The sequence below is a fragment of the Streptomyces antioxidans genome, from assembly GCF_000968685.2.
GTDB lineage: Bacteria > Actinomycetota > Actinomycetes > Streptomycetales > Streptomycetaceae > Streptomyces > Streptomyces antioxidans.
Genome location: NZ_LAKD02000001.1, coordinates 57,050 through 172,392, shown reverse-complemented (window position 1 = coordinate 172,392; position 115,343 = coordinate 57,050). Strand labels below are relative to the sequence as shown.

The window sequence follows — 115,343 nt, the reverse complement described above, 5'->3', positions numbered from 1 at the left end:
CGTCCAGCTCCAGCAGCGCCTCGCGGCCGAGGTGGTCGGCCGGGCCGCCGGTGCGCAGCGCGTGCAGCGCCGGGGTCAGCGGGATCTCGCCGATCCCGGCGTCCGAACCGGACTGCCCCTCCTCACCGGCCGCGACCGCCGCCGCGGCCAGCTCCTCGACCGTGCGGTGCCGCAGCACATCGGCCGCGGTGAACTCCAGCCCCGCCTCCAGAGCGCGGCTGACCAGCTGCACGGAGACGATGCTGTCCCCGCCGAGCTCGAAGAAGCCGTCGTCGATGGTGACCCGCTCGATGCCGAGCAGTTCGCCGATCAGCTCGCACAGCAGGGTCTCCTTGGCGTCCCTCGGCGCCCGGCCCTGCGCGCCGCCGAACACCGGCTCCGGCAGGGCCCCGCGGTCCACCTTGCCGTTGGCGGTCAGCGGCAGCTCGTCCAGCGTCATCAGGGCCGCGGGCACCATGTAGTCGGGCAGCCGCGCCGCCAGGAAGGTGCGCAGCGTCTCCGGGCCCGGGGGCCTGCTGCCCTTGGCCACGGCGTAGCCGATGAGCTGGGCGCGCCCCTGGTCGTCCCGGCGGACGGTGACCGCGGCCCGGTCGACCTTGGGGTGGGCCGCCAGCGCCGTCTCGATCTCGCCGAGTTCGATGCGGTAGCCGCGGATCTTCACCTGGTCGTCGGCGCGGCCGACGAACTCCAGCTGCCCCCCGGTGGTCCAGCGCACGATGTCGCCGGTGCGGTAAAGCCGGTCACCAGGGGCGCCGAAGGGGTCGGCGACGAAGCGTTCCGCGGTGAGCCGGGGGCGGTTCAGATAGCCGCGGGCCAGGCCCGCACCGGCGATGTACAGCTCGCCCGCGACCCCGGCCGGAACCGGTGCCAGCCGCTCGTCCAGGACGTAGACCCGGGTGTTCCACACGGGGCGGCCGATGGGCGGGTGCACGGCGCCGGACAGCGGGTCGCTCATGGTGGCGACCACCGTGGTCTCGCTCGGGCCGTAGGCGTTGACCATCCGCCGCCCGGCCGACCAGCGCGCGACCTGGTCCGGTGCGCAGGGCTCACCGCCCACACCGATGGTGCGCAGGCCGGGCAGCTCGCCCTCGGGCAGGGTGGCCAGCGCGCCCGCGGTGAGCTGGAAGTGGGTGACGCCGTGGTCCCGGATCAGGGCGGCGAGCTCCGGTCCGACGGGGGCGGTGTGCCCCTCGGGCAGGATCAGCGCCGCACCGCTGAGCAGCGTCATCACCAGGTCCGCCATCGACACGTCGAAGCTCGGCGAGACCGCCTGGAGTACCCGGCTGTCCTCGTCGACGGCGAAGTTCTCCCGGTGGGTCCCGGCCATGCTCGCCACCCCGGTGTGGGTGACCACCACACCCTTGGGGTGGCCGGTGGACCCGGAGGTGTAGATCACGTACGCGGTGTGCCCGAGTGCCAGCGGGCGGACCCGGTCCCGGTCGGCCGGGTCGGTGGCCGGCGCGGCGGCGAGCGCCGTACGGACCTCCTCGCCGTCGATCTGCAGTGGCGCCGGGCAGCCCGCCTCGGTGAGGACCGGCACGTGGCCGGCGGTGGTGAGCGCCAGGACGGGCCGGGCGTCACGGGCGATGAACGCGATCCGCTCGGCCGGGTAGCCGGGGTCGACCGGCAGATAGGCCGCTCCGGCCTTCAGCACGCCGAGGGTGACGGCGAGCCAGTCCACCGACCGGGGGACCGCGACGGCGACCGGGCCCTCGGGGCCCGCACCCCGCTCGATCAGCAGATGGGCCCACCGGTTGGCGCGCTCGTTCAGCTCGGCGTACGTCAGGCTCTCCGGGCCCGCGACCACCGCCGTGTGGAGCGGGGTGCGCGCCACCTGGGCCTCGAACAGGGCCGGGAGCGTGGCCGGTTCGACCTCGCGGGCCGTGTCGTTCCAGTCGGTCAGCACCCGCCGCCGCTCGGCGCCGGTCAGCAGCTCGACCCGGCTGACGGGCCGTGCGGGGTCGGCGGCCACGGCGGCGAGCACGGCGCCGAACTGCGCCGCGAGCGATTCCACGGTGGCGTGGTCGAACAGATCGGCGCGGTAGGTGATCTGGCCGCGCAGCCCGCCCGGGGCGCCGTCCGCGTCGTACACCTCGCCCAGTTCCACGCCGAGGTCCACCTTGGCCGCCGTCAGCTCAAGCTCCGCGGGGGAGGCGGTCAGACCGGGCAGGTCCAGGCGCGGGGCGGCGTTGTTCTGGAAGGCGAGGAACACCTGGAACAGCGGGCTGTGCGCGGTGGACCGGTCCGGGCCGAGCTCGTCCACCAGACGCTCGAACGGCACGTCCTGGTGGGCGTAGGCCGCCAGGTCCGCCGCCCGCACCCGGCCCAGCAGCTCGCCGAAGGCCGGGTCGCCGCCGAGGTCGGTGCGCAGCACCAGGGTGTTGACGAAGAACCCGACCAGCTCGTCCAGCGCCTCGTCGGCGCGTCCGGCGACGGCCGTGCCGATGGGGATGTCGGTGCCCGCGCCCAGCCGGTGCAGCAGGGTGGCCAGGCCCGCCTGGACCACCATGAACAGGCTCACCTGGTGCTCCCTGGCCAGCTCGGCCAGGCGGCGGTGCAGTGCGGCGTCGTAGCCGAACTCCACCACACCGCCCTGGTGGCCGGGTTCGGCCGGGCGCGGCCGGTCGGTGGGCAGGGGAATCTCGGCGGGCGCGCCCGCGAGCGCGTCGGCCCAGAAGTCGAGCTGCCGGGAGACCAGGCTCTCCGGGTCGTCCTCGCCGCCCAGCAGCTCGCGCTGCCAGAGGGTGTAGTCGGCGTACTGGACCGGAAGCGCCGCGAACGCGGGCTCGCGGCCCTCCCGGCGCGCCGCGTAGGCGGTGGACAGGTCGCGGGCCAGCGGCCCGTTGGACCAGCCGTCGCTCGCGATGTGGTGGACGTTGAGCAGCAGGACGTGCTCGGTGCCGGAGAGCGCGAACAGGGTCGCCCGCACCGGGATCTCGGTCGCCAGGTCGAAGCCGCGCGCCGCGGCGTCGCGCAGCGCGCCGGGCAGCTCAGCTGCGGTGACCTCGGCCCCCTCCAGCGGGACGGTGATGTCCCGCGGGGCGAGGACGTGCTGCCGGGGACGGCCGCGGTGCTCGGGGAAGACGGTCCGCAGGCTCTCGTGGCGGGCCAGCACATCGCCGAGGGCCGCGCGCAGCGCCTCCCGGTCCAGCTCCCCCACCAGCCGGATGGCGATCGGCACGTTGTACACCCCGCTGGGGCCGTGCAGCCGGTACAGGAACCACAGCCGCGCCTGGGCCGAGGACAGCGGGATCTCCTCGGGGCGGTCCGCCGGGACCAGGGCCGGACGGGCGGCGCCGCCGGCGGACGACAGCCGCCGGGCGAGCCGTTCCGCGGTCGGGGCCTCGAACACGGCCCGCACGTCCACCTCGGCGCCGAAGGCCGACCGGACCCGGCTCAGCAGCCGCACCGCGCTGAGGGAGTTGCCGCCGAGGGCGAAGAAGTCGTCGTCCACGCCCACCCGCTCCACGTCGAGCACCCGGGCGAACAGCGCGCACAGGATCTCCTCCTGCGGGGTGCGCGGCGCCCGCTCGGCCGCCTCGGAGCGGAACTCCGGCGCGGGCAGCGCCGCGCGGTCCAGCTTGCCGTGCGCGGTCAGCGGAAGGGCGTCCAGCACCACGACCGCGTCCGGGACCATGTACTCCGGCAGCGCACGGGCGATTCCTTCGCGCACCGCCGCGCCGTCCAGCGTCCGGTCCGGCCGGGCGGTGGCGTAGGCGACCAGCCGACGGGTGCCCGGCTGGTCCTCACGGACCACGACGGCCTGGGCGGCCACGTCCGGGTGGGCCGCGACGGCCGCCCCGACCTCGCCCAGCTCGATCCGGTGGCCGCGCAGCTTCACCTGGTCATCGGCGCGCCCGGCGAACACCAGGTCGCCGCCCGCCAGCCGGCGGACCAGGTCACCGGTGCGGTACATCCGGGTGCCGGGCGCGCCGTACGGGTCGGCGACGAACCGCTCCGCGGTGAGCGCGGGCCGGTTCAGATAGCCGCGGGCCAGCGCGGGCCCGGCGATGTACAGCTCGCCCGCGACCCCGGCGGGCACCGGCGCCAGACCGGCGTCCAGGACGTACGCCCGCACATTGCCCTGCGGGCGGCCGATCGGCACGGGGCCGCCGGGCAGCTCGTCCCCCGGGGCGATGCGGTACTCGGTGCAGTTGACGGTGGCCTCGGTGGGCCCGTACACGTTCCACACCGTGGCCGCCGGGTGGCGCTCCCGCCATGCGGCAAGCGCCTCGCCGACCAGCGCCTCGCCGCCCAGCAGCAGTTCGCCGGCCGGGGAGAAGCCGTCCGGCAGGGCGCCGAGCATCGGCAGATGGCTGGGGGTGGCCTTCATGAAGGTCAGCGGGGTGGCCGCGAGCCGCGCCGCGACGGTGTCGTTCTCCTCCAGGGCGCCGATGAGCACCGTGCCGCCGACCACCAGCGGGGTGAACAGCGCGGTGACGGTCAGGTCGAAGGCGACCGGCGAGTGCAGCAGCGCCACGCCCGCCGCGCCCGGGTAGCTGCGGGCGGTCCAGCCGAGGTAGTCGGCCACCGAACGGTGCGCGACCACCACGCCCTTGGGGCGTCCGGTGGAGCCCGAGGTGTAGATCACGTACACCGGGTGGTCCAGGGCGAGCGGCGCCGCCCGGTCGGCGTCGGTCAGCCGCGAGGGCTTCCGCTCCGCGAGGGCGGCGAGGGTCGCGGGGTCGTCCACCACCAGCCGCGGCGTGCCGCACTCGGGCAGCCCGGCGTCGACCTGGGCGCTGGTCACCAGCAGCGCCGGGGCGCTGTCGGTGAGCATGTAGGAGATCCGCTCCGCGGGGTAGGCCGGGTCCACCGGCACATAGGCGGCACCGGCCTTCACCACCGCGAGCAGGGCGATGACCAGTTCGGCGGAGCGCTCCATGGCCACCGCGACGCACCGCTCGGGGCCCGCACCGCGCTCGGCCAGCAGCCGGGCGAGCCGGTTGGCCCGCTCATCGACCTGGGCGTAGGACAGTTCGGTGCCGTCGGAGAAGAGCGCGGGGGCGTCCGGAGTGCGGTCGACCTGCGCCTCGAACAGCTCCGGCAGGGTCGCGGCCGGCTCGTCGGCCGAGGGCCCGGCCCACTGGGACTCCAGCAGCCGCCGCCCGTCCGCGCCGAGCAGATCGAGCCGTCCGACCGGGAGTTCCGGGGTGGCGGCGACGGCCTCCAGCAGCCGCCGCAGCCGTGCGGTGAGGTCCGTGGCGGTGGCGTGGTCGATCACATCGGGGCGGTGGTACCAGTTGAGCACCATGCGGCGCTCGTCCCGCATCACCACGATGCCCAGCGGATAGTGGTTGTCGCCCTTGGTGTCGACCTCGGACAGGGTGAGGCCGTGCACCGGCTCGTCCGACCCGCCGGAGGGGAAGTTCTCGAAGACCACGGCGGTGTCGAACAGCGTGCCAAGACCGGTCAGCCGCTGCAGGTCGGCCAGGCCGAGGTGGTGGTGGCCCATCAGCTCCACCCGCCGCTCCTGCACCGCGGACAGGGTCTCCAGCAGGGAGGCGGCCGGATCGACCCGCACCCGCACCGGCACGGTGTTGCTGAACAGCCCCACCATGGACTCCACGCCCGGCAGCTCCGGCGGGCGGCCCGAGACCGTCTCGCCGAACAGCACGTCGTTCCGCCCGGTGAGGCGGGCGAGCAGCATGCCCCACGCGCCCTGCACCACGGCGTTCATGGTCAGGCCGTGCCGGCCGGCGAGCTCGCCCAGCGCGGCGGTCAGCTCCTCGGGCAGTTCGTCCACGATCCGCCCCGGCAGCACCGCCTCGCGGCCCGCGGCGCCGGGCGCCACCAGCGTCGGCGCGTCGACCCCGGCCAGCGCGGTGCGCCAGGCGTCCTCGGCCGCGCCCCGGTCCTGTCGGGAGAGCCAGGCCAGGTAGTCCCGGTACGGGCTGACGGGCGGCAGCGCCGCGTCGTCGCCGCCGCTGCCGTACAGGGCGAACAGCTCACCCGCGAGCACCGGCGCCGACCAGCCGTCCAGCAGCAAGTGGTGCGCGGCGAACAGCAGCCGGTGGGTGTCCGCGCCGAGCCGGATCAGGGTGAAGCGCAGCATCGGGGGCCGCTTCGGATCGAAGCGGTGGGCCCGCTCGGCCCGCAGCAGCCGGTCCAGCTCGGCCTCCCGCTCGGCCTCGCCGAGTCCGCTCAGGTCGATCTCGTGCCAGGGCAGCTCGGCCTCGCGCGGGATCAGCTGGAGGGGCCGGCCGTCGGCGGTGTGGTGGAATCCGCCCCGCAGGTTGTCATGGCGGCGCAGCAGCCCGGCGACGGCGGCGCGCAGCGCCCCCGCGTCCAGGCGGCCGGTCACGTCCACGGCGAGCCGGGTGATGTAGACGTCCTCGGCGTCCTGGTCGTACTCGGTGTGGAAGAGCAGGCCCTCCTGGAGCGGCGAGAGCGGCAGGATGTCGGCCATCCCCGGCTGGGCGGCCTCCAGCCGGTCGATCTCCGCCTGCTCCACCTCGACCAGGGACAGGTCGGACGGGGTGAGCCCGCCGCCCTCCGGCCGGTCGGCGTGGGTGACCAGCGCCCGCAGCACGTCGAACCAGCTCCGCGCCAGTTCCCCGACCCGGTCCTCGTCCAGCAGGTCGCCCGGCCAGGTCCAGGTGACGGACAGCCGGGCGCCGTCGGCGTGGGTCTCGGTCACCGCGTTGACGGTGAGGGTGTACGGCAGCGGGGTCGCCTGGTCGGCGCCGCCGCCCAGGCCGCCCGCCTCGGCGTCCCCGGCGTCGTCGGCGGCGCCGATACGGCCCAGGTAGTTGAAGCCGATCTGGGGTTCTGCGTACTTGGCGAGGGTCACGGCGGTGCGCGGGTTGAGGTAGCGCAGCAGGCCGTAGCCGATGCCGTGGTCGGGGATGGCCCTCAGCTGCTCCTTGACCCGCTTCAGTGCCCCGGCCAGCTCCGGCCCCGCGGCCGCCACCTGCTCCCCGGTCAGCTCACCGGGGTCGATACGGACCGGGTAGAGGCTGGTGAACCAGCCGACCGTACGGGACAGGTCGGCGCCCGGGACGATCTCCTCCCGGCCGTGTCCCTCGAGGCCGATGAGCACCGAGGAGGTGTCGCCGCGCCCGTGACGGCGCCGCCAGCCGGTGACCGCGAGCGCCAGCGCGGTCAGCAGGACGTCGTCCACCTGGGCGTGGAAGGCGGCCGGTACGCGGCCGAGCAGCGGCTCGGTGACCTCAGCGGGCAGCCGCAGGGTCAGGTGTCCGGCCGTGGCGAGGGTGTCCCTGGCCGGGTCCAGCGGGCGGTCCGCCAGCGCCGGATCGGCGCCGCCGAGCATCTCGCGCCACAGCGGCAGCTCCCGCATCCGGTCCGGTTCCGAGGCCGCGGCGGTGAGCGACTGCGCCCACTTGCGGTACGAGGTGCCGACCGGCTCGGGTTCGAAGCGGCGGCCCTCGGCCGCGGCCTGAAGGGCCTCGGTCAGCTCGGGCAGCAGAACGCGCCAGGAGACGCCGTCGACGGACAGGTGGTGGATCACCAGCAGCAGCCGGCCCGGCCGGTCCGCGCCCGCGTCGAACCACACGGCCTGCACCATCCGCCCCTCGTCGGGCGCCAGCCGCGTCTGCGCGGACCGGAACTCCTCGGCGGTGAGCGCCGCGAGGGCGTCGGGGGCGAGCCCGGTGGTGTCCACCCGGCGCAGGCAGTCCCCGGCGCGTACCGCGCCGCGCGCGGCGACCTCCAGGGTCCACTCGCCGATGTCCTCGAGCCGGCTCAGCCGCAGCCGCAGCGCGTCGTGGTGGTCCAGGAAGGTCTGCAGCACCTGCCCGACGCGCTCGGTGTCCAGCCCGGCGGGCACCGGTGCGGGCATGGCCTGGTTGAACTGCTCGACCGGGCCGCCGTGTTCGCTGAACCAGTGGATGATCGGGGTCAGCGGCACCCCGCCGATCCCGTCGGTGGGGGCGGCGGCCCGGCGGGCGGGCGCCTTGGCCTCCTTGGCGACCTTCGCCAGCGCCTCCACGGTCTTGTGGCTGAAGACGTCCCGGGGGCTGAACCGCAGCCCGGCCTTGCGGGCCCGGCTGATCAGCTGGATCGAGCCGATGCTGTCGCCGCCCAGCTCGAAGAAGGACTCGTCCACACCGACCTTCGGCACGCCCAGCACATCGGCGAAGAGCGTGCACAGCAGCTTCTCCCGCTCGGTGGACGGCTCGCGGCCGGAGCCGGTGGAGCCGAAGTCCGGTACGGGCAGCGCCTTGCGGTCGAGCTTGCCGTTGACCATGAGCGGCAGCGCCGCCAGCGGCACGAAGAGCGCCGGAACCATGTACTCGGGAACCGCCGCCGCCACATGGTCGCGCAACGCCTCGGGGTCCGGCACCCCGCCCGGGGCGGGGACGACGTACGCCACCAGCTGCCGGACGCCCGGCTGGGACTCGTGGACGACCACGGCCGCCCCGTCCAGCTCCGGATGGCGGGCCAGCACGGCCTCGATCTCGCCGAGTTCGATGCGGAAGCCGCGGATCTTCACCTGGCTGTCGGCGCGCCCGACGAACTCCAGCTGCCCGTCGGCCCGCCAGCGAACCACGTCCCCGGTGCGGTACATCCGCGCCCCGGGCGGGCCGAACGGGTCGGCGACGAACCGCTCGGCGGTCAGCGCCGGGCGCCGCAGATAGCCCCGGGCCAGCCCGGCCCCGGAGACGTACAGTTCACCGGCGACCCCGGGGGGCGCCAGCCGCAGCGAGCCGTCCAGCACATACGCCCGGGTGTCGGGCACGGGGGCGCCGATCGGCGGGGCACCGGCGTCGGCCGCCAGCGGTTCGCTCATCGAGACGGCCACGGTGGACTCGGTCGGCCCGTAGGCGTTGACCATCCGGCGGCCCGGCGCCCAGCGCTCCACCAGCTCCGCCGGGCAGGCGTCCCCGCCCACGATCAGGCACCGGAAGTCCGGCAGCTCCTGGGCGGGCACGCTGGCGAGGGCCGCGGGCGGAATCAGGGCGTGGGTCACCCGGCGCTCGGCGAGCACGTCGGCGAGGGGTTCCCCGGCCAGCGGTCCTGGGGCAGGCACCACCAGCGTCGCGCCCGAGGTCAGCGCGGCGCACAGCTCCAGCACCGAGGCGTCGAAACTGGGCGAGGAGAACTGCAGCACCCGGCTCTCCCCGGTCACCGCGAACCGCTCCCGCTCCGCCGCGGCGAACGCGGCCAGACCACGGTGGGTGACCTGAACGCCCTTGGGCACACCGGTGGAACCGGAGGTGTAGATGACATACGCCGGGCCGTCCAGCCGGACCCGTGCCGGGTCCGGCCGGTCCACCGCCGCACCGCCGGCCGGGCCGTCGAGCTCATCGAGCACGACCAGCGCCTGGTCCGGGGCGGCGGGCACCACCGGGGCGTACGCCCGGGTGGTCAGCACCGCGACCGGACGGGCGTCGTCCAGCATGAACGCGATCCGCTCGGCCGGGTAGTCGGGGTCCACCGGCAGATACGCGGCACCGGCCTTCAGCACCGCGAGCGAGGCCACGACCGACTCGGCCGACCGGCCGAGCACCTGCGCCACCACCGCCTCGGGACCCACCCCGGCCCCGACCAGGGCCTGGGCCAGCCGGTCCGCCCGCGCGTCCAGCTCCGCGTAGGGCAGGGCCTCCTGGGCGGACTCCACCGCGACGGCGTCCGGGGTCCGTGCCACCTGGGCCGCGAACAGCTCACAGAAGGTGGCGGGCGCCACCGCACGGTCCGTGGCGGGCCCGCCCGCCAGCGTCCGCCGCTCCTGGTCGGACAGCAGCGCCAGCCGCCCCACCGGACGCACCGGCTCGTCGACCAGCGTGCGCAGGATGCGCACCAGGCGCTCGCCCGCGACCTCGACGTAATGCCGCTCGAAGATGTCGGGCCGGTAGTTGAGCACCAGCCGCAGCCGGCCCTCGAAGACGTGCGCCACCAGGCACAGCGGATAGTGGTTGGCGTCCAGCACATCGAAGCCCTCGATGCGCAGCTCACCCGCCAGCGCGCGCAGCGACTCCAGGTCGAAGGGGAAGTTCTCGAAGGCCACGTACGTGTCGAACAGCTCGCTGTGACCGGCCAGCCGGTGGATCTCGCTCATCCCCAGGTGCTGGAACGGCATCAGCTCCATGTGCTCGCGCTGGAGCCCCGCCAGCGCCTCCACCAGCGGCCGGCCCGGTTCGGTCCGCATCCGCACCGGAAGCGTGTTGATCAGCATGCCGACCATCCGCTCCACCCCGTCGACCTCCGGCGGGCGGCCGGAGACGACCGTGCCGAAGGTGACGTCGTCACGGCCGGTCAGCGCCGACAGCAGCAGCGCCCAGGAGCCGTGCACGGCGGTGGAGAAGGTCAGGTCGGCCCCGCGCAGCCGGGCCGACAGGGCCTCGGTCTCCGCCTCAGGCAGCTCCATGACCAGCTGCTCGGGGTGGACCACCGCCCGCCCCGGATCGACCGGGGCCAGCCGGGTCGGCGCGTCGATGCCCTCCAGGGCCTGCTTCCACACCTTCTCGGCACGGGCGTTGTCCTGACCTGCGAGCCACGCCAGATGCTCCCGGAAGGGGGTGACGGCGGGCAGCGCCGAGGCGTCGCCCCGGCGGGCGTACAGCTCGAAGAGCTCACCGAGCAGTACCGAGGTGGACCAGCCGTCGAGCAGGATGTGGTGGAAGGTGCACAGGAAGCGGTACGCGCCGTCGCCGAGACCCACCAGCAGGAACCGCATCAGCGGCGGCCGGGACAGGTCGAAGCGGTGCGCCTTCTCCCGGCCCTGCAGCCGTTCCAGCTCCACGGCGCGGGCGTCCGCGTCGAGCCCGCCGAGGTCGGCCTCCTCCCACGGCAGCCGCACCTCGCGCGAGACCACCTGCACCGGACGGCTCTGCTTGGGGTGGAGGAAGCCGGCGCGCAGATTGGCGTGGCGGCGCAGCAGCGCCGCGGCGCTCTCCCGCAGGGCCGCCACGTCCAGCGCCCCGCCGAGGTCCAGGACCACCTGCACGGTGTAGACGTCATGGCCCTTCTCGTCGTACAGCGCGTGGAAGAGCAGACCCTCCTGAAGGGGCGACAGGGGAAGGATGTCCTCGGGGCCCGACTTCGTCATTGCAGCGTCCTCCACTCGGCTTCGAGGCCGTCGATCTCGTCTTGGGAAAGCTCCACCAGCGCCAGGTCCGACGGCGTCCAGCCGCCGGCGTCCGGCCGCTCCGCGTGGTCGGCCAGGGCGCGCAGGGCGCGGAACCAGCCGTCGGCCAGCTCCCGCACATCGGCGTCCGACAGCAGCCGCCCGGGCCAGGTCCACACGGCCGTCAGCCGATGCCCGGACCCGTGCTTGTGGGCGACCGCGTTGAGTTCCACCGCGTGGGACAGGGGCTGGCCGGGATCGCCGTCGCCGAGCACGGCGTCGGTCTCCGGGGCGGGACTCCAGTCGCCCGCCGAACCGTCCCCGGGCGCGTCGGCACGGCCCAGGTAGTTGAAGAGCAGTTGGGGGCGGGCCAGTCCGGCGAACCGGTCGCCCGTCTCCGGGTGCAGATGGCGCAGCGGGCCGTAGCCGACGCCCTCGTCGGGCAGGGCGCGCAGCTGCTCCTTGACGGTGCGCAGCGCCTCACCGGCCGCGGCCCCGCCCGCCCACAGATCGGCCCAGTCGCCGTCCGCCACGCCCGGGTCCAGCCGGGCCGGGTGGATGCTGGTGAACCAGCCGACCGTACGGGACAGGTCCAGGCCGGGCGCCAGCTCCTCCTGGCGGCCGTGGCCCTCCAGGTCGACCAGGGCACCGGGCCCGCCCGGGTGTCCGCGCTTCCGCCGCCAGTCGGTGACGGCCAGGGCGAACGCGGTGACCAGCACGTCGTGGACGGTGCCGCGGAGGGCCGCGGGCACGGTCGTCAGCAACGGCTCGGTGTACTCCGCGGGCAGTGTCATCGTCAGCTGCCGGGCCACCCCGGCGGTGTCCGCCTCCGGGTCCAGCGGGGTGTCCACCAGATCGGGGGCGGGCAGCCGCAGCACCTCGGCCCACCGCTCCGCCTCGGCGGCCCGCTTCCCGTCGTCCGCGGCGCGCTCGTGGAGCAGGGTGGTCCAGTGGCGCAGCGGGGTGCCCACGGGCTGCAGCTCGGGGGCGCGGCCCGCGGCCGCCGCCTCCCACGCCGTGCGCAGGTCCGCCAGCAGGATCTGCCAGGAGACCCCGTCCACCACCAGGTGGTGGACCGCGAACAGCAGCCGGCCCGGAGCCCCGGGACCGGCGTCGAACCAGACCAGCTGGACCATCACGCCCGCCTCGGGGTCCAGCCGGCGCCAGGCCTCCGCGGCGGCGCCGCGCACCGTCTCGCGCAGCGCGTCCGGGTCCTGGCCGGTCACCTCCACGCGCCGGACCAGTTCCTCGGCGGACACCGTGCCGGGCTCGCCGATCCGGTACGCCCACCGGCCGTCCGCCTCCCGGCGGGCGCGCGTCCGCAGCGCGTCATGGTGGTCCAGGACGGTCCGCAGGGCGGCCGTCAGCCGGTCCCCCTCCCCCGCGCCGGGCGGCACCTGGCACAGGACGGACTGGTGGAACGAGCGGAACGGCCCGCCGGGCCCGCCGCGCTCCTCCAGCCAGCGCATGACGGGCGTGGGCGGGAGCTCCCCGGTGCCGCTCGGCCCGCCGGACGGGGCGGCCGGGACGGGCTCGGAGTCCGGGAGCACGGCGGCGATACGGGCCACCGTCTTGTGCTCGAACACGTCCTTCGGCGCGAGGTCCAGGCCCATCCGGCGGGCGCGGGCCACCAGCTGGATGGAGACGATGCTGTCGCCGCCCAACTCGAAGAAGGACTCCTCGAGGCCGACCCGCTCCACGCCCAGCACCTCGGCGAACAGCCCGGCCAGCGCCTCCTCCTGCCGGCTGCGCGGCGCCTGCTGGTCCTCGCCGCCGCCCGCCGCGCCGAAGTCGGGCACGGGCAGCGCCCTGCCGTCGAGCTTGCCGTTCGGGGTGAGCGGCAGCTCCTGGAGGGTGACGAACGCGGCGGGCACCATGTAGTCCGGCAGCAGCCCGGCCGCGTGCGCGCGCAAGCCCGCGTCGTCCGGCGCCGCGCCCTCGGCGGGCACCACGTAGCCCACGAGCTGCCGCAGCCCCGGCTGGTCCTCGCGGACCACCACGGCGGCCCCGGCGACCCGCGGGTGGCGCCGCAGCGCGGCCTCGATCTCGCCCGGTTCGATCCGGAAGCCGCGCAGCTTGACCTGGTCGTCGACGCGGCCGAGGTAGTCGAGCACCCCGTCCCCCCGCCAGCGGGCCAGGTCCCCGGTGCGGTACATCCGGGCGCCGGGCGCGCCGAAGGGGTCGGCGACGAACCGCTCGGCGGTCAGGCCCGGCCGGTTCAGATAGCCGCGGGCCAGCTGACCGCCCGCGATGTACAGCTCGCCGGGGACCCCGGCGGGCAGTGGCCGCAGCCCCTCGTCCAGCACATAGACGGCCGAGTTCCACATGGGGCGGCCGATCGGCACCGGGCCGTCGGGCACCGGCTCATCGGGGCCGATGCGGTGTTCGACACAGCCGACGGTCGCCTCGGTGGGTCCGTACTCGTTGACGACCGTGGCGCCGGGCCGCTGCTCGCGCCACCGTGCGACCACCTCGCCCAGCAGCATCTCGCCGCCGACGACCAGCTCACCGGTGGGCGAGAACTCCTCGGGGAGTACGCCCAGCAGTGCCAGATGGGACGGGGTGGCCTTGAGGAAGGTGGGCCGGGGCGCGCCGCTCCCCGGTCCCTCCAGCGCGGTGACCCGCACCCGGCCGCCGGTGATCAGGGGCGCGTAGAGCGCGGTGACGGTCAGGTCGAAGGAGACCGGCGAGTGCAGCAGCGCGCCGCCCGCCACCGACGGATAGCGCTCCGCCGCGTAGGCCAGGTACACGGCCACCGACCGGTGGCCCACCACCACGCCCTTGGGGCGGCCGGTGGAGCCCGAGGTGTAGATGACGTAGACCGGGTGGTCGGGGGTCAGCGGTGTGACGCGGTCGGCGTCCGAGGGGTCGCGCTCCACGGTGCCCGCGCAGGCCCGGACGTCGAGCACCGGCACCCCGGCCGGGACCGCGGCGGCGGACGGCTGGGCGGTCAGCACCAGCGCGGGGTCGGCGTCGGAGAGCAGATACGCGATGCGCTCGGCCGGGTACGCGGGGTCCACCGGCACATAGGCGGCGCCCGCCTTGACCACCGCGAGCAGGGCGACGACCAGTTCGGCGGAGCGCGGCAGCACCACGCCCACCACCCGCTCGGGCCCGGCGCCCCGGGCGATCAGCTCATGGGCGAGCCGGTTGGCGCGGGTGTTGAGCTCGGCGTAGGTGAGCGTCACGGCGCCCTCGACCAGGGCGGGCGCGTCGGGGGTGCGGGCGGCCTGGGCCTGGAACAGCTCCGGCAGCAGCGCGCCCGGCTCCAGCGTGCGGGCCTGGTTGAAGCCGTACAGCAGCTGCTCGTGCTCGGCCGGGGTGAGCACGGAGATCGTGCTGAGCCTGCGGTCCGGTCGGGCGGTGACGGCTTCCAGCAGCCGGAGGAACCGGGCCGCCATCAGCTCGATCGTCTCCCGGTCGAACAGATCGGTGGCGAACTCCAGCCGTCCGTCGACGCCGGTGACCCCGTCCGGTCCGGCGGGCCGCTCATCCAGTCCGAAGAGCAGATCGATCTTGGTGACGCCGGGGTCCACCTGCTGCGGGGTGGCGACGAGGCCGGGCAGCTCCAGGGTGGACTCGGACGGCGTCTGGACGTCCATCATCACCTGGAACAGGGGGTTGCGGGCCAGCGAGCGCTCCGGGTTAAGCGCCTCGACCAGCCGCTCGAACGGCACGTCCTGATGGGCGTGGGCGGCCAGCGCCATCTCCCGTGCCCGGTCGAGGAGTTCGCCGAAGTCCGGGTCGCCGGACACGTCGTTGCGGAACACCACCGTATTGACGAAGCAGCCGATGAGGTCGTCCAGCGCCGCGTCGGTGCGCCCGGCGACCGCGCTGCCCAGCGGGATGTCGGTGCCCGCGCCGAGCTTGTGCAGCAGGACGGCCACGGCGCTCTGGAAGACCATGAACAGGCTCGCCCCGTGGGCCCGGGCGAGCTCCGCCAGCCGGCCGTGCAGCGCGGCGCCGATCTCGAACCGCACGATGTCGCCGCGCTGGCTCATCTCGGGCGGCCGGCTCCGGTCGGCCGGCAGCGACAGCTCCTCCGGCAGCCCGGCCAGCGCCCGCTTCCAGTAGGCGAGCTGACGGGCCAGCGGGCTCCGCGGATCGTCCTCGGAGCCGAGGACGGCGTGCTGCCACAGGGTGTAGTCGGCGTACTGGACGGGGAGCGGCGCGAAGTCCGGCGCCGCCCCTGCCGCCCGTGCGGTGTAGGCCCGGCCGAGGTCACGCGCGAGCGGGGCGAGCGAGAGCCCGTCACCGACGATGTGGTGCAACACCACCAGCAGGACGTGTTCCCCGGGGCCGAGCGCCAGCAACCGGGGCCGTACCGCCGGTTCCCGCGCCAGGTCGAAGCCCTCGGCCACCACCGCGGCCACGGCCGCGCTCAGCGCGTCCTCGGTCACCTCGGTCACCGTCAGCGCGGTCCGGGCCGCCATCTCGGCGGTGGTGAGGATGTGCTGCCGGGGGCGGCCGTCGACCTCGGGGAAGTAGGTGCGCAGGCTCTCGTGACGGTCCATCACATCGGTCAGCGCCCGGCCCAGCGCCTCCCGGTCGAGACGCCCGGACAGCCGCAGCGCGAGACCCATGTTGTAGGCGCCGCTGGGCCCCTGGATGCGGTTGACGAACCACAGCCGCTGCTGGGTGAGCGACAGCGGCAGTTCGGCGGGGCGCGCCACGGGCGCCAGCGCCCTCCGGGCACCGTCCGCCTGCTCGGCGCGCGCGACCAGCTCGGCGACGACGGGGGCCTCGAAGACCGTGCGCACCGACAGCTCGACGCCCAGGGTCTCCCGGATCCGGCCCAACAGCCGGATCGCGGAGAGCGAATGGCCGCCGAGCTCGAAGAAGTCATCGTCCAGGCCGACCCGTTCGACCTTGAGGGCCTCGGCGACCAGGGCGCACAGGGCCTCCTCGCGCGGAGTGCGCGGGGCCCGGTAGGCCGCCTTCCGCCGTGTCTGCGGCGCGGCCGGCTCCGGCGCCGGCGGCACCCAGCCCTCGGGCAGCGGAAGGTCAAGCGCCCCCACGGGGTCCCCGGGGGCGGCGTCGGCCAGCGAGGTGAGGAAGTCCACCAACCGCTGCCGGTGGTCGGCGACGGTCTCGCGGGTGTACAGGTCGGCGTTGGCGTGGAAGTCGATCAGGAAGCCGTCGCCGGGCTCCCGGTTGTCGACCACCAGCGACAGGTCCTCCTCCGGGCCGATGGAGAAGCCCCGCACGGTGGAGGGGTGGCCGGCGAAGGTCAGCGGCGTCCCGTACATGATCAAGTTGATCTCCGGGCCCCACAGCCGCTGCCGTTCGCCCACCATGCGCAGATCGCGGTGCACGTCCTCGTAGCGGTAGCGCTGGTGGCGCAGCACCTGGTGGAGCTCCCGGCTGACGGAGCCGAGCAGCCCGGCCACGGTCGTGTCCGGGCCCACCTCCACCCGCAGCGGCAGCGCGTTGGACACCATGCCCGGGGTGCGGCGGGCGGTCTGGTCGGGGCGGGCGGCCACGGCGAGCCCGAGCACCACATCGGTGGCCCCGGTCAGCCGGTGCACATACGCGGCGATGGCCGCCACCGTGACCGCGGGCCAGCTCACCGACGTCTCCCGGGCGAGCCCGCGCAGCGCCTCCGCGGTCTTGGCGGGCACCTCGCCGGCCAGTCGCACATGGTCGGTGGGGACCCGGGTGGGACGGGGAGCCAGGCTCACCGGAGCGGTCAGGCCCTGCAGCCGCCCGGTCCAGAACTCCCGGTCCTCGGCGAACCGTTCGGACTCCCGGTAGGCCAGGTCCTGGGCCACCAGATCGCGCACCGAGCCGAAGGGGTTCGGCGACGGCTCCTCACCGGCCACCAGCGCCGTGTACACCGCGGCCACCCGGGCCACGATCAGCGACCAGCTGTAGCCGTCCACGATGGCGTGGTGCACCCGGCTGAACCAGGTGTACCGGTCCGGGGCCAGGGTGATCAGGCCGAACGTGAACAGCGGCCCCGCGGACAGGTCCACCGGGGCCGCCACCCGTGCCAGCATCCACGCCTCGGCCTCGGCCGAGGGGTCCTGCGCGGCGCTGACATCGAGCGTGTGCAGCGGCCAGTCCACGGCGTCCTCGACGCTCTGGCGGGGGCCCTGCGGGCCGGGCACGAACCGCAGCCGCAGGGTGTCCGCCTCGTCCACGGTCCTGCGCAGCGCGGCTTCGAACAGCGCCGGGTCGACCCGACCGGATATCTCGACGCATTCGGCGATGCTGTACATCGGGTTGTCCGGGTTCACCTGCTGGGCAAGCCACATTCCGGACTGGGCGGCCGTCAGCGGCAAGTGGGGACCGTTCTGATCGGCCATTGCCGTTCACCTCGTTTGAATAGGCTCAACGATCGAGCCCAACCCTACGAAGCATCCTCGAATACCCCTATGGGCGAATGAAAAACTTGAAATCGCCGAGAAACGCATATCGAAGAATGCGCATCGCGCTGTACCGGCGTCGGTCCCGGACCGTAAAATCGACTGCCCCGACCTGACGCAGGTCGGGGCAGTCGATGGCGAACACCGCGCTCGTCACGCCTGGTCAGGCCATGCGCGACCGAGCCAGTCCGGCCTGATCCGGAGTCAGGGACACCGGCAGACTGCTATAGCCGTGCAGAAAGTTGGAGTGGATCGGCCGGCCGGGCCCTGTCAGCTCCGCCTCCGTCACCATGGTCCGCAGCGCGGTGAGCATCGCATGGATTTCCGCCCGGCCCAGATAGGCGCCGAGGCAGAAGTGCGGCCCGTATCCGAACGACACATGCTTGTTCGGGGTGCGGCCCAGGTCGAATACCTCGGGTTCGGCGAACACCTCGTCGTCGTAATTGGCGGCGGTGTTCCACATCGTGACGATGTCACCGGCCTTGATGTGCTGACCGCCGATCTCCGTGTCCACCACGGCCCGCCGCCCGAAGTGCATGGCGGGGGTGACCCAGCGCAGCACCTCCTCGACGGCGGACTCCACCGCCACGTCCCCGGCGCGCAGCCGCTTCCACTGCACCGGGTGCTCGATCAGCTCCCGCATCCCGCAGATCATCGAGAGGCGGCTGGTCTCGTCGCCACCGAGGATCAGGCTGTAGCAGTTGAAGACGATCTCCTCCTCGGTGAGCGGTTCACCGTCGATCGTCGCCGTGGCCAGCGCGCTGATCACGTCCTCGGTCGGCTCCTCGCGCCGGTCCTCGGCCAGATCGGCGAAGTACAGCAGCAGTTCATTGCGCGCGATCAGGGATTCCTCGACGCTCTGCCCGGCCTCCTCGGCGCTGAGCGCCTGCTTGGTCAGGGTGAGCAGATAGCCCCGGTCGGACTCCGGGACGCCGAGCAGATCGGCGATGGTGGCCATCGGGATGTGCTCCGCCACGTCCTGCGCGAAGTCGCAGCTCCCGCGCTCGACGGCGGCGCGCACCAGCCCCTCGGTGCGCCGCCGCACCGCGTCCACCACCGGCTCGAGCACCCGCGGCGCGAACGCCTTGAGCAGCAGGTTGCGGATCTCCCGGTGGCGTACGCCGTCGGTGACCGCCAGCATCTTGCCGCTCGCGGAGTCGCCGCCCTGCAGCAGCGTGGTGAGGACGTTGCCCTTCTCGGAGGTGAAGGCACGGTTGTCCCGGTACACCGCCATCACGTCCCGGTAGCGGGAGAGCACCCAGAAGCCGGGCATCAGCCCCTCGGTCGGATGCCAGTGCACCGGGCTCAGCTCCCGGAACCGCCGCCACATCGGCGGCAGTTCACGGTTCAGGAACGTCTGCGGATCGGTGAGGTCCACCTGGTCGAGGTCGATCTCCCCGGGACCGGCGGTCGGCTGGCTCGCCATGCCGCGCTTACCCCTCACGCTGGGTCATCGACACCAGCACCTTGCGGTCCCCGGTGAACGGACGCCGACCATGGGTGGTGAGCAGGTTGTCGATCATGATGAGATCGCCGTCCTCCCACCGCTCCGCCAGGATGGTGGCCTCGTACGCGCCCTGGATCGCGGTCAGTTCCTCAGGGGTGATCGGGGCGCCGTCGCCGAGGTAGGCGTTGCGCGGCAGCCCGTCCTCGCCGCAGATCTCCAGCAGCCCCTCGCGCACCGCCTCGGGCAGCGCGTGCACATGGAACAGATGGGCCTGGTTGAACCACACCCTGCGGCCGGTGATCGGGTGCTCCACCACCGCCGGGCGGCGCTGCCGGGTGCGCAGCACATCGCCGTCCCACTCCGACTCGATGTCGTGCTCCGCGCAGTACCGGTCGACATACGCCTTGTCGTCGGTCTGGAACCCCTCCTGCCAGGACAGCCCCATCCCGGTGCGATAGGTGCGGGTGTAGAGCACCCCGTGCTCCTCGAACCGCGCCACCAGGTCCCGCGGCAGCCGGTCCAGGACCGCCCCGCTGTCGGCCACCGGGGTCTCCCCGCCGGTGGCCGCCGCCTTGGCGCAGTACAGATAGAGGTTGTGCGGCCAGTTGCTGGAGTACGCGCTCTCGTTGTGCTGCGGAATCGACTGGTCGGCCGGGTACTCGGTCGAGGTGTAGACGTTCCCCTTGACCCGGCTGCGCGGCGTGGACCGCTCGTTGTACTCCAGCGTCTTGCCGCCGATCAGCTCCGCGAGACCGGCGAGCTCGTCCTGCTCCCCCAGGTCCAGGCTCTTCACCATGACCGCCGCGTGGTCGAGCATCGCCGAGCGCAGCCCGTCCAGGTTGGCCGCGACCCAGCCCGGACCGTCACCGCCGTGGCGGGGCGTCACCCGCACCAGGTGGGTGCCGTTGTGCTCCAGCAGGTCCACATCGGCGTCCGCGAAATACTTCTCCATCATTCCTTCTCCCCATCCAGGCTGAACCCGTCGATGCTGACGTGGTTGACCGGGTCGCCGGCCGCGTACTCGTAGGCGTTCAGGAAGGGCCCGTCGGAGACCGGCTGGGTGAAGCGGCCGAGCGGGTTGTTCAGCAGCCGGGTGTCCAGCACCGCGGAGAACAGGGCCCCGGCGTGCTCGGAGCCGCGCTGGTACTGGCCCAGCCAGCCGTAGTCGAAGTCACCGGGCAGGTTGTCCGGGACGTGGTCGGGGTCGACGGTGCCGTCCGCGGCAAGCGGCTCACCGTACGGGCCGTACCGGTACAGGTCGCCGATCTGCTTTCCTTCGTCCCCGGCGACGGCGAAGACATCCCCGCGGACGGTCGGGTAGCTCCAGGTGGAGCGGCCCTCGTACGAGGCGCCCTTCTTGGCGTAGACCACACCGCCCGGCAGCGCCACCACCCGGCTCAGCACCCGCTTGTCCTTCGCGAGCACGAAGTCGATGTCCGGATCGGTGTGCGAGGTGTGGCCGTAGAGCTGGGTCGAGCCGTCCGCGCCCTTGGACTCGCGCGCGATCAGGTGGTCGGCGATGTCGGAGGCGTAGCTGACATCGGCCGCGCCCTTGCCCGTGATGCTCGATCCCCGGTAGCGCTCGGCCGCGTCGTGGCGCTGCTCCACCGTGGCGCCGTCCTGCCGGTAGCCGGTCATATGGCCGTTCTCGGCGTATGTCACGTCCGTCACCGGGTGATCGCCGGTGGTGGCCAGCAGCCGGTCGGCGGCGTCGTAGCAGTAGCCGGTCTCGGTGGTGCCGTCCGCCGTGCGGTCCGTCAGCCGCAGCCGGTTGCCGTTCCGCCCCGCGTCGCTCTGGGTGCCCTTGGGGCAGTCCTTGGGCGCGTCGGCGAAGTCATAGCTGTAGTGGTGTCCGGTCACCCAGGCGTCGACCAGCCGGCCCGACGCGTCGTAGCGGTAGTTCGGCTCGCCCTTGCGGGCGTCCTGGCCCGCGGTGGACTCGTCGGTCACCACGCCCGAGCGGGCCCGGGTCACCGTGCTCGGCAGCGAGCGGCCGTGGGCCAGCCGCCAGTCGTTGCCCGTGATCCGGCCCGCGGCGTCCCGGACCACCTTCAGCGACGAGCCGTTGGCGTAGGTCACCCGCTCGGCCTCGCCGCCCGCGTCCAGAGCGACGGTGGCGAGCGTCTTGCCGTCCAGCGCGACGGCGGTCTCACGGCCCGCGTCGTCATAGCGCACCGTCTTCACCTGCGTCGCGTCCGCGTCGCTGGCGGGGGTCGAGGTCTCGCGCACCGCCCGTCCGGCCCGGTCGTAGACCGTCTCGGTGCGGATGCCCTGGGCGTCGGTGAACCGGACGGTACGGCCGAGCAGATCGACCGTGAAGAGCAGTTCGTCGCCGGGCTCCGACGCCTTGGTGGTCAGCGGATCGCCGCCGTGGGCCGCGTCGTAGCTGATCGTGCGCGCCGGGGCCCACTCGTTCCCGGGCACGTGCATGGCGAGGATCTGGCCGCGGTCACCGTAGTCCACGCAGGTCCACTTGGTCCCGCCGAAGGTCACCGCGACCGGCAGCCCCCGCTCGTCGTAGACGAACTTCTCCGTCCGGGAGGAGCCGGTCGCCGACGCCGCCGAGGTGATGGACTTCGGCAGGCCGGCCTGCGGCAGCGGATCGTCCTCGTCGGTGCAGGGGTTGTCGGCCTTCTCCGTCGCGCCGTAGTACGCGTAACTCTGCTTGGCCCCGCTCGGCATGACCTTGGCGGTGGGCCGGAACATCTCGTCGTACTCGTAGCCGGTCTTGAGCTTCAGGCCCTTCGGGTCGGTGACCATCGCCACCGGCACCCCGAGTTCGTTGAGCTGGGTCTCGACCGTGAGGTCCGGCACCCCGTCGGAACCCTGGGTGACGGAGGTGGCGCTGGTGTCGCCGTACGTCGTCGTGGTGGCCGGGACCTTCCCGCACCCCGAGGGGGCCGGGCTCACCAGGCTGCCGTCATCGGCGAAACACTTCTCGGGACCGGGGCCGAAGGCGCCGACCGGGCGGCCCGCCTCGTCATAGACCGTGGTGGTCAGCCGGCCGGCCGCGTCGAGGGTGGCGGCGGGCTGCTCGGCCGCCGTCCACTCCTTGCGCACCGTGCGCCCGGTGGCGTCGGTGTCGGAGCTGACGCGTCCCGCGGTGTCGTAGGCGACGGTGCGGGTGCCGTGCAGACCCGCCACATCGATCTTGGTGGAGCCCGAGCCATAGGCGTAGCGCCGCTCGGGGCGCGCGGTCCGGCCCTCGGTGAAGCCGGTGGGCTCGGGGCCGGCCAGCCGGGCGGCCCGGGTGCCGGAGTCCGCGTAGCCGATCTGGTAGTCGGCGGTGGCGTGGTCGCGCCGGTCCGGGTCGACCGCGATCCAGTCCATCACCAGCGGGGTGCGGACGGCGGTGAGCCGGTGGTCGGCGGTGTAGCCGAAGTCGGTGGTCTCGTCACCGGGATTGACGATCCGGGCGAGCTTCCCCGCGGAGTAGTGCAGCTGGGTCGTCCCCGCGCCGGGTACCCGGACCGCGCAGACGAACCCCTCGGGGGCGTCGTCGTCCTCGCAGGTGGAGTCGCCGCCGTAGAAGAACTTCAGACCCTCGTCCGCGGCCTCCTCGGTCGCCTTGAGCTTCGCGGCGTCGCTGTCGGTGTCCCCGGCGCCCTTGGCGCCCTTCGCGCCCTTGGCTCCGGTGGCGGCCTTGGGCGTGGCGGAGTTGGGCTGGGCGGCCCCCGTCGAGGAGGCCGCGCCCGTGCCCGTGTCGGCGCTCGAGCCGGTCGCGTTCGCGCCCTGCGGGCTGCTCAGCGGGTTCGCCGCGTCCGCACCGCCCGCCGCCGTGACACCCTCGCCGGTGCCCTCCTTGAGCGCGCTCGCGCCGTCCTGGCCGGTCGCGGCGGGAGTCACGCTCCAGCCGGGCGGCAGCACGGACCCGGCCGGCGAGAGCCAGGACGAGGGCACCGGCAGGCTGCCCTTGCCCGAGCGCTGCGCCCACAGGGCCAGCCGCCCGCCGTCGGCGGGGCGTTGGTACTCGATCCGCACCGAGTAGGCGTGGCCGGCCTTGAGCTGCCGCACCGCGCCGAACCGGGGTGTGGAGCCGCCCTTCTCGCCCTTCCAGTCGTCCACGACCGGGGTGTCGTCCAGCCAGATCCGCACCCCGCCCTGGTAGACGCCGCCCAGGCGGTAGCCGCCCGAGTCCGGTACCCGCAGCTGCCCGGTCCAGCGCGCCCGGAACCGGTCGCCGGCCTTGGCACCCTCCCAAGGGGCCTGCCCGTCCCAGTTGAAGGAGGGCTGGGTGTCGGTCCGTACGGCCGCCGGCTTCTCCTTGCCGCCGATGCCCGTCCCGGACGTCCCCGTGAAGTACGAGCCGGTGAGCCCGACTTCGGCCGTGGCCAGCGAGTTGTAGGTGAAGGTCGCCCCCAGGGGCCCGGCCCCCGTGCTCGTCTGCGGGGTGGCCACCGACGCGGTCGCGTTGCCGTTGGCGAGGTTCACCGACGCCGGGCCGAGCGTGTCCATGGGCACCGGCCCTTCGGCGGGCTGTGCCCCCAGCCACAGGTTCACGGTGAGGGACCTGGCCGGGGCGTCCGCGGTCACCTTTCCTGACGCCCGGTTCCGCGCCCGTACGGTCCACGTGTACTGGCCGCCGTCCTTGAGCGTGCCGTCCGGCACCGTCCAGCGCGGGGTGCGCAGCCAGCCGGACGAGACGACCTGCCCGCCACGGGGGCTGTCACCAGTGCCGATGACGAACTCGTACTCGGCCTTGCCCGCGGCCCGCGCGGCGGTCAGCACCGGGCGCCGGTCGGCCAGGGTCGCGCCGTCGGACGGGGAGGCCGGTTTCGGTGCCGCGGCCGTACCCCGCTTCCCGGCGGACTCCGCGATGCCGTCGAAGTCGCCCGCGGGCCAGGCGGGCCGGACCGGATCGCCGGCCTTGGCGGACAGCATGGCGACATCCGACGGGGTGGCGTGCCCGGCGCGGCTGAGCCAGTCCGGTGCCGCCGAAGCCATACTCCCGCTCGCGAGCAACGCCACGGAGACGGTCACGGAGGCCGCGCCCGCCACCGTCGCTCTGAGTGTTCTGGTGCGAGCCATGCTCACTCACCACTCCAACCTGGGAACGCACCGCGCTACGCCGCACGGCTTCGAGAGGGGTCTGGCCGAATGCTGTCAACCGCCCCACTCGCCCCAAAGCCCTTAGTGAAACTTTCGATACGGTCCGTTGGGCAATCCGGCACGGCCGGGTGCCGTTACGGCTACGGTGTGTGCCGTGACCACCCGCATCCTGCTGGCCGACGACCAGGACACCGTCCGCATCGGCTTCCGGCTGATTCTCGACTCCCAACCGGACATGGAGGTCGTGGGCGAGGCCGCCGACGGCTTGGAGGCCGTCGAACTGGCCCGCAAGCTACGGCCCGATGTGGTGCTGGCCGACATCCGGATGCCCCGGATGAACGGACTCGAGGTCACCCGGCTGCTCGCCGGGCCGGGCGCCAAGGACCCGATCAAGATCATCGTGGTGACCACCTTCGACCTCGACGAGTATGTGCACAGCGCCCTGCGCAACGGGGCCTGCGGCTTCCTCCTCAAACGCTCCGGGCCGACGCTGCTGGTGGAGGCGATCCGGGCGGCCATGGCCGGGGACGCCATGATCAGTCCCTCGGTGACGGTCCGGCTGCTGCGGCACATCCAGGAGCCCGAGCGGCCCCGGGCCAAACGGCCCATCGAGGCGCTGACCGAACGCGAGGTGGAGATCGCCAAGTTGGTCGCCCAGGGCATGACCAACGCGGAGATCGCCGGCGAGCTGTTCATCTCTGCCGGGACGGTCAAGACCCATATCGCCAACGTCCAGCGGAAGTTGGACGTGCGCAACCGGGTGGGCATAGCCGCCTGGGTGTGGGACAGCGAGCGCGTCGACTGACCCCGCCGGAGCGGCCGCCACGGGCCCGCTCCCCATCAGTACCGGCTGCACCTTCCTGCCATCCGCTTCCCCAGCCGCCCCGGCCGCCACGGGCACCCCGGCGGCACAAGGGCCCGCCTCCCCCGACGTGGTCGGGGGAGGCGGGCCCTTGGGAGGTGGCCGCGCGGCGCCGCGTATCAGGCGGCCGCGCAGACGCCCTTCATGCTGTCGATGAGAGCCAGTACCGCACGGGCCGAGGGCAGGATCATCCGCCCTTCGCGAGTGAGCTGGGCACCCGTGGAGTCACGGGTGAAAAGCTTGGTGCCCAGCATTTGTTCCAGGCACTTGATCTGATAGCTGATGGCCGGCTGCGAATAACCGAGTACTTTCGCCGCCTGATCCATACGTCCTATCTCCGCTATAGAGACGAAGGCGCGGAACTCCCGCTCGTGCATTTTTCCCCCTGTCCGATTCGGCTGCCTTCTGGGCGGCCGAGAACCGGTTACACAGCACCGGCATCCGATCTGTCGAGACCATATCAACGTACCTAATCTCGAAAGACAACAGCCGGTGCAGGAAGCTGCAATGCGACCCACGTCTCGCGCGGCGGGGGAAGCCCCACGGTGCCTCGCCGGGGGATTTATCCGAGGCACCGTGGGAGACTTTCTGGGTTCCCGCGGCATTCTCCGGGCGCGGTACACCCCATCCGTTGTGTTCCGGGCCTCACTCCTGTGTGACGGCCCGCAGGACGTTCAGCCTGGCCCCGCGCCGGGCCGGGCCCAGCGAGGCCAGCGCCCCGACGATCGCCGCGCCCACCAGATAGACCGCCATCAGCGACCAGGGCAGTGACAGGGTGTTGACACCCTGGGACCGCATCGAGTGGGCCACCGCGAGCCCGAGCCCGGCCCCGACCACCACACCGAGCACGGCGCCGAAGAGCGAGATGACCACCGACTCGGTCATGATCATGCGGATCGTCTGACCCCGCCCCAGCCCGATGGCCCGCAGCGCGCCCAGCTCCTTGGTCCGCTCCATCACCGACAGGGCCAGCGTGTTGACGATGCCCAGCACCGCGATGATCATCGCGACCGCGAGCAGCGCCTGGACCAGATTGAGCATCATGTCGAAGCCGTCGTTGAACTTCTGGGCGATGGCGTCCTTGGACTGCACCGTCACCTCGGGGCTGTCCCGCAGCGCCTTTTCGATCCCCGGCTGGACCGAGGCCACCGAGGCGTCCGCGGCCAGCTCGAAGAACGCCTGCGACGGCTGCGCGTTGCGGAAGCCTTCGGTCGCGTCGGCCCACGGGATCACCACGCTGTTGGCCAGCGCCATGTCCTCGAAGGTGCCGGCCAGCCGGTAGCTGCGGGGCTCCCCGCGCTGCAGTTGGACGGTGACCTTGTCGCCCACCTTCAGATCGCGGTCCTTGGCGGTGGCCTTGTTCATCAGTACCGAGCCGGGGGCCAGTTCATCGATCGACCCGGCCTCGGCCCGCAGGCTGAGCATGCCGCGCGCCGCCCCCCAGTCCTCCCAGGAGGACACGGACTGGGTGTCCTTGCCGACCTTCGCGGTGTCGAACGACGCCGCGGCGACCGCCTCCACTCCGTCCACGCCACGCGCCTGGCGCAGCGCCGCCGGGTCGATGGAGGCCGACATGCTGTCGCCGGAGTCGCCCATCGCCACCAGCTGGGACTTCAGCTTGTCCGAGATCTCGTTGTTGACGCTGTCCTTCGCCGAGGCGGCCACCGTGCTGAGCGTGGTGACCAGCGCCACGCCGATCATCAGCGCCGAGGCCGTGATCGCGGTACGGCGCGGATTGCGCGCCGAGTTGCGGCGCCCCAGCTGGCCGGGGAGCGAGCGGGAGAACAGCCCGCCCAGCAGCCATACGGCCGGCCGGCTGATCAGCGGGGTGAGCAGCGTGACCCCGATGAAGGTGAGCAGCACCCCGGGCAGCACGGCCGACATCGCCGCGTCGCCCGACCCGGCGAGCCCCATCACCAGCAGCGCGGCACCCAGCACCAGCAGCACCGAACCGGTCCAGGTCTGCTTGCGGTGCTTGCGGTCCGGCGCCACCGCCGAACGGATGACGGCGATGGGCGCGACCTTCGCGGCCCGCAGCGCCGGGAACAGCGCGGCCAGCATCGTCACCCCCACACCGACCACCAGCGACACGACGACCGCGTTGGCGGGAACGGCGAGATCGGCGACCTCCAGCCCCTTGATGGTGCCCGCCAGCAGGGAGGCGCCCAGGGCTCCCAGGCCGACCCCGAGGCCCAGCCCGATGACCGCCGCGACCAGCCCGATCACCAGCGATTCCAGCAGCACCGAGCCGATCATCTGACGGCGGCTGGCGCCCAGCGCCCGCAACAGTGCCAGCTCACGCATCCGCTGGGCGATGATGATGGAGAAGGTGTTGATGATCAGGAAGACCCCGACCAGCACCGCCACCGCCGCGAATCCCAGCAGCACCTGGGTGACCAGGTCGAGGATCTCCCGCGAGCGGTCGGCCGACGCCTTCGACAGCTCCTCGCCGGTGCGCACCTCGAAACCGGACCCGAGCTCCTTCTTCAGCGCCGCCTTGACGGTGGCGCTCTTCGCGCCCGAGGCCAGGTCCACGCTGATGGCCGAGTACTGGCCGTTGTGTCCCAGCATCAGCTCCCGCGCCACCGGTTCGGTGAACGCCACCGTCTGTTCGCCGCCGATGGAGTCACGGTCGCCCGAGTAGCCGAAGATCCCGGCCACGGTGAAGGACCGCTTGGGCTGTCCGGTCAGCACGCCGATCGAATCGCCGACCGAGAAGTGCCCCTTCTCGGCGAGCCCGGCGTTGATCGCCACCTCGTCCGGCTTGGCCGGGGCGTGGCCCTTGCGCAGGGCGAGGAGCGAGGTCTCGCCGGTCCACCCCTTGCCGTACCGGGGGCCGCCGGTGCTGGGCACCACCTTGCCGTCCTTGCCGAGCGCGCGGGCGCCCTCGACGCGGATGTCCCCGTCGGCCTTCCCGACGCCGGGGACGTCCGCCACCCGCCGTACGGTCGCCGCGTCCAGTCCGACCGGCGCGCTCGCCGCGTCGCCCGCACTTCCGCTGACCCGCGCCTTGGCGGCCACCTGCAGATCGATGTCGTCGTACGCGCCCGCGAACTGGGCGTCGAACGAACGGCCAAGGGTGTCCTGGAGGACGAAGGCACCCGAGACGAACGTGACGCCCAGCACCACCGCGAGGCCCGACAGCAGCAGTCGTAGCTTCCGCGACAGCACGCTCTTGAGAGTCGCCTTGAACATCAGGCCACCTTCTCCAGCGTGTCGATCTTCTTCATCATGTCGAGCACGGCGTCCGCGGTCGGCTCGGTGATCTCGCTGACCACGTGTCCGTCGGCGAAGAACACCACGCGGTCCGCGTACGAGGCGGCGTTGGGGTCATGAGTGACCATGACGATGGTCTGGCCCAGCGTCCTGACCGAGTCGCGCAGGAACTTCAGCACCTCGGCGCCGGCCCGCGAGTCCAGATTGCCGGTCGGCTCATCGGCGAAGATCACCTCGGGCTGGGACACCAGCGCCCGTGCGCAGGCCACCCGCTGCTGCTGACCGCCCGAGAGCTCCGTGGGACGGTGCCCGAGCCGGTCGCTCAGCCCCACCGTCTCGATCACCTTCGCCAGCCATTCCGGCGAGGGCTTGCGGCCCGCGATCGCCAACGGCAGGAGAATGTTCTCCTCGGCGGTCAGCATCGGCAGCAGATTGAATTGCTGGAAGATAAATCCAATGCGATCTCTGCGAAGAGCGGTCAGTTCCTTATCGCTCATTCCATTGACCTTCATATCGGCCACATACACATCGCCCTCACTGACCGTGTCGAGGCCGGCGAGACAATGCATGAGGGTCGACTTACCGGAACCCGAAGGCCCCATGATCGCCGTGAACTGACCACGGCGCAGGTCCACATCGACCCCGCGCAGGGCGGCGACTTGCGCATCGCCGGTCCCATACACCTTGTGGACGTTCACCGCTCGAGCGGCCAACTCCGTATCCGTCGAACTTGTCGCGCTCACGCGGCTCACTCTCCCTTTGCCGGGTCGGGCTTGCGTTGACGAGCCGAGATTAGGACGGGGCCCCGGGGCGCCGCCTCTGCCGAATGGCAGAGATCGGGCGCCGAGTTCGACGGCCGGGAGCGGGGAAGCGGGAACGGGGAAGCGGGATCCAGGCCGCGATCCGGGCCCGGATCCGGGCCCGCTTCGAAGTCTTTGCATCGCGCCTGTGGCATCAGGAGGGCCGACCTAGGGTCATCCGGGACGAAAGGGCCCCGGATGGCTGAGGGAGACGGCATGGCCGCCACACGGACACTCTCCAAGTACTGGCTGCTCACGAACGATTTCATCCAGAACCCGTATCCCGTTCTGGAATACGTCCGCCAGGAGCGCCCGGTGTGTGAGGTCTCCCTGCCCGGCGGCGGCCGTGCCTGGGTGGTGACCCGGTACGACGACGCCAAGGCGGCCCTCGCCGACCCGCGGTTCAGCCGTGACATCCACGTCCACTACCGGCTGATGTCACGCAAGTCGGGCCGCGCCATGACCCCTCCCGCCGAGGAGGCCAACCACTTGGCCAACCTCGAGCCACCCCGCCACACCCCGCTGCGCAAGGCCATCAGCTTCGCCTTCACCCCGCGCCGCGCCGAGGCGCTGCGGCCGCGGGTGGTGGAGATCGCCGACGAGCTGCTCAACCGGCTGGCCGACCAGGCCCGCCCGGATCTGATCGCCGGGTACGCCGAGCCGCTGCCCGTGATGACCATCGCCGAGCTGATGGGGGTGCCCGCCGAGGCGTGGCCGGACTTCCTGCGCTGGTCCCAGGCACTGCGCGAGCACTCGCCGACCGACACCTCGGGCGTCCTGGACCGCAACATCCGGGACCTGTCGGCCTATATGTCCGCCCTGATCGCCCAGAAGGAGCGGGAGCCGGACGACGGTCTGCTCTCCTCCCTCATCCACGCCGACCCCGAGCGCCGGCTGACCCTCACCGAGATCCTCTCCACCAGCTTCGCCCTGATGACGGGCGGCAACGACACCACCGCCAGTCTCGTCGGCGGCGTGATCGCCGCCCTCCTCACCCACCCGCGGGAACGCGCCCAGCTCCTCGCCGAACCGGGCCGCTGGGGCGCCGCGACGGACGAGCTGATCCGCTACGTCAACCCGATCAGCAACGCGCTGCAGCGCGTCACCACCGAGCCGGTGGAGATCGGCGGGGTCACCATTCCGGCCGATGAGGTCGTCATCATCTCGGTGCTGTCCGCCAACCGGGACCCCGATCAGTTCCCCGTCCACCCGGAGATGCTCGACCTCACCCGCCCGAAGCCCGCCCATCTCAGCTTCGGCTTCGGCATCCACTACTGCTCCGGCGCCCATCTCGCCAAGATCATCACCGAGACCGCCGCCCGCCGCCTCTTCGAGCGCTTCCCCGAGGCCCGCCTCGCGATCCCGCCCGCGGAACTCCGCTACCAGCAGGCCGGTCTGGTCCGCCCGCTCGCGGCACTCCCGGTCGCGTGGTGACCGGTCCGGTGACTCATCCGGTGACCGGTCTGGTGATCCGTCTGGTGGCCCGTCCCCTTCCGGCGGCTCCCGGCGACCGCGAAGCCCGCCTCCGCGATCACCCCTAGCCGCCAGAAGCCCCGGAGGACGTGCCCTCCGGGGCTTCTTCGTTCGCTGCTCGGGCGCAGAGCCGACTGTCGGGTTCGAACCGACGACCTTCGCTTTACAAGAGCGGTGCTCTACCAGCTGAGCTAAGTCGGCGTCCCCAGCAGTGTACCTGGCTCCTTGGGGGTGATCCGTTCGAAAATTTCCCTGGTCCTGGCTAGAGACAGGGCCGCCCTCGCCGGTATAGCGTCACGCCAATCCACCTCCGGTGGACTAGACCCCTCCTTTACTCGGATCGTCCGGCACGTTCCTGCCGGTGAAGGGAAAGATCACCATGGCCACGGTCACGTACGACAAGGCGACCCGGGTGTACCCGGGCACCGAGAAGCCCGCCGTCGACCAGCTCGACATCTCCATCGAGGACGGCGAGTTCCTCGTACTCGTCGGCCCCTCCGGCTGCGGGAAGTCGACCTCCCTGCGGATGCTCGCGGGTCTGGAGGACGTCAACGGCGGGGCCATCCGGATCGGCGACCGCGACGTCACCCACCTGCCGCCGAAGGACCGGGACATCGCCATGGTGTTCCAGAACTACGCGCTGTACCCGCACATGTCCGTCGCCCAGAACATGGGCTTCGCGCTCAAGATCGCCGGTGTCAACAAGACCGAGATCCGGCAGAAGGTCGAGGACGCGGCGAAGATCCTCGACCTCACCGAGTACCTGGAGCGCAAGCCGAAGGCGCTCTCCGGTGGTCAGCGGCAGCGTGTCGCGATGGGCCGGGCGATCGTCCGGGAGCCGCAGGTGTTCCTCATGGACGAGCCGCTGTCCAACCTGGACGCCAAGCTGCGCGTGCAGACCCGTACCCAGATCGCCAGCCTGCAGCGGCGGCTGGGCATCACCACGGTGTACGTCACCCACGACCAGGTCGAGGCCATGACCATGGGCGACCGGGTCGCGGTGCTCAAGGACGGGCTGCTGCAGCAGGTCGACTCGCCGCGCAGCATGTACGACCGCCCCGCCAACCTCTTCGTCGCGGGCTTCATCGGCTCGCCCGCGATGAACCTGGTCGAGGTGCCGATCACCGACGGCGGCGTGAAGTTCGGCAACAGCGTCGTCCCGGTCTCGCGTGAGGCGCTGAGCGCCGCGTCCGACAAGGGCGACCGCACGGTCACCGTGGGTGTCCGGCCCGAGCACTTCGACGTGGTCGAGCAGAACGGCGACGCCGCCCAGGGCCTCACCAAGGCGTCCGACGACGCCCCGGCCGGTCTCGCCGTCACCGTCAACGTCGTCGAGGAGCTCGGCGCCGACGGCTACGTCTACGGCACCGCCGAGGTCGGCGGCGAGGTCAAGGACCTGGTCGTCCGCGTGAACGGGCGCCAGGTGCCGGAGAAGGGCGCGCAGCTGCACGTCGTGCCGCGGCCGGGCGAGACGCACGTCTTCTCGACCTCGTCCGGGGAGCGGCTCAGCGACTGAGGCCGCTGGCCCGTCAGTTCGTTCGTTCCGACGGCGCCGCTCGTCCGCTCCAGGCGGACGGGCGGCGCTGTCGCGTTCGCGCTGGGCTTCGCGTTGGGTGGGCAGGGAACGCTGGGTGAGCACATCGCGGGTCGCGGTGTTGCGTTGTCGATAAATTCCCCGACAATTCGAGCATTTCGCCCTTGGGCGTCAACTCTCCGAACGCCAAGAGTGGGTTTCCATCACCCGGCCCGGTGACGGAATGTCGCCAAATCGTCGCTCCTCGCTACGATCGCCGCGTACGCAGTTCCGCACCGCAGTCGGTTCCGCACCGCAGTGCCGTACCGCGGTGCCGCACCACCAGTCCGCACCACCACCACTCCGTACCGCCCACCCGCGAGGAACCACCCCGTGAACCACGCAGCCCGCCGCATCGGCAGAACACTCGCCCTCGTCCTCCCCGTCGTGCTCGTCCTCTCCGGCACCCTCGCGGTCACCCGCGTCCCCTGGGCCTCGCCGAGCGCCGAGTCGCAGATCCTCACCGCCTCCGCCGACCGGGCGTCCACCCGTGCCACCCACCGGGCCCCGCACGAGCTGCTGCGCGACCGGCTGCTCGCCGAGCTCCAGGAGAAGAACCCCTCCGTGGCGCTCACCCACCTCCAGGTGGCGACGGCGGAACGGCCCTCGCTGGCCAAGCACTGCGCCTCCATCGCCCGGGCGCTCGGGCGCGCCGCGGTCGCCAAGTACGGCGGGGTGAGCCGCGCCCAGGCGTACGCACGGCCCGTCTGCGACACCTCGTTCGCGTCCGGAACCACCCAGGCGTACCGCTGATCCCGCCCTTCCCGCCCTCGCTCCCGCTCCGGCTCCGCCTGCGGTGGTCCCCGCACCGCATATGGTGCGGTTCATGAGCGATGACGACGAGCGCAGGCCCGGGCATCACCACCAGACCGCGCGCCCCACACAAGCCGTCGTCCTGGCCGGAGGCCAGGGCTCACGGCTGCGTCCGTACACCGACGACCGCCCCAAGCCGATGGTCGAGATCCCGGGCACCGGGATTCCGATCATCGGCCACCAACTGGCCTGGCTGGCCGCCGAAGGCGTCACCGACGCCGTGGTCTCCTGCGGCCACCTCGCCGCCGTCCTCCAGGACTGGCTCGAGGCGGCGGATCTGCCGCTGCGGGTGCGGACCGTCGTCGAGAAGGAGCCGCTGGGGCGCGGCGGCGGCCTGAAGTTCGCCGCCGCCAGGCTCCCCGAGCCCGAGCAGCCCTGGTACGCCACCAACGGCGACATCTGGACCCGCTTCTCGCTCCGCGACATGGCGGACTTCCACGACGAGCGCGGCGCCACCGCCACGCTCGCGCTCGCGCGGCCGCGCATTCCGTGGGGGGCGGTGGAGACCAATGAGTTCGGCCACGTCCTGGACTTCATCGAGTCGCCGCCCTCGCCGTACCTCATCAACGCGGGCGTCTACGTCTTCTCCGCCGCCTTCACCGCGCTGCTGCCCGACCGGGGCGACCACGAGCGCACCACCTTCCCGCGCCTGGCGCGGGAACGTCGGCTGGCGGGCTTTCCGCTGCCCCAGGGGGCGTACTGGCGGGCCATCGACACGGCCAAGGACCTGACCGAAGCCGCCAAGGAACTGGCCGCGGGCCCCGCGCCCCACGGGCACGGCCCCTTCGACACGAGGCCCGTGCCACACGGCTGAGCACCCGCACCACACAACGCGGTCGCCTGCGGCGGGCTGTTCCCCCACCCCGCCCCTTCCCGAAACTGGAGCTCCGCCCCAGCCCCCCTAGACCTCCGCTCCCGGGTCCCGCAGGAACTCCGCCCCAGACCCCGCAGGGAGACCGCCCCGGCTCCCGCCCGGGACCCCACCTCGGACCCCGCCAGGGCCTCGCCCCAAACGCCGCGCGGGACCCCGCCCCACACCCCGGGGGCCCGGGGGCGGAGCCCCCGGTAACGGAAAGGGGCGGGGAGGGGAACAGCCCCCACCGAAACTCCACCCCACACCTCACGAAAGCTCTACACCAAACCCCACGTGAGGCACACCCCAGACCCCGCAGGACACCGCCCCGGGCTCCCGGAGGCTGGGGCTGAGCCCCAGTTTCGGAAAGGAGCGGGGAGGGGAACCAGCCCCCACCGAAACTCCACCCCACACCTCGCGAAAGCTCTACACCAAACCCCACGTGAGGCACACCCCAGACCCCGCAGGACACCGCCCCGGGCTCCCGGAGGCTGGGGCTGGGCCCCAGTTTCGGGAAGGGGCGGGGAGGGGAACAGCCCGCCGCAGACGACCCAGTGCGGGGGCGGTGCTCAGCCCAAGAGGCCGCCCAGGGCGGCCTCCTCGGCGGCCGGGTCGCCGTCGCCTGAGGTGTTGTCCTCCGGGGGCCCGCCCTCCGGGCCACCCGCGGATTGGCCGCCCTCGCCGCCCAGAGACGACGCGCCCGGCGCCGTCGGGGCGAGCGGGTGGCGCGGGGACCGGGGGGTCGTCCCCAGGCCCGGGCGGGGCCGGGACGCGCCGCTGGGGCGGCCAGAGGTGCCGGACGCCGAATCCGTCGCGCTCGGCACCCCGGCCGAGGACGCGGACGTCGACGAGTCCGAGGCGGACGGCTCGGGCCGGTGCGACAGCCGCTCGCGCGGCGACGGAGCGCCCGCCGAGCCGCCCCCGCCCGTGCCCACCGTCCCGCGCAACCCGCCGCGCGGGCTCTCCGCGGGCTTGCTGGGCAGCGGTGAGCCGGGGAGGTTGTTCGTCGGCAGATCGCTCGGCTCCGGCGCCTTCACGACCTCCGAGGACCGTACGGCGGCGCCCAGCATCGAGCCCACCAGCAGCGTCAGCCCGGCGATCACCGTCGCCATCACGCCGCCGCGGCGCAGCACCCGGCGCCGCAGCTCCCACAGTTCGGCCCGGGGGCCGAGCCGCCGCCACGCCTCGCCCGCGAGGCGGCCGTCCACCGAGTAGACCGGCGCGCCCGCGATGATCAGCGGGCTCCAGGCGGCGAGGTAGATGATGTCGGGCGCGTCGTAGACCGGCACCGTGCGCCAGCTCACCGTGACGATCAGCGCGGCGGACAGCAGCGCGCCGAACGAGGCGGCCAGCCGCTGCCACAGCCCGAGCACGGTGAGCACTCCGACCACGATCTGCAGGAACGCCACGGTCAGCCCGGCGCCCACCGGATGCGCCAGCGCCAGGTCGCGCAGCGGCTCGGCGATCGGCCAGGGGTGCAGCCTCCGCAGCCAGGTGACCATCGAACCGCGCTCACCGCCGTCGAAGTAGACGGGGTCGGAGAGCTTGCCCATCCCGCCGTAGATGGAGATGAAGCCGAGGAAGATGCGCAGCGGGAGCAGCACGACGCCGAGGTTCGTCCGGCGCCCGGGGTAGTACGCGTGGCGTACGGAATCGGCGTGGCGGCGCGGGCGCGGAACCGCGCCGCGCCGCTGGTCCCGCGCTTCGTCCCGCTCGCCGTCGAGGGCTCCCGGGCGCCCGGAGGACGCGCCGCGCCGCTCCACCCCGGCCGCCCTGGCCACCGCACTCGCCCTGCCCGCCTCCGGGCCGTCCGCGCCCGGACGCCGCCGCCCGCCGGACGACCGGGGCACGGACTCCGTACGGGGGTTGCGCGGGCCGATGACCGTGGGTGCCGTGTCGTCGTCGAAGGCGATCCGCGGCAGCACCTGCGTGGCGCCCACGTCCTCGGCGCCCTCGCCGGGCCGGGGACGGCCCAAACCATCGTTCAGGCCGTCGGACAGACTGTCGGTCAGACCCTCGGAGGAGTACCGCACGGCCTGCAGCAGCCGGGTCGCCGCGGCGTCCCCGCCGGGGCGGGTGCGGCCGCTCCACACCACGGGCGGCCGACGCCGACCGGGGGCCGGGACGCGGGCGAGCCGGGCCGTGTCCGTCAGCGCGCTGCTGACGACCGGGGCGCTGAGCTGCACCCGGAAGCTCGGGGCATTGACGGCGACCTGCGCCGGATCGCATGGCACCTTGGCCATGGTCAGCTGTGGTTCGTCGTCGAATCCCCCCGCGCGTCCCGCCAGGGGCGAAGGCATGCGGGCTTTTCTGGTCTCCACGCCCAACTAACCGAGTGACGGACGGGAAAGACACTGCCAGGGACGTCCCGATCTGTCCGAGGCCCGTCAAGATCATCGGCCAGGGGGCAGCGCCACGGACCGAGGCACGCGGGTCCCAGGTCAGGTCCGGGTCACGCCCGGCGCCGTACCGCCCGTACCAACGTCACGCCCAACGTCACACCCAGCGCCGTACCGCTCCCGTCAGCGATCACGCCCGGCGGCGTGCCGCCTCGTACAGGACGACGCCCGCCGCGACCCCCGCGTTCAGCGACTCCGCGCCGCCCGGCATCGGAATCCGCACCCGCAGATCGCAGGTCTCGCCCACCAGCCGCGACAGCCCCTTGCCCTCGCTGCCGACGACGATCACGACCGGGCCGTCCAGCACCGCGAGGTCCTGCAGCTCGACATCGCCGTCCGCCGCCAGCCCGACCACCGTCAGGCCCGCCTTCTGGTAGGCCTCCAGGGTCCGGGTGAGGTTGGTCGCGCGGGCGACCGGGGTGCGGGCGGCGGCGCCCGCGGAGGTCTTCCACGCGCCCGCGGTCATCCCGGCCGCGCGCCGCTCCGGTACGACCACGCCGTGGCCGCCGAAGGCGGACACCGAGCGGACCACCGCACCCAGGTTGCGCGGATCCGTGACGCCGTCGAGGGCGACGATCAGCGGGTCCTCGCCGTCGTCGACGGCGGCGGCGCTCAGGTCCTCGGGGTGGGCGTATTCGTACGGCGGCACCTGGAGCACCAGGCCCTGGTGGTTCAGCCCGTTCGTCATCCGGTCCAGCTCGGCCTTGGGCGCCTCCATGAGGTGGACGCCGCCGCGGTCGGCCGCGACCTTCAGCGCCTCGCGCACCCGGTCGTCGCTGTCGATGAACTGCTGCACATACAGCGTGTTCGCAGGAACGCCCTCGCGCAGCGCCTCGACCACCGGGTTACGGCCCACCACCAGCTCGTTCGAACCCTTGCCGCCGCGCCGCGGTACGGGGCGCTTGGCGGCCTGGCGGGTGCGGGCGTTGGCCATCCGCTGCTTGACGTGTCCCTTGCGCATCTCGGCGGGCGGGGTGGGCCCCTTGCCCTCGAGGGCGCGGCGCCGCTTACCGCCGCTGCCGACCGTCGCGCCCTTCTTATTGCTGGTACGGCGGTTCCTGCGCTGGCTGTTGCCGGCCATGAATGTCACCTGTCTCTTCACTGCTCAGCGCTGCTCGGCAAACGGCAACGGAAAACGTCGAACGTCACACGCATACGCACGTACACGCATACGCACACGCGTCCACGGTCGTACGGTCGTATGTACGGTCACAAGTGTGCCGCCCGACCCAGCGGGCGGCACAAACAGCGAGGTCAGCGAGTGCCCAGCTCCCAGCGCGGCCCGGACGGGGTGTCCTCGATCACCAGACCCGACTGCTGCAGCTGATCGCGGATCGCGTCCGCCGTCGCGTAGTCCTTACGGGCCCGCGCGGCCTGCCGCTGCTCCAGGACCAGCCGGACGAGGGAATCGACCACGCCGTGCAGATCCTCACCCCGGTCCGAACCGCCCGCCCAGTGCTCATCGAGCGGATCGAGGCCCAGCACGCCCAGCATGGCCCGCACCTCGGCGAGCCGGGCGACCGCCGCCTCCTTGTCGTCGGCGGTCAGGGCGGAGTTCCCCTGGCGGACGGTGGTGTGGACGACCGCGAGCGCCTGCGGCACCCCGAGGTCGTCGTCCATCGCCTCGGCGAACGCGGGCGGCACCTCGGCGGCGGGCTCCACGCTCCCGGCCTTCTCCACCACGCGCTGGATGAAGCCCTCGATCCGCGCGAACGCCGACTCGGCCTCGCGCAGGGCCTCCTCGCTGTACTCGATCATCGAGCGGTAGTGCGGGGTGCCCAGGTAGTAGCGGAGCACGATCGGACGCCAGCGCTTGACCATCTCGGAGACCAGCACCGAGTTGCCGAGCGACTTGCTCATCTTCTCGCCGCTCATGGTCACCCAGGCGTTGTGCGCCCAGTAGGCGGCGAAGTCATCGCCGAACGCCTTGGCCTGCGCGATCTCGTTCTCATGGTGGGGAAAGATCAGGTCGACGCCGCCGCCGTGGATGTCGAAGGCGCGCCCGAGGTACTTGTGCGCCATCGCCGAGCACTCCAGGTGCCAGCCCGGACGGCCGCGCCCCCACGGGGTCTCCCAGCTGGGCTCCCCCGGCTTCGCCGCCTTCCACATGGCGAAATCGCGCGGGTCGCGCTTGCCGGTCTCGCCCTCGCCCGAGGGCTGGCGCAGCCCGTCCAGATCCTGGTTGGAGAGCCGCAGATACTCGGGGAACGAGCGCACATCGAAGTAGACATTGCCCTGGGCGGCATACGCATGACCCCGGTCGATCAGCTCCCGCATCATCTCGATCATCTCGGGGATATGACCGGTCGCCCGCGGCTCATAGGTCACGGGCAGGCAGCCGAGGACGTCGTACGCCTGGTTGAAGGCGCGCTCGTTCTCGTAGCCGATCGCCCACCAAGGGCGCTTCTGCTCCGCCGACTTCGCGATGATCTTGTCGTCGATGTCCGTGACATTGCGGATGAACGTCACGTCGTAGCCGCGGTGGGCGAACCAGCGGCGCATGATGTCGAAGTTCAGCCCCGACCTGATGTGCCCGATATGGGGGGCGGCCTGCACGGTCGCGCCACACAGGTAGATCGAGACGCAGCCCGGCGCGAGCGGGATGAAGTCACGGATCTGCCGGGCGCTGGTGTCGTACAGGCGAATAGTCACGCATCAAGGGTAGTGGGAAGTGAACGGTGCCCCGTGCCCGTTCCCCCACGGGGACACAGAAGCGTGACACTCGGGACGCGGGTGACACCCGGGACGCATCCGCGCACCCGCCGCCGTCACCCTCACCGCCGTCGCCGCTACCGCCGGAACACCAGGGCCGTCGCGATCGCCGCGAGCCCTTCCGCCCGACCGGTCAGGCCCAGCCCGTCCGTAGTCGTACCGGACACCGAGACGGGGGCGGCCACGGCCGCCGTCAGCGCCTTCGTCGCCGCATCGCGCCGTTTGCCGATCTTCGGCCGTACGCCGATCACCTGGATCGCCACGTTGCCGATCTCGAAGCCCGCGTCCCGGACGATCCGGGCGGCCTCGGCGAGCAGCGTGGTACCGGCCGCGCCGGACCACTCGGGGCGGTCGGTGCCGAAGTGGGCGCCGAGATCGCCGAGCCCGGCGGCGGAGAACAGCGCGTCACAGGCGGCGTGCGCGGCCACATCGCCATCGGAGTGCCCGGCGAGTCCGTACTCCTCGCCCTCCCACAGCAGCCCCGCGCACCACAGCTCACGCCCCTTCTCGAAGGCGTGCACATCGGTGCCGATGCCCACCAGGGGGAGCATCGCCGCGTCATCAGAAGCCATCGTTCGCCCTCCTGCGGGCCAGGACCGCCTCGGCCAGCACCAGATCCAGCGGCCGGGTCACCTTGAACGCCTCCTCGTGGCCGGGGACGACCACGACCTCCACGCCGAGCCGCTCCACCATGCCCGCGTCGTCCGTGGCGCCCTCGCCCTCCATGGCGATCTGCTCGTGGGCGGTCACCAGCGTGGCGCGGTCGAAGCCCTGCGGGGTCTGGACGGCGCGCAGCAGGGCGCGCTCGGGGGTGCCGACGACCGGTTCGGGCTCACCGGCCCGCTCCCCGGTGCGCGGCTCGACCCGCTTCACTGTGTCGGTCAGCGGCAGCGCCGGGACGACGGCGGGCGCCCCGTCCCGTACGGCGGCGACGACCGCGTCCACCGTGTCCACGGGCACCAGCGGCCGGGCCGCGTCGTGCACCAGCACGGTGGTGACGGTCTCCGGGACGGCGGCCAGCCCCTTGCGTACCGACTCCTGGCGGGTCTCGCCACCGGGCACGACGACCACCTCGGTGGTGTCGCCGAGGCTGCCGCTCAGCGGATACGCGTCCAGCAGCCGCCGCACCTCGTCGGCGCCGTCCGGCGGGGCGACCACGACGACGAGGGAGACGGAGCGGGATCCGGCCATCGCCCGTACGGCGTGGACGAGCATGGGCGTACCGCTCAGCGGACGCAGCGCCTTGGGGGCGCCCGGGCCCAGCCGCACTCCGCGGCCCGCGGCGGGGATCACGGCGGCGGTACGGGCGGTACGGGCGGTTCGCCCGGACGCGCCGGAGCCGCCCTCATCCGGTGTTGCGGACATTGAGTTGGCGTTCAGGTTTGCTTCCTCAGCCGAAATGGGTATGGCCACAGCGTGCCGGGCGCGATGCCCCGACCGGCCCCTTCCGTGACGACTGGTCGAGCCAGCTGCCCGGGCCCGGCACACCTGAACATCGCGTCCCCGGATGCGCGGTGGCGCATCCGGGGGCTCTGGGCTCGCGTCGGTGGGGTTCCAAGATCACCCGGCAGATTAGCGCAGGTCAACGGGGATCAACGCAGGTCAACGGGGATCAAGGCGTCCGGCACGTACACATGCCGCAGCGCCCGGCGACAGACGATTCAGCGGGAATTCACGTCTGGGTCACTCGGGCACCACGGCATTGATTTGTCAGGACGCGAGAACCTCGTCAAGCAGGGCCTCGGCCTTGTCCTCGTTGGTGCTCTCTGCGAGGGCGAGCTCGCTCACCAGGATCTGGCGGGCCTTGGCGAGCATGCGCTTCTCACCGGCGGAGAGTCCACGCTCACGCTCTCGGCGCCACAGGTCACGCACGACCTCGGCAACCTTGATCACATCGCCGGAGGCGAGCTTCTCGAGATTTGCCTTGTAGCGACGGGACCAGTTCGTCGGCTCTTCCGCATACGGTGCACGCAGCACCTCGAAGACCCGGTCCAGCCCGTCCTGGCCAACCACATCACGCACACCGACGAACTCCGCATTGTCCGCCGGCACACGAACCGTCAGGTCACCCTGGGCGACCTTCAGCACCAAGTAGGTCTTGTCCACGCCTTTGATCTGGCGAGTTTCGATGGCCTCGATCAGCGCGGCCCCGTGATGGGGATAGACCACGGTGTCGCCAACCTTGAACGTCATGTGACAGGTACCCCTTCCGTGGCTATCCAGGGTAACACGGGAACGCCTTCTTCTGAATGGCGTTTCCGCAGGTCAGGGCATATCTCGGGGCTTGACAAGTGCGGCAGGAACGTGCTGCACAAGGCCCGCGGAACCGGGTATTCGCAGGTCGGAGCGGCTGTCCGGGCACCCTGAAACCCGCCCGTTACGCATCGGAAGAAGCCCGGACGAGTGGTCGTACGTCCCGTTTTGCCGGAGTCCAGTCGATGGACTTCCGCTACTCCGTTCGGATCAGGAGTGGGCGATCCGGCCGCGATTCGCGAATTGATCACAGAGTTGGTCACGGGGTTGATCACGTACCGCGGATCAAGTCTGTGATCAATTCTCGGACATGCATGGATTCCTTACCGATAATCTCCCGCGCGGCCGGTCAAGCTGATATTCGGGACTTCGGGACGGCGCCGTACGGATGCGTAACGCACCAGGGAAGCGCCCCGGGACCGAGCCCCGACCGAGCCGGGACCACACCGGACCCGGGCCGGACCCAAGCCGCGACCGCACCGGAACCGGCAGCGTACGGGCGTGCCGCCCCGGGGCCGAGCGCCTTGGGGCGGGTCGGGTGCGGGCCGAAGAGGGCGGATCGGTAATCTAAGCGCGCTGATCCAACCTTTACCTCGTCCTAGGAGATGCCGCCGCCGTGAGCAGCAGCCTTCGACGCGGCGCACTCGCCGCAGCCGCCATCGTGGTTTCGGTCGCCCCGCTCTCCGCCTGCGGAGCCGGGAACGACGCGCAGACACTGGAGGTCAAGCCCGACAACGCCGCGACGTCCGTCGGGGACATCAAGATCCAGAACGCCACCGTGGTGACGCAGCCGGACCGCACGGCCGAGGGCCCGGCCGTCATCACCGGCCGGCTCTTCAACAACGGCAAGAACGACCAGACCGTCAAGGCCATCACCCTCCCCGGCACCAAGACCCGGGTGAAGGTGTCCCCGGCCAAGGGCGAGAAGGGCCCGGTCGTGGTCCCGCACGGCGGCTCGGTGGCCTTCGGCGGCGAGGGCAACGCCTCCGCCGTGATCAGCGACGGGCGCGAGGCCATCCGGGACGGCAACGCGCAGCGGGTCGTCTTCGACCTCAGCTCGACCGGCAACATCCCGATCACCGCGTTCGTGGTCCCCGCGAAGAGCTACTTCAAGGGCTGGGGCCCGTCCGAGCTGCCGACCGCCAAGCCGTCGGGCTCGGCGACACCCAGCGGCAAGCCGAGTGGTACGCCCAATGGCAAGCCCAGCGGTACGCCGAGCGGCGCCGCCAGTGGCACGCCCAGTGGCACCCCGTCCGGCACGGCGAGCGGCCAGCCCGGCGGCGAGGAGAGCGGCGGCGCCCCGAACGGCATCGCCTCCGGCGAGCCCAACCCGAACGGCGGCGGTCACTGAGCCTCCCCCCCCCACCCAGACATGCGCGAGGGCGGCCCTGGAGGTCCAGGGCCGCCCTCGCGCATGAGCCGCTTGCCCACGGCTCGACCAAGCCGATCGCATTACGGCTCGACCAGCCGGTCGCTCTACGGCTCGAACTTGTAGCCCAGACCCCGCACCGTCACCAGATACCGAGGCGCACCCGGGTCCGGCTCGAGCCCCCTCCGCGTGCGCCCCTCGTACCGCTCGGCCCTGGCGGGCCTCACAGGCTTCGGGACGCTGGGCCGGACTCCGTCCCGGCGGTCCGGGGCTCAGGCCCGGCTTTACGGCTCGAACTTGTAGCCCAGACCCCGCACCGTCACCAGATACCGAGGCGCACCCGGGTCCGGCTCGAGCCCCCTCCGCGTGCGCCCCTCGCACCGCTCGGCCCTGGCGGGCCTCACAGGCTTCGGGACGCTGGGCCGGACTCCGTCCCGGCGGTCCGGGGCTCAGGCCCGGCTTTACGGCTCGAACTTGTAGCCCAGACCCCGCACCGTCACCAAGTACCGGGGCGCGCCCGGGTCCGGCTCGATCTTGGCGCGGAGGCGCTTGACGTGGACGTCGAGGGTCTTGGTGTCGCCCACGTAGTCCGCGCCCCAGACGCGGTCGATCAGCTGCATACGGGTCAGCACCCGGCCCGCGTTGCGGAGCAACATCTCCAGCAGGTCGAACTCCTTCAGCGGGAGGTCCACCTTGCCGCCACCGACCGTGACCACGTGCCGGTCGACGTCCATCCGGACCGGTCCGGCCTCCAGCGCGGCCGGGGTGACCTCCTCCGGCTCACCGCGGCGGCGCATCACGGCTCTGATCCGGGCGACCAGCTCGCGCGAGGAGAAGGGCTTGGTCACATAGTCATCGGCACCTATTTCCAGGCCGACCACCTTGTCGATCTCGCTGTCCTTGGCGGTCACCATGATCACCGGGACATTGGACCGGCCGCGCAGCTGGCGGCAGACCTCCGTACCGGGCAGGCCCGGCAGCATCAGGTCGAGGAGCACCAGGTCGGCGCCGTTCCGCTCGAACTCATCGAGCCCTTCGGGGCCCGTCGCCGCGATCGCGACCTCGAATCCCTCCTTGCGAAGCATGTACGACAGCGCGTCGCTGAACGATTCCTCGTCCTCGACGACCAGAACTCGGGTCACGGAAGGACCTCCGGGGCTGAGAGTGGTTCATTGGTGAAGGCCTCGTACGCCCGGCCGTGGTCCTCGCCATCGAGGTCTCCGGTGTCGTACGACTCGCTCGACTCGCGCGGCTGGCTCCGCGAGCGGTCCCGGTCCCGCGCCGCACCGGCTTCCGGGAGTCTCAGGGTGAAGGTGGAGCCCTGTCCCTCGGCGCTCCACACGGTGACCTCCCCGCCGTGCGAGGCGGCCACATGCTTGACGATGGCGAGCCCGAGCCCGGTCCCGCCGGTCTGCCGCGAGCGCGCCGGGTCGACCCGGTAGAAGCGCTCGAAGATCCGCTCGCGGTCCTTCTCGGAGATGCCTATGCCCTGGTCGGTCACGGCGATCTCGATCAGGTCCCCGCCGGTCGCGGGGATGCGGCGGGCGGCGATGCCGACGCGGGTACGGGCCGGGCTGTAGTTGACCGCGTTCTCGACGAGGTTGCCGAGCGCGGCGGCCAGCTGGCCGCGGTTGCCCCAGACGTGCAGATCTGCGGTGCCGCCCGTGGCCATCGTGATCTGTTTGGTGCCCGCCTGGTGACGGCACCGGTCGATGGCCTCGGCGACGAGCTCGTCCACCCGGACCGGTTCGGCGTCCTCCAGCGGGTCGTCGTTCTGCACCCGGGAGAGGTCGATGAGCTCCTGGACCAGGCTGGTCAGGCGGGTGGCCTCGACCTGCATCCGCCCGGCGAAGCGGGAGACCGCCTCCGGGTCGTCGGACGCGTCCATCACGGCCTCGGACAGCAGGGACAGCGCGCCGACCGGGGTCTTGAGCTCATGGCTGACGTTGGCGACGAAGTCGCGCCGCACGGCCTCGATCCGGCGGGCCTCGGTGAGGTCCTCCACGAGCAGCAGGACCAGCCGGGAGCCCAGCGGGGCCACCCTGGCGGAGACCGCGAGCGCGTCGCCGCCCCGGCCGGTGCCGCGGCGCGGCAGATCGAGCTCGATCTGCCGGATCTCGCCGTCCCGCCGGGTGTCGCGGGCCATCGCCAGCATCGGCTCGACGGCCAGCTTGCCGCCGCGCACCAGGCCCAGCGCGTACGCGGCCGAGCTCGCCTTGACGACGGCGTCCGCCTCGTCGAGGACGACGGCCGAGGAACGCAGGACCGACAGCACGGTGTCCACTCCGGGCGGCAACGCGGCATCGGTGTGCAGCGAGGAGCGCGTAGGCTTCGCCTGTTCGCGCTCGCTCCAGCGGAACGCCAGCATGGCGATGACGCCGGTGCACAACCCGGCGAGCGCCGCCACTGCGGCGATCGCCGCGTTCACGTTCATGCGTCCAGGTTATGCGGGCGCCGAGACCCCTCCACAGCCCCGTGACGATCCCCTCGGTCAGACGTTGCCGAGAGTTCACCGAGGAGTCGGTATCGGTTCACTCCGGACGTTTCGTCGAGCGGGGGCCACACGGGGCGGCCGGGGCCGCGTTGCCGAGAGTTCACCTGGCCATCAGGTGTGATTAACGCCGGAGGCCGGAAGCGGACGCGTTCCGGCCGGAGCGTGGAAGTGTGGGGCCCCGGGGCAAGAGCCACGGAGAACTGCCAGGAAACAGGAAACCTGTCAGAGCCTGTCAAAGATCGTCACCGAGAGTCAGCGAAAGAGGTCAGTGATGCGGGACGCGTACCACGAGGAGCTTGATTCGATCGGGGACGGCCTGGTCGATATGGCCCGGCTCGTCGGTTCGGCCATCGGCCGTGCCACCACTGCCATTCTCGACGCGGACCTCAAGCTCGCCGAGAGCGTCATCGCCGCCGACGAGAAGGTCGATGATCTGCAGCGGGAACTGGAGGGACGGGCGATAGCCCTGCTCGCCCGGCAGCAGCCGGTCGCCACCGATCTGCGGATCGTGGTGACCAGCCTGCGGATGAGCGCCGACCTGGAGCGCTCCGGCGACCTCGCGCAGCACGTCGCCAAGCTGGCCCGGCTCCGCTTCCCGGACTCGGCCGTGCCGCACGACCTGCACGCCACGATCCTGGAGATGGGTCAGCTCGCCCAGCGGCTGATGGCGAAGGCCGCCGAGGTCATCATCACCAAGGACGTCGACCTCGCGCTCCAGCTGGAGCAGGACGACGACGCGATGGACCTGCTGCACCGCGCCCTCTTCCAGCACCTGATGGACGACCGCTGGAAGCACGGCATCGAGACGGCCGTGGACGTCACGCTGCTGGGCCGCTACTACGAGCGGTTCGCGGACCACGCGGTCTCGGTCGCCAAGCGCGTGGTCTACCTGGTCACCGGCGAGCACGCCGACGAGATATCCCAGCAGGGGGACGTCGAGGGGGCGTGAACCGCTACCGGGCGTGACCATCGAGGGGGGCGGGAGCGGCTACGGGGCGTGAGCGTCTGCGACGGTGTGCATCAAAGCGCCGTACGCGCGCCCCTGCGCTCGGCCGCCGGGTCGTCGGCACCATGAGCGGCAGGTGATGTGACCCCCTCCCGAGGAGGAGACGCATGGTGGACCTCTCCACGCCCGAACCCGCTCCGGCCCATCCCGTCGGCGCGTGCGGCTGCGGCTCGGGCTGCGGCTGCGGCTGTCAGTCCGGCGGCCCGTGCCAGTGCGGCGGCAACTGCGGCTGACCGGCGCGACCGCTACGAACCGCGTGACAGAGGGCCCGGGACCGGTGTGCGGTCCCGGGCCCCCGCGCGCCGGCCACGGCCCCGCCGGCGCGTCCCGCCCGAGGTGCGGTCGGCGCCGTGAGCGGCGAGCCTGGTCCTATGGAGGACAAGACCCCGGCCCCGCCCCGCGTCGTGGTGGACGAACCGCTGGACGGCCGCCGCCGTGTGCTGATCGACGGCGCCGACGTCGGAGTGGTGGTGAGCCCGGACGAGCTCCGGCGGCTCCTGCACCGCGCGGGTGTGACGGAAGAGGGCGCGCCCCTCGACGACCCCGAGCTGATCGAATGGAACGGCGGCGGCCCCGACGACTGGCCCGCCGCGCCCCGGTGACACACACCGCTCGGCTGACGTAACAGCTGATGTAGGAGACGACAGAACCGCCACAACGTCCGGCGCCGGTCCCTCCCCTCGTGGGGACCGGTGCCGAACGCTGGAGCGGTGCCGATCCGCGCCGTACCGGTGCGGATCAGGGGGCCGGATCCGTGGTCGATGCGATGCGACCGCCGTCCTCGATGGGACCGGCTTCACGGATCTCCGGGGCTCATACGACTGCGGCTGCGACGCGCCCCTGGCCACCGTCTCGTGACCGCGGCGGAAGCTGACAGAGAACATGCGGTGCCATGGGTTGTCTCTCCGTGCGCTGAGCTGATGGCCTGGCTGGACGACTCGTGGTGGATGCGCTATCGCGGCATGATCCTGCCAGTTGCGCCTCCCACCGAGGAGGTTCCGGTATCACATCGCCGGTTTCTGCGCTGGTCAGCCATATAAAGTGAGTTTTCCGGTCCGGATGTCCAGCGCGGGGGAAGTAAGGAGTGGAGACCTTGAGTTCCGACTCGGGGGCACGCATAGCCTTCGCGGAACGCCTCGCGCTGCTGTACAGGGAGGCCGGTAACCCTCCCCTCAAGAGCGTGGCCGAGGCGGTCGTCCGACTCCAGCGGACCGATGAGCGGGGGCGTCCCGTACGGGTCTCCGCCCAGCGGATCAGCGACTGGCGGCGGGCGAAGAACGTCCCGGCCCAGTTCCCCGCCCTCGCGGCCGTCCTGCACGTCCTGATACCCGACGCACGGCGCTCACGACCCGTGCCGGTGTCCCCGGGCCTGTACGACATGGCCCGCTGGCAGCGGCTGTGGGAGCGCGCGGTGGCCGATCCGGTCGGCGACCGTCCCGCCCCGGCGGCGGAGGAGGAGGAAGGGCCCCCGTCCGAGGACCCGGCGGTCCCCGGCGGCGTATGCCCGTACCGGGGCCTGGCCTCGTACCGCCGACAGGACGCCCGGTGGTTCTTCGGCCGGGAGCGGAGCACGGACGCCCTGGTCGCCCAGCTGCACGCGGCGGAGAAGACGGGCGGCCTGGTCGTGCTGGTGGGCGCTTCGGGGGCGGGGAAGTCCTCGCTGCTGAACGCCGGGCTGGTACCCGCGCTGCGCACCGGGGCGCCGGGCGACGGCGACGGGGACGGCCGGACGAGGGACGTACTGCAACTCGTCCCGGGCGCCGACCCGCTCGCGGAGCTGACCCGCCACATCCCCGAACTCGCGCGGGTCATCCCCACGCCGGAGGACCCGGAAGCCGACGAACCGGAACCGGACGAACCGCAGCCGGAACCGGACGCGGACGCCGTCCGGGAAGCCGTGGCCGCCTGGGCGGACCGCGAGATGTCGTCCTCCGACGCCCGCCCCGTCGTGATCATGGACCAGTTCGAGGAGGCGTTCACCCTCGGCACCGGCGAGGCCGACCGGCGTACGTTCATCCAGCTCCTCCACGCGGCCTGCACCCCCGCGGGCCCCGGTGAGCCGCCCCCCGTACTGATCGTGCTCGGCATCCGCGCCGACTTCTACGAGCTCTGCCTGGGCTACCCCGAACTGGCCGACGCGCTCCAGCACCGGCACATGGTGCTCGGGCCGCTGACCACCGCCGAGTTGCGCGAGGCGGTGACCGGCCCGGCCAGGGCCGTGGGCCTGGAGCTCGAACCGGGGCTCGCGGAGCTGATCGTCCGGGAGGTGAGCGCCGACGGCCCGCGCGGAACGCATGACGCGGGCGTACTGCCGCTCCTCTCCCACGCCCTGCTCGCCACCTGGCAGCGGCGCAAGGGCGGACGGCTGACACTGGCCGGTTTCCGCGCGGCGGGCGGCATCCAGGGGGCGGTGGCGGCGACCGCCGAGCGGGCCTGGTCCAGCCTGGACTCCGAGGCCCGTACGGCCGCGAGGCTGCTGCTCCTCCGGCTGGTCAGGCTGGGCGAGGACACCCAGGCCACCCGCAGGCGGGGGACCCGGCACCAGCTGGCGAGGGAGTCGACGGACCCGGACAAGACGGAGGAATCGCTCGAAACGCTGGTCCGCGCCCGCCTGGTGACCCTCGACTCCGAGACCGTGGAGATCACCCATGAGGCGCTGCTCCACGCCTGGCCGCGGCTGCGCGACTGGATCGACGAGGACCGCAACGACCATCTGGTGCGCCAGCGGCTGGAGGAGGACGGCAGGTCCTGGGAGGGCTCGAACCGCGACCCGTCCCTGCTCTACCGGGGCTCCCGGCTGGAGCAGGCCCACACCTGGGCGAAGACCGCGGGCGGCACCTATCTGACCCGTAGCGCGGTGGAGTTCCTGGCCGCTTCGGTCCGGCTGCGCAGGCGCACGGTGTGGCTCCGCCGGGGCGCGGTGTCGGCTCTGGTCGTGCTGGCGTTGCTGGCGGCGGGGACGGCGGTGGTCGCGTGGCAGCAGCGGGACGACGCGGTGTTCGAGCAGGTGGTCACCGAGGCCGACCGCTTCCAGAACACGGATCCGTCGCTGTCCGCCCAGCTCGCCCTGGTGGCACACGACCTGCGGCCGCACGACGAGGCCACCAGGAACCGGCTGCTGTCGGTGGTGAACGCGCCGCTGGCCACGCCGCTGCACGGCCACACCGGCGCCGTCTACCTCACCTCGTTCAGCCCGAACGGGCGGGTGCTGGCCACCGCCAGCTACGACCGGACCGTCCGGCTGTGGGACGTGCGGGACCGGACCCGACCCAAACCGCTGGGCAAGCCCCTCACCGGCCATACGAGCTGGGTGAGCAGCGCGGTCTTCAGCCCGGACGGCCGCACCCTGGCCAGCGCGGGCGACGACGGCACGATCCGGCTGTGGGACGTCACCGACCCCCGCCGTCCGCGCCCGCTCGCCGGGCCCCTCTCCCACCACGACGGCACGATCTATCTGCTCGCCTTCAGCCCGGACGGGCGCACGCTGGCCACCGCCACGGAGGATCGCGTGGTGCGCCTGTGGGAGATGCGGCACCCGGACCGGCCGAAGGCGATCGGCGCGCTGACCGGCCACAGCGCCGCCGTGCGCTCCGTGGCGTTCAGCCCCGACGGGCGGACGCTGGCGGCCGGGGGCGACGATGGCTCGATCAGGCTGTGGAACATGGCCGATCCGCGCCGTCCACAGCGGATCGGCGAGGTGCTGACCGGCCACAAGGACCTGATCCACTCCGTGGCGTTCAGCCCGGACGGCCGGACCCTCGCCAGCGGCAGCGGGGACAACACCGTCCGGCTGTGGGACGTCCGCGCGCCACGTCACGCGGAGCCGCTGGGCTCACCGCTCACCGGCCACACCGGGCCCATATGGTCGGTGTCGTTCAGCCCGGACGGATCGATGCTCGCCGCCGCCAGCCAGGACAGTACGGCGAGCCTGTGGAACGTCAGCGATCCGGCGTATCCGTCGCAGGTCGGCGAGCCGCTAGCGGGCAGCAGCGGCGAGATGTACTCCCTGGGCTTCAGCCCCGACGGCCGGACCCTCGCCACCGGGACCGGCGACAACACGGTCCGGCTGTGGTCGATCCCGACGTCGGACATGGTCGGCCGGATCGGGGTGTTCCGCCCGGACGGGCGGGTGCTCGCCACGGCGGGGCGCGACGAGAAGGTCCGGCTGTGGAACGTCGACGACCCCGACCGGCCGGTGCCGCTGGGCAAGCCGTTCGACCCCGGGGAGGGCTCGGTGCGGGAGCTGACGTTCACCCCGGACGGCCGCACCCTCGCGATGATGACCGGAGACCGCCAGGTGCGGCTGTGGAACGTCACCGAGCCGACCCGGCCCGTACCGTACCGGCCGCCCGTACCGCTGCGGACCCGGTTCGCGGGCGCGCTGGCCTTCACCCCGGACGGGCGCACGATGGCGACCGCGTACAACGACAACACCATCCAGCTGTGGAACGTCAGCGACCCGTCGCGGGTCCGGCCGCTCGGCAAGCCGCTCACCGGCCACCGCGGCTACGTCAACACCCTCGTCTTCAGCCCGGACGGCCGCACGCTGGCCAGCGGCAGCGCGGACAACACCATCCGGCTGTGGAAGGTGGCCGACCCGCGCCACGCCACCCCGCGGGGCGGGCGGGTCACGGGCCACCTCGGCCCCGTCAACGCGCTCGTCTTCAGCCCGGACGGCCATACGCTGGCCAGCGGCAGCGACGACACCACGGTCCGGCTGTGGGACGTCACCGACCCCCGCGGGGCGACCCGGCTGCGCTCCCCGCTCACCGGCCACACCGACGCGATCGTCTCGCTGACCTTCAGCCAGGACGGCGGCACGCTCGCGAGCGGCGGCAACGACAACACGGTCCGGCTGTGGGACGTCACCGTCCCGTCCAAGGCCACGTCCATCGGCCGGTCGCTGAGCCCCAACGCCAAGACCGGCAATTTCCTCTCGTTCAGCCCCCACAGCCGGATGCTCGGGGTGTCCAGCGGCGCGGACACGGTCCGGCTGTGGAGCCTGGACGTGGACGCGGCGAAGCGTCGCATCTGCTCGATGACGCGGGGCGTGCTGACGACGGAGAAATGGGACGAATACCTCTCCCGGCTCTCGTACGCGCCTCCGTGCGGCCGGTAGCGACGTTGCGCGAACGTTGCGTGATCGCGGTCACAACTGCTCCCGTGGGGGAGGAGTCGGCTTCCCCACCCCGGTGGCCGCGTTACTCTTAGGTACAGCCCGACCGCTGGTGCATCCCCCGTCGCCAGCGGTCGGGCGCTTCCATGTCCGGGGGCAAGTTCCGGGGCATGTCCGGGGGACACTGGGCAGCGGTGCGGCGACACCGAACGAGACCGCATCCGCGCAGCACAAGACGACACCTCCCCCACCAGGAGACCTCGTGATCCGCAGGCTCGTCGGCCAGGCCGCCCGCGTCGTCGACCAGGCCGCTCTCGACCTCGGCCGCGAGTACGTCCGCCACGCGCCCTGGGGCGCCGGAAAGCGGGCCCTGGTCGAGCGCCACCTCAACGCCGCCCTGCGGGACCGCCCCCTGCACCGCCTGGCCCGTACGCGCTTCGGCGCCACCTTCGCCGTCGACACCCAGGACCTCATCCAGCGGTACCTCTACCTCTTCGGGGTCTGGGAACCCCATATGACGCGGTGGCTCGAGCGCAGACTGAGGCCCGGGGACGTCTTCGTGGACGTCGGGGCCAACATCGGCTACTACAGCGTTCTCGCCTCCCGCCTCGTCGGGCGGAGTGGAACGGTGGTGGCGATCGAGGCCTCACCGACGTTCCACCAGCTCCTCCAGCGCCACGTCCGGCGCAACGACCGCACCAACGTCCGCGCCCTCAACGCGGCCGTCTCCGACCGCGACGAGCTGCTGACCTTCGTCCTCGCCAGCTCCCGCAACATGGGCGCCAACAGCGTCGTCCCCTACGACGGCCCCGCCGAGTCCACCTTCGAGATCGCGGCCCAGCCGCTGCCCGACCTCCTCACCGACGACGAGATCACCAACGCCCGGGTCATCAAGATCGACGTGGAGGGCGCGGAGGGCGGCGTGGTACGCGGCCTGGTCCCCCTCCTCGACAAGCTGCGCCCCGACGCCGAACTCACCGTCGAGGTCACCCCCCAGCGCATGGCCGACCTGGGCGACTCCGTCGAAGACCTGCTGACCGCCCTCAAGGACCACGGCTTCCACGTCTACCGCCTGCCCAACGACTACGCGGCGGCCAGCTACCCCGGCGCCCTGCGTCGCCCGCCGGAGGTCCCGGTCCGCTGGCGGGGACCGGTCACGGAGGAGAGCGACCTGGTCTTCTCGCGCACCGAGGCGGAGACGCTGCCCTGAGTGGTGGCGTCTACTGGTCGTCCCGTCGTCCTAGTCGTCGCGGTCGTCCCGGTCGTCCCGGGGCAGATGGGCCTTGGCGTCCTCGTAGGTGGCGCCGGCGGTGGCCCCGGCCGGGGCGTAGACGAGGTGCAGCACACCGGTGCTGAAGGTCGCGGAGGAGAGCAGCTTCAGCGGGACCGTGGTCTCGGCCTCGTCGAACAGCCGCATGCCCTTGCGGACGGCGATCGGGTGGACCAGCAGATGCAGTTCGTCCAGCAGGCCGTGCGCCATGAGCTGCCGGACGACCGAGACCGAGCCGCTGAGGGCGATGTCGCCGCCCGGTTCGTTCTTCAGCGCGGTGATGGCGTCGGCGAAGTCGCCCTTGAGCCGTTCGGAATTCCGCCAGGTGAAGTCGAGGTTCTGGCGCGACAGGACGATCTTGCGGGCGTCGCCGAGCTTCTTGGCGAAGTGGGCGTCCGCACCGCCCGCCGCCTCGCGGCCCGGCCACGCTCCGGCGAAGCCGTCGTAGGTCACGCGGCCGATGAGGAGGGTGTCGGCCGTGCCGAGGACCGCGTCGACGGCGGCGCCCATCTCGCCGTTGAAGTAGGGGAAGTGCCACTGGTCGGGCGCCTCCACGACCCCGTCCAGCGAGATGAACAGGCTCGCGGTGATCTTTCTCATGATGCCCTCCGGGGGACGCGGTCGGTCGCCGAGCTCTTCCTCCTCTCAGACCGCGGCCGCCGCGCGAACTCATCGATGGCGGCTCGAGCGGGCGCTCAGCGGGCGTCGTAGCGCCAGCCGTCCATGGCGGCCAGGACCCGGGCCCGCGCCTCGACCACCGCGAACCGCGCCGCGCGCTCATCCGCGTCGGCGTGGGCGGACTGGCCGGTGACCTGGCCGGGCCACTTGCGGTAGAGCAGACCGGTGTCGGCGGTGAACCAGCCGCGGCTGACCGCGTTGAGGGCCATCAGGAGGCCGGTGTCCTCGGATGCGGGGAGGGCCATCCAGCCGCCGAGGGCGAGGAGCAGGTCCCGGCGTACGAAGAGGGTGGCGGGGTGGACCTGGGCACGGTGGCCGTTCGCCCGCCAGAAGTCGAGGACCGCGCCCCGTGCGATGGGCCCCTGCGGCGGATCGCCGTCGAAGCCGACGGTGGAGCCGTCGGGCAGCAGGTCCAGGGCGCGGGAGGTGGCCCAGCCGAGCTCGGGGTGGTCGGTGAGCGCACGGAGGTCGCGGGCGAGGGCGCCGGGGGTGAGCATGTCGTCGGCGTCCAGCACCTTGAGGTACGCGCCCTCGGCACGGGCGAGCCCCATGGTGCGCGCCATCGCGGCCCGGCCGGACCGCCCCTGGCCGAAGCTGACGCGGGCGTCGTCGGGCACATAGGGCCGTACGGCGTCGGTCTCGCCGTCCTCCTGGATCACCCACTGCCAGTCCCAGCCGTCCGGCAGCTCCTGCTCGCGCAACGACGCGTAGGCGTCCGGCAGATGCGCGGCGCCCGGGGCGTGGACGGCCGTGATGACGGTGATGGTGCCCGGCACGGTCACCACCTCTTCAGGGGCGTGGTGAAGACGAGCTCCGTACGGTCTCCGCACAGCGTCACATCGGAGACCTCGACGACGCGATCACCGATGTCCGTGCAGATCTTCCGGAGGACGATCACCGAAACCCCCTTCTTGAGGCCGAGCGCCTCCGCCTCCTCCACGGTCGGCGGCCGGGCCGTGATCCGTTCCTCTATGCGGTCCAGCTCGATGCCGATCGTGTAGAGCTGATTCTGTGTGCCGCCCGGCCAGGGCTCATGGGCGGCGTCGAGCAGATCAGGATTGACCGCCACGACGTCATGCACCAGATACGAACGCACCAGGGCGAACGGCGCGTCCTCCCCGCGGCAGTTGGTGCGGTAGATCCGCTCCAGCAGCCGCGTGCCCACGGGAACCCCGAAGACCGACGCCAGGTCCGCGTCGGCCTTCGCGTCGCGGTACTCGGCGTGAAAGGCGAGGTCGCCGACCTCCAGCCCGGTGTCGTGCTCGGTCGACCCGGTCCGCAGCCGCTCCGCCCTGGACCGGCGGACCCGGTCCTTCTCCCACTGGTGCCGCGCATTGCTCCGCTCGACCCGCCGCCGCGGGGTCCGCACGAACGTCCCCACCCCGTGCCGCCTGTCGATCAGACCCTCGGCCACCAGCTCCGACAGCGCCCGCTGAAGCGTCGGCACACTCGTCCGATACCGCGCCGCAAGCCTGTCCTCCGCCGGAAGCCGCTCCCCGGGCCCGAGCTGACCTGCGCGAATGCTCTGCCGAAGGGCATCCGCGATCTGCTCGTACTTGGCCATGGGCGGCTCACCGTCCTAGGTCGTGCGGGACGCTGCGGACACGGTCAGCGTAAGTCCTCAACTCCTCAAGACGTCTTAAGGACGGCTCGGCCGCGTGATAGCCCGCGATAAACCTGGCGACGTCGGCGATCATCCCCGGGATACTGGTCGCCCGTGGATGAGGTCAACGTCGTCGTCGCCCATTCCGAGCGCGCGACTCTGCGCGTCGGCGACGTGTTCTTGAAGGTTGACGCCGATCAGGCGCGCCTCGACGTCGAGGTCGAGGCGATGTCCCTCGCCCCGGTCCCGACCCCGGAGGTCCTGTGGCGTAAACCGCCCGTGCTCGCGATCGCCGCGGTCCCGGGGACGACGCTTGGGCGCCTCGGCGGGCCGTCGACCGGGTCGCCGGAGGCGTGGGCCGCGGCGGGCGCCGCCATCCGGAAGCTGCACGACGCGCCGCTGCCACCCCGGCCCGGCCGGGCCGGGCGGAGCATCGTCGTGCTGGCGACGGAACTCGACGACGAGTGCGAATCGCTCGTGACCACCGGCGTCCTGCCCGCCGACCTGGTCACCCGCAATCGCCAGGTCGCCGAGGCCGCGCTCCGGCCGTGGACTCCGGCGTTCACGCACGGCGACCTGCAGATCGCGCACGTCTTCGTCGACGACGATGAGGTGACGGGCATCATCGACTGGTCCGAGGCGGGCCAGGGTGATGCCCTGTACGACCTCGCCACCCTCACGCTCGGACACGAGGAGCACCTTGGCGATGTCATCGCCGGCTACGGCACCGACATCGACCTCGATGTGATCCATGCGTGGTGGTCGTTGCGAAGCCTGCTGGCGGTTCGCTGGCTGATCGAGCACGGCTTCGACCCGTCCGCACCGGGCTGTGAGGTCGACGTTCTGAGATCCCGGATGTGAGGCACCGCTCCTTCCACGCCCCCAGCGGTACGCACCCAGGGCGGAGCCGCGCACGGTCATTGGGCGCGCACCTGGGCGTGCGTTGACGGCGCGCGTGCCGGACGTGGAGCAGCGGGAGCCGTGTGGGCTGGGGCGGAGGAGCCGGTGACGGCGCCAGGGCAGCGACAAGCCCCCATTCGCAGTGGAACCGCGAGTAGGGGCTCGGGCGTGTGGGCTTACTTCTTCTTGCCCTGGTTCTTCACTGCCTCGATGGCGGCCTTCGCGGCGTCCGGGTCGAGGTAGGTGCCGCCCGGGTTGACCGGCTTGAAGTCGGTGTCCAGTTCGTAGGAGAGCGGGATGCCCGTGGGGATGTTGAGGCCCGCGATGTCGGCGTCGGAGATGCCGTCCAGGTGCTTGACCAGGGCGCGGAGGGAGTTGCCGTGGGCGGCGACCAGGACGGTGCGGCCGGTGAGGAGGTCCGGGACGATGGCGTCGAACCAGTACGGGAGCATGCGGACGACGACGTCCTTGAGGCACTCCGTCTGCGGGCGCAGCTCCGGCGGGAGGGTGGCGTAGCGGGGGTCCGCGAACTGGGAGTACTCGGCGTCGCGGTCCAGCGGGGGCGGCGGGGTGTCGTACGAGCGGCGCCACAGCATGAACTGCTCCTCGCCGAACTCGGCGAGGGTCTGGGCCTTGTCCTTGCCCTGGAGCGCGCCGTAATGGCGTTCGTTGAGGCGCCAGGAGCGGCGGACCGGGATCCAGAGGCGGTCGGCGGCATCGAGGGCGAGCTGGGAGGTGCGGATGGCGCGCTTGAGGAGGGACGTGTGCAGCACGTCGGGGAGCAGGCCGGCGTCCTTCAGCAGCTCACCGCCGCGGACGGCCTCCTTCTCGCCCTTCTCGTTCAGATTGACGTCCACCCAGCCGGTGAACAGGTTCTTCGCGTTCCAGTCGCTCTCGCCATGGCGGAGGAGGATCAGCTTGTACGGTGCGTCGGCCATGCCGTCGAGCCTACTGGACCGGTCTGAACGGGTCGGTTGACGGACCCCGTCAATTGACTGGCGGGGTGGGGGCCGTATGGGTAAGTTGCGGATGCTGGTTGTGCCACTTACAGGGGGGGTGTCGTCCGGTGTCCGTCGCCCGACTGCGGCAGGCCGCGAAGGAGAGTGTCTCGGGGTTGCCCCGGGAGTTCTGGTGGCTGTGGACCTCCACGCTGGTCAATCGGCTGGGCGGGTTCGTGGCCACCTTTCTTGCCATGTACCTGACCGTGGATCGGGGCTATTCGGCGATGTTCGCCGGGCTCGTCGGGGCGTTGCACGGGCTGGGCGGGGCCGTGTCCGCGGTCGTCGCCGGGGTGCTGACCGACCGGCTGGGGCGGCGGCCCACGCTGCTGGCAGCCCAGCTGTCGACCGCGGCCACGGTCGCCCTGCTGGGGTTCGTGCAGCACCCGGTCGCCATCGCCGTCGTGGCCTGCTTGGTGGGAATGACCAGCAACGCGTCACGGCCCGCGGTACAGGCGATGATCGCCGACATCGTCGCGCCCGGGGACCGGGTGCGGGCCTTCGCGCTCAACTACTGGGCCATCAACCTCGGCTTCGCCGTCTCCGCGGCGGCTGCCGGGCTGATCGCGCGCCACGGCTATCTCACGCTCTTCCTGGCTGACGCCGGGATGACGCTGCTGTGTGCGTTCATCGTCTTCGGCAAGGTTCCGGAGTCCCGGCCCGAGCGGGAGCGTGCCGCCGCGGGTGCGGCGGCGGAGCCGGGGCCGGAGCGTGAGGTGGGGTTGGGTGCGGTGCTGCGGGACCGGCGGTTCATGGCCGTCGTCGCGCTCTCCTTTCTGGTCGCGACCCTCATCCAACAGGCGTTCGTGGCACTGCCCATAGCGATGGGGGCGGACGGGCTGTCCAGTACGGACTTCGGCGTCGCGATCGCGACGAACGGCGTGCTGATCGTGGCCGTACAGATCCCGGTGACGCGGTTCCTCGAGCATCGCGATCCGGCGCCGCTGCTGACGGTGTCCGCGCTGCTGACCGGCGCCGGGTTCGGGCTGACCGCGTTCGCCGGGTCGGTCGGGATGTACGCGCTGGCCGTGATGGTCTGGACGGTCGGCGAGATCATCAACTCCCCCACGCAGATGGGGCTGGTGGCCCGGCTCTCCCCGACCCATGGGCGCGGCCGCTACCAGGGCATGTACACCCTGTCGTGGTCCCTCGCCTCGCTCATCGCCCCGCTCGTGGGCGGCGCCGTCATGGACCGCTTCGGCGCGGATGCCCTGTGGGCTGCCAGTGCCGTGGTGGGCCTCGTGGCGGCCGGGGGGTACGTGGCGCTGGGGCGCGCCCTGCGGAACCGGCCTGCGGCCGGGGAGTTGGGGGGTGGGGTGGGGGTCGGTGCCACTTCGGTTGTGGGTGCGGGTGCGGGTGCTGATTCGGTGGCGGCTTCGGCTAGTGACGTTGGTGACGCCTCCGGCCACGGGGCCGGTGATGCCTCCGGTGGTGGGGTGCCTGCGGTCGGGGCGGGCTCCTCGTAGCGGGGCCGGGCCCGTCGAGGAGGGACGGCGGTCGCGGGCCGCCTCGCGTGGCGGGGGTCTCCGACGGGGCGGTGGACAGCGGACCGGGTGGGGTCACGGCGTGGGTCTGGGGATGACCGGCTCGATGTGGATGCTCGGCACCGAGGGCGGGGGCAGGCGGTACGCCGGGGGCGTCGGCCATACCGGGAAGGTGGGCTGCTGGTAGGTCGGGTACGGCCCGGGGCCCGTGCCCGTGCCGCCGCCCGGCTGGTAGCGGTCGTTCCAGCGGGTCACCGGTGTTCCGGGGTAGCTCGGCTCGTCCCGGTTCACCCATAGGGCGAGCGTCAGCCCCGTCAGCCCCACCAGCACCGTGAGCGCCAGCGCCCGCACGGCGGTGATGCGTCGGCGTGCGGGGCCGGTGGCCCCGGGGGTGATGCTGATACGGCGGGCCTTCTCGCCCGGTGTCGGCCCGTCCGCCGGGCCCCCTGCCGGGCCGGTGGACGGCAGCGGCGCGCATTCGTCCACGCCCAGGGCTGCCAGGTGCAGCCCGAGCAGCTGGGTCTGGCCGGGGAGTCGTACGGCGGTGTCGGCCCAGGTGCGGATGGTCTCGGGGGCGATGCCGTCGGGCGGTACGAGGATGCTGGGCCCGGTCCAGTTCATGGCCCAGTACGCCGTCCCCCGCGCGACCAGCTGCGCCCCGATCAGTACGGCCAGGGCCTCCGCGAGGGGGGCGAGCGGGTCCTGTTCGGTCTGATCGCCACGGGGCATTCGCCCGCCCTCGGGCAGCCGGGCGTTCAGCGCGCGGGCCAGCGGCATGCGCCGACCGCCGTCCAGCAGTCGCAGCACCCGGTGGATGGTCAGCCGCTCCGGCCGTGCCGTCGGCTGGCCCGTCCCCTCCGTCTCCTCCACCTCGCGCACCGCCTCCGCCAGCGGAGTCAGGACGCGCGTGGCGCGGTGCTCCGCGAGCTCGGTGAGCCAGTCCCGCCACGGCACCCTCGCGCCCGCGTCCGGGCCGGACGGCGCGTCCGGGCCGGACAGCAGGACGTGGCCCAGCGCGACCGCGTACCGCGGCCGCAGGGGGACGGGGTCTCCTGGGGAGGGCGCCGCGTCGGGCTCCTGGACCGGCAGGCGCGACAGCCGTGCCAGCCGTACGGCCAGGGCGGGATGCGCGTCGTCGGGGTCCGCGGGCCGCTCGACGGCGCGGGCGCGCAACGCGGCCATCGGCTCCCGCAGTTCGGGCGCCTCGGCCATATGGGCGAAGGCGCGGAACGGATCGTCGGGGATCCGGCCCGTCGCCCGGCGCATCGGGGCCAGGAAGTCCGCAAGGAACTCCTGCCACGCCGCCTCCAGCGCCGCGGTGGAGCACAGCGCGTCGGCGACGGCGCCCGGACCGGCCACCCGCGCCGCCTCGCGGTCGGCCTCCAGCTCCTGCCGCCGCCGGACCGGGCGGGTGAGCCAGCGGAAGACATGGGTGTAGAGGCCGAGCAGCAGCAGCGGTACGCCCGCGTACAGCCGCACCAGGTCGTTCGCGGCCGACGCGCCCTGGATCGCCTGCCGGGCGGCGACCAGGCCCGCCGCGCCCCGGTGGGCGACGGCGCCGAAGCGGCTGTGACGGCCGGAGAAGTGGCCCAGCTCATGCGCGAGGACGGCGCGCAGCTCGGCGGGCGGAAGACCGGCCAGCAGGGGCAGTCCGAGGTAGAGGACGCGTCGGCCGGGGGCGAGTCCGAGGAGCGGTGCGTCCTCGGTGACGGAGGCGTTGACCTCGGCGGTCAGCTTGATGTGGCCGGGCGGCCGGGTGCCGACGTCGAGGGCCAGTTCCTCGACCGTGCGCCATAACTCGGGCGCTCCGCGCCGGGTCACCGTCACCACGTCCTCGCGCGGGGCGGCGGGGCGGGCGGTGCGGATCACCGCCCACACCATGCCGAAGACGATCGGCGCGAGCGCCGCGCAGGCGGTGACGACGGTGGTGGGCGGCGTCTGGGCCTCCGGCGTTCCCGCGGTCCATAAGGCGGCCACCAGGAACGCCGCCCAGAGCAGCACGATGGCCGCGACCAGCGCGTAGAAGAGGACGAGCAGGGCGAGGGCGAGGAGGGCACGGGCGGTAGCGAGGAGCGCGCGGGCGGCGGCGATCATCGACGGCCCCGGCTGCGGTCGGCCCCACTGTGCAACCCCCGGCCCTCGTCCCTGAAACCGGCCGACAGCCATTCCGCGGCTGTGTGCAGCGCCGCGCTCAGCGGGTCCTTCGGGGGGCGGGTCAGGAGGCGGTCGGTGGCGGGACCCGGCTCCGGGGAGGCGTCGAGCAGCAGGCTCAGCCGGGCGCGGGCCTTGTGGAGGTTGCTGCCGACGCTGCCGACGGAGATGCCGAGCTCGGCGGAGATCGCCTGGTAGCTCATGCCCTCGAGCGAGTGCATGACGACCACCTGGCGCTGGCGCGGCGGCAGCGTGCCGAGGGCGCGCAGGGCGGCCAGCGCCTCGGCGGTCTCCTCCACGGTCGCGGTCGCCGCGGCCGGGACGGTCAGCTCGACCGGCTTCCAGCGGAACCACCAGCGCCGCCCGTCCCGCGAGAGCTTGCGGCGCATGGTGGTGGTCACCCATGCCTCGGGCGAGGCGTACGCCCTGACCTCGGGCCAGCGGCGCATCGCCTCGATGTACGCCTCCTGCACGGCGTCCTCGGCGTTCTGCCGGTTGTCGCTGAGCATCACCGCGCGGGCGGCCAGCCAGGGGTAGGTGCGGGCGTAGAAGGCGTCGAACTCCTCCTCGGGCCGCCCGCCGTCCGCGCTCTCCTCGACGGTGTCGCTCATTCCGGTCGACCCCCGCCCCGCTCGTCCCGCGCCCCCTGCTCGCCTAGCCCCTCCGGCCGCCGCCGTATCGTCAGCGCCGCGCCGTCGGGGCGGCGGTCGGTGAGGACCGTGCCCGGCTCCGTTCTGTTCACCAACTCGGCCAGCGTGCGCGCCCGGAGCCGTTCGCCCGAACGCGCCGCCAGCCAGTGGATGACGTCCCCCATCAGCCGTAGCACCCCCACCGTCACGACCGTTGCCACCGTGAGCCACGGATTGTCCATGAGCACCGTTGTGTCTCCTCTTCATGGTTCCCGGCCGCCGGAGCCGGTTCACCATGAAGAGCCCTCATGGACCGTATTTCTTCACCGCGTTCCGCACGATGTTTCAAGCGGGGATGTCAGCGAAGTGCGCGCTGCGCCTCGTACAGGTTGCGCGGGTGGACCGCCTCCGGGTGGCCGTAGGACTCGATACGGGAGTGGAGCGGACCGGTGAAGTCCGGGACGTCGATCTGGCCGAACGGCCGCACCTGGCTGATCCCGACCGTCGCGCTGTACGGCGCGATGTCGTCGATCCTGACGCACCCGGCCCGCTGATTGGTGACCGTGACGTTCCAGTGGGCGAACCGCGCACCGTAGAGCGGACCGGCGCTCGCGTCGCCGCCGTGCGACCCCGTGTTGTCCACGGTGATCTCCGTACGGACGTTGGCGAAGGGCATTCCGCGGTGGGTGTCGAAGGTGCCCATCTCCATCCGGCCCCGCGACCAGACGTTGTAGCTGGACAGACCCTCCACGTTGATCCCGTGCAGCTGTGTCCCCTCCGGGGCCGGGACGGTGCGCTGGGCCAGGACGAAGTCCTCCACGAGGTTGTCGTGCGAGCCCTCGCGGCAGCAGTAAGGATGATGGCTGCCGCGGCCCGTCACCCGGGTGCGGCGCAGGGTGCACGCCTTGGCGGCGACGAGCAGGAAGCCGTTGTCGACGTTGTTGACGGTCACGTCGTCCACCCAGCAGTCCCACGCGCACTGCAGCGCGACGCCGTTGTACCCCTTGTCCAGCAGATGCTGCGCCTGCGGGGTCTCGACGACATCGAGGGTGATGCCCTCGACCCCGGAGCCGGTGACCGGGCGCACCAGCGTGGTGAACCGGGGCTGCCAGGCGGGCCGGGCGTCGAGCGGCAGCGGGCGGTCGAGGGTCACCCGGCGCCGCAGCCGGTCGACGGCGACGACGCGGCACGGCCACTCATAGGGGACGTACGAGGTGAGCTTGGTCTTGTCGGTCCAGACGTAGTCGGCGGCGCCCTCGACATCACCGGCCATATGGGCCAGCAGCGAATGGCTCTCGTCGTCGATGAGTTGGAGCAGCACGCGGTCGCCGCGGCGCAGGGCGGACGGGTCCTCGACGGTCACCGACCAGTCGCCGCGGCGGGCGGGGGCGGCCAGGCCGGTGAGGGTCCGCCATTCGTCGCGCCGGTCGCCGGTCCAGCCCTCGAACGGCCACGCACGGGCCCGGATCGCGTCGGTGAGGGTGCGCCAGCGGGCGTCCGGGCAGACCCAGATGAGGCCACCGGCCCAGGACCAGGACGACTTGTCGCCGCCGTAGCGGCTGCCGTACGGGCCGATCAGCTCGGTGAGGTTACGGGTCGCGTGGAGGGTGGTGCGCCCGCTGCCCGCGCCGCGCAGTACGACGTTGTCGTGGCCGAGGCGGATGACGTCGTCCACGCGGTACGTCCCGGGCGGCACCAGCACCGTGCCGCCGCCGCGCCAACCGGCCGCCGCGATGGCGCGGTTGATCGCGGGGGCGGCGTCCGCGGAGCCGTCGGGCCGGGCGCCGAAATCGCGGACGTCCGCGACGACGGGCGGGCGCGGGAAGCTCGTGCGGCCACCGAGGTAACCGGCGCGGCCGACGTAGGGGATCTGGGGGTGGGCGTACGGGTGGGCGCGGAACTCACGCCAGAGGGCGGACGTACGGGCCCCGCCCGGCGTGCCCGTCGCGTCCGGGGTACGCGGTGCGGGGGCGGCCGCCGCCGCGTCCGTGGCGGTCAGGAGCGGGGCCCCCGCCCCCAGGAGCGTGGCGCCCGCCGCCAGTCCCATCGCACCGCCGAGCAACCGCCTTCTGTCGATCTCCGTGCCCATGAGCCAGCCCCGCTTTCCATGGATGTGAACGCAGTTCAGGTGAGAGACGGCGTGAGAATGCCATGGGGCAGGGGCGCGCGGAAGGGGTCGCGTCTAGATGGGCAGGGGGCAAGCGCAAAGGTGGAGGTGGGATGCAGACCGGGCCAGGGCCCGGTTCCTCACTTCGCCGCGTCCCGAGTCAGATTGCTGAACGCCTCAAGGTTCCGCGTCGATTCGCCCCGCGCGGTGCGCCACGCGTACTCCTTGCGAATGGCCGTGGCGAACCCCATCTCCAGCAGCGTGTTGAAGCTGCCGTCAGCGTTCTCCAGCACCGTGCCGAGCAGCCGGTCCACCTCCTCCGGGGTGACGGCCGCGAGCGGCAGCTTGCCCACCAGATAGATGTCGCCGAGCTGGTCGATCGCGTAACTCACCCCGTACAGCCGGGTGTTGCGCTCCAGCAGCCAGCGGTGGACCGCCTCGTGGTTCTCATCCGGGTGGCGGACGACGAAGGCGTTGACCGAGAGGGAGTGCCGGCCGACCCGCAGCGAGCAGGTGGTCGAGAGCTTGCGGGTGCCCGGGAGGGTGATGACGTAGGTGCCGCCCTCCGGGCTCTCCCACTCCAGTTCGGCGTCGTTCAGCGTCCGCTCGATGACGGCCCGGGGGTCGGCCCCGGGAGCGGTGTCGGCCTTACGGTCGCCTTCGGGCTCGGCCTTGCGGTCGGTGTCGGCCTTACGGTCGGCCTTGGGGTCAGCCATGGCCCGATCGTAGGCGACGCCGCTCCCGCATCGCCTCCGTGTACACCTCCGCCGTCGCCGCGGCGGCCGTGTCCCACCCGAAGGACTGGGCGTGCCGGGCCGCCGCCGCGCCCATCCGGTCCGCCCGCCCCGGCTCCCGCACGAAGGGGCGCAGGGCGCGGGCGTAGTCGGCCGGGTCATGGCCGTCGATCAGGGTGCCGCTGACCCCGTCCCGTACGGCCACCGGCAGACCGCCCACCGAGGCGGCCACGACCGGGGTGCCACACGCCTGCGCCTCGATGGCCACCAGCCCGAACGACTCGCTGTACGACGGCATGACCAGTACGGACGCCGCCCGGTACCAGTCCGCCAGCTCGTCCTGCGCACAGGGCGGCCGGAACCGGATCACATCGCAGATCCCCAGCCGCGCCGCCAGCTTGTGCAGCCCCTCGGGCTTGGCCAGGCCGCTGCCGCTGGGGCCACCCACCACGGGCACGACCATGCGCTCGCGCAGCGAGGGGTCCTCCTCCAGGAGGTGGGCGATGGCGTGCAGCAGGATGTCGGGGGCCTTGAGCGGCTGTATGCGCCCGGCGAAGAGGGGTATCAGCGCATCGGCCGGGAGCCCCAGCCGGGCCCGGGCGGCGGCCCGGCCGTCGGCGGGCCGGAAGCGGTCGAGGTTCACCCCGGGGTGGACGACCGCCACCAGCTCGCGCGCCGCCCCGTAGTGGCGCACCAGCTCCTCCGCCTCCTCGGCGGTGTTGGCGATCAGCCGGTCGGCGGCGCGGACGATCTGCTGCTCGCCGATGACGCGGGCCGCGGGCTCGGGGGTGTCGCCCGCCGCCAGCGCGGCGTTCTTGACCTTGGCCATGGTGTGCATGGCGTGCACCAGCGGCACTCCCCAGCGCTCGGCGGCCAGCCAGCCGACGTGGCCGGAGAGCCAGTAGTGGGAGTGGACGAGGTCGTAATGGCCCGGCCGGTGCCCGGCCCACGCCTGCATGACGCCATGGGTGAACGCGCACAGCTGCGCCGGCAGGTCCTCCTTGGCAAGGCCCTCGTAGGGCCCGGCGTCCACATGCCGGACGAGCACCCCGGGGGCGAGCTCGACGGACGGGGGCAGCCGGGCGGTGGTGGCCCGGGTGAAGATCTCCACCTCGATGTCGATGGCGGCCAGGCGCCGGGCCAGCTCCACGATGTAGACGTTCATCCCACCGGCGTCGCCGGTGCCGGGCTGATGCAGCGGCGAGGTGTGGACGCTGAGCATCGCGATCCGCCGCGGTCGCCGTGGCATGCGGCGAAGCCGCTGGTGGGGCGGGGCGCCGAACGGTACGTGGGACCGGCCTCGCAGGCCGCCGAGCCGGGACGCGTGCTGGCTCACCGCGCGTTACCTCCTTGCCGGGGCGGGCTCCCTCCACGGCGTCAACACCGGAACGTGTAGTTCCCATTTCCGCTTTGCCAAAGCGTGACGTTCTGATACCCGACGGCCACGACGCGTCGGCCCGGCGCAGGCTCTCCCTCCGCCCCCGCATAGACTCAGCGCCATGCCCGCCCGCGTTCCCCCGCCGTCCCGTCCGATCGGTTCGGCGACCCGCGGGACCACCAACCCCAGCCGGCTGCGCCGGATGGACCGGTGGATCGCGGCGGCGCACGGGCCCGCGCTGCGGCGGGCCGTTGACCCGCCGGTAGCGGTGGACCTGGGCTACGGGATGGTCCCGTGGACCGCCGTCGAGCTGCTGGACCGGCTGCGGACCGTACGGGCCGGGGCCAGCGTCGTGGGGGTCGAGATCGACCCCGGGAGGGTGCTCGCCGCGCGGCGGTACGAGCGCGAGGGGCTCACCTTCGCGCACGGCGGCTTCGAGGTGCCGCTGCCCGGCGGCGCCCGCCCGGCGCTCATCCGGGCGGCCAATGTGCTGCGGCAGTACGAGGAGCGCGAGGTCGCCGCCGTGTGGCGGCGGCTGTGCGCCCGGCTGGCGCCCGGCGGGCTGCTGGTGGAGGGCACCTGCGACGAGATCGGGCGGCGGCACGTATGGGTCGCGCTGGACGCGTCGGGCCCGCGCACCGTGACCTTCGCTGCCCACCTCGGCTCCCTGGAACGCCCGTCCGACCTGGCCGAACGGCTCCCCAAGGCGCTGATCCACCGCAATGTGCCGGGCGAGCGGGTGCACACCTTCCTGCGCGACTTCGACCGCGCCTGGGCGACCGCCGCCCCGTACGCGCCGCTCAGCGCGCGCCAGCGCTGGATACGCAGCGCCCAGACGCTGCGCGCGGAGGGCTGGCCGCTCACCGACGGCCCCCGGCGCTGGCGCCAGGGCGAGATCACGGTGCGCTGGAACGCGCTGGCCCCCCGAACCTGACGGCGCCACCCGGGCCGCCTCCCACGGTGCCCGCGCCACCCGGGCCGCCACGCCGGTCCCGGCCGCCCCGGCAGCGCCGGCCTCGGGCCAGGCCCTATCCCGCGGTGCCCGCACCGCCCCCGAGCACCGCGCCCGCGACGAAGCCGATGACGGTCTGGGGTCCGCCGAAGGCGCCATCCGGACCTCCATTTGCCCTCTGGCGCCTCTGGCGCCTCTGGCGCCTCTGGCGCCACTGGCGCCTCTGGCGCCACTGGCGCCACCGTGGGAGGGAATGAAAGTAAGGAAAGTTTCCAGTTGCGTCAAGGAGGTGGGGCGCGGCAAAAATGCGGCAAGAACGGAGCAGTCCCCGGACCAGTCCCCGGACCGTCAGCGGCCATCAGCGGCCATCAGCGGCGTCAGACCACCGCCGCCGCGCCCGCCAGCACCTTCAGCGCCTCCGCCGTCGCCGACCCCTCATCGGCCGTATACGTGCACAGCATCTGCCCCGGATCCGCGGGCAGCACGAACGCTTCGAACCGCAGCACCAGCTCCCCCGCCTCCGGATGGCGGAACCGCTTGACGCCCCGCGTCCGCTCCTGCACGGCCTGCGCCTCCCACCGCCGCCGGAACTCCTCGCTCCGCTCCAGCAGTTCATGGGTCACCCGGCACACCCGCGAACTGCCGGGGTGGCGGCCGGTCTCCGCGCGCAGCCCGGCCACCGTGTCATCGGCGACCTCGTCCCAGTCCGGATGGATCTCCCTGAGCCGGGGGTCGAGGAAGACCAGCAGCGGGCCGTTGCGCCGCTCGTCGGGGATCGCGGCGTAGTCGATGCCCAGCCGGGTGCCGAGGGTGTTCCAGGCCAGGATGTCCATCGCCGGCCCGTAGACATAGGCCGGGACGGTGCGGTCCATCGCGTTCAGCAGCTGCTGGATCTCCGGCCGCACCCGCGGCCGGAGATGCGGGTCGGGCTCCCCGGCGCGCCGCCGGGGCAGGGTGATGTTGCGCAGATAGGTGTGCTCGGACGGGGTCAGCCGCAGCGCCCGCGCCAGTCCGTCGACCACCGAGTCCGAGACGGCCGGGGCCCGGCCCTGCTCGATACGGGTGTAGTAGTCCACGCTGATCCCGGCCCGCTGGGCGACCTCCTCCCGGCGCAGACCGCGCACCCGGCGCCGGACGACCCCCTCCGGCAGCCCCAGCTCGGCCGGGTCGAGCGCGGCGCGGCGCGACTTGAGAAACCCCTTGATCTCCGGTTCGGAATGGCCCATCCGTTCATTATCCGCGCATCGCCCCGGATTCCGGGCCGAGAGGTGGTTCTGGCAGACCCAGGCTGAATGGGGCCTGGTGGCACGGCCCCCCGCGGACGAGGCTGAGGGCGCAGGACGCCATGGAAGGCACGGGCCGCACTAGGCACACGGGCCGCAGAAGGCAAAGGAAGGCAGCTGCCATGAAGCGCAGGATCCTGGGCGGTACCGGCATCTCGGTGAGCGAGTACGCCCTCGGCGCGATGATGTTCGGCGCCCTGGGCAACCCCGACCACGAGGACTCGGTACGGATCATCCACCGCGCCCTCGACGCGGGCATCAATTTCATCGACACCGCCGACATCTACTCAGGGGGCGAGTCCGAGGAGATCGTCGGCAAGGCCCTCAAGGGCCGCCGCGACGAGGTCGTCCTGGCGACCAAGGCCCATTTCACGATGGGCGAGGACCCCAACTACGGCGGCAACTCACGGCGCTGGATCACCCGGGAGATCGAGGACAGCCTGCGCCGTCTGGACACGGATCACATCGACCTCTACCAGATCCACCGGCCGGACCCGACGACGGACGTGGACGAGACGCTGTCGGTCCTGTCCGACCTGGTCAGGGCGGGCAAGGTGCGCGCCGTCGGCTCCTCCACCTTCCCGGCCGAGCAGATCGTGGAGGCCCAGTGGGTCTCCGAGCGGCGCGGGCACGTGCGGTTCCGCAGCGAGCAGCCGCCGTACTCGATCCTGGCGCGGGGCGTGGAGTCGGCCGTGCTGCCGACCGCCCAGAAGTACGGGATGGGCGTGCTGAGCTGGGGTCCGCTCTCGGCGGGCTGGCTCACGGGCCGCTACACCAGGGCGTCCGACATCGACATGGCTGGCGGCCGGGCGGCCGTGGAGCGGCAGAAGTTCGACACCTCGCTGCCCGACAACGCGCGCAAGCTGGAGGCGGTCGGCGCGCTGGCCGGGCTGGCGTCCGACGCCGGGCTCTCGCTGCCGCACATGGCCATCGCCTTCGTACGGGCGCATCCGGCCATCACCTCGGTGATCATCGGTCCGCGCACCATGGAGCAGCTGGAGGATCTGCTCGCCGGGTCCGAGGTGGAGCTGAGCGAGGACGTCCTGGACCGGATCGACGAGATCGTCCCGCCGGGCACCGACCTCAACCGGGCGGACAGCTACTACGTGCCCCCGGCGCTCCGGGACAAGGGCCTGCGCCGCCGCTGAACGCCGCTCAGCGGAGCCCGCCAGGCGGACACCACCGACCGGCCGGGATCACTCCATCCGGGCGGCGGAGGAGGAGGCCGCGAGTGCGATCAGCTCGGCGATCTCGTCGAGCGGCGCCCCGTCCCTGGTCAGCCTGCTGGTGGCGACCCTCACATGGGGACGTGCGTAAGAGACGCAGAACCGGCTGCCCGGGGAGACGGTGATGCCCCGGGCGGCCAGGGTGACCAGCGCGGAGGTCTCGTCCACCACCGGCACCCACAGCATCAGACCGTCCCGGTTGGCGGTGGGCACACCGCGCTCCGCCAGCCGTTCGGCCAGCGCGGACCGCCGGGCGTCATAGCACCTGGCGGCCTCGCGCACACACCGGCCCGCCGCCTCGTCGGTGAGCAGATGAGCCAGGGCGTCCTGGAGGATGCGGCTGGTCCACCCGGTGCCGAAGGTGCGCAGCACCCGCGCCCGTTCGATCATCTCCCGCGGGCCTCCGACCACGGCGATCCGCAGATCCGGGCCGTACGCCTTGGAGTACGAGCGGACCAGGGCCGTCCGGTGCGGCAGCCGGGCGCCGAGGACGGCGGCCGGGCCGGTGGTCAGCGGGCCGAGGCCGTCGTCCTCGACGATGGCGACGTTCGGCGCGCCCTCCAGCACCCCGGCCAGCTCGGCGGACCGTTCCGGGCCCAGCGACCAGCCGCTGGGCACCTGGGCCCTGGACTGGTGGAGGAACAGCGCCGGGCGCGCCTCGAGCGCCCTGGCCAGCGAGCCGGCCAGGGGGCCCCGGTCGTCACAGGCCACGGGCACGGCCTGGGCGTCCAGCGCCTCCAGGATGTCCAGCAGCCGCGCCGCCGTCGGATCTTCCACCGCCACCCGGTCCCCCGGCACCAGCAGGGCCTGGCAGAGCAGTTGCACCCCCTCGTAGCCACCGCCCACCGCCATCCAGGCGTCCGGCCGGTAGGGCCAGGTGTCCCGCACCGCCGCCAGCAGCCCTTCGGTGATGGCCGTGCGCGCGTAGTCGTTGAGCCGCGGCGTGCGGGCCCCCGCGAGCAGGGCGTCCTCCAGCGGGGGCAACAGGGCGGGGTCGGGGGCCGCGACGGCGAGGTCCAGTGCGAGGTGGTCGCCGAAGTCCCCGACGCGTTCGTAGCGGGTGGGGTGCGGAACGGTCGGCGGACCGCTGACGACGCTGCCGCGGCGGCCGAGGGTGGCGATCATCCGGTGCTTGCGCAGCACCGCCCATGCCTCCGCCACGGTGCCGGGGCTCACCCCGAGCCCGGCGGCGAGCGCGCGCACGGTGGGCAGCGCACTGCCCGGCACCAGCTCCCCGGCCCGGATGAGATCGGTCATGGCGGCCGCGATACCGCGTGCGCTGGTGTCCGGGATACGGGCGGCCAGCCCGGCCACGGAGACCGGATCCTCCGGCCGCTCCCCCGCCCGCGCGGAGGCCGGATCCGCGGTGTTCTCCCGCATCGGCGCGGTGTTCTCCTGCATCAGCGCACCCCTCGTCGGTCTGTCGGCCGATGGCCGGTCAGCGGGTTACGACACGGAAAAACTATGTTCGGTAACAAAACAGACCTTGTCTGCCCGATTCACTGAACAATAGCCTGCCTGGCATCGCGCAGCCGAATGCGAGCTTTGCGCCGAAAATGCCATGTGCAAGGAGTACGTACTGTGTCATCTCCCGTGATACGCCTGGGACTTCGCGACTGGGACCATCTGGTGCCCCTCGTCTCCGGGCTCGTCGAGATCCCCGGGTTCACGGTCCGGATCGAGGCGCGGGACGTCACCCCCGACGTCCTCGCCGAACCCGTTCTCGACGGCGGTGAGACCTCCTTCAGCCGCTATGTGCAGGCCCGCGCGGCGGGGGACGACCGGCTCGTCGGGCTCCCCGCGTTCGTCATGCGCGGCTTCCGCCACCGCTGCGTCCTGGTCCGCGAGGACAGCCCGCTGCGCTCCATCGGCCAGCTCGCCGGGGCCCGTATCGGGCTCACCGGCTGGCCCGACTCCGGCAACACCTGGACCCGGGCCCTGCTGCGCGGCGCCGGAGTGGACCTCGCGGCCATCCGGTGGCGGATCGGACCGCTGACCGCGGGCGAGACCGGCAAGGACCGGGTGGGCGACCGGCCGCTGCCCGCCCATGTCTCGGTGATGGCCGAGGGCGAATCCCTGGTGGACGAGCTGGCCGCGGGGCGGCTGGACGCGCTGCTCTCCCCCTTCATGCCGCAGGAGCTGTTCACCAGGACCAGCCGCTTCCGCCATCTGCTCGACGACCACCGGGCCGAGGAGCGCGCCTACTGGGAGGCCACCGGGTTCGTCCCCGGCATCCATCTGGTGACGCTCAAGCGGGAGGTCGTCGAGGCCCATCCGGCACTGCCCGCCGCCCTGCTCACGGGCCTGGAGGAGTCCAAGCGCCGGTGGCTCGACAGGCGCCGGCTGCTCGCCGACACCACACCGTGGCTGCTGCACGAACTGACCGAGTCGGCGCGGCTGTTCGGCGACGACTGGATGCCGTACGGGACGAAGTGCAACGCGGAGATGACCCGGGCCTTCTGCGAGGAGCTGTACGCCCAGGGCGTCTGGCCCGAGCCCATAGACCCCGATGTGGTCTTCCCCGACCCGGCCCTGGCCGCCGTCCCCGCGCTCTGAACCCCGCAGCCCCCGCCCTTCCCGCAGTCCCCGCCGTTCCCCCACGCTGACCCGCTCCGGAGCACCCCATATGCGCATCGCCGTAGGACAGTTCGCCGCCTCCCCCGACTGGAAGGACAACCTGGCCGCCTGCCAGGAGCTCACCGCCGAGGCGGTGCGGGGCGGCGCGGATCTGCTCGTCCTCCCCGAGGGCGTACTCGCCCGCTTCACCGAGGACCGCCACCGCATCCGCGAGGTGGCCCAGCCCCTCGACGGCCCCTTCGTCACCGAGCTGCTAGCCGCCACCGCCGGATCCGCCACCACGGTGGTGGTCGGCATCCATGAGCCGTCCGAGGACGGCCGGGTGTTCAACACCCTGGTGGCGCTGCGCGACGGTGAGCTGATCGCCCGCTATCGCAAGATCCACCTCTATGACGCCTTCGGCGACCTGGAGTCGGCCAACGTCCGCCCGGCGGATGAGCCGCCCGTCGTCATCGATGTGGCGGGCACCAAGGTGGGCCTGATGACCTGCTATGACGTCCGCTTCCCCGAGCTGGCCCGGCTGCTGGTGGACGCCGGTGCCGAGGTGCTGGCCCTGCCCGCGGCGTGGGTGCGCGGCCCGGCCAAGGAACGGCACTGGGAGGTCATGGTCACCGCACGGGCCCTGGAGAACACCTGCTGGGTGGCGGCGAGCGGCGAATGCGGTCCGCGCAACATCGGCAGCAGCCTCGTCGTCGACCCCCTCGGCACCGTACGCACCCGGCTCGCCGCCGCCCCCGGGCTGGCCTGGGCCGACGCCGCTCCCGACGCCACCGCCGCCGCTCGTCGCACCCTCCCCGTCCTGGTCAACCGCCGGTTCGCCGTCGACCCCACCGTCATCCCCCTCGGAGCGCCCCAGTGAGCAACCCCATGAGACGTCGTCCGCTGGCCACAGCGGCCACCGCGGCCACCGCCCTGTCCTGCTGTCTCGCCCTGGCCGCCTGCGGGTCCAACCCGCCGCAGGCGGAGGGCGCCGCCGACTCCTCCGGCGACTCCGGGGCGGCGTCGGTCAAGCTCCCCGTGGACAAGGCGCTGCACGCGCGACTGCCCGCGAAGAACCGCAGGTCCGGCACGCTGGTATCGGTCAACAACGGATCCTTCCCGCCGTATGAGATCGCCGGTTCCGACGGCCACAGCCTCACCGGGGCCTCCGCCGACCTCGCCGGGGCGCTCGGGCAGGTCCTCGGCGTGAAGATCCGGCATGTGACCACGGACGGGCTGCCCAGCCAGCTCACCGGCATCAAGGCGGGCCGCTACGACTTCGCCCTCGGCCCCGTCGGCGACTTCAAGGACCGGCAGGGCGCCAACGACTTCGTCGACTGGGTGCGGGAGTTCGTCGTCTTCGCCGTGCCCAAGGGCAATCCGCACCACATCGACTCCCTGGCCGACACCTGCGGACAGCGGATCGCGGTGATGGCGGGCGGCTCCGCCGAGGGCGTCATCAAGCAGCAGGCGCTCACCTGCGAGAAGAACGGAAAGAAGGCCCTGCGGGTGCAGTCGTACAAGGACCAGCCCGGCTCGATCCTGGCCGTGCGCTCCGGCCGCGCGGACGCCTTCTTCTCCTCCCAGGCGCCGCTGACCTACTTCGTGGAGCAGGCCAAGGACCAGCTCGAACTGACCGGCACCGGCAAGGGCAACGGCTTCGACGACCTCTACCAGGGCGCGGTCGTCGCCAAGGGCTCCCCGCTGCGCGATGTGCTCCTCAAGGCGATCCGGGCCCTCATCGACAACGGCACCTACGGAAAGATCATGAAGAAGTGGGGCCTGTCCGCCAACACCCTCGACAAGCCGGGCGTCAACCTCGGCGGCGAATCCTGACCCTGTGAGGAGGTGAGCCACCCATGGCCACCACACAACCCCCGGCCACCCGGGATGACGCGGGGAAGGCCGGGCCCACGCCCGGTGCCGTCCCCGACGTCGACGTGGCCGGGGCGTCCCCCGTCCGCCATCCGCTGCGCTGGCTCGCGGTCCTGCTCCTCGCGGTCCTCGGCGCCCAGCTCGTCCACTTCCTGATCACCAACCCCCACTTCGAATGGGGCACCGTCGGCGACTACTTCGGGGCCCAGATCATCGGGCAGGGCATCGCCACCACGGTCGAGCTGACCGCGATCGCCATGCTCATCGGCATCGCGGGCGGGGTGCTCGTCGCGGTGGGGCGGATGTCGGAGAACCGCGTGCTCAGCACGGTCTGCGGCGCCTACGTCTGGTTCTTCCGCGGCATTCCGGTCCTGGTGCAGCTGGTCTTCTGGTACAACCTCTCGGCGCTGCTGCCGCGGATCTCCTTCGGGGTGCCGTTCGGCCCGGAGTTCATCAGCGGGCACACCAACACGCTCATCACCCCCTGGCTCGCCGCCATCCTCGGCCTCGGTCTCAACGAGGCCGCGTACATGGCCGAGATCGTGCGGGGCGGTCTGCTGGGCGTCGACCAGGGCCAGACGGAGGCCGCCGCCGCGCTCGGCATGGGCCGCGCGAGGATCCTGCGGCGGGTCATCCTCCCGCAGGCCATGCGCTTCATCGTCCCGCCGACCGGCAGCCAGGTCATCAACATGCTGAAGGCGACCTCGCTGGTGAGCGTGCTCGCGCTGGCCGACCTGCTCTACACCGTCCAGTCGATCTACAACCGCACCTTCGAGACCATCCCGCTGCTGATCGTGGCGTGCCTGTGGTACTTGGTCATGACGTCCGTGCTGTACGTCGGCCAGTCGTTCATCGAGCGGTACTACGCCCGCGGGGCGACCCGCCAGGCCCCTCAGGGGTTCTGGAACTTCGCGCTCTTCCGCCGACGTCCGGACGCCTCGTCACCGTCACCGTCCACGTCCGCGGACAGCCCCCTCTCCAAGGAGGAGACATGACGGCCCAGGACACCCAGGAGGCCACCGGCCAGAAGTCCCCGGACCAGAAGGCCCCTGACCAGAAGGCCACCGGCCCGGAGGCGACCGCCGGGGAGGCTTCTGTCGGCGGGGCGACCGCAGGGAAGGTGCCGATGGTCGTGGCCCAGCGGGTCCGCAAGCGGTTCGGACAGCTGGAGGTGTTGCGCGGTATCGACCTAGAGGTGGGCCGGGGCGAGGTCGTGGTGCTCCTGGGGCCGTCCGGTTCCGGCAAGTCGACCTTCCTGCGCTGCATCAACCACCTGGAGCAGATCGACGCGGGCTCCATCCATGTGGAGGGCAGGCTGATCGGCTTCCGGCGGTCCGGCGGACACGTCCACCATCTGCGTCCGCGCGAGGTGACCCGGCAGCGGCGCGACATCGGCATGGTGTTCCAGCACTTCAACCTCTTTCCGCACCAGACGGTCCTGGAGAACGTCATCGAGGCCCCGGTCGGTGTGCTCGGCCTCTCCAAGGCCAAGGCGCGGAAGACGGCGATGGAGCTGCTGACCCGGGTGGGGCTGGCCGACAAGGCGGCGTCGTATCCGCGCCAGCTGTCCGGCGGTCAGCAGCAGCGCGTGGCCATCGCCCGCGCCCTGGCCATGCGGCCGAAGCTGATGCTCTTCGACGAGCCGACCAGCGCCCTGGACCCCGAACTCGTCGGCGAGGTCCTGGCGACCATGCGCGACCTGGCCCGGGACGGCCTCACCATGCTCGTGGTGACGCATGAGATCGGGTTCGCGAAGGAGGTGGCGGACCGGGTCGTGTTCATGGACGACGGCCAGGTTCTGGAGACGGGCACCCCGCGGGAGGTGCTGGACAGCCCCGCCAACCCCCGGACCCGGGCCTTCCTCTCGCGCTTCCTGTAGGCCGTCGTTCAGGACGGCCGCGGGGTGTGCAGCAGGGCGTCGACGAGGGTGCGGTCGTGGTCGTAGCTGAGGCGGCGGCGGGCCGCGTCCGGGGGCAGCCAGACCAGGCGGTCGACCTCGGAGTTGGGCACGAAGGCCTCGTCGTGGTCCAGTGCCTCCGCCGCCCAGTAACGGACCTGTTTGGGGCGGCCCTTGGCCAGGTAGTGGAGTGTGGGCAGCGCCTCCCCCGGGGCGCAGCCCATGCCGGTCTCCTCGGCGACCTCGCGCACCGCTCCGCGCAGCGCGTCCTCGCCGCGCTTCAGCTTGCCCTTGGGGTGGGACCAGTCGTCGTAGCGGGGCCGGTGGACGAGGGCGATCTCGAGCCCGCCGCCGCGTGGGGATCGCCGCCACAGGACGCAGCCCGCCGCCAGGACGGTGCCGGTGTGCCTGTCGGTGTCCGTGCCGGTGCCGGTGCTGGATCCGGTGTCCGTGCCGGTGCCGGCTCCGGTGTCCGTTCCGGTGCTGGATCCGGTGTCCGTTCCGGCCAGCCCGTCGTCACGGGAGTTCCGCCGGTTCATCCGCCCTCTCTCCTTCCCCGGTCTCCTGGGTCTTCTTGCGCGCTCTGCCCCCGGTCTTCGGGCCCGGCGCCGGGCGTCAGGAGGCTCTGGTGGGGGACACGCGCCGCCAGATCCGGCCGAACGCGAAGCGGGCCGCCTCGACCTCATGCCGCTGATCGGCGTGGAGCACCCCGAGCGCGTACGCCGTCGCCGGGGCGATCCGGGGCGTACGAGCGGCTGCCGCAGCGGCGGCGGCAGCCTCGGACGCGTCGCGGTGGCGCTCCAGCGCCTGCCCGGCGGCCAGCAGCCATACGGACAGCGGCGACTCGGCATCCACGGCCCCGGAGCCGCCGGACCCGGAACCGCCGGGCACGGAACCGCTCGGGGCGGAACCGCCGGAGCTGCCGGTGCCGCCCTGGCCGGAGGCGTTGGGGCCGCTCGCCCCGTTCGGCCGCTGCCACGCCTGGTCGAGCACTTCCAGCGCGTACCGCCGCAGCCGCAGCAGATGGCGCACCTGGTGCCAGGGGGAGTCCTGGCGCTCGCTCGCGGGCGGGGCGTCCGCCGCGGGGGTCGCCGCCAGCCCGTGGACCAGCGCCTCCGCGTTGTACGGATGCCCGGCGCGGACCAGCGGCAGCGCCTCCACCGCCTCGGCCAGCCGCCGGTGCGCCAGCTCGGCGAGCGGCGGCAGCACCTGCCCGGCGGGGCGGGCGGCGTTGGCCTCGTCGAGGGGTACGTCGGAGGCGAGCAGGGCGACGGTGTCGGCGACCGCGTGGAAGCGGGAGGAGCCCAGCGCCTCCAGGGTGGCGGTGTGGGCCCGGGTCCTGGCCAGCGTGAGCTGGCGCTCAAGCAGCGCTCCGGCGCGGGCCGCGCCCACGGTCAGCGCCCCGCCGCGGGCCTCCTCCTCGGCACCGGCCCGCTGATGGGCCGCGCCCGGCTGGCCGGACCGCTCGCCCCTCTCATCCCGCTCGCCCTTGGCGCCCCGGCCGCTCCTGTCACCGCGCTCGCCGCGGCGCCGTCCGGCCGCCCGCCCCTCATCACGGTCCCGGTCCCTGGTCGTTCCGGCCGTCGCGCCCTCGGCGGCGCCGCCCGCCTCCGCCGGACCGGGCCGCGCACCCGGCCCCCCGGCAGCGTCCGCGGCCCCGCCTCCCGGCGCACCGGCGCCCAGGGAGACGCTGCGGCGGGAGGCACGGGTGGAGCGGGGAATCGGGCCCGCGGTGCCGGAGGAGCCGCTCCCGCCGCCCTCGACCGTGACCGTGACCGTGACCCCGCCGCGCGCGGTGCGCGCGGCGGGCGTCGCGTGCGCGGCGTTCACCGGCTGTGCGTCGGAGAACCGCTCACCCCGGCTCGCGGTCTCGTCGGCCGCCCCCTCGCCCTGCGGGGAACGGTCCGGGTCACCCCGCGTGGAGCGGTCCGCGGGGCCGCCCGCGCCCGAGAGCCGGTGCAGGGCGCCGCGCAGCCGGTCCAGCCGCTCCGCGTAGGCGTGCTCCCGCGCCAGCGTGCCGGACAGCCAGGCCAGCTCGGTCCGCAGCTCATCGGACCAGGCCGGGTCGGTGAGCGGGCGGTAGACGTAGAGCGCACCGCTGATCCGCCGCGCGGCGCGGCGCAACAGCCGGGCGGCCTCGGCCGCCTCCTGGACGTCGGACCCGCTCTCGCGGTGCAGCCGCAGGCTGCGCAGGAAGTCCCCGGCCTGGGCGTGCAGATACGCCGACAGCACCTCCCCGGCCGTCGCCGACTCCCACGAAGCCGCCCCGGAAGCCGCGGAAGGCGCCGCCGCGGCCCCCGCCGAGCCAACGGCCAGCTCGGCGCACGAATCCCCGGCCGAGTCGGGAGCCGGACCAGCAGCTGGACCCACGGCCGAGCCCACGGCCAAATCGGCGGACCGGTCCGTGGCCGGATCCGTGGCGCCCGTCGTCATCCCGGCCGACGGCAGGTCATGTCGTTGAACCACGCCGTCGCCTCCGGGCATCGATGAGCATCTCCTGAACGTTCCGCAGCGGCTGGCCCTCCGCGTCCGTGGCGTGCCGGGTCCACTCGCCGTCCGGGCCCAGGTGCCAGGAGGAGGTGGCGTCGGCCATCCCGGTCTCCAGCAGGCGGTTGAGCGCGGCGCGGTGCCCGGGGTCGGTGACCCGCACCAGCGCCTCGATCCGGCGGTCGAGATTGCGGTGCATCATGTCGGCGCTGCCGATCCACACCTCCGGCTCGCCGCCGTTCCCGAACGCGAACACGCGCGAATGCTCCAGGAAGCGTCCGAGGACCGAGCGGACCCGGATGTTCTCCGAGAGCCCGGGAACACCCGGCCGCAGCGCGCAGATGCCGCGCACCCACACATCCACCGGCACCCCGGCCCGCGAGGCCCGGTAGAGGGCGTCGACGACGGCCTCGTCGACCATCGAGTTGACCTTGATCTTGACGTAGGCCGGGCGCCCCGCCCGATGGTGGGTGATCTCCTTGTTGATCCGGGTGATCAGCCCGCCGCGCAGCGACTTCGGCGCGACCAGCAGCCGCCGGTAGTTCTCCCGCCGGGAGTACCCGCTCAGCCGGTTGAAGAGGTCGGAGAGGTCCGCGCCGACCTGGGAGTTCGCCGTCAGCAGCCCCAGGTCCTCGTACAGCCGGGCGGTCTTGGGGTGGTAGTTGCCGGTGCCCACGTGCGAGTAGCGGGTGAGGGTGTCGCCCTCCTGGCGGACCACCAGCGACAGCTTGCAGTGGGTCTTCAGCCCCAGCAGGCCGTAGACGACATGGCAGCCCGCCTCCTCCAGCTTGCGCGCCCACTTGATGTTGGCGTGCTCGTCGAAGCGGGCCTTGATCTCGACCAGCACCAGCACCTGCTTGCCGGACTCGGCGGCGTCTATGAGCGCGTCGACGATCGGCGACTTGCCGGAGGTGCGGTACAGCGTCTGCTTGATCGCCAGGACGTCCGGATCGGCCGCCGCCTGCTCCAGGAACGCCTGCACGGAGGTGGAGAAGGAGTCGTACGGGTGGTGGAGCAGGACGTCCCGCTCGCGCAGCGCCGCGAAGATGTCCGGCGGCGAGGCGGACTCCACCTCGGCGAGGTCCCGGTGGGTGCCCGCCACGAACTTGGGGTACTTCAGCTCCGGCCGGTCCAGCGCGGCTATGCCGAACAGACCGGTGAGGTCGAGCGGCCCGGGCAGCGGATAGACCTCCGCGTCCGAGATCTTCAGCTCGCGCACCAGCAGGTCCAGTACGTACGGGTCGATGGACTCCTCGACCTCCAGCCGCACCGGGGGCCCGAAGCGGCGGCGCAGCAGCTCCTTCTCCAGGGCCTGGAGAAGGTTCTCGGCGTCGTCCTCCTCGACCTCGAGGTCCTCATTGCGCGTCACCCGGAACATGTGGTGCGCGAGCACCTCCATCCCCGGGAAGAGCGCCTCCAGATGCGCCGCGATCACGTCCTCCAGCGGTACGTACCGCTGCGCCGACGCCTCCAGGAACCGGGAGAGCGACGGCGGAACCTTCACACGTGCGAAGTGATCATGCCCGCTCACGGGGTTGCGCACCACGACCGCGAGATTGAGCGACAGCCCCGAGATATACGGGAAGGGGTGCGCCGGATCCACGGCGAGCGGGGTCAGCACGGGGAAGATCTGCTGCCGGAAGAGGGTGAAGAGGCGGGACTGCTCCTTCTCGGTGAGATCCGGCCAGCGGACCAGATGGATGCCCTCCTCCGCGAGCGCCGGGGCGACGTCCTGCTGGTAGCAGGCGGCGTGCCGGGCCATGAGCTCACGGGACCGGTTCCAGATCAGCTCCAGCACCTCGCGCGGCTGCAGCCCGGAGGCCGAGCGGGTGGCGACCCCGGTGGCGATGCGCCGCTTGAGCCCGGCGACCCGCACCATGAAGAACTCGTCCAGGTTGCCCGCGAAGATCGCCAGGAAGTTGGCCCGCTCCAGCAGCGGGGTGGACGGGTCCTCGGCCAGCTCCAGCACCCGCTCGTTGAACGCGAGCCAGCTGCGCTCCCGGTCCAGGAACCGCCCCTGCGGCAGCTCCCCGCCGTCCGTACCGGGCCCGGCCCCCTCCTCGTACGAGTCCAGATCGGCGTCGAGGTCGGGGTCGAGCGACCGCACCGGCGCGGCGACAGCATGCGGCCGGTGGGCCGCGATGGACCCGACCGAAGGCTGGGAGGGAGGCTGGGGCTGCGGGGAAGCCGATGCCTGACCGCTTGTGTGGCTCATGAACTCATTGTTCCGCGCCGGAGGTGAATACGGCGTGACGGAAGCGGGTGCGGAAACGGCACGTAGCCTCCGGTTCGACGAATTCGGCACAGCGGGCTGCATTCAGTGATGCTCGCAACCAAGGTTGAATCGCCGGTAACGGACACATGGCGGGTAGGAAATCGGGACCCATCCCCCAGGGGTCCCGCCCCCGTCACGCCCCCGTCAGGCTCCCGCGGCGGCCCGGACGCCCCCCGGACTCAGCCCCGCTCAGATTTCGACCAGACCTTCGCTCAGGTCTCCGTCCGATACATCAGATCCGTCTCATGGGTAACGAAGCCAAGCCGCTCGTAGACGGCGACCGCGGGGAAGTTGTCGGCGTCCACATAGAGCATCGCGGTCGGCAGCCCCCGAGCCGCCAGATGCCGCAGCCCGACCGAGGTCAGCGCCTTACCGAGACCGCCACCCTGCGCGTCCGGCCGCACCCCTACGACATAGACCTCCCCCAGCCCCTCCTCGGCATGCACCTTCGTCCAGTGGAACCCGACGATCTCCCCGTCCCGCTCGGCCAGGAAGAACCCCTCCGGGTCGAACCACGGCTCACCCTTGCGGTCATCCAGATCACGCTGGGTGAGCGAGCCCTGCTCGGGGTGGTGGGCGAAGGCCGCCGCGTTCGCCGCCAGCCACGCGGCGTCGTCCGCACCCGGCCGGAAGGTCCGTACGGTCACCCCCTCCGGGAAGACTGGCTCGCCAAGGCCCAGCTCCGCGAGCGATCCCAGGGGCCGCCGCATCTGTCGCAGCTCCCGGAACAGCGTCAGCCCCAGCACCTGCGCGAGATGGCGCGCCGAGGCATGCCCCCCGTGCGCCCAGACCCGCAGCCGCTTCCCCGACTCCCTCAGCAGCGTCACCCCCAGCGCCCGGCCGTGCCCCTGCCCGCGGTGCCCCGGATGCACGACCAGCTCGGCGGCCGGTGCCTCCACCGGATCGGTGTCCTCCAGCTGCGCGTACCCCACCAGCTCCCCGCTGGGCTCCCGCAACACCAGATGACGCACCCCCTCCCGCCGCCCCCGCAGCCGCAGCCGTCCCTGCTCGGACACCGCCTGCTGCCCATCGGCCCGCGCGGCCTCCGCGACCAGCCGCAGCACATCCGCCACCTCGGCCGACGTCAACTCCTCCAGCACATCGAGCCGCCGGGCGCCGGATGTCTCGTTCACCACGTCATTCATGGAGCCGAGCCTACGGCGGCCCCATTGGCCAGCAAGCCGCTGGCCAATTTATTACCGGCGAGTCACCCGGCTGCCCCATCCCGCGCAGCGGCCCATGAGCAAGGTGATGTGTGGCCCCAGGACAATGAGGCAACAGCTCGTTGCCCAATTTGTCCGGACCATGTGCGAGCCATCTGCTGCATATGCGCGAGATTCCACGCGCTGAACGCACCGTCACCCAAACCCCGCATCGGGACTTTTTCGCCGAACGGGCGAAGCCATCCCACACCGTTGACCATCGGCAACCAGCTCTTAACCTCCTCCCCCTGCCCCGCTACGCGCGTTGACCGTAAGCTGCGCTCCACCATCCATCACGGGGCACAAGGGGACGACATGCCAGCGAGACCTCAACGGCGCGGGGCGGGGCGTCGGTTGGCCACCGGATTCGCGGTGCTGGCCGCCGCGGCCGGGGTGCTGACCGCCGTGGGCCCGGCGGGTGCGGACAGCGGTGGCGCCGCCACGGACAAGCACCGGCCCGGGCGCACCGTCGACGTGCAGCTGCTGTCCTTCAACGATCTGCACGGAAACCTGGAGCCCCCGCAGGGCTCCTCGGGCACCGTCGACGAGACCCAGGCCGACGGCAGCACCAAGACCATCCCGGCGGGTGGCGCCGAATACCTCGCCACTTCCCTCCGTAACGCCCGTAAGGGCCACGCGTACTCGGTCACCGCCGCCGGTGGCGACATGATCGGGGCCAGCCCGCTGCTGTCCGGGCTCTTCCACGACGAGCCGACCATCGAAGCACTCAACAAGCTGCACCTCGACGTCACCGCGGTCGGCAACCACGAGTTCGACGAGGGCCGCGCCGAGCTGAGCCGCGTCCAGAACGGCGGCTGCCACCCCAAGGAGGGCTGCTACGAGAAGGGCAAGACCTTCCCGGGCGCCGACTTCCCCTACCTCGCCGCGAACGTCACCGACGAGAAGACCGACAAGCCCATCCTCAAGCCCTACACGGTGTGGAAGCACAAGGGCGTGAAGATCGGCTTCATCGGCGTCACCCTCGAGGGCACCCCGGACATCGTCACCGCCGAGGGCGTCAAGGGCCTGAAGTTCCACGACGAGGTCGAGACGGTCAACAAGTACGCCAAGGAGCTCCAGCGCAAGGGCGTGAAGTCGATCGTCGCGCTCATCCACGAGGGCGGGCTGCCCGCCTCCCCCTCGTACAACTACGACTGCGACAACGGCGGTGCGGGCAAGGGCATTTCCGGCCCCATCGTCGACATCGCCAAGAACATCACGCCCAAGGTCGACGCCCTGGTCACCGGCCACACCCACCAGGCGTACACCTGCACCGTCCCGGACCCGTCCGGCACCCCGCGCACGGTGACCTCCGCGGCCTCCTTCGGCCGCCTCTACACCGACACCACGCTCACCTACGACCGCCGCACCGGCGACATCGTGCGGACGAGCGTGAAGGGCGCCCACGCGGCGAACCACGTCGTGGACCGCGAGCAGCCCAAGGCCCCGGACATCACCTCGCTCATCGGGCGCTGGAACGAGCTGGCCGCCCCGATCGCCAACAAGCCGGTCGGCTATGTCTCCGCCGACATCAACGGCCGCGGCTCCACCGCCTATGAGACCCCCCTGGGCGACACCATCGCCGACGCCCAGCTCGAAGCGCTCTCCCCGGACGACAAGGGCGGCGCCCAACTCGCCTTTATGAACCCCGGCGGCATCCGCTCCGACCTCGCCTACAAGGCGTCGGGGAGCGAGGGGGACGGCGTCGTCACCTACGGCGAGGCGTTCACGGTCCAGCCGTTCACCAACATGATGAATGTGATCGACCTGACCGGATCGCAGCTGATCAGCGCGCTCCAGCAGCAGGTCAGCGGCGCCAACGAGGCCTCCCCGAAGATCCTCCAGGTCTCCAAGGGCCTCACCTACACCCTGGATCTGACCAAGTCCGGCAAGGACCGGATCGTCACGGACTCGGTGAAGCTGAACGGTGCGGCGATCGATCCCGCGAAGACCTACCGCGTCGCGCTGAACGAGTTCATCGCGGGCGGCGGCGACGGCTTCCCCGCCTTCAAGGAGGGCAAGAACAAGCTCGTCGGCGGCTCCGACCTGGACGCGTTCACGGCCTACCTGGGCGCGCACTCGTCGCAGTCCTCGCCCCTGGACCCGCCGAAGGCGGACCGCATCACGGTGAAGAAGTAACGCCGTGTCCGACGACGGCCCGGCCGCCCGTGGCGGCCGGGCCGTCGTCGTGTTACCGCAGCGCGTCCTCGATCAGATCGGCCGCCCGCCCGGTGCCGCCCTCGGCCCGCACCTCGGCCCGCAGCCGCGCCGAGGCGCGCGCGACCTCCGGGTCCGCGGTCAGCTCGAGCAGCGCGGTACGCAGGGCCCCGGCGGTGGCGTCCGCCGTGTCGAGGCGGCGGGCCACGCCAAGCTCGACCAACCGGTCGGCGTTCATGGCCTGTTCCGCGCCCTGCGGGACGGCGATCATCGGACAGCCGGTGTACAGCCCCTCATTGCTGCCGCCCATCCCCGCGTGGGTGATGAACGCGTCGGCCCGCTCCAGGATCGCCAGCTGCGGCACCCAGTTGTGGACCTCGATGTTCGCCGGGACCTCCCCCAGCTCGCCCTGGTCGACGTAACTGCCGATCTGCAGCACCACATGCCACCCGGGCAGCTCCCCGAAGGCCGCGACGCACTCGCGGTAGAAGGCGGCCTGCCGGGTGTACGCCGAGCCGAGCGAGACCAGCAGCACGTTCTCCGCACCGGCGGGACGCTCCCAGCCGCCCTGGTCGGCACGGTCCCCGAGGCACGGCCCGACGAACGTCACCACCTCGGTGTCCACCCGGTCGGCGTTCGGCTGCATGGCGCGCGGGATGAGCGCGACACAGCGCGGCGGCAGACCGGAGAAGGCGTTCGGGTCCGTGGTGGTGGCCCCGGACTCGGTGAGCCAGTCCGCGAACTTCTCCTGATACGCGTCCGCGCCGGGAAGGCTCATGAGCTGCGCCCCGAACTCATCGTGGTAGCCCTCCCAGGCCACGATCGTCGGCGACAGCTGGACCAGCGGACGGCCCTGCGTCTCGGCGAGCACCCGCGCGGGGTACGCGCCGATGTCGTAGAGGTACGCGTCGGCCGGGTCCCGGTCGTACACCGCGCGCAGTTGGGGCAGGACGTGGACGGCGTCGTCCAGGAACAGCGTCATCGCACCGATCGGGTCCTCCGGCCAGTCGTTGTCGGTGACCGGCAGGGTGGACTCGAACGGCACGAACTCGGCGCCGGTCCGCTCGATGACGTCCGCCATACGGGCGCCATTGGCGTACGTCACCCGGTGCCCGCGCGCCACGAGTTCACGGATGATCTCAAGGCTGGGCAGGGTGTGGCTGATGGCGGGGATGCCGACCATGGCGATATGGGCACGGCGACGGGACATGGGGAATCACTCGTTTCAGATCTACGGCGAAATGGCGAGACGGCCAGCTGGACACGACGGCCCGGCGCAGCGGCGATGTCGCCGGTGCGCGGGGCGGAACGGCCTGTCAGCCGTAGATCTGAAGCAACGAGTCCATGCGCGGAACGGTACCCCGGCGGGTCATCCGGACGCCTCCCCTTATTCCTCCGGCCGTCGCGGCCGGACTCAGCCCCGCGTAAGCGCCCACTCAGCGCAGGGCCTTAGCGTCGCGGACGGCCGCGACGGGCCGTCTGTTCTCCCCCCTCTACCGGCGGCCCGTCGCGTCTTAAGCCCCGCCTTACTGGAAGCGGTCGAGGTCACCGGCCTTGGCCCCCCGTATGAGGGCGCGCAGGGCGGCGGGGGTGGTGGTCAGGATGACGTCGGGTTCGTCGCTTTCCCGGAGCCTGACCTTCCCGTTGCCTGTAGCACCGACGTAGACGCAGGACGACGCCTCTTCGCTGAACGTGGACTTCCGCCAGTTGAGCCTGGACACAAACCTTCCCCTTCAAATCTCCCGCGCAATGCGCCGAATGAGGTCCCGTGACTCGTCCGGCCCCAGAGCCGCCTGCTCCATGCGGTCGAGCACCAACCGGTACTTCTCCAACTGGGCGGCAGCATCAACCAGTTCAACGCCATGCGCTGTATCGAGCTGGACGGTGTCGAGTTGGGTCACCGGACCGTAGAAGTAGTCAACCCCGTGTGCCGAGATGGGGAACGACACTCCGCCGAAGGGGATGACGACGACTGTCACGTGGTCCCGCTCGCTCATGCCGATGAGGTGTTCAAGCTGTGCCTTGGCCGTAGCCGCCCCGCCGAACTGCATTCTCAAGGCCGCCTCGTGGATGATCGCGGTGTACGGCAGCGGCTGATCTCGGAACAGGACGACCTGACGCTTCACGCGGTACGACACCCGATGTTCCACTTCAGGCGGCATGAGCGGCGGGACGACATCACGGAAGATCGCGCGGGCGTGCTCGGGAGTCTGCAGCAGTCCGGGAATGGTGATCACCTGGGCCACTCGAGCCGCGACGGCGTGGTGCTCAAGCTCGGCCAAGTCCAGTAGTCCAGACGGGAACGTCTCCCGGTACTCCTCCCACCAGCCTCGTTTTCGGTCTCCCGTCATTGCGGCAAGTGCATCGACCAGTACCTGATCCGAGCAGCTGTAGTTCTGCGCCAGGACACGTACCCGGTCCGCACTCACCGCGTAGCGACCTGCCTCGATGTTGCTGATGCGTGCTTGGTTGCCGCCCAGGAGACTTGCGGCCGCAGTCGATGACATCCCTGCGCGCTCACGCAGTTTGCGCAGTTCGGCACCCAACCTTTGCTTCCTCGCGGTGGGTGTACTACTTGGCGGCACCGGCCGTCTCCTCCTCGGTATGCCCACACTGCGCGAATGTCACCCACACGAGTCAACTTGGAATGACTTCCCCAACTTCAATGGAAGACATTACAGCGAGCGCCGTATGGTGTGACCCAAGCCACTCAACTTGACCAGCCGAGGGAGACCCGCATGGCAACCGTAGCGCCACAGGAGCCGACCGCAGGACCGCCCGGGGACCCCTGGACGTACTCCCTCCGCCTGCCCAACGACCCACGGGCCGCACGCATCTCACGCGCCACCCTCCGGGCGGTCCTCGCCTCCCACGGCATGGCCGAGCTGACCGACACGGCGGAACTCCTGACCTGCGAGCTGGTCACCAACGCCGTCCGCCACTCCGACGGCCCCGCCCAACTCCGCATCCGCCACCTCTGCGAAAGCCGCCTCCGCGTCAGCATCTGGGACACCAACCCCACCATCCCCGCACCCTTCGACGCCCCGCCCAGCCGCCTCGACCGCTTCACCGCCCTCACCGAGGCCGCCGCCAATCTGGACGCCACCTCCGGCCGGGGCCTGCTCATCGTCCGGCTGTGCGCCGACAACTGGGGCGGCTATCCCCTCGCCGACGACCTCTTCGGCATCAGCGGCAAGCTCCTCTGGTTCGAGCTCACCCCGCAGCAGCGCGCCTACGAGATCGCCGCCTGACCTCACACGGGCTGTTTCCCCCAATCGGGTGATCAACGATCATTTGCCCCGTGCACACGGCTTCGACGGCCCTACGTTCACCCACATGGTCAGTTCGCGGCATGAGGCCGCACATCGCATCTTTCAAGAACGACCGGAGTTACTCGCTCCGGTGTTCCGCATCCTGGATCTGTCGCCGCCCGAGAATGCGGCAGTCGAAGTACTCACCCCGGACGCCACGGAGATCCGCCCGCTGGAACGTCGCGTGGACAGCGTGCTGCGCGTCAAGCCGTTCGACGGCGACGACTTCCTCCTGGCGATCGAGGCCCAAGGGCGCTGCGACCCCGACAAGGCAGTCAACTGGGCGTACTACGTGTCGTATCTGGCGGCGAAATACAAACAACGTGCTCTGCTGCTCGTAGTCTGCCAGGACAAGGCAACCGCCGAGTGGGCGACCGGCCCCTTCCGAGTGGGCCTGGACGACTGGACGGCACTGTCCGTACACCCACTGGTCCTGGGCCCCGGGAACGTTCCGGTGATCCTCGACCCCGACGAGGCCGCCCAGGACCTGACCCTGGCGACCTTCTCGGCCCTGACACATGGCAGCCACCAGGATGCCCCGGCCATACTGAAGGCCCTGGCTCGTGCCATGGGAACGGGCGACCCGGACTCTGTCCGCTACTACACAGAATTGCTGGAGATCGGTCTGGGGAGTACTACCCCAGCGGGAATCACCTGGAGGAACGAGATGAGCGTGGGTACCTACTTCCCCGGCCGTGGCACCCTCATCGAGGAGACCTTCCTCAAGGGGAAGGCAGAGGGCGAAGCCCGGGGCGTGCTGCGCGTCCTGGAGAAGCGGGGGATCCCGACCCCAGCGGAGACCCGAGACCGCATCACCAACTGCACCGACCTCGACACCCTGGACTGCTGGCTCGACCGCGCCCTCACCGTCTCCACCGCCGACGAGCTCTTCACAGAGAACGACTGAGGACGCCATGGCCGTAGTAGGTAGCTACTTCCCCGGTCGGGGAACTTTGATCGAGGAGACCTTCCTCAAGGGCAAGGCCGCAGGAAGAGCCGAGGCAAGAGCAGAGGTGCGCGCGAAGATCGTGCTGCGCGTCCTGAAAGCCAGGGGGATTCCCACCTCGGACGAGACACGCGACCGCATCGCCAACTGTACCGACCTCAGTATCCTCGACCGCTGGTTCGACCGGGCCATCACCGTCTCCACCGCCGACGAGCTCTTCGCGGAGGAGGAGCCGGACCAGTAGCTCAACGTTGACCATGCCGCCGAGGTGACCGCAGCAGCAGGGCGGCCAGGGTGGCCGTCGCCGCGAGGACCACCGCCGCCGAGAGCACCGCCACGGTGAAGCCGCGATCGTAGGCGTGCCGGGCGGTTGCCCGCAGCAGGGCGGAGGTTGACGGGGCCAAACGGTCCGCGATCGCGTTCGCCGCGCCGATCGACTCGCCGGCGGCCCGGCGGTCCGCGGTGGGTATCCCGGGCATGGAGGACGGCAGTACGGCGCGGTAGGTCGCGGTGAGAACGGTACCGAGGGCGGCGATGCCCAGGCCCGCGCCGAGTTCGAAGGAGATCTCCTGGATCGCGGCGGCCTCCCCGGCCCGGTCCGGATCGGCCGAGGCCATGATCGCGTCGGAAGCCAAGGTCATGACCACCCCCGCCCCGACGCCCGACGCGAGCATCACGGCCACTGCCACTCCGTACCGCGCGGGGCCACCGCCGGCGCACAGGAGGAACAGCGCACCGGAGAACCCCGCGAGCGCACCGGTCATCGCCCAGCGGTCGCCCCAGCGGCGCGCCATCGAGGGAGCGACCACCGCGCCCGCCGCGTTGGCGGCGGCCAGGGGCAGCAGCGCGAGCCCGGCGCGCAGCGGCGACGCGCCGTCGATGAGCTGGAACCACTGGGTCAGGAAGAACAGCATCGCCGCATAGCAGCCGAAGCAGCCGAGCACACAGAGGGTCGCCGTCGTGAAGCGGCGGTCCACGAACAGCGCGAAGTCCAGGAGCGGTTGCGGCGATCGTCGCTGCCGCCGTACGAAAACGGCCAGCAGCACCACCCCGACCGCGCCCACGACCACGGTGACGGCCATGTCGGACGCGCCGCCGCCCACTTCCGCGCCCGCCTGCTTGAGCGCGTAGACGACGGCCGTGAGGCCCACCGCCGAGAGCGCGACCCCCGGCAGGTCCCAGGGGCGTGGCGTGGGGTTCCGCGACTCGGGGATCAGCCGGGCACCGGCCACCAGGATCACCGCGACGACCGGCACGTTGAGCAGGAAGACCGACCCCCACCACCAGCGCTGCAGCAGCGCCCCTCCCACCAGGGGCCCGACCGCCGCGCCGACGCTGTGCGCGGCGGTCCAGAGGCCGATGGCGATGGTCCGCTCCCGGCGGTCGGGGAAGACGACGCGGATGATCGCCGCCGTCGAAGACATGATCATGGCGGTGCCCGCGCCGAGCAGCGCGCGGGCGGCGATGAGCTGCCCGGAGGTCTGGGCGAACGCGGCACCCGTCGAGGCCAGCCCGAACAGCGCGAACCCGGACAGCACCAGCCGCTTACGGCCGATTCGATCACCCAGCGTTCCGCAGGTGACCAACAGCGCGGCGACCGTCAAGGAGTAGACGTCCACGATCCACAGCAGCCGTACCCCGCTCGGGTGCAGCTCCCTGGTCAGGCTTGGCACCGCCGCGTGCGTCACGGTCAGATCGATCCCGGTCAGCAGCAGGCTCGGGCACAGCACCGCCAGCACGGCCCACCGCCGGGGTGCGCTGGCTGGCTCCGCCGTCCTCGCGCGCTTCGAGGTCGTAAGCTCCATGGCCGCACTATCAGTGGGTACCTCAACCACCCACAAGTACGGTCTTTTTTGTGCCGTAGTACCACTCTGGATACCGTTGCCGGATGCGCGGCAACCTCGATGAGACCCAGGACCAGTGCGCGGTCGAGATCGCCATGGAGGTTCTCGGCGGCCGTTGGAAGCTCGCCATCATCAGGAAACTCTTCCTCGGCACCCACCGCTTCGGCGAACTCCGACGCACCCTGCCCGGGGTCACCCAGCGGATGCTGACCCGCCAGTTGCGCGAGTTGGAGGCCGACGGGCTGATCAGCCGCACGGTCCACGCGGAAGTGCCGCCCCGGGTCGAGTACGCGCTCACCGACACGGGCCGCAGCCTGGAACGGATCACGGACCTCCTGGACAGCTGGGGCCGCTGGTACCGCGACAACCGGCCCGGCGAAAACCGGGACATGGGCTGAACGCACCCGCCCCGTGCCACCGGCCGCCCCCGGAACCCACGCCGAACCCCCACCCATCCGGCACCGACCGTGCCTACCCTGGTGGCTTCTTCGCTATGACGGACATACGACGGACAACAGTCACCGGGGGGACGGGGCCTCATGGATCCCGCAGCCGTAGCCACACTGGTCCAGGAACTCTTCGTCGCCGACGGGCCGGTGGACCGGCCCGTCCGCATCGCCTCCCTCGTCGCCTTCCAGGGCGACCACCGCACGCTCACCGAGCGGGACCTGCCCCGGATCGCCGAAGCGTATGTCCAAGAGGAGCTGCGTGGGGCGCGGCCCGAGCTGACCGACGCGCTCGCCCGTACCCTCCACGCCCTCGGCACCGTCGACCTGGACGATCTGCGGGCCGTCCGGCTCGGCCCCGAAGCCTTCGCCCGGCACCTCGCCATCGCCGCCCCCGACGCCGACGAGGGGCTGGACGCGGCCGACGCCCGGACGCACGCCGCGCTGCGGGAGGCCGTCTGCGGGCATCTGCTGCGGTTCCTCGTCCGCCGCTCCCCCTTCGTCGCGGCCGCCGAGGACGCGGGGTTCGAGGAGCGCTACGCCCGCGACATCGTGGCCGCCCACGACCATCTGACGATCTACGGCATCGATCTGGCCCACTCCCCCGACAGCTGGCCGCTGGACGCCGCCTATCTCAGCCTGGAGACCGAGACCGACGGGGGCGGCCCCAGCGCCCCCGCCGAGCAGGCCCTCGCCGGGCGCACCCGGGTGCTGCTGTGGGGCGTGGCCGGGTCGGGCAAGACCACGCTGGTGCAGCGGCTCGCGGTGTCCGTGGCGCGCGGCGACCTCCCGGCCCCGCTGGAGGGGCTGCGCGGGCGGGTGCCGTTCGTGCTCCCCGTGCGCCGGTTCCGCCGCGACGGCTTCCCTGAGCCGGACGCCTTCCTCTCCGCCGTCCGCTATCCCCACGCCGTCGCACAGCCGCCGGGTTGGGCCGAACGGGTGCTGTCGCGCGGGCGCGGGCTGCTGCTCGTGGACGGCGTGGACGAGGCCCCGGAGGAGGAGCGGGAGCGGCTGCGCGAGGCACTGCGCGAACTTCCCGCGCGCTATCCGGGAAATGTCTGGCTGGTCACCTCGCGCCCCTCGGCCGTACGGGAGAACTGGCTCGCCGCCGAGCGCTTCACCGAGCTGAAACTCTCCCCGCTCAGCCGCGAGGGCGTCACCGCCTTCATCCGCCGCTGGCACGCGGCGGCCCGCCAGGACATCACCGACCGGGCCGATCTGGACCGGCTCAGCGGTTACGAGGAAACGCTGCTGGACGCCGTAAGGATTACCCGGGACCTCGGGCGGCTGGCCACCAATCCACTGATGTGCGGTCTGCTGTGCGCACTGCACCGGGACCGCCGCGGCTATCTGCCGCGCGGCCGGAAAGCCCTCTATGACGCGGCCCTTTCCATGCTCCTGGAACGGCGCGACCGCGAGCGCGCCATGCTGCCGCCGGATGGAATCGACCTCCCCCAGGAACCGAAGATCCAGCTGCTGCAGAAGCTGGCGCACTGGATGCTCGTCAACGGCCGGTCCGAAATGGACCGGCCCACCGCCCTTGAGACGCTGGGCCGGCACATCCCGGCCATTCCGCACGCGGCGCGACAGGGCGGGCCGGAGGAGATCTACCGCCATCTGCTCAACCGAACCGGTCTATTGCGCGAGCCCACACCCGGTTCGGTCGATTTCGTGCACCGAACCTTCCAGGACTATCTCAGCGCACGAGCGGTCGTCGAACGGCACGATTTTGACTTCCTGATCGACCACGCACACCTGGACGACTGGGAAGAAGTGATCAGAATGTCCGTCTCCCTCGCCCGTCCCGATGAATGCGCCTACCTCCTGGAGGGGCTGCTGGCGGCCCGTAAAGACGCCCGCCCGGTCCATGCCCGCCATCGCAAACTCCTGGCGGTCGCATGTCTGGAACACGCGACGGAGCTGGACCCCGAGGTGCGTTCCCGGGTGCATCGCTATACCCGTGATCTGGTGCGCCCGACCTCGCTGGAAGGGGCCCGGGCACTGGGCTGGATCGGGCCTATCGTGCTGGAAATGCTCCCCGATCCCAGCGGAGTATCCGATGAGGAAGCCCATCGGCTGGCCGTCACCGCCACCTCGATAGCCGACGACCGCGCGATCGACTATCTGGTCCGGCTGCGGGACCGCGCCTCCTGGGCGGTGCGGGCGCAGCTCGCGGCGGCCTGGCGGCGATATGACACCGACCGCTACGCCGAGGAAATCATCGCCCATCTCGATGAGCGGGAACTCGACTTTCCGGTGTCGGACCTGGAGGAGCTGCGGGCGCTGCGGCGGCTCGGCGGCCGCCCCTGCGTCCAGATAGCCGGGGCGTTCACCCCGGAGCAGCTGACCGACGACCTGGTGGCCGAGCGGCTGACCGAGCTGTGGCTCGCCTATGACCTGGGCGCGGAGCTGGACCTGAGCTGGCTGGCCGCCTTCCCGCGGCTGGAGATCCTGCGGCTGAGCCACCGCAACGCGGAGGTGACCGGCGTCCCGGAGGGCGTCCAGGTCATCGTGGCGGGCGCATGAGGGGAACCGGGAGGGCCTGGGTGAGTCCAGCGGGCGCGTGAGGGGAGCCCCGGAGAACGCCGGAGGACGGGGGCGAGTCCGGACTCCGAGGGCGTCACAGGGCTCTCAGCGCTCTCAGGGCCGGGCCGTGGTGGCCACCGGGTGTTGCCCCCTCCGCGGGCGTCCCAGGGCCCCTCAGAGCGCGCCTACGCGGCGTACGCACAAAAAGGGGGCCGCCCCGGACCGGGAAACGGTCCGGGGCGGCCCCGAGGCGAACGGACGCCTCCGCGTGCGTCACGCCTCCTTGCTGAGGTTCGGGCCCGCACCACCGGCGGCGGACTCGATCGGCGGGGTGTCCGGCAGCGCCGACTTCTCCTCGCCGCGGAAGGTGAACTTCTTCTCCTCACCCTCGCCCTCGGTGTCCACGACCACGATGTGGCCCGGACGCAGCTCGCCGAAGAGGATCTTCTCCGAGAGCACGTCCTCGACCTCGCGCTGGATCGTCCGGCGCAGTGGCCGGGCGCCCAGGACCGGGTCGTAGCCCCGCTTGGCCAGCAGCTTCTTGGCCTCGCCACTGAGCTCGATGCCCATGTCGCGGTCCTTCAGCCGCTCGTCCACCTTGGTGATCATGAGGTCGACGATCTGGATGATGTCTTCCTCGGTGAGCTGGTGGAAGACCACGGTGTCATCGACACGGTTCAGGAACTCGGGGCGGAAGTGCTGCTTCAGCTCCTCGTTGACCTTGTTCTTCATCCGCTCGTAGCCGGTCTTCACATCGCCCTGGGCGGCGAAGCCCAGGTTGAAGCCCTTGGAGATGTCCCGGGTGCCGAGGTTGGTGGTCATGATGATCACCGTGTTCTTGAAGTCCACGACCCGGCCCTGGGAGTCGGTCAGCCGACCGTCCTCCAGGATCTGCAGCAGCGAGTTGAAGATGTCCGGGTGGGCCTTCTCGACCTCGTCGAAGAGGACCACGGAGAACGGCTTGCGGCGCACCTTCTCGGTGAGCTGGCCGCCCTCCTCGTAACCCACGTATCCGGGCGGGGAGCCGAAGAGCCGCGAGACGGTGTGCTTCTCGCTGAACTCCGACATGTCGAGCGAGATCATCGCGTCCTCATCGCCGAACAGGAACTCGGCGAGGGTCTTGCTGAGCTCGGTCTTACCGACACCGGACGGGCCCGCGAAGATGAACGATCCACCGGGCCGCTTGGGGTCCTTGAGGCCCGCACGCGTGCGCCGGATGGCCTGGGAGAGCGCCTTGATGGCGTCCTTCTGGCCGATGACGCGCTTGTGCAGCTCGTCCTCCATGCGCAGCAGCCGGGAGGACTCCTCCTCGGTGAGCTTGAAGACCGGGATGCCGGTGGCCGTGGCCAGGACCTCCGCGATCAGCTCCTCGTCGACCTCGGCGACGACGTCCATGTCGCCGGCCTTCCACTCCTTCTCCCGCTTCGCCTTGGCGGCCAGGAGCTGCTTCTCCTTGTCGCGCAGGCCCGCGGCCATCTCGAAGTCCTGCGAGTCGATCGCGGACTCCTTCTCCCGGCGCACATCGGCGATCTTCTCGTCGAATTCGCGCAGGTCCGGCGGTGCGGTCATCCGGCGGATCCGCATCCGGGAACCGGCCTCGTCGATCAGGTCGATCGCCTTGTCCGGCAGGAAGCGGTCCGAGATGTAGCGGTCGGCCAGGGTGGCGGCCGCGACCAGGGCCGAGTCCGTGATCGAGACGCGGTGGTGCGCCTCGTAGCGGTCCCGGAGGCCCTTGAGGATCTCGATGGTGTGCGGCAGCGACGGCTCGGCGACCTGGATGGGCTGGAAGCGGCGCTCCAGGGCCGCGTCCTTCTCCAGGTACTTGCGGTACTCGTCGAGCGTGGTCGCGCCGATGGTCTGGAGCTCGCCCCGGGCCAGCATCGGCTTCAGGATGCTCGCGGCGTCGATCGCGCCCTCGGCGGCGCCCGCACCCACCAGGGTGTGGAGCTCGTCGATGAACAGGATGATGTCGCCGCGGGTGCGGATCTCCTTGAGCACCTTCTTCAGGCGCTCCTCGAAGTCACCGCGGTAGCGGGAGCCGGCGACCAGGGCGCCCAGGTCCAGGGTGTAGAGGTGCTTGTCCTTGAGGGTCTCGGGCACCTCGCCCTTGACGATGGCCTGGGCCAGTCCCTCGACGACCGCCGTCTTGCCGACGCCGGGCTCGCCGATGAGGACCGGGTTGTTCTTGGTGCGGCGCGAGAGCACCTGCATGACCCGCTCGATCTCCTTCTCGCGCCCGATGACCGGGTCGAGCTTGGATTCGCGGGCGGCCTGGGTGAGATTGCGGCCGAACTGGTCCAGGACGAGCGAGGTGGAGGGAGTGCCCTCCGCCGGGCCGCCGGCGGTGGCGGCCTCCTTGCCCTGGTAGCCGGAGAGCAGCTGGATGACCTGCTGCCGCACCCGGTTCAGATCGGCGCCCAGCTTCACGAGGACCTGGGCGGCGACGCCCTCGCCCTCGCGGATCAGGCCGAGCAGGATGTGCTCCGTACCGATGTAGTTGTGGCCGAGCTGAAGGGCCTCGCGGAGCGAAAGCTCCAGGACCTTCTTGGCACGGGGGGTGAAGGGGATGTGCCCGGACGGGGCCTGCTGGCCCTGCCCGATGATCTCCTCCACCTGCTGGCGGACCGCCTCGAGCGAAATCCCGAGGCTCTCCAGGGCCTTAGCGGCGACACCCTCACCCTCGTGGATCAGGCCCAGGAGGATGTGTTCGGTGCCGATGTAGTTGTGGTTGAGCATCCGGGCCTCTTCCTGAGCCAGGACGACAACCCGCCGCGCGCGGTCGGTGAACCTCTCGAACATCGTTAATCGCTCCTCAGAGCGGTCAGAAAGATCGGGGACGATCCCCTCCCTGTCCTTCCGCATGCTAGTCCCGCAACCCGGGACAGCTCATTCCAACTGCCGACAACCGTCCGGATCACCCCCGCTCGCACGGGGCAAACAGCCACTGACATCCTGCCCGGACAGCCGACAACTGCTTCAACCCGATGGTGCGAGACGATGTTCCCGCAGGCCAGGCATCTACGCCCACCGTCAGTACGCCGATGGCGAACGCCGCTTCCTCCCGACACGCGGACCGCCCCTCCCCACTAGGGATGTCTTACCCGCAAGCACGGACAGTCCATGCCGTGGGGGCCGGTTCCATCCGCTATGGGCGAACAACCTTGCGCCCGTTCACCGGCCCTGCGGGACCCCTTGCGGGTACGGGGCGCGCACGGTCCGGTACGGAACGTCATCGCGTACGGAATGTCATCGGGCACGGAGATCGTCACGTACGGACGTCATCGCCCGGGTAAACGCCACCGCCCGCGTAACCGAGCGGGCGGGCGGGGAGTTCTGCTGGGCATGATCCTCGGGGCCCGCGGCGCTGAGCCGTCCGCACCGGCCGCCCGGTCACGCTGGTACGAGCGGGAGCTGGGCTGGCCGACGGCCGGCAGCGATCCCGTCGAATTGCTCACGGGGGTGGCCTTCGACGTCATCGAACTGCCGGCCGTGGCCGGTTCCGCGATGCTGCGGCGCGTACCGCGGACCGGTCCGGTCGCGGTGGAGGGCGCCTGGATGCGGCTTCTGGTGGCCGCTGGCAGCGCGGACGAGCTTCCGGAGCTGCTCGACTGGCTGGAGTGGGGCGGTGTCTCCCTGGACCTGGGCGCGATCGGCGCCGGAGGCCGGATCACCGCGCCGTGCCCCGCCGTCTCCTGGCCACCGCCCCGGGCCGCCGGGGCGCCCGGTGAGCGATGCCCGCAGGAGGCCGCCGTATGGCTGCGACCTCCCGACGCGAAGGGCGGGGTGGAGCCGACGCTGCCGCGGGCAGGCTTCGGGGGCGATGGGGGCGCCCCCGATCTCGTACGGCTCGTGAGCGCGGCGGCCACGGAGTGCCACCGAGCCCGGTTGCTGCGCGCCCTGCCGCTGCCTGGGCAGCGGCGAGCCGGGGAAGGGTGACGCGCTCAGCCGTTGGCCTTCTCGTACGCCTCACGGACGGTCGCCGGAACACGGCCGCGGTCGTTGACCTCGTAGCCGTTCTCCTTCGCCCAGGCGCGGATCTTCGCGGTGTCCTGACCGGCGCCACCCGCCGCCGCGCGCGCCTTGCCCCGGCCGCCGGAGGCCCGGCCACCGGTGCGCCGGCCGCCCTTGGTGTACGGCTCCAGGGCGTCACGGAGCTTGTCCGCGTTGGTGGTGGTGAGGTCGATCTCGTAGCTCTTGCCGTCCAGAGCGAACGTCACGGTCTCGTCCGCCTCGCCGCCGTCGAGGTCGTCGACAAGAAGGACCTGAACCTTCTGTGCCATGGGGTTCCTTTCAGGGAAAACGGGGGGCTCGGGGGCGCGGCGTTAGCCGCTGATGACTCACCCCCCAGGTAATTACACTACGAGAGAATAGGAAACCGCTTTTCCCGGAAAAACACAAACCCCTAGGGAAGGTTCGACCGATCCACCAAGCGGGAAGCCTCATGGAAGGTCATGTTCCGGAGCTATGTGATAGGGGAGCGATTCGGACATAGGGCCCGCGATCACAGTTGCAGAAGCATCCGGCTGTTGCCAAGGGTGTTCGGCTTCACCCGTTCGAGACCCAGGAACTCGGCGACGCCCTCGTCATAGGAACGCAGGAGCTCGCTGTAGACATCGCCGTCGACTGGCGTCTCGCCGATCTCCACGAACCCGTGCTTGACGAAGAAGTCGACTTCGAAGGTGAGGCAGAAAATGCGCCGCACGCCCAGCCAGCGTGCGGTCTGCAGCAGCTTGTCAAGCACCAGATGTCCTACACCGGCGCCCTTGAGAGTCCGATCGACGGCGAGAGTGCGGACCTCCGCGAGGTCTTCCCACATGACGTGCAGCGCTCCACAGCCAATGACCTCAGCGTCCTCGTCGCGCTCGGCGACCCAGAACTCCTGGATGTCCTCGTAAAGCGTCACAGTGGCTTTGTCGAGCAGGATGCGATCGTCCACGTACGAGTCGATGAGGCGACGCACCGCCCGAACATCGCTGGTCCGGGCGCGGCGGACGCTGACTACTTTTGATAGTGGGGAGGACATGAGCGGACGCTATCGCCCTGTGTCATCGCCCCGACTCACCGGGGCTCTCCCCCGGCTCCCCCAGTTGTGCGACGCGCATGGCATCCCGTAGTGCGTCCCGCTGCTCTTCGGACATCATCCCGAAGAACGCGACGAGTGCGGCCGCCGGGTTGTCACTGGTCGACCACGCTTCGTTCATCAGTGCGGCCGAGTAGGCGGCGCGCGTGGAGACCGCGGCATATCGATAGGCGCGCCCTTCCACCTCACGGCGCAGCCAGCCCTTGTGATGCAGGTTGTCCATTACGGTCATGACCGTCGTGTAGGCGATCGAGCGTTCCCGCTGAAGGTCTTCCAGGACTTCCCGGACCGTGACCGGGCGGTTCCACTTCCACACCCGCGTCATGACCGCGTCTTCGAGATCTCCCAATGGCCTAGGCACACCGAGAATAATAGTGGGAGATGCCCCGAATGTCCGGATGATTGGGCGATTGGCCGGGTGGGGCGGCTGAACGATTGGGCGCTTGGGCAGCCTGGGGGCCCGGGCACTTGGGCACTTGGGCGGGAAAGCCACACGCCCCGGGACGGGCTGCGTCCGCGGGGCGTGGTCCGGCGTGATCGGTCCGATCAGGAGGTCTCGCGCTCCGGCGCCGGGCGCTCGGCCTCGGCGCTGGCCGCCAGCGCGGCGTCCACCGCGGCGTCCTCCTTGGACTTGTTGGCGCCGCCCTGGCTCTTCACCATCGTCACGATGAGCGCGGTGAAGGCCACGGCCATTACGACGGGCGGGATCAGCGCGGAGACGTAATCCATGGCTTCCGGCCTCCTTTTGCTCGAGACCACCAGATTACGCGGCGCGCCCCGGCCCCCCGGAGCCGGGCACCGGTCCCGGGCGGGGCGGCCCGGGGCCAGCGGGGCGGCGGGGCAGGCGGGGCGGCGGGTCAGGCGGGGCGGCGGGTCAGGCGGAGCGGCGGGTCAGGCGGAGCGGCGGGTCAGGCGGAGCGGGCCCCGGCACCGGGCGCGAGCCGCGAATCGTGCTCCGGGGGCGGCGAGGGGCGGCGGCGCTTGGGCGGGAAGACCTCCGCCGGCGTGGGCACCGGACGCCCCGGGCGCGGCGCCCGGCGGCCCGGCTCCCTGCGCTTCGGCTCCTCGCGATCGCCGTGCTCCGGCGGCGTGGGCTTCTTACGGGGCTCACGCCTCGGCTCATCGGACTGGCGCGCCCCCTCGGGCCCCTTGCGGGCGGCCCCCCGCGCGGCCGTCACGGGCGCCGCAGAGACCCCGCCGGGCAGGGCCCGCAGCCGGGGCGCCGCGGGGCGCGTACGCGGCTCCACGACGCCGCCGACGGCACCGGCGCGCTCCGCGAGCCGGGCGCGCACGCCCCGCTCGGCAAGGCGCTCGCAGTGGCTCAGCAGCGCACGCCGGCGCGTCGCCGCACCGCCCCCGGCGGAGGCAGACCCGCACAGCGCGCGGAGCGCGGCCAGATCCTCGGCCAGTGGCTCATAACCGGCCGCGAGGGCGCCCTGGAGCTGCTCGAGATAGCCGGCGGCGGCGCCGGGCAGTGCGGCGCGGTAGCGGGCGAGCTCGTCGAGCAGAAACGCTCGCAGCCGCCCGCCCTCGCGGACCGCTTCGTCCACGGCCTCGGCGAGCCGGAGACAGTCCTGGACCTCCTCCGCCCGGTCCGGGCCGAGGGGGCCGGCAGAGGGAGTGACGGGGTCGGGTTGGAGGGCGATGGCGAGGGCGCGTCGGAGCACACGCAGCTCATCCGCACTGAACGCCATTCCGCCGCGGGATCCATATGGCGTGGGCATGGGGCGACTTTAAGTGCTAAGCGGACAAATTTCGCTGAGCGCCGGACGGTGCGGCGCGTTGCGGACGCCGAGCGGCCATACGGGGGAAGCGTCGGACGGGACCGCGCCGAGGCGGTCCCGTCCGGCCCGGCACCCGGGGGCGGACCGTCGCATCCGGGTGCCGGTGTACATGGTCGACGGCCGTTCCGCTTGTCAATACGGAAATTCGATGTGCCGTCTTTCCCTTGACCGCCCCTTGCCTCATTGGCTAAGAGCGATCAGTTGTGCAGGACGAATCCGAGTGCGGGAATTCGTTTCGGAATGCCGTCAATGCGGTCGAGCACCCGGGCGAAGAGCAGGTGAAGAGCTGATCACCGGTGCTCAGCCGCGCGAGACGTTCCGCTCGTAGACCAGTCTGAGGCCGATCAGGGTCAACCAGGGCTCATGCTCATCGATCACTGAGGATTCTCCTAGCACCATGGGCGCGAGACCGCCGGTGGCGATCACGGTGACGTCCTCCGGGTCCTGGGCGAGCTCGCGCGCCATGCGCCGGACGATGCCGTCCACCTGGCCCGCGAAGCCGTAGAGGATGCCGGACTGCATGGCCTCCACCGTGTTCTTCCCGATCACGCTGCGCGGGCGGGCCAGCTCGATCTTGCGCAACTGCGCCCCGCGTACGCCCAGCGCCTCGACCGAGATCTCGATGCCCGGCGCGATCACCCCGCCGACGTACTCCCCGCGCGCGCTGACCGCGTCGAAGGTCGTCGCGGTGCCGAAGTCCACCACCACGCACGGGCCCTCGTACAGCTCCACGGCGGCCAGCGCGTTGATGATCCGGTCGGCGCCGACCTCCTTGGGGTTGTCCACCAGGATCGGCACCCCGGTCTTCACGCCCGGCTCGACCAGGACGGACGGCACATCGCCGTAGTAGCGGCGGGTCACCTCGCGCAGCTCGTGGAGGACCGAGGGGACGGTGGAGCAGATGGAGATGCCCGCGATGCCGTCGCCCAGCTCCTCGCCGAGCAGCGGGTGCATGCCCATCAGGCCCTGCAGCAGCACGGCGAGTTCATCGGCGGTGCGGCGGGCGTCGGTGGAGATCCGCCAGTGCTCGACGATCTCGCCGCCGTCGAAGAGGCCGAGCACGGTGTGCGTATTGCCGACGTCGATGGTCAGGAGCATCGCTTACTTCTCCTCGGCCTCGCGCAGGTCCAGGCCGATGTCCAGGATCGGGGAGGAGTGGGTGAGCGCGCCGACCGCCAGATAGTCGACGCCCGTCTCTGCGTACGTACGGGCGCCAGCGAGCGTCAGCCGTCCCGAGGACTCCAGGGCGGCGCGCCCGGCGACCAGCTCGACGGCCTCGCGGGTCCGCTCCGGGGGGAAGTTGTCCAGCAGGATGAGGTCCGCGCCCGCCTCGAGGACCGGCGGGATCTGCTCCAGGGTGTCGACCTCCACCTCGATCGGCACATCCGGGAATTCCGCCCGTACGGCGCCGAACGCCTCCGCGACACCGCCCGCCGCGATCACGTGGTTGTCCTTGACCAGCGCGGCGTCCGAGAGCGACATCCGGTGGTTGACCCCGCCGCCGCAGCGCACCGCGTACTTCTCCAGGGCGCGCAGCCCCGGGGTGGTCTTACGGGTGTCACGGACCCTGGTCTTGGTGCCCTCGAGCGCGTCGGCCCAAGCACGGGTCGCGGTCGCGATACCGGACAGCCGGCACAGCAGGTTGAGCGCGCTGCGCTCGCCGGTGAGCAGGTCGCGGCTGCGGGTGCGGACGCTGAGCAGCTTCTGGCCGGGCTCCACCCGGTCGCCGTCCTCCACATGCCGCTCGACCTCGAACTCGTCCGTACAGACCACGGACAGGATCGCCTCGGCGATCCGCAGCCCCGCGACGGTGCCCGCCTCACGGGCCGTGAAGTCGCCGGTGGCGAAGGCGTCCTCGGGGACGGTGGCCACCGTGGTGACGTCCACGCCCTGGTCGAGGTCCTCCTCGATGGCCATATGGGCGATGTCCTCGACCTGGACGGGGTCGAGTCCGGCGCGGACCAGCAGCTCGGCCAGGTCGGGGTCCAGACCGCACTCCATCGGGTCGAGTTCACCGTCGTCACCGCCGCAGCCGCAGTCGTCGCCGCAGCCCGACCCCTCGGCGGGGGGACCGAGAAGCAGCGGCAGGGACAGGGGTGACTGGCGGTCATCGGACGTGCTGCTGCTCACGGGCGGGACTCCGTCTCGGCTCGGGGGGTGGTCAATGGGGGAAACGCTTCGGAGTCCGTGGCGCGGAGGTCGAGGGCGCCGTCCGGGCGGAGGGTGACCAGCAGGTGGCGGCGCCAGGCCGGGTCGTCCCGCTCGGGGCGGTCCTCGCGCCAGTGGCAGCCGCGGGTCTCCTCGCGGCGGAGCGCGGCGGCCACCAGGACCCGGGCGACGAGGTGGAGGTTGGTGGCCTCCCAGGTCTCGACCCCGGGTTCGGCCGTCTTCCCGTCCCGCCGCAGCTGCGCCGCGGCGTCGTCCTGGACGCGCTCCAGCCGGTCGGCGGCGCGGGCCAGGCTCTCGGCGGAGCGGAGCACTCCGGCGCCGTGGGTCATGATGTGCTGGATCTCGTAGCGGGCCTCGGAGGCGAGCAGGGGGGCGCCGCCGGGAGCGGCGGGGAGACCGGGCACGCCGGGGTCCGACGGCCCGGACGGCCGAGCGGCCACGGACGACCCGGCGGCCCCGGGCGCGAGGTCTTCCGTGATGTCCTCCGCGATGCGCTCCGCGAAGACCAGGCCCTCCAGAAGGGAGTTGGAGGCCAGCCGGTTGGCGCCGTGGACGCCGGTGCAGGCGACCTCCCCGCAGGCGTAGAGACCGGGAACGGTGGTGCGGCCGCGCAGATCGGTGCGGACCCCGCCGCTCGCGTAGTGCGCGGCCGGGGCGACCGGGATGGGCTCGGTCACCGGGTCGATGCCGTGGGCGCGGCAGGCGGCGAGGATGGTCGGGAAGCGCCGCTCCCACATCCGGGCCCCGAAGTGGCGGGCGTCCAGGTACATATGCTCGGCGCCGCGCTCTTGCATCCGCCGCATGATGCCCTTGGCGACGATGTCACGGGGCGCCAGCTCGGCCAGCTCGTGCTGCCCGCGCATGAACCGCACCCCGTCGGCGTCGACGAGATGGGCGCCCTCACCGCGCACCGCCTCCGAGACCAGCGGCTGCTGACCCTCCGCGTCCGGGCCCAGCCACAGCACCGTGGGATGGAACTGTACGAACTCCAGATCGCTGACCTCGGCCCCCGCGCGCAGTGCGAGCGCGACCCCGTCGCCGGTGGAGACCGCGGGGTTGGTGGTGGCGGAGAAGATCTGGCCCATGCCGCCCGTGGCGAGCACGACCGCGTCCGCCAGCACCGCGCCCACGCCGTCCCGCTGGCCCTCGCCCATGACGTGCAGGGTGACCCCGGCCGTCCGGCCGGTGCCGTCCTTGAGCAGATCGAGCACCAGGGCGTTCTCCACGGTGTCGATACCGGCCGCGCGGACCGCCTCGACCAGGGCCCGGGAGATCTCCGCACCCGTCGCGTCGCCGCCCGCGTGGGCGATCCGGCGGCGGTGGTGACCGCCCTCGCGGGTCAGCAGGATCTCGCCCGTGGCGTCGTCGGCGTCGAAGCGGGCGCCGGTGGCGATCAGTCGGCGCACCGCGTCGGGCCCCTCGGTGACCAGCGCCCGTACGGCCTGCTCGTCGCAGAGCCCGGCGCCTGCCACCAGGGTGTCGTCCAGGTGCTGCCCGGGGGTGTCGCCCTCGCCGAGGGCGGCGGCTATGCCGCCCTGGGCCCAGCGGGTGGAGCCGTCGTCCAGACGGGCCTTGGTGACCACGGTGACCCTGGCCCCGGCCGCGGCGCAGCGGAGCGCCACGGTCAGCCCGGCGACTCCGGAGCCTACGACCACGACATCGGCCTCGGTGGCCCAGCCGGGGGCGGGGGCGCGCAGGGCGGCGGCGGGGGCGGCGGCATCGGCCGCCGGGCGCCCGGTCGGACGGGTCATCGGGCGGCTCCGATCCACAGGCGGATGTTGTCTATCAGGCGGGTGGCGCCGACCGTGGCGGCGACGGCCAGCACGGCCTCGCCCGTGTGCCCGTCGGAGACCTCGGTGAAGTCGGCGGGGTCGGCCAGGGCCAGATAGTCCAGCACGAGGGGTGGTTCGAGCCCCGCCGCCTCGTCGAGCACCGCCCGCGCCGCGGACCGCACCGCGGCGGGCGACGCGACCCGTATCAGCTCGTGCTCCTCGGACCCGGCCGGGCCCTCCCCGGCCGCCAGCAGCCCCGCGTCGCGCCCCGCGAACAGCGCACGGGACAGGGCCAGCGCGGTGTCCCGCTCCTGGGCCGTCAGATAGCGGTTACGGCTGGAGAGGGCGAGCCCGTCGCCCTCCCGGACGGTGGGGACGCCGACGATCTCCACCGGGAAGTTCAGGTCGCGGACCATCCGGCGGACCAGCGACAGCTGCTGGGCGTCCTTCTCGCCGAAGAAGGCGATATCGGGGCGGGTGAGATGGAGCAGCTTGCCGACGACGGTGAGCATCCCGTCGAAGTGGCCGGGGCGGGAGGCGCCCTCATAGCGCTCGCCCAGGGTCCCGGCGGTGATCCGGACGCCGGGCTCACCGCCCGGATAGACCTCCTCGGCGGTGGGGGCGAAGACGATGTCCGCGCCCGCCTCGGCCGCGACCTTAAGGTCGGCGTCGAGGGTGCGCGGATAGCGGGCCAGGTCCTCGCCCACGCCGAACTGCAGCGGATTGACGAAGACGGTGACGGTCACCAGGCCCTTGGCGCCCACCCGGGCGCGGGCGGCGCGGATGAGCGAGGCGTGCCCGTCGTGCAGCGCGCCCATGGTCATCACGACGGCCGTGCGCCCCGGCACGGAGAAGTGGGCGAGCGCCGCGTCCAGATCCGGGCGATGGCGGAACAGCTCCACATCCGGCTCCCCTGGAAGTGCCTTGGTCCACAGCCTCGGGCTCATGCCTCGCTCCCTCCCCGGCCCCGCGCGTCGGTCACGTCCGAGAGCACGCCCAGCAGGTCCTCGGCGAGCTCCGGCTTGAGCAGACCGTGGGCGAGCGCCCGGTCCGCGGTCGTACGGGCCATGGCCAGATACCCGGCCACGGCGTGCGGGGCGTGCCGCCGCAACTCGGCGACATGGGCGGCGACCGTGCCCGCGTCGCCGCGCGCGACCGGACCAGTGAGCGCGGCATCGCCGCTGCGCAGCGCGTTGTCCAGCGCGGCGCCGAGGAGCGGGCCGAGCATCCGGTCGGGGGCCTCGACGCCGGACGCGCGCAGCAGCTCCAGGGACTGGGCGACCAGTGTGGTGAGGTGATTGGCGCCGACGGCGAGGGCGGCGTGATAGAGCGGACGGGACTCCTCCGCGATCCACTCGGGCTCCCCGCCCATCTCGATGACCAGCGCCTCGGCCGCCAGCCGCAGCTCCTCGGGCGCGGTGACGCCGAAGGAGCAGCCGGCCAGCCTGGGGACGTCCACCGAGGTGCCGGTGAAGGTCATCACGGGGTGCAGTGCGAGCGGCAGCGCACCGGCCCGCAGCGCGGGCTCCAGCACGCCGACCCCGTACCGGCCCGAGGTGTGCACCAGCAGCTGCCCGGGGCGCACCGCGCCGGTTTCGGCGAGGCCGCCGACCAGTTCGGGCAGCGCGTCGTCGGGGACGGTGAGCAGCACCAGCTCGGCCCGCGCCAGCACCTCGGAGGGCGGCACGACGGGGACGTCGGGGAGCAGGGCGGCGGCCCGGCGCACGGAGGCGTCGGAGACACCGGACGCGGCGACCGGGCGGTGCCCGGCCAGTTTCAGCGAGGCGGCGAGGGCCGGGCCGACGCGGCCCGCGCCGACGACCCCGACGGTGAGCCGGGCAGGGCGGTCCTGCGGCTCAGGCAGTGGTTGAGCGTTCACGCGACAACGGCCTTCCGTTCCAGTCCTCAGGGGGTACCGGACGATTCACCGCCATGCTACGCGAGTGCTTCCGGGGGGTTTGGCCGTACGCCCGGGCCTGTGGACAACTCTGTGGTCCGATGGACGTGCGTGCGACATGATCGGCCCATGACGGACGGGACGGCCGAGCGGGACGGGCCAGACGAGCCAGACGGGCCAGACGGGCCAGACGAGATGGACGAGATGGACGGGCCAGACGGCTCGGGCGGCGAGGCGGAGTCGGCCGCGCGAGCGCGCCGCCTCGCGGCCTGGCACGGCGCCGAGCGGACCCTCGCGCGGGGGCCCGCCGAGGAGCGGATCGCCGAGCGGCTGGCCGCCCTCACGACCGCCCTCACGACCGCCCGTACAGCCGATACCGCGCCGTACGGCGGGGACGGCTGGGTGGACATCTACGGCGACGGCGTCGTCGAAGAGCTCGAGCAACGGGTCGCCGGGCTGCTCGGCATGGAGGCCGCGGCGTTCTTCCCCACCGGCACCATGGCGCAGCAGGTCGCGCTGCGCTGCTGGGCGGGGCGCACCGGCAGTCCGGTGGTGGCGCTGCATCCGCTGTCCCATCTGGAGATGCACGAGCGGGACGCGTATCTGACGGTCAGCGGGCTGCGCGCGGTGCGTCCGACCAGCGAGCCGCGGCCGCCCACACCCGAGGAGATCCGGGGCCTGGACGAGCCGTTCGGCACCCTCGCACTCGAACTCCCGCTGCGCGACGCCGGGTTCGTGCTGCCCGAGTGGGACGAGCTGGTCGCGGCCGTGGCGGCGGCCCGGGAGCGGGACGCGGTGGTGCACTTCGACGGGGCGCGGCTGTGGGAGTGCACGGCGTACTTCGGCCGGGAGCTGCCGGAGATCGCCGCCCTGGCGGACTCCGTCTACGTGTCCTTCTACAAGTCGCTCGGCGGGCTCTCGGGAGCGGCGCTGGCCGGGCCCGAGACCCTGGTGGCCGAGGCCAGGGCGTGGCGCCACCGGTACGGCGGCCAGCTCTTCCAGCAGTGGCCGGTGGCGCTCGCCGCGCTGGACGGCCTGGACCGCGAGCTGCCGAGGCTGCCGTCGTACGTGGCGCACGCGCGGGTCGTGGCGGAGGCGCTTCGGACGACGTTCACGGCCGCGGGGGTGGGCTGGTCCCGGGTGCACCCCGGGGTGCCGCACACCCACCAGTTCCAGGTGTGGCTGCCGTATCCGGCGGCGGTGCTGGACGAGGCGGGGGTGCAGCTGGCGGAGGAGACCCGGACGGTGCTGTTCCGTCGCTGGCGGGAGCCGGGGCCGGCCGGGCTGGCCATGACGGAGCTGACGGTCGCCTCATCCGCACTCGAGTGGACGGCCGACGACGTCACGGCCGCGGCCGGTGCCTTCCTCGCCCGGGTCCGGGAGCTCATGGAGGCACGGGAGGCCACGGGGATCCGGGGGCTCACGGAAGTCCAAGGGCTCACCGAGGTCCGGGGGCTCACGGAGCGGGACGGCTGACCGGCGCCGCGCGAACGCCTCCCGGATCGCCCTTGCCGCCGTTATCGCCCTTGCCGCCGCTATCGCCCTTACGGCGCGCACGGCACCCGTAAGGCGGCCATGGCCGCCCCGGCGGCGGACCGGGCGGCCCAGGGTCACGGCCCGGAAGTCGCGGTACTCGCGCAGTTCCCGGAGGGTGCGCCAGTCGTGGAGGCCCGGTGCGGGCGGGGCGGGGTCGCCGCGCCTGGCGGCCCGGTACAGGTCGAGTGCGTACTGCTCGGTGAGGGACATGGCTCGACGGTCCGCCCGGCCCCGGGCGCCGGTCACGCCGTTTGACGATCGGCGTCAAACGAAGGCGGCGCCGGGTCCCGGCTCCCCCACCATGGGCTCATGGCCAATGTCATCGACATCGCCGGGCTGCCGCCCGAGCGCATCGTCTTCAGCCCGTCCCCCCTCGCCGAGCTGGGCGCCGCGCTCCACGTGCTGTCCGAGCCCGGCCACCACCCCGGGCTGCACGGCTGGGCCACCGCCACCGCCTCGGCGCTCAAGCCGGACCTCGCGGACCGGCTCTGCGAGGCGGACTTCCTGTGGCGCACCGCCCGCTCCGACCTGCTGCTCCCGGCCGCCCCCGGGGCGACGCTCGCCGAGGAGCTGGACGCGCTGGACCGGATCGACGACGAGACGTTCGTGGCCGCCGCCTTCGAGATCGCCTGCTCCCCCTCGTACTCCCGGCAGACCCCCTCGCCGCTGGTCGACGCGGGCGAACGGGCCCGGGTCCGCGAGATGGCCGCCGCCCGGGGACCGCGGCAGGCGGCCTTCACCGACCGCATGCTGGAGGATCCGGACGGGCTGCGGGTCTGGCTGCGGCGGCTGCTGGAGGACTGCGACCAGGCGTTCTTCGCCGACACCTGGCGGCGGACGCGGATCCAGCTGGCCGCCGACGCCCGCCACAAGGCCGGGCTGCTGCAGCGCAAGGGTCTCGCGGAGGCTCTGGCGTCGGCCTCCGCCGCGCTGTCGCTGTCGGAGGACGGGGAGAGCATCCTGGCCGACAAGCTGGCGGGCGGCCGTACGACGGCGTACGGCGACGGCGTGACCTTCATCCCGACCGCCTTCGGCTGGCCGCATCTCGTCATCGTGCACGCGCCCGGCTGGCGGCCGGTGATCCAGTACCCGGCCGGCACCCCCGAACTGCCCCCGCCCGCCGCCCTGGAACTCGTCAAGCGCCGCCTGGAGGCCCTGGCCCATCCGATGCGGATGCGGCTGTGCCGCACCCTGGCCCGCGGCCCGCACACCACCGGTGAGCTCTCCGAGGCGTACGGCATCACGCCCCCGGAGGTCTCCCGCCATGTCGCCGTGCTGAAGAAGGCCGGTCTCGTCACCACCCGCCGCCGCGGCCGCTACGTGCTCCACCAGCTCGACCTGCCGTCCGTGGCCCGGCTGGGCAGTGACTTCCTGGAGAGCGTTCTGCGGTAGGGCGCCGCCCCGCCTAAAATGTCCACCGCACGGTGCACGCGGTCGGAACGGGGAGCGGCGGAGGAGCGGCGATGAGCAACCGAAGCCACCGGTCCGCACCGCTCCACACCCACCCCGACGACGTCCCCGTACGGACCGCGCTCGCGGCGCTCGCCGACCCCGTACGGCTCCAGCTGGTCCGCGAACTGGCCGCGGCGGCCGACTGGGAGCGCGCCTGCGGCACGTTCGACGTCCCCGTGGGCAAGGCGGCCCTCAGCCACCACTTCTCGGTGCTGCGCGCGGCCGGGCTGATCGAGCAGCGCGACCTGGGCCCCAAGCGGGTCAACCGGCTGCGCCGGCCCGAGTTCGACCAGCGCTTCCCCGGGCTGCTCGACCTGGTGCTCCGCGAACGGTCACCGAACGGCGGGGGCGCGCGGTAGGCGGTGCCGACCGCAAGACGGCGCCGCCAGCCGTGCCGTGCCAGCCTGTCGTGCGAGCCGTAAGGACGCCACCGCGACCGTAAGGACGCCGCCTCAGCGGGCCGGTCCGGACGGCCCCCCGGCCCGGACCAGTCCGGTCTCGTAGGCCATCACCACCACCTGCACCCGGTCCCGCAGCTCCAACTTGGTGAGGATGCGGCCGACATGGGTCTTCACGGTCGCCTCGGACAGCACCAGCCGCGCCGCGATCTCGCCGTTCGACAGCCCCTGCGCGACCAGCAGCATGACCTCGCGCTCCCGGTCGGTGAGCCGGTCCAGCTCCGGCCCTGCCCGGCCCCCGTAGCCACCGGCCCCGCTACCCGGCAGCATCGGCGCGAACCGGTCCAGCAGCCGCCGCGTGGTGCTGGGCGCGACCACCGCGTCACCGCTGTGCACCGCGCGGATCGCCGCGAGCAGTTCGCCCGGCGGCACGTCCTTGAGCATGAAGCCGCCCGCCCCGGCCTTGAGCGCGGAGAAGGCGTACTCGTCCAGGTCGAACGTGGTCAGGATGATGACCTTCGGCGCGCCCTCCCGCTCACATATCCGCCGGGTCGCCTCCACCCCGTCCAGCCTGGGCATCCGGACGTCCATCAGGACGACGTCCACCTCGGTGGAGCGCAGCGCCTGAAGCGCCTCCACCCCGTCGCCCGCCTCGGCGACGACCTCCATATCGGGCTGGGCCGCGAGCACCATCCGGAAGCCGGTGCGCAGCAGCACTTGGTCATCGACGAGCATGACGCGGATCGACATCCCGGACGGTCCCTTCCCTCTGGCCGGACAGCTGGCCTGTCCCTCTGGCCTGTCCCTCTGGCCGGACAGCTGGCCTACGCACCCATCAGATGGCTCAACGAACCGGCTTCAGCGGCAGCAGCGCGCTGATCCTGAAGCCGCCGCCCGGTCGCGGGCCCGCGTCGAGCGTGCCGCCCACCATGCCGACGCGCTCCCGCATCCCGATCAGACCATGGCCGCTGCCGTCGGCGCCGCCGTCCTCGTACATCTCGCGCTGCGCACCCCGCCCGTCGTCCTCGACCAGCAGCCCGAGCCCGTCGTCGAAGTAGGTGAGGCGGACGCTCGCGCCCACGTCCGGGCCGCCGTGCTTGCGGGTGTTGGTAAGCGCCTCCTGCACGATGCGGTACGCGGTCAGCTCGACCCCGCTGGGGAGCTGGCGCGGGCTGCCCACGACCTTGAAGTCCACCGGGAGCCCGGCGACGCGCACCTGCTCCACCAGCTCGTCGATCTGCTCGACGTCCGGCTGCGGGACGTAGTCGTTCTCCTCGCCCGGCTCCCCGGTGCGCAGCACGCCCAGCAGCCGCCGCATCTCGGCCAGCGCCTGGCGGCCGGTACCGGAGATCGTCTCCAGCGCCTGCCGGGTCTGTTCGGGCGAGGAGTCCAGGACGTACGCGGCGCCGTCCGCCTGCACCACCATCACCGACACGTTGTGCGCCACGACGTCGTGCAGCTCCCGTGCGATCCGGGCGCGCTCGGCGGCCACCGCGACCTTCGACTGCGCCTCGCGCTCCTTCTCCAGCCGGGCGGCCCGCTCCTCGAGCTGGGCGTAGTAGGCGCGGCGGGTGCGGATCGAGTCGCCGAGCACCCAGGCCAGCACGAAGGGGATGGAGACGAAGACCGCCGAGACCACGTCCTCCCACCAGCCCTGCTGGGAGTGCGGCCAGCGGAGGATGGAGAGGGGGGCCGCGCTGATCGCCACGCCGAGCGCGAAGCGGGAGGCCGGGCGCGAGGAGGTGACCGCCACCGTGTAGACGATCACCAGCATGGCGAAGTCGGCCACATTCGGCCGGACGTCCGTGGCGAGCTGGGCGAGACCGCACAGTATGGCCAGCACCAGCATCTTCTCCGGGGCGCGGCGGCGCAGCGCGATCGTCACCCCCAGCGCCAGGACGATCGGCACGCCCGCGACGCGGGAGCCCCGGCCCACCGACGTCTCCACGAGCCACAGGAACCCGGAAGCGACAAGGAGGACCGCCCAGAAGGTGTCCACCCCTGTCGGGTGCCTGCGGAGAAATTCGTAGAGGCGCTGCACGTCACCCAGCGTAGGTATCGCCGGGCCCCTCCCGGGTCAGCCCGAGGGGCGATCCGAGACCCCCGGCCCTACTCCCCAAGGTGGAGACCAGTCCGCATAGCGTGGTGGTGTGGCGAGCGAGAAGCGTGAGTGGAGCGGATGGCGTACGGCGGCCGAACGCGCGCTGTACGGACCGGGCGGCTTCTTCCACCGGCCGGAGGGCCCGGCGGGGCATTTCCGCACGTCGGTGCAGGCCTCACCGCTGTTCGCGCGGGCGGTCGCGGAGCTGCTGTGCCGGGTGGACGAGGCGCTGGGGCACCCCGCCGAGGTGGCGCTGGTGGACCTGGGCGCCGGCCGCGGCGAACTGCTCACCCGGGTGCTCGCCCTGGCCCCCGGCCTGCCGCACCGGCTGGGCCGACGACTGCGTCCGTACGCGGTGGAGCGGGCGGAGCGGCCGCCGGGCCTGGACGGGCGGATCGCCTGGCTCGACGCCCCGCCGGAGGGGTGCGCGGGGCTGCTGTTCGCCAACGAGTGGCTTGACAACGTGCCCGTGGACGTGGCCGAGAACGACGCGGACGGCGTGCCCCGCCGGGTCGAGGTGGACCTCGCCTCCCTGGACGGCACCGAGCGGCTGGGCGACCCGGTGGACGGCGAGGACGCGGCGTGGCTGGCCCGCTGGTGGCCGCTGGCGGGCGGCGAACCGGGGCTGCGCGCCGAGATCGGCCGTCCGCGGGACGCGGCCTGGGCGGGGGCCGTCGGCTGCTTGCGGGCGGGGCTCGCGGTCGCCGTCGACTACGCCCACGAGCGTGGCGCCCGGCCTCCCTTCGGCACGCTGACCGGCTTCCGGGAGGGGCGCGAGGTCCGGCCCGTACCGGATGGGTCGTGCGATCTGACGGCGCATGTCGCGATGGACGCATGCGCCGTTGCGTGTGCCGCCTCGTCCGCCGCCGCGGCTGGGCCCGGCGGTGGGCTGATGGCGCAGCGCGAGGCGCTGGGCGCTCTGGGCCTCGACGGCCGCCGACCCCCGCTCGCCCTGGCCTCCAGGGATCCCACCGCGTACGTCCGTGCGCTCAGCGCGGCGGGCGAGGCCGCCGAGCTGACCGATCCTGCGGGACTCGGCGCCTTCACATGGCTCCTGCGCCCGGTGGGCCTGCCCCACGGGGTGCTCGGGCCGTAGGGCGTCCGGCGGAGCTCGGCGCCTACGGCGGCCGGTTCCCCTTCCCGCCCCTTCCCGAACCCGGGGCTCCGGGCCACGGAGCGCACCGGTATGCGGCTCCGCCGCGGGGGCCGGGGCCAGGGGCGGAGGCCCTGTTGCGCGGCGCTTGCTGAGAGACTGGTGTGCATGACGGAGACGACAGTCGGCATCGGCGGCGCCGCCGAGAGCACGGACATGGTGCTCAACATCGGCCCACAGCACCCCTCCACCCACGGAGTGCTACGGCTGCGGCTGGTCCTCGACGGGGAGCGGATCCAGAGCGCCGAGCCGGTGATCGGCTATATGCACCGGGGCGCGGAGAAGCTCTTCGAGGCGCGCGACTACCGCCAGATCATCATGCTCGCCAACCGTCACGACTGGCTCTCCGCCTTCTCCAATGAACTCGGCGTCGTGCTCGCCGTCGAGCGGATGCTGGGCATGGAGGTCCCGGAGCGCGCGGTGTGGACCCGTACGCTGCTCGCCGAGCTCAACCGGGTCCTGAACCACCTGATGTTCCTCGGCTCCTACCCCCTGGAGCTGGGCGGCATCACGCCGATCTTCCACGCGTTCCGGGAGCGCGAGGACCTTCAGCACGTCATGGAGGAGATCTCCGGCGGCCGGATGCACTACATGTTCAACCGGGTCGGCGGTCTCAAGGACGACCTCCCTGCGGGCTGGCTGGGCCGGGCCCGGCGGGCCGTGGCCGAGGTGCGCTCGCGGATGGGCGTGTACGACGACCTGGTGCTCGGCAATGAGATCTTCCGGGGCCGCACCCGCGGCGTGGGCGTCCTGGCCCGCGAGACGGTGCACGCGTACGGGGTCAGCGGCCCCATCGCCCGGGCCTCCGGCGTCGACTTCGATCTGCGGCGCGACGAGCCGTATCTGGCCTACGCCGAGCTCCGTGACGTCCTTAAGGTCGCCATCCGCGAGGAGGGCGACTGCCTCGCCCGGTTCGAATGCCTGTTGGAGCAGACGCACGCCTCGCTGGCGCTGGCCGACGCCTGTCTGGACCGGCTGGACGAGCTCCCGGCGGGGCCGATCAACCAGCGGCTGCCGAAGGTGCTCAAGGCGCCCGAGGGCCACACCTACGCCTGGACCGAGAACCCGCTCGGCCTCAACGGCTACTACCTCGTCTCCAAGGGCGAGAAGACGCCGTACCGGCTGAAGCTCCGCTCGGCGTCGTACAACAACATCCAGGCGCTCACCGAGCTGCTGCCCGGCACCCTCGTCGCCGACATGGTGGCGATCCTGGGGTCGCTCTTCTTCGTCGTCGGCGATATCGACAAGTAGGCGACAGGGACGAGTCGGCGGCAGGGGCAAGCTACCGACACGTGATCGGCACGTAGCCGGTCAACGCGCGGGCGGGCCGCGCGGCACGATCCCTCACGAGATCGCGCTGCGCAGCTCCCCGAGGTCCATCTGCTCCGTCTCGTCGTGCGCGGTCAGGTCGATGACCTCGCCCACCGCGCCCTTCTTGGTCTCCGCCAGGGTCTCGTCGCCGATCACATCCGCCAGGTCCTCCTCGGCCGCAAGGTCCTCCTCGGCGGCCGGTTCGGGCTCCCGCTTCTGCTTCTTCGTCTGCTTCTTCTGGGTGCCGAAGTAGTCGAAGCCGCTCTCCGAACGGGAGGCGGCCCGGCGTGCCGCGGCATACGGCACCACCGCCGAGGCGGCCGTACGGGTGTGGGCGGGCGGCTCCTGCGGGCCGTCGCCGTCCTGCCCGCCGGCCGCCGGGGGCTTCCCCAGCGTGGCGGCACCGTCCTTGCCCCGGCTCTCGCGCGGGCCCTTACGGTCGTCGCGATCCGCGTTCCGCTCCGTGGCCCGCTCGGGGGCCTCGGCCCGGGCGACCGCGGCGGCGGCCTGCTCCCGCCGCTCCTTCTGCCGCCGGGCGCTCTCCCTGAGGCGGCTCAGCGCCTCGTCGGCCTTGGCGTACGCGGCGGCCGACGGCAGCCCGGTGGGGATCTCGTCCGGCTCGTCGTCGGAGTCGACGGAGACGGATGCTGATGCGGACGCGGACGCGGCGACCCCTGCGGCCTCCAGCTCCTTCGCCGGGGACGCGGCCTCCAGCGCGAGCCGACGGCGGCCCTCCAGGGCGCTGGCCCGCTCGGTCTCGGCCGTGGCGTAGCGGCGCAGCAGCTCGGCGTGTTCATTGCGCAGCCGGGCGAGTTCCGCGCGCTTGGCGCGCAGCCGGGTGTTGAGCGCGCCACGGAGCTCACTGGCCTTCTCGGCGTCCGCCTCGAGCTCCGCGATCCGCTCCTCGTACTTCATCTCCTGGCGCGCGGTCTCGCTCGTGGCCTCCGCGACCCGGCGGCCGGCCGAGCGGTCCCAACGGCGCAGCAGAACGGCCCCGACGACCGCGGCACCGGCCGCGGTCGCGGCCAGCCCACGGATCACGACCGTATCGCCGACCAGCCAGGCACCGGCGGCGCAGGTTATTGACGCGACTGCGACCGAAGCGGAGGGGAGGAGCCTGTGCAGGGGAGGGGATTGGCGGTGGCGTCCACGTGGCATGGCCCGAAACTTACCGTGCTAAGGGGTGGCTTGGGTGCCCGCCGGGCCAGATCTGTTGTCAATCCGTTGGGAAATGCGGCGGTTGCGCGGCCGAGATCCCTTGCCGCGCCCCGCCAAACCGTCCCGAGCGGGGATTTGATCCTACTTCACCAGCCCCTTGTCCCGCAGGTAGTCATCGGCGACATCCACCGGCTTGAGCCGCTCCGCGTCAACCTTCTTGTTGAGTTCCCTCAGATCGGCGGTCGTCAGCACCTTGGTGAGCTTGTTCAGCGAGTCCGCGATCTTCTGTGAACCGGCGGACTTCGCATTCACCACGGGAAGTACGTTGTCGGCATTCTGCAGCTTTTTGTCGTCGCCGAGCAGCACCAGACCGAACTGGTCCAGCGTGCTGTCCGTGGTCGTGGTCAGGACCATCTGGTCCTTGCCGTCCTTGACGGCCTGCTTGGCCTGGACGCTGCCGATGTCCAGCGGGTCGATCCCGGCGATGTCGATGCCGTACTTCTTCTCCAGACCCGGCTGGCAGAAGGGCCGCTTGGGGCATTCGTCGCCCGCCGCCAGGGTGACCTTCTGCTGGGACTTCCCGAGGTCGGAGAGGGTCTTCAGACCGTGCTTCTTGGCGAAGTCACGGCTGACCGCGAAGGCGTTCTGGTCCACGGCCTTGCCGTGCTCCAGCACCTTCAGCCCGCGCGCTCCGGCGAGCTTCTTCAGCGCCGCGACCGTCTTGGTCACGTCCGAGGAGGCCACCGGGGCGGCATTCGACCCGTTCTTCTTCTGGTTGAGGAATTCGGCCAGCGTCGCCGCGTACTCCGGCACGACATCCATCTGGCCCTTCTCCAGGGCCGGTTCATACAGCTCACGGGCGTCCACCGTCTTGATCGAGGTGGAATAGCCGGTGTCCTTCAGAACTCCCGCGTACAGCTCCGCGAGGATCTTCGACTCCGAGAAGGAGGCGGATCCGATCACCAGCGAGCCCTTGCCCGGTTTACCGGAGCTGTCGCCGCCGCTCGACTTCTCCAGGCTGTCCCCGCCGCAGGCGGTCAGTCCGGCCGTCAGCGCCGCTACCCCCGCCACGGCGGCCGCCGCCTGATTGATCTTTCTCATGGTTCCCCATCCGTTGTTGTGGCCGCGGTTGTGTGGCCGCGTTGTCGGCGCATTCCGCTTCATCGGCTATCTATGCGTCTCCGGCGATGTCTGCGTCATGCGCTTCGGCGATCTCTTCGTCTTCCGCGCTCCCCGCGCCGCCCGCCCCGGGTGTCCGCACGCCCGGCGCCCGGTCGCGGGAGGGCCCGGGAGGGCCCGGGAGGGCCCGGCCCGCCGGACCTACGTCGTCAGGGCCGGTGAGGCCGGCGCCTGGTCGGCGGGCGGGCGCCGGGCCGCGGTCGGCCCCCGCCCCGTCCTGCGCCGCATCGGGTCGAGCACCAGGCCCAGCAGCACGAAGACGCCCTCGACCACCAGCGCCAGGGACGCGACCAGCACCGCACCGGCCACCACCTGCGGGGTGTCGGTGAGCCGGAAGCCCGCCGTGATGATCCGCCCGAGACCGCCGCCGCCCGGCAGCGCGGCCAGCGTCGCGGTGGCCACGACCTGCACCGCGGCCGTCCGTACGCCCGTCATGATGAGCGGGAACGCCAGCGGCAGCTCGACCCGGCGGATCAGCTGGGCGCCGGTCATCCCCATGCCGCGGGCCGCCTCCACGACCTCACGGTCCGCCTCGTGCACCCCGACATAGGCGTTGGTGAGCAGCGGCGGGATGGCGAACAGCACCAGCGCGATGATCGTGGGCCA

Annotated in this window: 83 protein-coding genes, 1 tRNA gene and 2 pseudogenes (2 of these 86 running past the window's edge); 31 read left to right on the top strand and 55 right to left on the bottom strand. The window is 72.2% G+C overall.

Annotated elements, in window-relative coordinates; all coding sequences use genetic code 11:
- The 5 genes from VT50_RS00700 to VT50_RS00680 form a co-directional block, all read right to left on the bottom strand.
- On the bottom strand, positions 1–11,011 hold the 5' portion of the coding sequence (locus tag VT50_RS00700; RefSeq protein ID WP_046084497.1) for a non-ribosomal peptide synthetase. 4,469 nt of this gene lie to the left of the window's left edge; 11,011 of the gene's 15,480 nt are visible here — the first part of the coding sequence; the start codon lies at positions 11,009–11,011; its stop codon lies beyond the left edge, outside the window.
- Positions 11,008–17,337: a non-ribosomal peptide synthetase gene (locus tag VT50_RS00695; RefSeq protein ID WP_075200260.1), complete on the bottom strand. Its 6,330-nt coding sequence runs from the start codon at positions 17,335–17,337 to the stop codon at positions 11,008–11,010. The genes VT50_RS00700 and VT50_RS00695 overlap by 4 nt, the downstream gene beginning before the upstream one ends.
- Before the next feature lie 223 nt (positions 17,338–17,560).
- Positions 17,561–18,823, bottom strand: a complete 1,263-nt coding sequence (locus VT50_RS00690) for a cytochrome P450 (RefSeq protein ID WP_046084496.1) — start codon at positions 18,821–18,823, stop codon at positions 17,561–17,563.
- A gap of 7 nt (positions 18,824–18,830) precedes the next feature.
- Entirely contained in the window at positions 18,831–19,799 is a 969-nt protein-coding gene (locus VT50_RS00685) for a TauD/TfdA family dioxygenase (protein ID WP_053048432.1), read from the bottom strand.
- Positions 19,796–23,872: a PA14 domain-containing protein gene (locus VT50_RS00680; RefSeq protein ID WP_046084495.1), complete on the bottom strand. Its 4,077-nt coding sequence runs from the start codon at positions 23,870–23,872 to the stop codon at positions 19,796–19,798. Before VT50_RS00680 ends, VT50_RS00685 begins: the two co-directional genes overlap by 4 nt.
- 175 nt (positions 23,873–24,047) lie before the next feature.
- On the opposite strand from VT50_RS00680, the gene VT50_RS00675 reads away from it, so the two are divergent.
- A complete protein-coding gene (locus VT50_RS00675; protein ID WP_046084494.1) occupies positions 24,048–24,698 on the top strand; it encodes a response regulator in 651 nt (216 codons plus the stop codon).
- A gap of 176 nt (positions 24,699–24,874) precedes the next feature.
- Here VT50_RS00675 and VT50_RS00670 read toward each other — a convergent pair whose 3' ends face one another.
- The 3 genes from VT50_RS00670 to VT50_RS00660 form a co-directional block, all read right to left on the bottom strand.
- Positions 24,875–25,132, bottom strand: coding sequence for a LysR family transcriptional regulator (locus tag VT50_RS00670; RefSeq protein ID WP_046084493.1), 258 nt, complete (start codon positions 25,130–25,132; stop codon positions 24,875–24,877).
- A 268-nt stretch (positions 25,133–25,400) separates the two neighbouring features.
- Positions 25,401–27,950, bottom strand: a complete 2,550-nt coding sequence (locus VT50_RS00665) for an ABC transporter permease (protein WP_046084492.1) — start codon at positions 27,948–27,950, stop codon at positions 25,401–25,403.
- A complete protein-coding gene (locus VT50_RS00660; protein ID WP_240528981.1) occupies positions 27,950–28,723 on the bottom strand; it encodes an ABC transporter ATP-binding protein in 774 nt (257 codons plus the stop codon). Before VT50_RS00660 ends, VT50_RS00665 begins: the two co-directional genes overlap by 1 nt.
- 264 nt (positions 28,724–28,987) lie before the next feature.
- Here VT50_RS00660 and VT50_RS00655 point away from each other — a divergent pair, with 264 nt between their 5' ends.
- Positions 28,988–30,205 carry a cytochrome P450 family protein gene (locus VT50_RS00655; protein WP_046084490.1) on the top strand — a complete coding sequence of 406 codons (1,218 nt, stop codon included), beginning with the start codon at positions 28,988–28,990 and terminating at the stop codon, positions 30,203–30,205.
- A gap of 167 nt (positions 30,206–30,372) precedes the next feature.
- Here the strand turns inward: VT50_RS00655 and VT50_RS00650 are convergent.
- Positions 30,373–30,445: transfer RNA gene (locus tag VT50_RS00650), tRNA-Thr, on the bottom strand.
- A gap of 178 nt (positions 30,446–30,623) precedes the next feature.
- Here VT50_RS00650 and VT50_RS00645 point away from each other — a divergent pair.
- The 3 genes from VT50_RS00645 to VT50_RS00635 all read left to right on the top strand — a co-directional run bounded on the left by VT50_RS00645 (position 30,624) and on the right by VT50_RS00635 (position 33,444).
- Positions 30,624–31,760 carry an ABC transporter ATP-binding protein gene (locus VT50_RS00645; protein ID WP_046084489.1) on the top strand — a complete coding sequence of 379 codons (1,137 nt, stop codon included), beginning with the start codon at positions 30,624–30,626 and terminating at the stop codon, positions 31,758–31,760.
- Positions 31,761–32,150: 390 nt separating this feature from the next.
- The gene (locus VT50_RS00640; protein ID WP_046084488.1) at positions 32,151–32,570 is read left to right on the top strand and encodes a hypothetical protein; all 420 of its coding nucleotides are present in this window, start codon (positions 32,151–32,153) and stop codon (positions 32,568–32,570) included.
- 73 nt (positions 32,571–32,643) lie between these two features.
- Positions 32,644–33,444, top strand: a complete 801-nt coding sequence (locus tag VT50_RS00635) for a nucleotidyltransferase family protein (RefSeq protein WP_046084521.1) — start codon at positions 32,644–32,646, stop codon at positions 33,442–33,444.
- Positions 33,445–34,052: 608 nt separating this feature from the next.
- Here VT50_RS00635 and VT50_RS00630 read toward each other — a convergent pair.
- From VT50_RS00630 to VT50_RS00605, 6 genes are all read right to left on the bottom strand, one after another.
- Entirely contained in the window at positions 34,053–35,783 is a 1,731-nt protein-coding gene (locus VT50_RS00630; protein ID WP_078840860.1) for a DoxX family protein, read from the bottom strand.
- A 229-nt stretch (positions 35,784–36,012) separates the two neighbouring features.
- A complete protein-coding gene (rlmB, locus tag VT50_RS00625; protein ID WP_046088490.1) occupies positions 36,013–36,963 on the bottom strand; it encodes a 23S rRNA (guanosine(2251)-2'-O)-methyltransferase RlmB in 951 nt (316 codons plus the stop codon).
- Between the two features lie 173 nt (positions 36,964–37,136).
- On the bottom strand, positions 37,137–38,534 hold the full coding sequence (gene cysS / locus VT50_RS00620) for a cysteine--tRNA ligase (protein ID WP_046088489.1): 1,398 nt from the start codon (positions 38,532–38,534) through the stop codon (positions 37,137–37,139).
- Positions 38,535–38,671: 137 nt separating this feature from the next.
- Positions 38,672–39,166 carry a 2-C-methyl-D-erythritol 2,4-cyclodiphosphate synthase gene (ispF, locus tag VT50_RS00615; RefSeq protein ID WP_046088488.1) on the bottom strand — a complete coding sequence of 165 codons (495 nt, stop codon included), beginning with the start codon at positions 39,164–39,166 and terminating at the stop codon, positions 38,672–38,674.
- Entirely contained in the window at positions 39,156–39,959 is an 804-nt protein-coding gene (gene ispD / locus VT50_RS00610) for a 2-C-methyl-D-erythritol 4-phosphate cytidylyltransferase (RefSeq protein WP_046088487.1), read from the bottom strand. Before ispD ends, ispF begins: the two co-directional genes overlap by 11 nt.
- A gap of 345 nt (positions 39,960–40,304) precedes the next feature.
- Complete coding sequence (locus VT50_RS00605; protein ID WP_009716930.1) at positions 40,305–40,787, bottom strand: CarD family transcriptional regulator; 483 nt, start codon at positions 40,785–40,787, stop codon at positions 40,305–40,307.
- A 676-nt stretch (positions 40,788–41,463) separates the two neighbouring features.
- On the opposite strand from VT50_RS00605, the gene VT50_RS00595 reads away from it, so the two are divergent.
- Positions 41,464–42,198, top strand: coding sequence for a hypothetical protein (locus VT50_RS00595; protein ID WP_046088486.1), 735 nt, complete (start codon positions 41,464–41,466; stop codon positions 42,196–42,198).
- A gap of 125 nt (positions 42,199–42,323) precedes the next feature.
- On the opposite strand, the pseudogene VT50_RS38190 reads toward VT50_RS00595, so the two are convergent.
- The 4 genes and pseudogenes from VT50_RS38190 to phoR form a co-directional block, all read right to left on the bottom strand.
- Positions 42,324–42,410 (bottom strand): annotated as a pseudogene (locus tag VT50_RS38190) (DNA-binding response regulator); the annotation flags it as partial.
- A gap of 90 nt (positions 42,411–42,500) precedes the next feature.
- Positions 42,501–42,587: pseudogene (locus tag VT50_RS41540) on the bottom strand (DNA-binding response regulator); the annotation flags it as partial.
- A gap of 90 nt (positions 42,588–42,677) precedes the next feature.
- Positions 42,678–43,358: a two-component system response regulator PhoP gene (phoP, locus tag VT50_RS00590; RefSeq protein WP_044573460.1), complete on the bottom strand. Its 681-nt coding sequence runs from the start codon at positions 43,356–43,358 to the stop codon at positions 42,678–42,680.
- Positions 43,355–44,650 carry a two-component system sensor histidine kinase PhoR gene (gene phoR, locus VT50_RS00585; protein ID WP_046086510.1) on the bottom strand — a complete coding sequence of 432 codons (1,296 nt, stop codon included), beginning with the start codon at positions 44,648–44,650 and terminating at the stop codon, positions 43,355–43,357. The genes phoP and phoR overlap by 4 nt, the downstream gene beginning before the upstream one ends.
- A 331-nt stretch (positions 44,651–44,981) precedes the next feature.
- Between phoR and phoU the strand changes: the two genes are divergently transcribed.
- The 4 genes from phoU to VT50_RS00565 all read left to right on the top strand — a co-directional run bounded on the left by phoU (position 44,982) and on the right by VT50_RS00565 (position 52,042).
- The gene (gene phoU, locus VT50_RS00580; protein ID WP_046086511.1) at positions 44,982–45,659 is read left to right on the top strand and encodes a phosphate signaling complex protein PhoU; all 678 of its coding nucleotides are present in this window, start codon (positions 44,982–44,984) and stop codon (positions 45,657–45,659) included.
- Positions 45,660–46,087: 428 nt separating this feature from the next.
- Positions 46,088–46,318: a hypothetical protein gene (locus VT50_RS00575; protein WP_046086512.1), complete on the top strand. Its 231-nt coding sequence runs from the start codon at positions 46,088–46,090 to the stop codon at positions 46,316–46,318.
- Positions 46,319–46,800: 482 nt separating this feature from the next.
- Positions 46,801–50,835, top strand: coding sequence for an nSTAND1 domain-containing NTPase (locus VT50_RS00570; protein WP_046086513.1), 4,035 nt, complete (start codon positions 46,801–46,803; stop codon positions 50,833–50,835).
- A 262-nt stretch (positions 50,836–51,097) separates the two neighbouring features.
- On the top strand, positions 51,098–52,042 hold the full coding sequence (locus tag VT50_RS00565; RefSeq protein ID WP_078840728.1) for an FkbM family methyltransferase: 945 nt from the start codon (positions 51,098–51,100) through the stop codon (positions 52,040–52,042).
- Between the two features lie 30 nt (positions 52,043–52,072).
- Here the strand turns inward: VT50_RS00565 and VT50_RS00560 are convergent, their stop codons facing one another.
- The 3 genes from VT50_RS00560 to VT50_RS00550 form a co-directional block, all read right to left on the bottom strand.
- Positions 52,073–52,702, bottom strand: coding sequence for a dihydrofolate reductase family protein (locus tag VT50_RS00560; RefSeq protein WP_046086514.1), 630 nt, complete (start codon positions 52,700–52,702; stop codon positions 52,073–52,075).
- Between the two features lie 95 nt (positions 52,703–52,797).
- Positions 52,798–53,556: a glycosyltransferase family 2 protein gene (locus VT50_RS00555; RefSeq protein ID WP_046086557.1), complete on the bottom strand. Its 759-nt coding sequence runs from the start codon at positions 53,554–53,556 to the stop codon at positions 52,798–52,800.
- A gap of 2 nt (positions 53,557–53,558) precedes the next feature.
- A complete protein-coding gene (locus VT50_RS00550) occupies positions 53,559–54,344 on the bottom strand; it encodes a GntR family transcriptional regulator (protein WP_046086515.1) in 786 nt (261 codons plus the stop codon).
- Positions 54,345–54,497: 153 nt separating this feature from the next.
- Here VT50_RS00550 and VT50_RS00545 point away from each other — a divergent pair, with 153 nt between their 5' ends.
- Complete coding sequence (locus VT50_RS00545; RefSeq protein ID WP_046086516.1) at positions 54,498–55,244, top strand: phosphotransferase family protein; 747 nt, start codon at positions 54,498–54,500, stop codon at positions 55,242–55,244.
- 215 nt (positions 55,245–55,459) lie between these two features.
- Here VT50_RS00545 and VT50_RS00540 read toward each other — a convergent pair whose 3' ends face one another.
- Positions 55,460–56,221, bottom strand: coding sequence for a phosphoglyceromutase (locus VT50_RS00540; protein ID WP_046086517.1), 762 nt, complete (start codon positions 56,219–56,221; stop codon positions 55,460–55,462).
- A 128-nt stretch (positions 56,222–56,349) separates the two neighbouring features.
- Between VT50_RS00540 and VT50_RS00535 the strand changes: the two genes are divergently transcribed.
- Positions 56,350–57,747: an MDR family MFS transporter gene (locus VT50_RS00535; protein WP_046086518.1), complete on the top strand. Its 1,398-nt coding sequence runs from the start codon at positions 56,350–56,352 to the stop codon at positions 57,745–57,747.
- 93 nt (positions 57,748–57,840) lie between these two features.
- On the opposite strand, the gene VT50_RS00530 is transcribed toward VT50_RS00535, so the two are convergent.
- From VT50_RS00530 to mshA, 6 genes are all read right to left on the bottom strand, one after another.
- Positions 57,841–59,859 (bottom strand): M48 family metallopeptidase, encoded by a 2,019-nt coding sequence (locus tag VT50_RS00530; RefSeq protein ID WP_046086519.1) that lies wholly within the window; start codon positions 59,857–59,859, stop codon positions 57,841–57,843.
- A complete protein-coding gene (locus VT50_RS00525; protein ID WP_046086520.1) occupies positions 59,856–60,527 on the bottom strand; it encodes an RNA polymerase sigma factor in 672 nt (223 codons plus the stop codon). Before VT50_RS00525 ends, VT50_RS00530 begins: the two co-directional genes overlap by 4 nt.
- Positions 60,524–60,787, bottom strand: coding sequence for a hypothetical protein (locus VT50_RS00520; RefSeq protein ID WP_143645160.1), 264 nt, complete (start codon positions 60,785–60,787; stop codon positions 60,524–60,526). Before VT50_RS00520 ends, VT50_RS00525 begins: the two co-directional genes overlap by 4 nt.
- Before the next feature lie 116 nt (positions 60,788–60,903).
- A complete protein-coding gene (locus VT50_RS00515; protein WP_075200360.1) occupies positions 60,904–62,634 on the bottom strand; it encodes a glycoside hydrolase family 55 protein in 1,731 nt (576 codons plus the stop codon).
- 158 nt (positions 62,635–62,792) lie between these two features.
- Complete coding sequence (locus VT50_RS00510; protein WP_078840724.1) at positions 62,793–63,368, bottom strand: type III secretion system chaperone family protein; 576 nt, start codon at positions 63,366–63,368, stop codon at positions 62,793–62,795.
- Positions 63,361–64,722 (bottom strand): D-inositol-3-phosphate glycosyltransferase, encoded by a 1,362-nt coding sequence (mshA, locus tag VT50_RS00505; RefSeq protein ID WP_107424686.1) that lies wholly within the window; start codon positions 64,720–64,722, stop codon positions 63,361–63,363. Before mshA ends, VT50_RS00510 begins: the two co-directional genes overlap by 8 nt.
- A 163-nt stretch (positions 64,723–64,885) precedes the next feature.
- Here mshA and VT50_RS00500 point away from each other — a divergent pair, with 163 nt between their 5' ends.
- Positions 64,886–65,698 carry a class I SAM-dependent methyltransferase gene (locus tag VT50_RS00500; RefSeq protein ID WP_046086522.1) on the top strand — a complete coding sequence of 271 codons (813 nt, stop codon included), beginning with the start codon at positions 64,886–64,888 and terminating at the stop codon, positions 65,696–65,698.
- Between the two features lie 395 nt (positions 65,699–66,093).
- Here the strand turns inward: VT50_RS00500 and VT50_RS00495 are convergent, their stop codons facing one another.
- Positions 66,094–66,942: a helix-turn-helix transcriptional regulator gene (locus VT50_RS00495; RefSeq protein ID WP_046086523.1), complete on the bottom strand. Its 849-nt coding sequence runs from the start codon at positions 66,940–66,942 to the stop codon at positions 66,094–66,096.
- A 179-nt stretch (positions 66,943–67,121) separates the two neighbouring features.
- Here VT50_RS00495 and VT50_RS00490 point away from each other — a divergent pair, with 179 nt between their 5' ends.
- Complete coding sequence (locus tag VT50_RS00490) at positions 67,122–68,147, top strand: aldo/keto reductase (protein ID WP_046086524.1); 1,026 nt, start codon at positions 67,122–67,124, stop codon at positions 68,145–68,147.
- Positions 68,148–68,195: 48 nt separating this feature from the next.
- Here VT50_RS00490 and VT50_RS00485 read toward each other — a convergent pair whose 3' ends face one another.
- Positions 68,196–69,626, bottom strand: coding sequence for an aminotransferase class I/II-fold pyridoxal phosphate-dependent enzyme (locus VT50_RS00485; protein ID WP_240528979.1), 1,431 nt, complete (start codon positions 69,624–69,626; stop codon positions 68,196–68,198).
- A 180-nt stretch (positions 69,627–69,806) separates the two neighbouring features.
- Here VT50_RS00485 and VT50_RS00480 point away from each other — a divergent pair, with 180 nt between their 5' ends.
- The 5 genes from VT50_RS00480 to VT50_RS00460 all read left to right on the top strand — a co-directional run bounded on the left by VT50_RS00480 (position 69,807) and on the right by VT50_RS00460 (position 74,535).
- Complete coding sequence (locus VT50_RS00480; RefSeq protein WP_046086525.1) at positions 69,807–70,781, top strand: substrate-binding domain-containing protein; 975 nt, start codon at positions 69,807–69,809, stop codon at positions 70,779–70,781.
- A 70-nt stretch (positions 70,782–70,851) separates the two neighbouring features.
- Positions 70,852–71,661: a deaminated glutathione amidase gene (locus VT50_RS00475; protein ID WP_046086526.1), complete on the top strand. Its 810-nt coding sequence runs from the start codon at positions 70,852–70,854 to the stop codon at positions 71,659–71,661.
- A gap of 8 nt (positions 71,662–71,669) precedes the next feature.
- A complete protein-coding gene (locus tag VT50_RS00470; RefSeq protein ID WP_046086527.1) occupies positions 71,670–72,617 on the top strand; it encodes an ABC transporter substrate-binding protein in 948 nt (315 codons plus the stop codon).
- Positions 72,618–72,640: 23 nt separating this feature from the next.
- On the top strand, positions 72,641–73,651 hold the full coding sequence (locus tag VT50_RS00465; RefSeq protein WP_075200361.1) for an amino acid ABC transporter permease: 1,011 nt from the start codon (positions 72,641–72,643) through the stop codon (positions 73,649–73,651).
- Between the two features lie 131 nt (positions 73,652–73,782).
- Positions 73,783–74,535, top strand: coding sequence for an amino acid ABC transporter ATP-binding protein (locus tag VT50_RS00460; RefSeq protein ID WP_046086563.1), 753 nt, complete (start codon positions 73,783–73,785; stop codon positions 74,533–74,535).
- Positions 74,536–74,543: 8 nt separating this feature from the next.
- Here the strand turns inward: VT50_RS00460 and VT50_RS00455 are convergent, their stop codons facing one another.
- The 4 genes from VT50_RS00455 to mshD all read right to left on the bottom strand — a co-directional run bounded on the left by VT50_RS00455 (position 74,544) and on the right by mshD (position 80,460).
- Positions 74,544–75,092 carry an NUDIX hydrolase gene (locus tag VT50_RS00455; protein WP_078840725.1) on the bottom strand — a complete coding sequence of 183 codons (549 nt, stop codon included), beginning with the start codon at positions 75,090–75,092 and terminating at the stop codon, positions 74,544–74,546.
- 76 nt (positions 75,093–75,168) lie between these two features.
- Positions 75,169–76,869 (bottom strand): CHAD domain-containing protein, encoded by a 1,701-nt coding sequence (locus tag VT50_RS00450; RefSeq protein WP_053048586.1) that lies wholly within the window; start codon positions 76,867–76,869, stop codon positions 75,169–75,171.
- A 133-nt stretch (positions 76,870–77,002) separates the two neighbouring features.
- Positions 77,003–79,255, bottom strand: a complete 2,253-nt coding sequence (locus VT50_RS00445) for an RNA degradosome polyphosphate kinase (RefSeq protein WP_046086529.1) — start codon at positions 79,253–79,255, stop codon at positions 77,003–77,005.
- A gap of 272 nt (positions 79,256–79,527) precedes the next feature.
- A complete protein-coding gene (gene mshD / locus VT50_RS00440; protein ID WP_046086530.1) occupies positions 79,528–80,460 on the bottom strand; it encodes a mycothiol synthase in 933 nt (310 codons plus the stop codon).
- Positions 80,461–80,832: 372 nt separating this feature from the next.
- On the opposite strand from mshD, the gene VT50_RS00435 reads away from it, so the two are divergent.
- Complete coding sequence (locus VT50_RS00435) at positions 80,833–82,656, top strand: bifunctional metallophosphatase/5'-nucleotidase (protein ID WP_046086531.1); 1,824 nt, start codon at positions 80,833–80,835, stop codon at positions 82,654–82,656.
- 52 nt (positions 82,657–82,708) lie between these two features.
- Here the strand turns inward: VT50_RS00435 and VT50_RS00430 are convergent, their stop codons facing one another.
- The 3 genes from VT50_RS00430 to VT50_RS00420 all read right to left on the bottom strand — a co-directional run bounded on the left by VT50_RS00430 (position 82,709) and on the right by VT50_RS00420 (position 85,259).
- On the bottom strand, positions 82,709–83,884 hold the full coding sequence (locus VT50_RS00430; protein ID WP_046086532.1) for a macrolide family glycosyltransferase: 1,176 nt from the start codon (positions 83,882–83,884) through the stop codon (positions 82,709–82,711).
- A gap of 316 nt (positions 83,885–84,200) precedes the next feature.
- Complete coding sequence (locus VT50_RS00425; RefSeq protein WP_046086533.1) at positions 84,201–84,395, bottom strand: DUF397 domain-containing protein; 195 nt, start codon at positions 84,393–84,395, stop codon at positions 84,201–84,203.
- Positions 84,396–84,407: 12 nt separating this feature from the next.
- Positions 84,408–85,259, bottom strand: a complete 852-nt coding sequence (locus tag VT50_RS00420; protein ID WP_075200362.1) for a helix-turn-helix domain-containing protein — start codon at positions 85,257–85,259, stop codon at positions 84,408–84,410.
- Between the two features lie 153 nt (positions 85,260–85,412).
- Here VT50_RS00420 and VT50_RS00415 point away from each other — a divergent pair, with 153 nt between their 5' ends.
- The 3 genes from VT50_RS00415 (at position 85,413) to VT50_RS00405 (ending at position 87,175) form a co-directional block, all read left to right on the top strand.
- Positions 85,413–85,925, top strand: a complete 513-nt coding sequence (locus VT50_RS00415; protein WP_046086535.1) for an ATP-binding protein — start codon at positions 85,413–85,415, stop codon at positions 85,923–85,925.
- An 85-nt stretch (positions 85,926–86,010) separates the two neighbouring features.
- Positions 86,011–86,892 carry a hypothetical protein gene (locus tag VT50_RS00410; RefSeq protein WP_046086536.1) on the top strand — a complete coding sequence of 294 codons (882 nt, stop codon included), beginning with the start codon at positions 86,011–86,013 and terminating at the stop codon, positions 86,890–86,892.
- 7 nt (positions 86,893–86,899) lie between these two features.
- Entirely contained in the window at positions 86,900–87,175 is a 276-nt protein-coding gene (locus tag VT50_RS00405) for a hypothetical protein (RefSeq protein ID WP_053048583.1), read from the top strand.
- Between the two features lies 1 nt (position 87,176).
- On the opposite strand, the gene VT50_RS00400 is transcribed toward VT50_RS00405, so the two are convergent.
- Complete coding sequence (locus VT50_RS00400) at positions 87,177–88,736, bottom strand: MFS transporter (protein WP_078840726.1); 1,560 nt, start codon at positions 88,734–88,736, stop codon at positions 87,177–87,179.
- 83 nt (positions 88,737–88,819) lie between these two features.
- Between VT50_RS00400 and VT50_RS00395 the strand changes: the two genes are divergently transcribed.
- Entirely contained in the window at positions 88,820–89,173 is a 354-nt protein-coding gene (locus tag VT50_RS00395; RefSeq protein WP_046086538.1) for a winged helix-turn-helix transcriptional regulator, read from the top strand.
- A gap of 141 nt (positions 89,174–89,314) precedes the next feature.
- A complete protein-coding gene (locus VT50_RS00390; protein WP_053048584.1) occupies positions 89,315–91,747 on the top strand; it encodes an NACHT domain-containing protein in 2,433 nt (810 codons plus the stop codon).
- A 273-nt stretch (positions 91,748–92,020) separates the two neighbouring features.
- On the opposite strand, the gene VT50_RS00385 is transcribed toward VT50_RS00390, so the two are convergent.
- Entirely contained in the window at positions 92,021–94,546 is a 2,526-nt protein-coding gene (locus VT50_RS00385; RefSeq protein WP_046086539.1) for an ATP-dependent Clp protease ATP-binding subunit, read from the bottom strand.
- A gap of 543 nt (positions 94,547–95,089) precedes the next feature.
- On the opposite strand from VT50_RS00385, the gene VT50_RS00375 reads away from it, so the two are divergent.
- A complete protein-coding gene (locus VT50_RS00375; protein WP_046086540.1) occupies positions 95,090–95,683 on the top strand; it encodes an SCO3374 family protein in 594 nt (197 codons plus the stop codon).
- Positions 95,684–95,688: 5 nt separating this feature from the next.
- Here VT50_RS00375 and VT50_RS00370 read toward each other — a convergent pair whose 3' ends face one another.
- The 10 genes from VT50_RS00370 to VT50_RS00325 form a co-directional block, all read right to left on the bottom strand.
- Positions 95,689–96,027, bottom strand: a complete 339-nt coding sequence (locus VT50_RS00370; protein WP_037960512.1) for a histone-like nucleoid-structuring protein Lsr2 — start codon at positions 96,025–96,027, stop codon at positions 95,689–95,691.
- A 221-nt stretch (positions 96,028–96,248) separates the two neighbouring features.
- Positions 96,249–96,770, bottom strand: a complete 522-nt coding sequence (locus VT50_RS00365) for an amino-acid N-acetyltransferase (RefSeq protein WP_046086541.1) — start codon at positions 96,768–96,770, stop codon at positions 96,249–96,251.
- Positions 96,771–96,792: 22 nt separating this feature from the next.
- Positions 96,793–97,188, bottom strand: a complete 396-nt coding sequence (locus VT50_RS00360; RefSeq protein WP_075200364.1) for a BlaI/MecI/CopY family transcriptional regulator — start codon at positions 97,186–97,188, stop codon at positions 96,793–96,795.
- A 185-nt stretch (positions 97,189–97,373) separates the two neighbouring features.
- On the bottom strand, positions 97,374–97,556 hold the full coding sequence (locus VT50_RS00355) for a hypothetical protein (protein ID WP_046086542.1): 183 nt from the start codon (positions 97,554–97,556) through the stop codon (positions 97,374–97,376).
- A 179-nt stretch (positions 97,557–97,735) separates the two neighbouring features.
- The gene (locus tag VT50_RS00350) at positions 97,736–98,551 is read right to left on the bottom strand and encodes a hypothetical protein (RefSeq protein ID WP_075200365.1); all 816 of its coding nucleotides are present in this window, start codon (positions 98,549–98,551) and stop codon (positions 97,736–97,738) included.
- A gap of 360 nt (positions 98,552–98,911) precedes the next feature.
- The gene (locus tag VT50_RS00345) at positions 98,912–99,709 is read right to left on the bottom strand and encodes a type III pantothenate kinase (protein WP_046086544.1); all 798 of its coding nucleotides are present in this window, start codon (positions 99,707–99,709) and stop codon (positions 98,912–98,914) included.
- Between the two features lie 3 nt (positions 99,710–99,712).
- Positions 99,713–100,705 (bottom strand): carboxylating nicotinate-nucleotide diphosphorylase, encoded by a 993-nt coding sequence (gene nadC / locus VT50_RS00340; RefSeq protein WP_420822162.1) that lies wholly within the window; start codon positions 100,703–100,705, stop codon positions 99,713–99,715.
- Between the two features lie 32 nt (positions 100,706–100,737).
- Positions 100,738–102,531: an L-aspartate oxidase gene (locus VT50_RS00335; RefSeq protein WP_046086546.1), complete on the bottom strand. Its 1,794-nt coding sequence runs from the start codon at positions 102,529–102,531 to the stop codon at positions 100,738–100,740.
- A complete protein-coding gene (gene panC / locus VT50_RS00330) occupies positions 102,528–103,499 on the bottom strand; it encodes a pantoate--beta-alanine ligase (protein ID WP_046086547.1) in 972 nt (323 codons plus the stop codon). The genes VT50_RS00335 and panC overlap by 4 nt, the downstream gene beginning before the upstream one ends.
- Entirely contained in the window at positions 103,496–104,431 is a 936-nt protein-coding gene (locus VT50_RS00325) for a Rossmann-like and DUF2520 domain-containing protein (protein WP_046086548.1), read from the bottom strand. The genes panC and VT50_RS00325 overlap by 4 nt, the downstream gene beginning before the upstream one ends.
- Positions 104,432–104,578: 147 nt before the next feature.
- Here VT50_RS00325 and VT50_RS00320 point away from each other — a divergent pair, with 147 nt between their 5' ends.
- From VT50_RS00320 to VT50_RS00305, 3 genes are all read left to right on the top strand, one after another.
- Positions 104,579–105,925 carry a threonine aldolase family protein gene (locus VT50_RS00320; protein ID WP_078840727.1) on the top strand — a complete coding sequence of 449 codons (1,347 nt, stop codon included), beginning with the start codon at positions 104,579–104,581 and terminating at the stop codon, positions 105,923–105,925.
- Positions 105,926–106,294: 369 nt separating this feature from the next.
- Positions 106,295–107,377, top strand: a complete 1,083-nt coding sequence (locus VT50_RS00310; RefSeq protein WP_046086549.1) for a DUF5937 family protein — start codon at positions 106,295–106,297, stop codon at positions 107,375–107,377.
- Between the two features lie 71 nt (positions 107,378–107,448).
- On the top strand, positions 107,449–107,796 hold the full coding sequence (locus VT50_RS00305; protein ID WP_046086550.1) for an ArsR/SmtB family transcription factor: 348 nt from the start codon (positions 107,449–107,451) through the stop codon (positions 107,794–107,796).
- 93 nt (positions 107,797–107,889) lie between these two features.
- Here VT50_RS00305 and VT50_RS00300 read toward each other — a convergent pair whose 3' ends face one another.
- Both VT50_RS00300 and VT50_RS00295 read right to left on the bottom strand, forming a co-directional pair.
- On the bottom strand, positions 107,890–108,585 hold the full coding sequence (locus VT50_RS00300) for a response regulator transcription factor (protein ID WP_046086551.1): 696 nt from the start codon (positions 108,583–108,585) through the stop codon (positions 107,890–107,892).
- A gap of 94 nt (positions 108,586–108,679) precedes the next feature.
- On the bottom strand, positions 108,680–109,876 hold the full coding sequence (locus VT50_RS00295) for a sensor histidine kinase (protein ID WP_046086552.1): 1,197 nt from the start codon (positions 109,874–109,876) through the stop codon (positions 108,680–108,682).
- 109 nt (positions 109,877–109,985) lie between these two features.
- Here VT50_RS00295 and VT50_RS00290 point away from each other — a divergent pair, with 109 nt between their 5' ends.
- A complete protein-coding gene (locus VT50_RS00290) occupies positions 109,986–111,032 on the top strand; it encodes an SAM-dependent methyltransferase (RefSeq protein ID WP_046086553.1) in 1,047 nt (348 codons plus the stop codon).
- Between the two features lie 165 nt (positions 111,033–111,197).
- Entirely contained in the window at positions 111,198–112,340 is a 1,143-nt protein-coding gene (locus VT50_RS00285) for an NADH-quinone oxidoreductase subunit D (protein WP_046086554.1), read from the top strand.
- 93 nt (positions 112,341–112,433) lie between these two features.
- On the opposite strand, the gene VT50_RS00280 is transcribed toward VT50_RS00285, so the two are convergent.
- The 3 genes from VT50_RS00280 to VT50_RS00270 all read right to left on the bottom strand — a co-directional run.
- A complete protein-coding gene (locus VT50_RS00280; protein WP_079343740.1) occupies positions 112,434–113,441 on the bottom strand; it encodes a hypothetical protein in 1,008 nt (335 codons plus the stop codon).
- A gap of 258 nt (positions 113,442–113,699) precedes the next feature.
- Positions 113,700–114,659 (bottom strand): ABC transporter substrate-binding protein, encoded by a 960-nt coding sequence (locus VT50_RS00275; RefSeq protein WP_046087114.1) that lies wholly within the window; start codon positions 114,657–114,659, stop codon positions 113,700–113,702.
- A 219-nt stretch (positions 114,660–114,878) separates the two neighbouring features.
- On the bottom strand, positions 114,879–115,343 hold the 3' portion of the coding sequence (locus VT50_RS00270; protein ID WP_046087115.1) for an ABC transporter permease. It continues 273 nt past the right edge of the window; the window shows 465 of its 738 coding nt (coding positions 274–738); the start codon falls outside the window, past its right edge; its stop codon occupies positions 114,879–114,881.

What these genes read in the sequence shown, in the direction of transcription:
- VT50_RS00695 (WP_075200260.1), bottom strand. Translation starts at nt 17,337, where the DNA reads ATGGCCGATCAGAACGGTCCCCACTTGCCGCTGACGGCCGCCCAGTCC.
- VT50_RS00690 (WP_046084496.1), bottom strand. Translation starts at nt 18,823, where the DNA reads ATGGCGAGCCAGCCGACCGCCGGTCCCGGGGAGATCGACCTCGACCAG.
- VT50_RS00685 (WP_053048432.1), bottom strand. Translation starts at nt 19,799, where the DNA reads ATGATGGAGAAGTATTTCGCGGACGCCGATGTGGACCTGCTGGAGCAC.
- VT50_RS00680 (WP_046084495.1), bottom strand. Translation starts at nt 23,872, where the DNA reads ATGGCTCGCACCAGAACACTCAGAGCGACGGTGGCGGGCGCGGCCTCC.
- VT50_RS00670 (WP_046084493.1), bottom strand. Translation starts at nt 25,132, where the DNA reads ATGCACGAGCGGGAGTTCCGCGCCTTCGTCTCTATAGCGGAGATAGGA.
- VT50_RS00665 (WP_046084492.1), bottom strand. Translation starts at nt 27,950, where the DNA reads ATGTTCAAGGCGACTCTCAAGAGCGTGCTGTCGCGGAAGCTACGACTG.
- VT50_RS00655 (WP_046084490.1), top strand. Translation starts at nt 28,988, where the DNA reads ATGGCCGCCACACGGACACTCTCCAAGTACTGGCTGCTCACGAACGAT.
- VT50_RS00645 (WP_046084489.1), top strand. Translation starts at nt 30,624, where the DNA reads ATGGCCACGGTCACGTACGACAAGGCGACCCGGGTGTACCCGGGCACC.
- VT50_RS00635 (WP_046084521.1), top strand. Translation starts at nt 32,644, where the DNA reads ATGAGCGATGACGACGAGCGCAGGCCCGGGCATCACCACCAGACCGCG.
- VT50_RS00630 (WP_078840860.1), bottom strand. Translation starts at nt 35,783, where the DNA reads ATGCCTTCGCCCCTGGCGGGACGCGCGGGGGGATTCGACGACGAACCA.
- rlmB (WP_046088490.1), bottom strand. Translation starts at nt 36,963, where the DNA reads ATGGCCGGCAACAGCCAGCGCAGGAACCGCCGTACCAGCAATAAGAAG.
- ispF (WP_046088488.1), bottom strand. Translation starts at nt 39,166, where the DNA reads ATGGCTTCTGATGACGCGGCGATGCTCCCCCTGGTGGGCATCGGCACC.
- ispD (WP_046088487.1), bottom strand. Translation starts at nt 39,959, where the DNA reads ATGTCCGCAACACCGGATGAGGGCGGCTCCGGCGCGTCCGGGCGAACC.
- VT50_RS00605 (WP_009716930.1), bottom strand. Translation starts at nt 40,787, where the DNA reads ATGACGTTCAAGGTTGGCGACACCGTGGTCTATCCCCATCACGGGGCC.
- phoR (WP_046086510.1), bottom strand. Translation starts at nt 44,650, where the DNA reads ATGAACGTGAACGCGGCGATCGCCGCAGTGGCGGCGCTCGCCGGGTTG.
- phoU (WP_046086511.1), top strand. Translation starts at nt 44,982, where the DNA reads ATGCGGGACGCGTACCACGAGGAGCTTGATTCGATCGGGGACGGCCTG.
- VT50_RS00575 (WP_046086512.1), top strand. Translation starts at nt 46,088, where the DNA reads ATGGAGGACAAGACCCCGGCCCCGCCCCGCGTCGTGGTGGACGAACCG.
- VT50_RS00560 (WP_046086514.1), bottom strand. Translation starts at nt 52,702, where the DNA reads ATGAGAAAGATCACCGCGAGCCTGTTCATCTCGCTGGACGGGGTCGTG.
- VT50_RS00550 (WP_046086515.1), bottom strand. Translation starts at nt 54,344, where the DNA reads ATGGCCAAGTACGAGCAGATCGCGGATGCCCTTCGGCAGAGCATTCGC.
- VT50_RS00540 (WP_046086517.1), bottom strand. Translation starts at nt 56,221, where the DNA reads ATGGCCGACGCACCGTACAAGCTGATCCTCCTCCGCCATGGCGAGAGC.
- VT50_RS00530 (WP_046086519.1), bottom strand. Translation starts at nt 59,859, where the DNA reads ATGATCGCCGCCGCCCGCGCGCTCCTCGCTACCGCCCGTGCCCTCCTC.
- VT50_RS00525 (WP_046086520.1), bottom strand. Translation starts at nt 60,527, where the DNA reads ATGAGCGACACCGTCGAGGAGAGCGCGGACGGCGGGCGGCCCGAGGAG.
- VT50_RS00520 (WP_143645160.1), bottom strand. Translation starts at nt 60,787, where the DNA reads ATGGACAATCCGTGGCTCACGGTGGCAACGGTCGTGACGGTGGGGGTG.
- VT50_RS00515 (WP_075200360.1), bottom strand. Translation starts at nt 62,634, where the DNA reads ATGGGCACGGAGATCGACAGAAGGCGGTTGCTCGGCGGTGCGATGGGA.
- VT50_RS00510 (WP_078840724.1), bottom strand. Translation starts at nt 63,368, where the DNA reads ATGGCTGACCCCAAGGCCGACCGTAAGGCCGACACCGACCGCAAGGCC.
- VT50_RS00500 (WP_046086522.1), top strand. Translation starts at nt 64,886, where the DNA reads ATGCCCGCCCGCGTTCCCCCGCCGTCCCGTCCGATCGGTTCGGCGACC.
- VT50_RS00495 (WP_046086523.1), bottom strand. Translation starts at nt 66,942, where the DNA reads ATGGGCCATTCCGAACCGGAGATCAAGGGGTTTCTCAAGTCGCGCCGC.
- VT50_RS00490 (WP_046086524.1), top strand. Translation starts at nt 67,122, where the DNA reads ATGAAGCGCAGGATCCTGGGCGGTACCGGCATCTCGGTGAGCGAGTAC.
- VT50_RS00485 (WP_240528979.1), bottom strand. Translation starts at nt 69,626, where the DNA reads ATGCAGGAGAACACCGCGCCGATGCGGGAGAACACCGCGGATCCGGCC.
- VT50_RS00475 (WP_046086526.1), top strand. Translation starts at nt 70,852, where the DNA reads ATGCGCATCGCCGTAGGACAGTTCGCCGCCTCCCCCGACTGGAAGGAC.
- VT50_RS00470 (WP_046086527.1), top strand. Translation starts at nt 71,670, where the DNA reads ATGAGACGTCGTCCGCTGGCCACAGCGGCCACCGCGGCCACCGCCCTG.
- VT50_RS00465 (WP_075200361.1), top strand. Translation starts at nt 72,641, where the DNA reads ATGGCCACCACACAACCCCCGGCCACCCGGGATGACGCGGGGAAGGCC.
- VT50_RS00460 (WP_046086563.1), top strand. Translation starts at nt 73,783, where the DNA reads ATGGTCGTGGCCCAGCGGGTCCGCAAGCGGTTCGGACAGCTGGAGGTG.
- VT50_RS00455 (WP_078840725.1), bottom strand. Translation starts at nt 75,092, where the DNA reads ATGAACCGGCGGAACTCCCGTGACGACGGGCTGGCCGGAACGGACACC.
- VT50_RS00445 (WP_046086529.1), bottom strand. Translation starts at nt 79,255, where the DNA reads ATGAGCCACACAAGCGGTCAGGCATCGGCTTCCCCGCAGCCCCAGCCT.
- mshD (WP_046086530.1), bottom strand. Translation starts at nt 80,460, where the DNA reads ATGAATGACGTGGTGAACGAGACATCCGGCGCCCGGCGGCTCGATGTG.
- VT50_RS00435 (WP_046086531.1), top strand. Translation starts at nt 80,833, where the DNA reads ATGCCAGCGAGACCTCAACGGCGCGGGGCGGGGCGTCGGTTGGCCACC.
- VT50_RS00430 (WP_046086532.1), bottom strand. Translation starts at nt 83,884, where the DNA reads ATGTCCCGTCGCCGTGCCCATATCGCCATGGTCGGCATCCCCGCCATC.
- VT50_RS00415 (WP_046086535.1), top strand. Translation starts at nt 85,413, where the DNA reads ATGGCAACCGTAGCGCCACAGGAGCCGACCGCAGGACCGCCCGGGGAC.
- VT50_RS00410 (WP_046086536.1), top strand. Translation starts at nt 86,011, where the DNA reads ATGGTCAGTTCGCGGCATGAGGCCGCACATCGCATCTTTCAAGAACGA.
- VT50_RS00405 (WP_053048583.1), top strand. Translation starts at nt 86,900, where the DNA reads ATGGCCGTAGTAGGTAGCTACTTCCCCGGTCGGGGAACTTTGATCGAG.
- VT50_RS00400 (WP_078840726.1), bottom strand. Translation starts at nt 88,736, where the DNA reads ATGGAGCTTACGACCTCGAAGCGCGCGAGGACGGCGGAGCCAGCCAGC.
- VT50_RS00395 (WP_046086538.1), top strand. Translation starts at nt 88,820, where the DNA reads ATGCGCGGCAACCTCGATGAGACCCAGGACCAGTGCGCGGTCGAGATC.
- VT50_RS00390 (WP_053048584.1), top strand. Translation starts at nt 89,315, where the DNA reads ATGGATCCCGCAGCCGTAGCCACACTGGTCCAGGAACTCTTCGTCGCC.
- VT50_RS00385 (WP_046086539.1), bottom strand. Translation starts at nt 94,546, where the DNA reads ATGTTCGAGAGGTTCACCGACCGCGCGCGGCGGGTTGTCGTCCTGGCT.
- VT50_RS00375 (WP_046086540.1), top strand. Translation starts at nt 95,090, where the DNA reads ATGATCCTCGGGGCCCGCGGCGCTGAGCCGTCCGCACCGGCCGCCCGG.
- VT50_RS00370 (WP_037960512.1), bottom strand. Translation starts at nt 96,027, where the DNA reads ATGGCACAGAAGGTTCAGGTCCTTCTTGTCGACGACCTCGACGGCGGC.
- VT50_RS00365 (WP_046086541.1), bottom strand. Translation starts at nt 96,770, where the DNA reads ATGTCCTCCCCACTATCAAAAGTAGTCAGCGTCCGCCGCGCCCGGACC.
- VT50_RS00355 (WP_046086542.1), bottom strand. Translation starts at nt 97,556, where the DNA reads ATGGATTACGTCTCCGCGCTGATCCCGCCCGTCGTAATGGCCGTGGCC.
- VT50_RS00350 (WP_075200365.1), bottom strand. Translation starts at nt 98,551, where the DNA reads ATGCCCACGCCATATGGATCCCGCGGCGGAATGGCGTTCAGTGCGGAT.
- VT50_RS00345 (WP_046086544.1), bottom strand. Translation starts at nt 99,709, where the DNA reads ATGCTCCTGACCATCGACGTCGGCAATACGCACACCGTGCTCGGCCTC.
- VT50_RS00335 (WP_046086546.1), bottom strand. Translation starts at nt 102,531, where the DNA reads ATGACCCGTCCGACCGGGCGCCCGGCGGCCGATGCCGCCGCCCCCGCC.
- panC (WP_046086547.1), bottom strand. Translation starts at nt 103,499, where the DNA reads ATGAGCCCGAGGCTGTGGACCAAGGCACTTCCAGGGGAGCCGGATGTG.
- VT50_RS00320 (WP_078840727.1), top strand. Translation starts at nt 104,579, where the DNA reads ATGACGGACGGGACGGCCGAGCGGGACGGGCCAGACGAGCCAGACGGG.
- VT50_RS00310 (WP_046086549.1), top strand. Translation starts at nt 106,295, where the DNA reads ATGGCCAATGTCATCGACATCGCCGGGCTGCCGCCCGAGCGCATCGTC.
- VT50_RS00305 (WP_046086550.1), top strand. Translation starts at nt 107,449, where the DNA reads ATGAGCAACCGAAGCCACCGGTCCGCACCGCTCCACACCCACCCCGAC.
- VT50_RS00300 (WP_046086551.1), bottom strand. Translation starts at nt 108,585, where the DNA reads ATGTCGATCCGCGTCATGCTCGTCGATGACCAAGTGCTGCTGCGCACC.
- VT50_RS00285 (WP_046086554.1), top strand. Translation starts at nt 111,198, where the DNA reads ATGACGGAGACGACAGTCGGCATCGGCGGCGCCGCCGAGAGCACGGAC.
- VT50_RS00275 (WP_046087114.1), bottom strand. Translation starts at nt 114,659, where the DNA reads ATGAGAAAGATCAATCAGGCGGCGGCCGCCGTGGCGGGGGTAGCGGCG.